This is a genomic window from Streptomyces sp. NPDC001770 (assembly GCF_053596135.1).
Genome location: NZ_JBSFFN010000012.1, coordinates 1 through 115343, shown reverse-complemented (window position 1 = coordinate 115343; position 115343 = coordinate 1). Strand labels below are relative to the sequence as shown.

Annotated in this window: 95 protein-coding genes, 1 pseudogene and 1 riboswitch (1 of these 97 running past the window's edge); of the genes and pseudogenes, 16 read left to right on the top strand and 80 right to left on the bottom strand. The window is 71.6% G+C overall.

Going from position 1 to position 115343, the window contains the following annotated elements:
* Nucleotides 1-794 carry the 5' portion of a damage-control phosphatase ARMT1 family protein gene (locus ACWCSV_RS13575; protein ID WP_451141797.1) on the bottom strand. The gene continues 484 nt to the left of window position 1, outside the view, so the window shows 794 of its 1278 coding nt (coding positions 1-794); it begins with the start codon at nucleotides 792-794; its stop codon lies beyond the left edge, outside the window.
* A 936-nt stretch (nucleotides 795-1730) separates the two neighbouring features.
* Here ACWCSV_RS13575 and ACWCSV_RS13570 point away from each other — a divergent pair.
* From ACWCSV_RS13570 to ACWCSV_RS13560, 3 genes are all read left to right on the top strand, one after another.
* Nucleotides 1731-3278: an endo-1,4-beta-xylanase gene (locus ACWCSV_RS13570; RefSeq protein WP_451141669.1), complete on the top strand. Its 1548-nt coding sequence runs from the start codon at nucleotides 1731-1733 to the stop codon at nucleotides 3276-3278.
* Between the two features lie 176 nt (nucleotides 3279-3454).
* Entirely contained in the window at nucleotides 3455-6208 is a 2754-nt protein-coding gene (locus ACWCSV_RS13565; RefSeq protein WP_451141795.1) for a glycoside hydrolase family 48 protein, read from the top strand.
* 316 nt (nucleotides 6209-6524) lie between these two features.
* A complete protein-coding gene (locus tag ACWCSV_RS13560) occupies nucleotides 6525-8876 on the top strand; it encodes a glycoside hydrolase family 6 protein (protein ID WP_451141793.1) in 2352 nt (783 codons plus the stop codon).
* Between the two features lie 150 nt (nucleotides 8877-9026).
* On the opposite strand, the gene ACWCSV_RS13555 is transcribed toward ACWCSV_RS13560, so the two are convergent.
* The 9 genes from ACWCSV_RS13555 to ACWCSV_RS13515 form a co-directional block, all read right to left on the bottom strand.
* Nucleotides 9027-9911, bottom strand: coding sequence for a branched-chain amino acid aminotransferase (locus tag ACWCSV_RS13555; protein WP_451141667.1), 885 nt, complete (start codon nucleotides 9909-9911; stop codon nucleotides 9027-9029).
* Nucleotides 9908-11233: an ATP-grasp domain-containing protein gene (locus tag ACWCSV_RS13550; RefSeq protein WP_451141665.1), complete on the bottom strand. Its 1326-nt coding sequence runs from the start codon at nucleotides 11231-11233 to the stop codon at nucleotides 9908-9910. Before ACWCSV_RS13550 ends, ACWCSV_RS13555 begins: the two co-directional genes overlap by 4 nt.
* A 10-nt stretch (nucleotides 11234-11243) precedes the next feature.
* Nucleotides 11244-12260: a DMT family transporter gene (locus tag ACWCSV_RS13545; protein ID WP_451141663.1), complete on the bottom strand. Its 1017-nt coding sequence runs from the start codon at nucleotides 12258-12260 to the stop codon at nucleotides 11244-11246.
* Nucleotides 12254-13549, bottom strand: coding sequence for a DUF6421 family protein (locus tag ACWCSV_RS13540; RefSeq protein WP_451141661.1), 1296 nt, complete (start codon nucleotides 13547-13549; stop codon nucleotides 12254-12256). Before ACWCSV_RS13540 ends, ACWCSV_RS13545 begins: the two co-directional genes overlap by 7 nt.
* Entirely contained in the window at nucleotides 13546-14124 is a 579-nt protein-coding gene (locus ACWCSV_RS13535; RefSeq protein WP_451141659.1) for a bacilysin biosynthesis protein BacA, read from the bottom strand. Before ACWCSV_RS13535 ends, ACWCSV_RS13540 begins: the two co-directional genes overlap by 4 nt.
* A 524-nt stretch (nucleotides 14125-14648) precedes the next feature.
* Nucleotides 14649-15884: a cytochrome P450 gene (locus tag ACWCSV_RS13530; RefSeq protein ID WP_451141791.1), complete on the bottom strand. Its 1236-nt coding sequence runs from the start codon at nucleotides 15882-15884 to the stop codon at nucleotides 14649-14651.
* A gap of 5 nt (nucleotides 15885-15889) precedes the next feature.
* On the bottom strand, nucleotides 15890-16675 hold the full coding sequence (locus tag ACWCSV_RS13525) for a thioesterase II family protein (RefSeq protein WP_451141657.1): 786 nt from the start codon (nucleotides 16673-16675) through the stop codon (nucleotides 15890-15892).
* Nucleotides 16675-17706 carry a methyltransferase gene (locus ACWCSV_RS13520; RefSeq protein ID WP_451141655.1) on the bottom strand — a complete coding sequence of 344 codons (1032 nt, stop codon included), beginning with the start codon at nucleotides 17704-17706 and terminating at the stop codon, nucleotides 16675-16677. Before ACWCSV_RS13520 ends, ACWCSV_RS13525 begins: the two co-directional genes overlap by 1 nt.
* Nucleotides 17707-17738: 32 nt before the next feature.
* On the bottom strand, nucleotides 17739-19490 hold the full coding sequence (locus tag ACWCSV_RS13515) for an amino acid adenylation domain-containing protein (RefSeq protein ID WP_451141653.1): 1752 nt from the start codon (nucleotides 19488-19490) through the stop codon (nucleotides 17739-17741).
* Between the two features lie 550 nt (nucleotides 19491-20040).
* Between ACWCSV_RS13515 and ACWCSV_RS13510 the strand changes: the two genes are divergently transcribed.
* Together ACWCSV_RS13510 and ACWCSV_RS13505 are read left to right on the top strand one after the other, a co-directional pair.
* Nucleotides 20041-20718: a 2OG-Fe dioxygenase family protein gene (locus ACWCSV_RS13510; RefSeq protein WP_451141651.1), complete on the top strand. Its 678-nt coding sequence runs from the start codon at nucleotides 20041-20043 to the stop codon at nucleotides 20716-20718.
* A complete protein-coding gene (locus ACWCSV_RS13505; protein WP_451141649.1) occupies nucleotides 20712-22025 on the top strand; it encodes an ATP-grasp domain-containing protein in 1314 nt (437 codons plus the stop codon). Before ACWCSV_RS13510 ends, ACWCSV_RS13505 begins: the two co-directional genes overlap by 7 nt.
* A gap of 88 nt (nucleotides 22026-22113) precedes the next feature.
* Here ACWCSV_RS13505 and ACWCSV_RS13500 read toward each other — a convergent pair whose 3' ends face one another.
* Entirely contained in the window at nucleotides 22114-23499 is a 1386-nt protein-coding gene (locus ACWCSV_RS13500; protein WP_451141647.1) for a peptidase C39 family protein, read from the bottom strand.
* Between the two features lie 389 nt (nucleotides 23500-23888).
* On the opposite strand from ACWCSV_RS13500, the gene ACWCSV_RS13495 reads away from it, so the two are divergent.
* Both ACWCSV_RS13495 and ACWCSV_RS13490 read left to right on the top strand, forming a co-directional pair.
* Nucleotides 23889-24518, top strand: a complete 630-nt coding sequence (locus ACWCSV_RS13495; RefSeq protein WP_451141645.1) for a uridine kinase family protein — start codon at nucleotides 23889-23891, stop codon at nucleotides 24516-24518.
* Nucleotides 24519-24865: 347 nt separating this feature from the next.
* On the top strand, nucleotides 24866-26773 hold the full coding sequence (locus ACWCSV_RS13490) for an AAA family ATPase (RefSeq protein ID WP_451141643.1): 1908 nt from the start codon (nucleotides 24866-24868) through the stop codon (nucleotides 26771-26773).
* 73 nt (nucleotides 26774-26846) lie between these two features.
* Here ACWCSV_RS13490 and ACWCSV_RS13485 read toward each other — a convergent pair whose 3' ends face one another.
* The 11 genes from ACWCSV_RS13485 to ACWCSV_RS13435 form a co-directional block, all read right to left on the bottom strand.
* A complete protein-coding gene (locus tag ACWCSV_RS13485) occupies nucleotides 26847-27959 on the bottom strand; it encodes a hemolysin family protein (protein ID WP_451141641.1) in 1113 nt (370 codons plus the stop codon).
* The gene (locus ACWCSV_RS13480) at nucleotides 27956-29365 is read right to left on the bottom strand and encodes a hemolysin family protein (RefSeq protein ID WP_451141639.1); all 1410 of its coding nucleotides are present in this window, start codon (nucleotides 29363-29365) and stop codon (nucleotides 27956-27958) included. Before ACWCSV_RS13480 ends, ACWCSV_RS13485 begins: the two co-directional genes overlap by 4 nt.
* Before the next feature lie 261 nt (nucleotides 29366-29626).
* Complete coding sequence (locus ACWCSV_RS13475) at nucleotides 29627-30088, bottom strand: PH domain-containing protein (RefSeq protein ID WP_451141637.1); 462 nt, start codon at nucleotides 30086-30088, stop codon at nucleotides 29627-29629.
* A gap of 52 nt (nucleotides 30089-30140) precedes the next feature.
* Nucleotides 30141-30989 carry an ATP phosphoribosyltransferase gene (gene hisG, locus ACWCSV_RS13470; protein ID WP_450774115.1) on the bottom strand — a complete coding sequence of 283 codons (849 nt, stop codon included), beginning with the start codon at nucleotides 30987-30989 and terminating at the stop codon, nucleotides 30141-30143.
* Between the two features lie 96 nt (nucleotides 30990-31085).
* A complete protein-coding gene (locus ACWCSV_RS13465) occupies nucleotides 31086-31358 on the bottom strand; it encodes a phosphoribosyl-ATP diphosphatase (RefSeq protein ID WP_266702246.1) in 273 nt (90 codons plus the stop codon).
* Between the two features lie 34 nt (nucleotides 31359-31392).
* Nucleotides 31393-31878, bottom strand: coding sequence for a 6,7-dimethyl-8-ribityllumazine synthase (ribH, locus tag ACWCSV_RS13460; protein WP_327174659.1), 486 nt, complete (start codon nucleotides 31876-31878; stop codon nucleotides 31393-31395).
* A gap of 50 nt (nucleotides 31879-31928) precedes the next feature.
* On the bottom strand, nucleotides 31929-33215 hold the full coding sequence (locus ACWCSV_RS13455) for a bifunctional 3,4-dihydroxy-2-butanone-4-phosphate synthase/GTP cyclohydrolase II (protein ID WP_451141634.1): 1287 nt from the start codon (nucleotides 33213-33215) through the stop codon (nucleotides 31929-31931).
* Nucleotides 33212-33856 (bottom strand): nicotinamide riboside transporter PnuC, encoded by a 645-nt coding sequence (gene pnuC / locus ACWCSV_RS13450; RefSeq protein ID WP_451141632.1) that lies wholly within the window; start codon nucleotides 33854-33856, stop codon nucleotides 33212-33214. Before pnuC ends, ACWCSV_RS13455 begins: the two co-directional genes overlap by 4 nt.
* Complete coding sequence (locus ACWCSV_RS13445) at nucleotides 33853-34530, bottom strand: riboflavin synthase (protein ID WP_451141630.1); 678 nt, start codon at nucleotides 34528-34530, stop codon at nucleotides 33853-33855. The genes pnuC and ACWCSV_RS13445 overlap by 4 nt, the downstream gene beginning before the upstream one ends.
* The gene (ribD, locus tag ACWCSV_RS13440) at nucleotides 34530-35642 is read right to left on the bottom strand and encodes a bifunctional diaminohydroxyphosphoribosylaminopyrimidine deaminase/5-amino-6-(5-phosphoribosylamino)uracil reductase RibD (RefSeq protein WP_451141628.1); all 1113 of its coding nucleotides are present in this window, start codon (nucleotides 35640-35642) and stop codon (nucleotides 34530-34532) included. Before ribD ends, ACWCSV_RS13445 begins: the two co-directional genes overlap by 1 nt.
* Before the next feature lie 163 nt (nucleotides 35643-35805).
* A riboswitch (FMN riboswitch) is annotated at nucleotides 35806-35936 on the bottom strand.
* Nucleotides 35937-36105: 169 nt separating this feature from the next.
* Entirely contained in the window at nucleotides 36106-37353 is a 1248-nt protein-coding gene (locus ACWCSV_RS13435; protein WP_451141626.1) for an ROK family transcriptional regulator, read from the bottom strand.
* 137 nt (nucleotides 37354-37490) lie between these two features.
* Here ACWCSV_RS13435 and ACWCSV_RS13430 point away from each other — a divergent pair, with 137 nt between their 5' ends.
* Nucleotides 37491-38726: an MFS transporter gene (locus tag ACWCSV_RS13430; RefSeq protein ID WP_451141624.1), complete on the top strand. Its 1236-nt coding sequence runs from the start codon at nucleotides 37491-37493 to the stop codon at nucleotides 38724-38726.
* A gap of 24 nt (nucleotides 38727-38750) precedes the next feature.
* Here ACWCSV_RS13430 and ACWCSV_RS13425 read toward each other — a convergent pair whose 3' ends face one another.
* Together ACWCSV_RS13425 and ACWCSV_RS13420 are read right to left on the bottom strand one after the other, a co-directional pair.
* Entirely contained in the window at nucleotides 38751-39884 is a 1134-nt protein-coding gene (locus ACWCSV_RS13425) for a DNA glycosylase AlkZ-like family protein (RefSeq protein ID WP_451141622.1), read from the bottom strand.
* Nucleotides 39885-40016: 132 nt separating this feature from the next.
* The gene (locus ACWCSV_RS13420; RefSeq protein WP_451141620.1) at nucleotides 40017-41396 is read right to left on the bottom strand and encodes a uracil-xanthine permease family protein; all 1380 of its coding nucleotides are present in this window, start codon (nucleotides 41394-41396) and stop codon (nucleotides 40017-40019) included.
* 465 nt (nucleotides 41397-41861) lie between these two features.
* Here ACWCSV_RS13420 and ACWCSV_RS13415 point away from each other — a divergent pair, with 465 nt between their 5' ends.
* On the top strand, nucleotides 41862-42590 hold the full coding sequence (locus ACWCSV_RS13415; protein WP_451141618.1) for a DUF5995 family protein: 729 nt from the start codon (nucleotides 41862-41864) through the stop codon (nucleotides 42588-42590).
* A 123-nt stretch (nucleotides 42591-42713) separates the two neighbouring features.
* On the opposite strand, the gene ACWCSV_RS13410 is transcribed toward ACWCSV_RS13415, so the two are convergent.
* From ACWCSV_RS13410 to ACWCSV_RS13390, 5 genes are all read right to left on the bottom strand, one after another.
* Nucleotides 42714-44405 (bottom strand): flavin monoamine oxidase family protein, encoded by a 1692-nt coding sequence (locus tag ACWCSV_RS13410; protein ID WP_451141616.1) that lies wholly within the window; start codon nucleotides 44403-44405, stop codon nucleotides 42714-42716.
* 90 nt (nucleotides 44406-44495) lie between these two features.
* Complete coding sequence (locus tag ACWCSV_RS13405) at nucleotides 44496-45302, bottom strand: carbon-nitrogen hydrolase family protein (protein ID WP_451141614.1); 807 nt, start codon at nucleotides 45300-45302, stop codon at nucleotides 44496-44498.
* A gap of 230 nt (nucleotides 45303-45532) precedes the next feature.
* Complete coding sequence (locus ACWCSV_RS13400) at nucleotides 45533-45991, bottom strand: Lrp/AsnC family transcriptional regulator (RefSeq protein WP_327174670.1); 459 nt, start codon at nucleotides 45989-45991, stop codon at nucleotides 45533-45535.
* 109 nt (nucleotides 45992-46100) lie between these two features.
* Nucleotides 46101-47558: an aldehyde dehydrogenase family protein gene (locus ACWCSV_RS13395; RefSeq protein ID WP_451141612.1), complete on the bottom strand. Its 1458-nt coding sequence runs from the start codon at nucleotides 47556-47558 to the stop codon at nucleotides 46101-46103.
* A gap of 254 nt (nucleotides 47559-47812) precedes the next feature.
* Entirely contained in the window at nucleotides 47813-49279 is a 1467-nt protein-coding gene (locus ACWCSV_RS13390) for a GuaB1 family IMP dehydrogenase-related protein (RefSeq protein ID WP_451141610.1), read from the bottom strand.
* 331 nt (nucleotides 49280-49610) lie between these two features.
* Between ACWCSV_RS13390 and ACWCSV_RS13385 the strand changes: the two genes are divergently transcribed.
* Nucleotides 49611-50654, top strand: coding sequence for a terpene synthase family protein (locus tag ACWCSV_RS13385; RefSeq protein ID WP_451141608.1), 1044 nt, complete (start codon nucleotides 49611-49613; stop codon nucleotides 50652-50654).
* Nucleotides 50655-50781: 127 nt separating this feature from the next.
* On the opposite strand, the gene ACWCSV_RS13380 is transcribed toward ACWCSV_RS13385, so the two are convergent.
* The 4 genes from ACWCSV_RS13380 to fmt all read right to left on the bottom strand — a co-directional run bounded on the left by ACWCSV_RS13380 (nucleotide 50782) and on the right by fmt (nucleotide 55161).
* The gene (locus tag ACWCSV_RS13380; protein WP_386892791.1) at nucleotides 50782-51777 is read right to left on the bottom strand and encodes a sugar-binding transcriptional regulator; all 996 of its coding nucleotides are present in this window, start codon (nucleotides 51775-51777) and stop codon (nucleotides 50782-50784) included.
* 132 nt (nucleotides 51778-51909) lie between these two features.
* Nucleotides 51910-52593, bottom strand: coding sequence for a ribulose-phosphate 3-epimerase (gene rpe / locus ACWCSV_RS13375; protein WP_451141606.1), 684 nt, complete (start codon nucleotides 52591-52593; stop codon nucleotides 51910-51912).
* A gap of 121 nt (nucleotides 52594-52714) precedes the next feature.
* The gene (locus tag ACWCSV_RS13370) at nucleotides 52715-54148 is read right to left on the bottom strand and encodes an RsmB/NOP family class I SAM-dependent RNA methyltransferase (RefSeq protein ID WP_451141604.1); all 1434 of its coding nucleotides are present in this window, start codon (nucleotides 54146-54148) and stop codon (nucleotides 52715-52717) included.
* 80 nt (nucleotides 54149-54228) lie between these two features.
* Nucleotides 54229-55161, bottom strand: coding sequence for a methionyl-tRNA formyltransferase (gene fmt / locus ACWCSV_RS13365; RefSeq protein WP_451141602.1), 933 nt, complete (start codon nucleotides 55159-55161; stop codon nucleotides 54229-54231).
* Between the two features lie 253 nt (nucleotides 55162-55414).
* Here fmt and ACWCSV_RS13360 point away from each other — a divergent pair, with 253 nt between their 5' ends.
* Nucleotides 55415-55966, top strand: coding sequence for a hypothetical protein (locus tag ACWCSV_RS13360; RefSeq protein WP_451141600.1), 552 nt, complete (start codon nucleotides 55415-55417; stop codon nucleotides 55964-55966).
* Nucleotides 55967-56079: 113 nt separating this feature from the next.
* On the opposite strand, the gene ACWCSV_RS13355 is transcribed toward ACWCSV_RS13360, so the two are convergent.
* The 14 genes from ACWCSV_RS13355 to pyrR form a co-directional block, all read right to left on the bottom strand.
* Complete coding sequence (locus ACWCSV_RS13355) at nucleotides 56080-58182, bottom strand: primosomal protein N' (protein ID WP_451141789.1); 2103 nt, start codon at nucleotides 58180-58182, stop codon at nucleotides 56080-56082.
* Nucleotides 58183-58354: 172 nt separating this feature from the next.
* Nucleotides 58355-59575 (bottom strand): methionine adenosyltransferase, encoded by a 1221-nt coding sequence (metK, locus tag ACWCSV_RS13350; RefSeq protein WP_451141598.1) that lies wholly within the window; start codon nucleotides 59573-59575, stop codon nucleotides 58355-58357.
* Nucleotides 59576-59814: 239 nt separating this feature from the next.
* Nucleotides 59815-61020 (bottom strand): bifunctional phosphopantothenoylcysteine decarboxylase/phosphopantothenate--cysteine ligase CoaBC, encoded by a 1206-nt coding sequence (gene coaBC / locus ACWCSV_RS13345; RefSeq protein ID WP_451141596.1) that lies wholly within the window; start codon nucleotides 61018-61020, stop codon nucleotides 59815-59817.
* A gap of 173 nt (nucleotides 61021-61193) precedes the next feature.
* Complete coding sequence (rpoZ, locus tag ACWCSV_RS13340; RefSeq protein WP_003970369.1) at nucleotides 61194-61466, bottom strand: DNA-directed RNA polymerase subunit omega; 273 nt, start codon at nucleotides 61464-61466, stop codon at nucleotides 61194-61196.
* A 123-nt stretch (nucleotides 61467-61589) separates the two neighbouring features.
* The gene (gene gmk, locus ACWCSV_RS13335) at nucleotides 61590-62207 is read right to left on the bottom strand and encodes a guanylate kinase (protein ID WP_390965088.1); all 618 of its coding nucleotides are present in this window, start codon (nucleotides 62205-62207) and stop codon (nucleotides 61590-61592) included.
* Between the two features lie 38 nt (nucleotides 62208-62245).
* Nucleotides 62246-62569: an integration host factor gene (locus ACWCSV_RS13330; protein ID WP_327174683.1), complete on the bottom strand. Its 324-nt coding sequence runs from the start codon at nucleotides 62567-62569 to the stop codon at nucleotides 62246-62248.
* Between the two features lie 261 nt (nucleotides 62570-62830).
* Nucleotides 62831-63682 carry an orotidine-5'-phosphate decarboxylase gene (gene pyrF / locus ACWCSV_RS13325; protein WP_451141594.1) on the bottom strand — a complete coding sequence of 284 codons (852 nt, stop codon included), beginning with the start codon at nucleotides 63680-63682 and terminating at the stop codon, nucleotides 62831-62833.
* Nucleotides 63679-64788: a quinone-dependent dihydroorotate dehydrogenase gene (locus ACWCSV_RS13320; protein WP_451141592.1), complete on the bottom strand. Its 1110-nt coding sequence runs from the start codon at nucleotides 64786-64788 to the stop codon at nucleotides 63679-63681. The genes pyrF and ACWCSV_RS13320 overlap by 4 nt, the downstream gene beginning before the upstream one ends.
* Before the next feature lie 99 nt (nucleotides 64789-64887).
* Complete coding sequence (gene carB, locus ACWCSV_RS13315) at nucleotides 64888-68196, bottom strand: carbamoyl-phosphate synthase large subunit (protein WP_451141590.1); 3309 nt, start codon at nucleotides 68194-68196, stop codon at nucleotides 64888-64890.
* Nucleotides 68189-69331, bottom strand: a complete 1143-nt coding sequence (gene carA, locus ACWCSV_RS13310) for a glutamine-hydrolyzing carbamoyl-phosphate synthase small subunit (protein ID WP_451141588.1) — start codon at nucleotides 69329-69331, stop codon at nucleotides 68189-68191. The genes carB and carA overlap by 8 nt, the downstream gene beginning before the upstream one ends.
* Entirely contained in the window at nucleotides 69328-69906 is a 579-nt protein-coding gene (locus ACWCSV_RS13305; RefSeq protein WP_451141586.1) for a PH-like domain-containing protein, read from the bottom strand. Before ACWCSV_RS13305 ends, carA begins: the two co-directional genes overlap by 4 nt.
* Nucleotides 69903-71189, bottom strand: a complete 1287-nt coding sequence (locus ACWCSV_RS13300; RefSeq protein WP_451141584.1) for a dihydroorotase — start codon at nucleotides 71187-71189, stop codon at nucleotides 69903-69905. Before ACWCSV_RS13300 ends, ACWCSV_RS13305 begins: the two co-directional genes overlap by 4 nt.
* 2 nt (nucleotides 71190-71191) lie before the next feature.
* Nucleotides 71192-72169, bottom strand: a complete 978-nt coding sequence (locus ACWCSV_RS13295) for an aspartate carbamoyltransferase catalytic subunit (RefSeq protein WP_451141787.1) — start codon at nucleotides 72167-72169, stop codon at nucleotides 71192-71194.
* A 111-nt stretch (nucleotides 72170-72280) separates the two neighbouring features.
* On the bottom strand, nucleotides 72281-72865 hold the full coding sequence (gene pyrR, locus ACWCSV_RS13290; RefSeq protein WP_450774085.1) for a bifunctional pyr operon transcriptional regulator/uracil phosphoribosyltransferase PyrR: 585 nt from the start codon (nucleotides 72863-72865) through the stop codon (nucleotides 72281-72283).
* Between the two features lie 231 nt (nucleotides 72866-73096).
* On the opposite strand from pyrR, the gene bldD reads away from it, so the two are divergent.
* Nucleotides 73097-73597, top strand: a complete 501-nt coding sequence (gene bldD / locus ACWCSV_RS13285; protein ID WP_327174691.1) for a transcriptional regulator BldD — start codon at nucleotides 73097-73099, stop codon at nucleotides 73595-73597.
* A 291-nt stretch (nucleotides 73598-73888) separates the two neighbouring features.
* On the opposite strand, the gene nusB is transcribed toward bldD, so the two are convergent.
* From nusB to ACWCSV_RS13220, 13 genes are all read right to left on the bottom strand, one after another.
* Nucleotides 73889-74320, bottom strand: coding sequence for a transcription antitermination factor NusB (gene nusB, locus ACWCSV_RS13280; RefSeq protein ID WP_327174692.1), 432 nt, complete (start codon nucleotides 74318-74320; stop codon nucleotides 73889-73891).
* 2 nt (nucleotides 74321-74322) lie between these two features.
* A complete protein-coding gene (efp, locus tag ACWCSV_RS13275; protein WP_451141582.1) occupies nucleotides 74323-74889 on the bottom strand; it encodes an elongation factor P in 567 nt (188 codons plus the stop codon).
* Nucleotides 74890-74939: 50 nt separating this feature from the next.
* Nucleotides 74940-76046 carry a M24 family metallopeptidase gene (locus tag ACWCSV_RS13270; RefSeq protein ID WP_451141580.1) on the bottom strand — a complete coding sequence of 369 codons (1107 nt, stop codon included), beginning with the start codon at nucleotides 76044-76046 and terminating at the stop codon, nucleotides 74940-74942.
* Between the two features lie 213 nt (nucleotides 76047-76259).
* Nucleotides 76260-77087 carry a Pro-rich N-terminal domain-containing protein gene (locus ACWCSV_RS13265; RefSeq protein ID WP_451141578.1) on the bottom strand — a complete coding sequence of 276 codons (828 nt, stop codon included), beginning with the start codon at nucleotides 77085-77087 and terminating at the stop codon, nucleotides 76260-76262.
* 136 nt (nucleotides 77088-77223) lie between these two features.
* Nucleotides 77224-77664, bottom strand: a complete 441-nt coding sequence (gene aroQ / locus ACWCSV_RS13260) for a type II 3-dehydroquinate dehydratase (protein ID WP_451141576.1) — start codon at nucleotides 77662-77664, stop codon at nucleotides 77224-77226.
* Nucleotides 77661-79298, bottom strand: coding sequence for a 3-dehydroquinate synthase (gene aroB, locus ACWCSV_RS13255; RefSeq protein WP_451141574.1), 1638 nt, complete (start codon nucleotides 79296-79298; stop codon nucleotides 77661-77663). The genes aroQ and aroB overlap by 4 nt, the downstream gene beginning before the upstream one ends.
* Nucleotides 79295-80479, bottom strand: coding sequence for a chorismate synthase (gene aroC / locus ACWCSV_RS13250; protein WP_450774081.1), 1185 nt, complete (start codon nucleotides 80477-80479; stop codon nucleotides 79295-79297). Before aroC ends, aroB begins: the two co-directional genes overlap by 4 nt.
* Nucleotides 80480-80671: 192 nt before the next feature.
* Nucleotides 80672-81508, bottom strand: a complete 837-nt coding sequence (locus ACWCSV_RS13245) for a shikimate dehydrogenase (protein ID WP_451141572.1) — start codon at nucleotides 81506-81508, stop codon at nucleotides 80672-80674.
* A complete protein-coding gene (mltG, locus tag ACWCSV_RS13240) occupies nucleotides 81495-83381 on the bottom strand; it encodes an endolytic transglycosylase MltG (RefSeq protein WP_451141570.1) in 1887 nt (628 codons plus the stop codon). Before mltG ends, ACWCSV_RS13245 begins: the two co-directional genes overlap by 14 nt.
* Nucleotides 83382-83478: 97 nt before the next feature.
* On the bottom strand, nucleotides 83479-83964 hold the full coding sequence (ruvX, locus tag ACWCSV_RS13235; protein WP_328722757.1) for a Holliday junction resolvase RuvX: 486 nt from the start codon (nucleotides 83962-83964) through the stop codon (nucleotides 83479-83481).
* Complete coding sequence (gene alaS, locus ACWCSV_RS13230; RefSeq protein ID WP_451141567.1) at nucleotides 83961-86630, bottom strand: alanine--tRNA ligase; 2670 nt, start codon at nucleotides 86628-86630, stop codon at nucleotides 83961-83963. Before alaS ends, ruvX begins: the two co-directional genes overlap by 4 nt.
* On the bottom strand, nucleotides 86630-86986 hold the full coding sequence (locus ACWCSV_RS13225; protein WP_451141565.1) for a DUF6167 family protein: 357 nt from the start codon (nucleotides 86984-86986) through the stop codon (nucleotides 86630-86632). The genes alaS and ACWCSV_RS13225 overlap by 1 nt, the downstream gene beginning before the upstream one ends.
* A gap of 7 nt (nucleotides 86987-86993) precedes the next feature.
* Nucleotides 86994-87440 carry a DUF948 domain-containing protein gene (locus tag ACWCSV_RS13220; protein WP_451141785.1) on the bottom strand — a complete coding sequence of 149 codons (447 nt, stop codon included), beginning with the start codon at nucleotides 87438-87440 and terminating at the stop codon, nucleotides 86994-86996.
* Nucleotides 87441-87679: 239 nt separating this feature from the next.
* On the opposite strand from ACWCSV_RS13220, the gene ACWCSV_RS13215 reads away from it, so the two are divergent.
* On the top strand, nucleotides 87680-89896 hold the full coding sequence (locus tag ACWCSV_RS13215) for an ATP-binding protein (protein ID WP_451141563.1): 2217 nt from the start codon (nucleotides 87680-87682) through the stop codon (nucleotides 89894-89896).
* Nucleotides 89897-89915: 19 nt separating this feature from the next.
* Here ACWCSV_RS13215 and rpsD read toward each other — a convergent pair whose 3' ends face one another.
* From rpsD to ACWCSV_RS13190, 5 genes are all read right to left on the bottom strand, one after another.
* Nucleotides 89916-90530, bottom strand: a complete 615-nt coding sequence (gene rpsD / locus ACWCSV_RS13210) for a 30S ribosomal protein S4 (RefSeq protein ID WP_003970343.1) — start codon at nucleotides 90528-90530, stop codon at nucleotides 89916-89918.
* 304 nt (nucleotides 90531-90834) lie between these two features.
* Complete coding sequence (locus ACWCSV_RS13205) at nucleotides 90835-92199, bottom strand: replication-associated recombination protein A (RefSeq protein ID WP_451141561.1); 1365 nt, start codon at nucleotides 92197-92199, stop codon at nucleotides 90835-90837.
* 96 nt (nucleotides 92200-92295) lie between these two features.
* Nucleotides 92296-92928, bottom strand: a complete 633-nt coding sequence (locus tag ACWCSV_RS13200; RefSeq protein WP_327174703.1) for a vitamin K epoxide reductase family protein — start codon at nucleotides 92926-92928, stop codon at nucleotides 92296-92298.
* Between the two features lie 357 nt (nucleotides 92929-93285).
* A complete protein-coding gene (gene hisS / locus ACWCSV_RS13195) occupies nucleotides 93286-94548 on the bottom strand; it encodes a histidine--tRNA ligase (RefSeq protein WP_451141559.1) in 1263 nt (420 codons plus the stop codon).
* Between the two features lie 15 nt (nucleotides 94549-94563).
* Entirely contained in the window at nucleotides 94564-95250 is a 687-nt protein-coding gene (locus ACWCSV_RS13190; RefSeq protein ID WP_328722750.1) for an MBL fold metallo-hydrolase, read from the bottom strand.
* 208 nt (nucleotides 95251-95458) lie between these two features.
* Between ACWCSV_RS13190 and ACWCSV_RS13185 the strand changes: the two genes are divergently transcribed.
* Both ACWCSV_RS13185 and ACWCSV_RS13180 read left to right on the top strand, forming a co-directional pair.
* A complete protein-coding gene (locus ACWCSV_RS13185; RefSeq protein ID WP_451141557.1) occupies nucleotides 95459-96256 on the top strand; it encodes a peptidylprolyl isomerase in 798 nt (265 codons plus the stop codon).
* Nucleotides 96257-96523: 267 nt separating this feature from the next.
* A complete protein-coding gene (locus ACWCSV_RS13180; protein ID WP_451141555.1) occupies nucleotides 96524-97753 on the top strand; it encodes a DUF349 domain-containing protein in 1230 nt (409 codons plus the stop codon).
* 91 nt (nucleotides 97754-97844) lie between these two features.
* Here the strand turns inward: ACWCSV_RS13180 and ACWCSV_RS13175 are convergent, their stop codons facing one another.
* From ACWCSV_RS13175 to pgsA, 15 genes and pseudogenes are all read right to left on the bottom strand, one after another.
* Nucleotides 97845-100382, bottom strand: coding sequence for a RelA/SpoT family protein (locus ACWCSV_RS13175; protein ID WP_451141553.1), 2538 nt, complete (start codon nucleotides 100380-100382; stop codon nucleotides 97845-97847).
* Between the two features lie 225 nt (nucleotides 100383-100607).
* Entirely contained in the window at nucleotides 100608-101156 is a 549-nt protein-coding gene (locus tag ACWCSV_RS13170; RefSeq protein WP_451141551.1) for an adenine phosphoribosyltransferase, read from the bottom strand.
* Nucleotides 101153-102265, bottom strand: coding sequence for a protein translocase subunit SecF (gene secF / locus ACWCSV_RS13165; protein WP_451141549.1), 1113 nt, complete (start codon nucleotides 102263-102265; stop codon nucleotides 101153-101155). The genes ACWCSV_RS13170 and secF overlap by 4 nt, the downstream gene beginning before the upstream one ends.
* Before the next feature lies 1 nt (nucleotide 102266).
* A complete protein-coding gene (secD, locus tag ACWCSV_RS13160) occupies nucleotides 102267-104057 on the bottom strand; it encodes a protein translocase subunit SecD (protein ID WP_451141547.1) in 1791 nt (596 codons plus the stop codon).
* 147 nt (nucleotides 104058-104204) lie between these two features.
* Nucleotides 104205-104654: a preprotein translocase subunit YajC gene (yajC, locus tag ACWCSV_RS13155; RefSeq protein ID WP_451141545.1), complete on the bottom strand. Its 450-nt coding sequence runs from the start codon at nucleotides 104652-104654 to the stop codon at nucleotides 104205-104207.
* Nucleotides 104655-104820: 166 nt separating this feature from the next.
* Complete coding sequence (ruvB, locus tag ACWCSV_RS13150; protein WP_451141543.1) at nucleotides 104821-105915, bottom strand: Holliday junction branch migration DNA helicase RuvB; 1095 nt, start codon at nucleotides 105913-105915, stop codon at nucleotides 104821-104823.
* 33 nt (nucleotides 105916-105948) lie between these two features.
* Nucleotides 105949-106572, bottom strand: coding sequence for a Holliday junction branch migration protein RuvA (gene ruvA, locus ACWCSV_RS13145; protein WP_451141541.1), 624 nt, complete (start codon nucleotides 106570-106572; stop codon nucleotides 105949-105951).
* Nucleotides 106569-107102, bottom strand: coding sequence for a crossover junction endodeoxyribonuclease RuvC (ruvC, locus tag ACWCSV_RS13140; RefSeq protein WP_451141539.1), 534 nt, complete (start codon nucleotides 107100-107102; stop codon nucleotides 106569-106571). Before ruvC ends, ruvA begins: the two co-directional genes overlap by 4 nt.
* Nucleotides 107103-107232: 130 nt before the next feature.
* Nucleotides 107233-107988, bottom strand: coding sequence for a YebC/PmpR family DNA-binding transcriptional regulator (locus ACWCSV_RS13135; RefSeq protein WP_451141537.1), 756 nt, complete (start codon nucleotides 107986-107988; stop codon nucleotides 107233-107235).
* Between the two features lie 60 nt (nucleotides 107989-108048).
* On the bottom strand, nucleotides 108049-108651 hold the full coding sequence (gene pdxT / locus ACWCSV_RS13130) for a pyridoxal 5'-phosphate synthase glutaminase subunit PdxT (RefSeq protein WP_451141535.1): 603 nt from the start codon (nucleotides 108649-108651) through the stop codon (nucleotides 108049-108051).
* Nucleotides 108652-108657: 6 nt separating this feature from the next.
* On the bottom strand, nucleotides 108658-109587 hold the full coding sequence (pdxS, locus tag ACWCSV_RS13125) for a pyridoxal 5'-phosphate synthase lyase subunit PdxS (RefSeq protein ID WP_451141533.1): 930 nt from the start codon (nucleotides 109585-109587) through the stop codon (nucleotides 108658-108660).
* A 162-nt stretch (nucleotides 109588-109749) separates the two neighbouring features.
* Nucleotides 109750-110295: a hypothetical protein gene (locus tag ACWCSV_RS13120; RefSeq protein ID WP_451141531.1), complete on the bottom strand. Its 546-nt coding sequence runs from the start codon at nucleotides 110293-110295 to the stop codon at nucleotides 109750-109752.
* A 153-nt stretch (nucleotides 110296-110448) separates the two neighbouring features.
* A pseudogene (locus tag ACWCSV_RS13115) lies at nucleotides 110449-111609 on the bottom strand (glycosyltransferase family 4 protein); the annotation flags it as partial.
* Nucleotides 111606-112544 (bottom strand): phosphatidylinositol mannoside acyltransferase, encoded by a 939-nt coding sequence (locus ACWCSV_RS13110; RefSeq protein ID WP_451141529.1) that lies wholly within the window; start codon nucleotides 112542-112544, stop codon nucleotides 111606-111608. The pseudogene ACWCSV_RS13115 and the gene ACWCSV_RS13110, both read right to left, overlap by 4 nt.
* Nucleotides 112541-113233: a phosphatidylinositol phosphate synthase gene (pgsA, locus tag ACWCSV_RS13105; protein WP_451141783.1), complete on the bottom strand. Its 693-nt coding sequence runs from the start codon at nucleotides 113231-113233 to the stop codon at nucleotides 112541-112543. Before pgsA ends, ACWCSV_RS13110 begins: the two co-directional genes overlap by 4 nt.
* 323 nt (nucleotides 113234-113556) lie before the next feature.
* Between pgsA and ACWCSV_RS13100 the strand changes: the two genes are divergently transcribed.
* Complete coding sequence (locus tag ACWCSV_RS13100) at nucleotides 113557-115227, top strand: hypothetical protein (protein ID WP_451141527.1); 1671 nt, start codon at nucleotides 113557-113559, stop codon at nucleotides 115225-115227.
* The last annotated feature ends 116 nt before the right edge of the window (nucleotides 115228-115343 follow it).

Genomic DNA, 115343 nt, shown 5'->3' with positions numbered 1-115343 from the left:
TGCGCGCGTTCGAGGAGGTGGTCGACGAGGACGAGATCGGGGATCAGCTCGCGTCCCGCGTTGTCGGCCACCACGGCCACCGCGGCCGGGGCGCCGACGGGCAGGAGGTGCCACAGCAGGGCGCTGTCGTCGGCGACCAGCGCCGAGGCCGCGGCGCCGTCCGCCACCGGTGCCCCCACCTGCTCCCCCGCCGAGATGCGGAAGCCGAGGTCCGCGCGGTTGCCCCAGAGCGAGGCGTGCAGGAGGGCCGCACCCCGCCGACCGGCCGGGGCGTCGGCGAGCGCGTCCAGGGCCCGCAGCTCCTCCTCGACCGCCTCGCCCCGCAGTTCGGCCCGCTTGAACGGCGCGAAGGGGTCGACTCCCCGCCACGGTCCCGGACCGAAGTACCCGACGGCGCCGAGGAGCCTGCGGTAGAAGTAGTTCTCGGCCCAGAGGAACGGGGCGTCGAACCACGAGCCCCCCACGTACTCCTCCGCCCAGAGCGCCCATGGCCCGTGGTCGGGGTCCGCGGGGTCGAGCGGTCCGACGACGTCGTCGGCGATCTCGTCCAGCAGGGCATCGAGGGCCTCGTGCTGTCGGCGGCCGTACGGAAGAGCGTCCCGTACCTGCCGGATGAGAGCGGGGTGGCGCTCGGCCAGTACACCCCGGGGAAACGAGCCGGGCTCGTCGCTCAGGACGACGGCTGCACGCCCCCCAGGAGCACCGCCGACGGGAGCACCGCCGACGGGGGCGCCGTGCGGGGCAGCGCCGCGAACAGCCTCTTCGCCCGGAGTGCGGGAGTTCTTCTCTTTCATGGTGCCCAGGCCCTTCGCGCGTCGGTCGCTCACCCGGCCATGATCGCAAGGAGCGGTCCGCTGTCGGCCCGGCCCGCCGGGACTCCGGCAGGGCGACGAGGACGGCAGCCGGCCGTGCGTCCGGGGAGGTGGACGACGAGCACGTACCGGTCGGGGAGATTTGCAGGTGCGGAGGCGGAACGGGACGCAGGCAGCCGATCGCCGCGCCCCGGCAACGACCTCGCCCACCGGCGCCCGCGCGCGGGGCGAGACCCCGACGGATCGGCGGTACGGCCGGCCCGGAGGTGCCCCGTCCCCCGTGGCCATGTGGATGCCATGACCGCACCGTGGACACCGGCTCCCCCGGCGCCCCGCGCGACACGCACGGACCGCCGCGGCGGCCCTCCCGATGCCGCCGGAGGGGCGCACTCCCCTTACCGCCGGCCAGGCGCGGAACGGCCTTCCGTTACACGGATGCGAACGGTAACGCACCAAGGCCGCACACCTCCTCGGGTGTTCTCGCCGCGGCCGGAAAGGCACCGCTCTCCTCGGCGGGTCCCGCCGCTCCTCGCTGTACGTCGAATTCATTCGACGGGTGACAACGCGCGTCGAATTCATTCGACGGCGACAACATGCGTCGAACTTATTCGACGGGTGACAGCGTGCGTCGAATTCATTCGACGGCGACAACGCGCGTCGAATTTATTCGACGAGTCACAACCCCACCTGCGGTAAAGCCCGTTCAAGGTGTGGTCGCGTTAACGCGCCCGTAAGACAGTTGTGATTCAAGTCTTGACAGGTGCTCGACACCACGTCACCTTGGGAGCGCTCCCACACCAGTACCCGCACAGTCCACTTACCCCCTTCACCACCAGCACCAGGTGGTGAAGGGGGCGTGGCGAGGCACGGACGCGCCCCGCCACTCTCCACACCGCCCGGCAGAGGAAGGGGTTTGTCATGAGCTCAATGAAGCGCTCCAGGCACGACCGCGCCAGAGGTCTCCCGGTCCTCCTGGCCGGAGCACTCACCCTCGCCCTCGCCCTCGCGAGTGGGCCGGCGACCGCGGCCCAGCAGGACACCCTGCACGAACTCGCCGCCGCCCAGGGCAAGTACTTCGGCTCCGCCACGGACAACCCCGAACTGACCGATGCCGCCTACACGGCAACCCTGGGCTCCGAGTTCGGACAGATCACCCCGGGCAACTCCATGAAGTGGGACACCACCGAGCCTGTCCAGGGCCAGTTCAACTTCGCCAAGGGCGATGTGATCACCGACTTCGCGGCGCAGCACGGCCAGACCGTGCGCGGCCACACCCTCGTCTGGCACAGCCAGCTGCCCAGCTGGGTGGGCGCGCTGCCGTCGGCGCAGGTCGAGGCCGCGATGACCCATCACATCACCGAGGAGGCGACCCACTACCGTGGCGCGGTCGCCGCATGGGACGTGGTGAACGAACCGTTCAACGAGGACGGGACCTTCCGCACGAGTCCCTTCTACAACGCGATGGGCACCGGCTACGTCGCCACCGCCCTGCGCGCCGCCCATGAAGCGGACCCGGACGCCAAGCTGTACCTCAACGACTACAACATCGAGGGGCTGGGCGCGAAGAGCGACGCCATGTACGCCCTGGTCACCGAACTGCTGGCCGAGGGTGTACCGCTCGACGGAGTCGGCATGCAGGCGCATCTGGCCGTCCAGTACGGCTTCCCGTACCAGATGCGGGCGAACATGCAGCGGTTCGCCGACCTCGGCCTCGACGTGGCGGTCACCGAACTCGACGTGCGCATGGAACTGCCCGCCGATGCCGCCAAGACCACCACACAGTCCAGCTACTACCGGCAGGTCGTCGAGGCCTGCCTGGCGGTCGGGCGCTGCGTCGGCATCACGGTCTGGGACTACACGGACAAGTACTCCTGGGTCCCGAGCACGTTCCCGGGCCAGGGCGCGGCCAACCTGTACGACGAGAACCTGGCACCCAAGCCCGCTTTCTCCGCCGTGCGCACCGCACTGGGCGGCGAGGACGGTGGCGGGGACGACGGCGGTGAGGGCGGTGACCCGGGGGCGCTCAAGGCGCGGTACCGCAACAGCGACTCGTCGGTGGGCGACAACCAGATCAAACCCGGCCTCGAACTGGTGAACACCGGCACCACGGCGGTCAGTCTGCGGGACGTGACCCTGCGGTACTGGTTCACCGCCGGCAACGGGGCTGCCACATACAGCACGTGGTGCGACTGGTCGCCGATCGGCTGCTCCGCCGTGACCCATCGGGTGCTCGCGGCGGGTACCCCGAAGGCCGGCGCGGACCACTACCTCGAAGTGGGCTTCAGCAGCGGCAGCCTCGCCCCGGGCGCCACGACGGGCGAGATCCAGATGCGCCTGAACAAGACGGACTGGTCCGTCTTCGACGAGTCGGACGACTACAGCTACGGCAGCGGCACCTCGTACGCGGACGCCCCCAAGGTCGCCGTGTACGTGGGCGGCGAGCGGGTCTGGGGCATCGAGCCCTGATCGCCGGCCCCCGGCCGCACCGCCCCGTTCCCCCTCGACGAACGCCTTGCCCTTCCCCCTCCTTCCCCTTCCCGCACCCCTCCCTTCCCCCAACGACACCCGCCAGCGGAGGATTTGTGTCGATATCACGTAGAACATTCAGCAGCGCCCTCGGTGGCAGCATCGTCGCCATCGGCATGGCACAGGGCATAGCCGTCGCCAAGCCCGCCGCCCAGGCGGCCGACAGCGGAGCTCGTGCCGCGTCGGCCACGGCCGCGGCCGACGACCCGTACACCCAGGCCTTCCTGACCCAGTACGCCAAGATCAAGGCACCCGCCAACGGCTACTTCAGCCCGGACGGCCTGCCGTACCACTCCGTCGAGACCCTGATGGTCGAGGCCCCCGACCACGGCCACCAGACGACGTCGGAGGCCGTCAGCTTCTGGATGTGGCTGGAGGCCGCGTACGGCAGGGTGACCGGCAACTGGGCGCCCTTCAACGCTGCCTGGACCGTGGCCGAGAAGACGATCATTCCGCAGCACGCGGACCAGTCGACCGCCGACTCCTACAACCCGTCGTCCCCCGCCACCTACGCCCCGGAGCACCCGCTGCCGAGCGCCTACCCCTCCGCCCTGGACGGCACGGTCAAGTCCGGCGCGGACCCGCTCGCCACGGAGCTCGCCGCGTCCTACGGGACGATGGACGTCTACGGCATGCACTGGCTGATGGACCTGGACAACGTGTACGGCTACGGCAACAAGCCGGGCACCGGCGGCGAGGCCGGACCGGGCGCCGGCGCCTCCTTCATCAACACCTACCAGCGCGGTGCGCAGGAATCGGTGTGGGAGACGGTCCCCCAGCCCACCACGGACCTGTTCAAGTACGGCGGCCCCAACGGTTACCTCGATCTGTTCGTCGGCGATTCCAGTTACGCCAAGCAGTGGAAGTACACCAACGCGCCGGACGCCGACGCCCGTGCGGTGCAGGCTGCCTACTGGGCGAACCGCTGGGCCACCGCCCAGGGCAAGGCGAGCGACGTCGCGAGCTCGGTCGCGAAGGCCGCCAAGATGGGCGACTACCTCCGCTACGCGATGTTCGACAAGTACTTCAAGCGGGTCGGCGACTGCACCGACCCGGCCTCCTGCCCGGCCGGTTCAGGCCGTGACTCCCAGCACTACCTGCTCTCCTGGTACTACGCCTGGGGCGGGGCCGCGGCGGGCAGCGGCGGCGGATGGGCCTGGCGCATCGGCGACAGCGCCTCCCACCAGGGCTACCAGAACCCGCTGGCGGCCTGGGCGCTGTCCAACGTACCGGCGCTGACCCCCAAGTCGGCCACGGCCAGGGGCGACTGGTCCAAGAGCCTGACCCGGCAGCTGGAGTTCCTGACCTGGCTGCAGTCGAGCGAGGGCGCGTTCGCGGGCGGCTGCACCAACAGCTGGGAGGGGAGTTACAGCAAGCCTCCGGCCGGCACGTCGACCTTCTACGGCATGGCGTACGACTGGCAGCCGGTCTACCACGACCCGGCGAGCAACAACTGGTTCGGTTTCCAGGCGTGGGGCATGGAGCGCCTGGCGGCGTACTACCACGAGACGGGCAACGCGTCCGCGAAGGCCGTGCTCTCCAAGTGGGTCGCCTGGGCCTCGTCCCAGACGACGGTGGGCTCCGACGGCAGCTTCCGCTTCCCCTCGACGCTCAACTGGTCGGGCCAGCCGGACACCTGGAACGCGGCGTCCCCCGGCACCAACGCGGGTCTGCACGTCACGGTGGTGGACTACTCCAACGACGTCGGTGTGGGTGCCGCGTACGTCAAGACGCTCACCTACTACGCCGCCAAGTCGGGTGACCAGAACGCCGCGGCGCTCGCCAAGGCGCTGCTGGACGCGATGGCGCTGAACACCACCACCAAGGGCATCTCGGTGCCGGAGGTCCGGCGCGACTACAACCGGTTCGACGACGAGGTGTACATCCCCGCCGGCTGGTCGGGCAAGATGCCGAACGGCGACGCCATCAAGCCGGGATCGACCTTCATCGGCATCCGCAGCTGGTACAAGAACGACCCGGACTGGCCGAAGGTGCAGGCCTACCTGGACGGCGGCGCGGCACCCACGTTCACCTACCACCGGTTCTGGGCGCAGGCGGCGCTCGCGCTGGCCTTCGCGATCTACGCGGAACTGCTGGTGGCGGGCGGCGGCCAGCCGAGCGGGGACACCCAGGCGCCGACGGTCCCGGCGGGTCTCGCCGTGACGGCGACGACCGCGAACAGCGTCTCGCTCTCCTGGTCGGCCGCCACCGACAACACCGCCGTGACCGGTTACGACGTGTACCGCAACGGGGTGCTCGCGGGGAACGCCACCACCACGACGTTCACGGACCCGGGTCTCGCCGCGGCCACCGCGTACAGCTACGCGGTCGCGGCCCGGGACGCGGCGGGCAACACCTCGGCGCTGTCGGCCGCGGTCTCCGCCACCACGAAGTCGGGCGGCTCGACCGGCACCGGAGCGGTGAAGGTCCAGTACAAGAACAGCGACTCCTCCGCCACCGACAACCAGATCAGGATGGGCCTCCAGGTGGTCAACACCGGCAGCGCCCCGATCGACCTGTCGACGGTGAAGCTGCGGTACTGGTTCTCCTCCGACGGCGGCGCGAGCACCTTCGGCACGTACTGCGACTACGCCGCGCTCGGCTCGTCCAACATCACCCACTCGGTGGTCGCGGTCTCCAGTCCGAAGACGGGCGCCGACCGCTATCTGGAGGTCGGGTTCACCGGCGGCGCGGGCACCCTGGCCGCCGGCGCGTCCACCGGTGAGCTCCAGTTGCGGCTCAACAAGAGCGACTGGTCCAACTTCAGCGAGTCCGACGACTACAGCCGCGGCACCAACACCGCGTACGCGGACTCCTCCAAGGTCGGGGCCTATGTCGCCGGCGCCCTCGCGTGGGGCACCGCTCCCTGACCGGCCGGGTGGCCCCGGCTCCGGCCGGGGCGCCCCCTCCCACTCCCGATGGCGGGACACCCACCGCCCCGCCGTACCCGCCATCGGGGCAACACCCCCAGCCCGACGACGCACCGCAGGTTCCCGCACCCCACCGGCGGGACCTGAGGGGAGCAGTGAGCCCTGACCCGGCGACCCGCTCCCGGTCGACACCCCATGAACCCGTCCGCGGCGAGCAACCGCGGGCGTATGAGAGGAGCACGGAGCCGCAATGAGTACCAGAGGCACCATCAAGAACGGCTTGCGCCGGAGACTGGCCGCAGTCTCCGCCCTGGCCATGGGCGCGGCGCTCGCCGTCGCCGTTCCCGCCACCCCCGCTTCCGCAGCAGCCACGGCGCGGGTCGACAACCCCTACGTGGGTGCGACGGCGTACGTGAACCCCGACTGGTCCGCCAAGGCGGCGGCCGAACCGGGCGGCGCCGCCATCGCCAACACGCCGGCCTTCGTCTGGATGGACCGCATCGCGGCCATCACGGGCTCCTCCGAGGCGAGGGGCCTGCGGGCGCACCTCGACACGGCACTGGCCCAGGGCGCGAACCTGTTCCAGGTCGTCATCTACGACCTGCCGGGACGCGACTGTGCCGCGCTGGCGTCCAACGGTGAGCTCGGTCCCACCGAGCTCGGCCGGTACGAAAGCGAGTACATCGACCCGATCGCCGCCATCCTCGCGGACCCGGCGTACGCGAACCTGCGCATCGTCACGATCATCGAGCCCGACTCGCTGCCCAACATCGTCACCAACGCGGGCGGCACGGCCGGTTCGACCGACGCCTGCGCGACGATGAAGGCGAACGGCAACTACGAGAAGGGCGTCGGCTACGCGCTGCACACCCTGGGCGCCATCCCCAACGTCTACAACTACATCGATGCCGCCCACCACGGCTGGCTCGGCTGGGACAGCAACATGAGCCCCGCCGCGGCGGAGTTCAAGAAGGCCGCCACGTCCGAGGGCGCCACGGTCAACGACGTCACGGGCTTCATCGTGAACACGGCCAACTACTCGGCTCTCAAGGAGCCGAACTTCAAGGTCACCGACTCGGTGAACGGCACCACGGTGCGCCAGTCCAAGTGGGTCGACTGGAACTACTACGTCGACGAGCTGTCGTTCGCCCAGGCGCTGCGCACCCTGCTGGTGAGCCAGGGCTTCAACTCCAACATCGGCATGCTGATCGACACCGCCCGCAACGGCTGGGGCGGCTCCGCACGGCCCACCGCCCCGGGTCCGACGACCAGCGTGGACGCCTACGTGGACGGCGGCCGGGTCGACCGCCGCATCCACGCGGGCAACTGGTGCAACCAGAGCGGCGCCGGCATCGGTGAGCGTCCCACCGCCGCCCCGGAGACCGGGATCGACGCGTACGTCTGGGCCAAGCCCCCGGGCGAGTCGGACGGCAACAGCGCCCCCGTCGCCAATGACGAGGGCAAGGGCTTCGACCGGATGTGCGACCCCACGTACACCGGTAACGGCCGCAACGGCAACAGCATGACCGGCGCCCTGCCGAACTCCCCGCTCGCGGGCCACTGGTTCTCCGCGCAGTTCCAGGAGCTCGTCCGCAACGCCTACCCGCCGATCACCGGCGGCGGCACCGGCACCGACACCACCGCTCCCTCCGCCCCGGCCGGCCTGACGTCCACGGCGAAGACCAGCACCAGCGTCTCGCTGTCCTGGACCGCGTCCACCGACAACACCGCCGTGACCGGCTACGACATCTTCCGCGCCGGGGTGAAGGTGGGCTCCTCCACCACCACCTCGTACACGGACACCGGCCTGACCGCCTCGACCGCCTACAGCTACACGGTCAAGGCCAAGGACGCCGCCGGCAACGTCTCGGCCGCCTCCAGCGCCCTCTCCGTCACCACCTCCGCGACCAGCGGCGGCGGCACCGACACCACCGCTCCCACCGCCCCGGCCGGCCTGACGTCGACCGCGAAGACCAGCACCAGCGTCTCGCTGTCCTGGACCGCGTCCACCGACAACACCGCCGTGACCGGCTACGACATCTTCCGCGCCGGGGTGAAGGTGGGCTCCTCCACCACCACCTCGTACACCGACACCGGCCTGACCGCCTCGACCGCCTACAGCTACACGGTCAAGGCCAAGGACGCCGCCGGCAACATCTCGGCCGCCTCCAGCGCCCTCTCCGTCACCACCTCCGCGACCAGCGGCGGCGGCACCGGGACGGGCACGCTCAAGGTCCAGTACAAGAACACCGACTCCTCCGCCACCGACAACCAGATCCGGCTGTCCCTCCAGCTGGTGAACACCGGCAGCACCGCGGTGAACCTGTCCACGGTGAAGCTGCGCTACTGGTTCACCCCTGAGACCGGGGCCTCCACCTTCGGTACCGCGTGCGACTACGCGGTCGTCGGCTGCGGAACCGTGACCCTCGGCGTGACGGGCGGCGGTTCGGCGACCGGCGCCAGCCACTACCTGGAGGTCGGCTTCGGCAGCGGCACCCTGGCTGCCGGCGCCTCCACCGGTGAGATCCAGCTCCGGATCAACAAGAGCGACTGGTCCAACTTCAACGAGGCGGACGACTACAGCCGCGGCACCAACACCTCCTTCGCCGACGCGGCGAAGATCGGTGCCTACGTGGGCGGCACGCTCTCCTGGGGCACCGCTCCCTGACCCGGCCGCCCACTGGCCCGCCGCCGGACTGACGCGGTGACGGGCCCGGGCCGGGTCCCCCTGCGACACCGCCCCCTGCCGGACTTCCGGCAGGGGGCGGTGTTCTTCATGCTCCGGCAGCGGGCGAGGCGCGCCGGATACGGCTTGCGGCTACAGCACGGCGGCGGAACGGGTCAGAGCGGTGTACGCCTCGGCCAGCGCCGCGGTGACCTTTCCGACCTCGTAGGAACGGCCGTCCACGGCGCTCACCGGCTGCACTTCGTAGGCCGTGCCGGTGAGGAAGACCTCGTCGGCGCGGTCCAGTTCGCCGGGCGGGATGTGCCGTACGCGGACGTCGATCCCCAGGTCCCCGGCGAGGGCGATGACGGTCTGCCGGGTGATGCCGTCGAGGAAGGTGTCCGGGGTCGGCGTGTGCAGGGCTCCGTCGATCACCAGGAAGAGATTGGCTCCGGTGGCCTCCGCCAGGTGTCCGCGGAAGTCCAGGAGGAGGGCGTCGTCGTACCCGGCCTCCTCCGCCTCGTCGCGGGCGAGGGTGCAGATGTTGTACAGCGACGCCGCCTTGGCCCGTACCGGCGCGGTGTCGGGGGAAGGACGCCGCCACCGGGACGTGCGCAGCCGGATGCCGCGGATGCGCGCGTCGTCGGAGAAGACGTGCGGCCACTCCCACGCGGCGATCGCGACGTGCACGGACGTGCCCGCCCCGGACACGCTGATCTGCTCGCTGCCCCGCCAGGCCACGGGCCTGACGTAGCCGTCGACGATCTCCTGCTGCCGGACGGTCTCCCGCATGGCGGCGGCCAGCTCACCGGGGCCGAACGGGACGCGGAAGTTCAGCTCCCGTGCCGAGGCGTGGAAGCGTTCGAAGTGCTCGGCGGCCTTGAAGGCCTGCCCGCCGTACACGCGAATGCCCTCGAAGATGCCGCCGCCGTAGTGCAGCCCGTGGGAGAGGACGTGCAGTTGGGCGTCGCGCCACGGTACGAACGTTCCGTCCAGCCAGATCACGCCGTCACGGTCGTCGAACGGGGTGGGAGTCACGCCTGCTCCTCCTGGTGGCTGTGGTCGGTGTCGTCCGCGTAGTCGATACGGACGGCCCGCTCCAGGAAGCGGTGGAACTCCTCGGTCTCGGCGGTGTTCGCGTGCCGGGACAGCACGAACGCCGGATAGCCGGTGAAGTCCGGGTAGGGCCTCACGACGTCGCCGGGGAAGAGCATCTGCACGACGTGATCGACCCGGGGGTCGTCACGCAGTTCGTCCAGTCCGGAGATCGCGGTGATCCGTCCGTATCCGCCGCAGGGAACGATGTAGTTGGCCGCGGCCCCCACGGGCTCGGACAGCGGATCGGAGCCCGGCGGTTCGGAGCCCGGCGGTTCGGGGGCGATTCCGGCGGCGATCCGCAGTGCCTGCGCCGCGAAGTCGATGCCGGTCACCCCGGAGGCGATGTAGTGGGACACCCCGGAGCCCCCGATCCGGGCCCCCATCTCCAGCAGATAGGGCGTCGCACCTCCGCGCAGCCGCAACTCCGTGTGGGTGGGGCCGTCCGTGATGCCGAGGGCCTTGTGCGCGGCGACCACCTCACGCCGGATGTCGTCCTGGACCGCGTCGGGCAGGGTGGCCGGCGCGCGGTAGACGCCCTCTTCGAAGTGCGGCCCCTGGGGGTCGCCCTTGTACCCGATGGACAGAACCCGTACGTCACCACGGTGGGCGAGGGACTCGACGGCGAACTCGGGGCCGTCGACGTACTCCTCGGCCACCAGGCCGTCCACGTGCCCCAGCTTGCTCGCGCTGGTCCGCCACACCTCGTCCACGACGCTCTTCAGGCTCCGCGGGGACTCCGCCTTGGTGACGCCGAGGCTGGAGAAGCCGTGGGCGGGCTTCACCACGACGGGGAAGGTCAGGCCCGCGGCCTTCTCCCAGTCGGCCGGCTCGTCCAGCCGGACGAATCCCGGCACGTTGAGGCCCGCCGCGGCCAGCCGCTCCCGCATGACGCGCTTGTCCTGCGCGCCGAGCGCCACGTCGCGGCCGATGCCGGGCAGCCCGAGCAGTTCGGCGGCCTCGGCGACGAACGGCACGGCGGGGTCGTAGAGAGTCACGATGCCCTGGAAGGGCTTCTCCTCGTACCGCCGCCGCAGGGCGTCCAGCGCGCCGGCCCGGTCGGCTTCGAAGTCGAACCGCAGGACGTCCGCCACGGCGGGCGGCAACCGGTCCTCGGACACCGCCTCGTCGGGCCGGGGCACCAGAACGAGGTCGATACCGGCCCGTTCCGCGCTCTCGAAGACCCAGGGGAGCGAGGTGCGCTGGTAGACCAGCACGAGGGTCGGATGGGGGCTGTCCGTCGTCATCACACGATCCTTTGCCATTGCACGTTCCTTACGCTCCATGCCGGGTGCGCACTCCGGTTCCTTCCCCGGTGTCCGCCCCGGCCTCCGCCGCCCCGCTCGCGGCGCGCCCGGCACCTCGGCCACCGGCGATGGTGAGCCACACACCGCCCGCGCAGAGCAGGAGCAGCAGAATCACGAGCGGTCCCGGTGCGGTCTCCCGGCCCAGCGCCCACTCCCCCAGCCGCACCAGGAACGGTACGACGAGCGCGAGCGCGGAGGTGAACAACGGACCCTTGCGCAGGATGAGTTCGTGCGAGATGAGGAAGACCGGAGCGGTGAGGAGCACGCCGAGGGCCGCGATGCCGCCCCAGTCGGCGGGGGAGACGCCGCCGATCGGGACGAACAGGGCGACCGTCAGCCCCAGCATGACCGTGCCCGCCCCGGTGATGGCGGGCAGGGACGCGACCGGTGCCAGGTCCGCCATGCGCCGCCGGTACACGTAGCCGTACACCGCGTAGGTGAAGGTGCCGCCGAGAGCCAGCAGGCCGCCGCTCACCAGCGCACCGCCGTCTGCCCCGGAGCCCTGGCCGCCGCCCGCGGAGCCGTCGGCCAGGGCGTACCCGAAGGCCGCGACCACGGCCAGCGCCGTGCCCAGGACCTTGCGCCGGGACGAGGGCTCACGGAAGGCGAAGACGCCGATCACGAACGTGATGCAGGGCAGCAGGGAGACGATCAGGCCGACGCGCGAGGCTCCGATGAAGCCGGTCCCCAGCAGCGTTCCGGAGTAGTACGCGAAGAAGCCGAGGAACGCCAGGAGCGCGACGCTCCCACCGCGGGCGGTCGCGGCCCGGGCCTCGGACCGCATCCGGGGGTGCAGCAGCGCGACGACGGTGATGACCACGAAGCTGGACGCCGTCCGCCCCGCCGCGACCGCCAGCGGAGGGGCGCCGTCGACCAGATGGCCGGCGAGCACCCAGCCGGCCGCCAGCAGCAGGACCATGAGCACCGAGAGGCCGGGCACCGCGAGACGCGCGCCCCGGCGGGCGGGGGACGTGTCCGTCACCATTCCGCGCGCTCGAACTCCAGCGCGGGCATCCTGTCCAGCCCTTGCTTGGCCCGCAGCAGCACCCGCTGGTCCTCGGTGAAGGCGTACCGCTGCCGCGGCGAACCGGCCGGAGCGGGCTCGGGGGCGGGGAGGTGGCGGCGCACCAGCGCCCTGGCCGCCGCGCGGTACTCGTCGTCGGTCGTGACGTCCGCCTCCAGTTTCTCGACCGTGGTGACGAACTCGCGCAGCGCGTCGAGGGCCTTGGCCCGGTCGAAGCGGAGCAGGGCGCCGTCGGCCGGAGTACCGGCCAGTGCACCGTGCTCGCGCAGCCAGGAGTAGAGGAAGACCCCGGTGCCCGAGTCGAAGTTGCGGGTGGCGTCGTCCGCCTGCGGGTAGCGGAAGACCCGCTCCAGCAGGATCATGTCGATCTGTTCCTCGGCGAACGGGACGACGCCGCTGTCCGCGCAGGCCAGCACGGTCTTCGCGTCGACCTTGATCTCTTCGAGCAGCCCGACGAACCAGTTCATCTTCAGCGAGATGTGCTCGTCGAACGGCCAGAGCCCCTGGTAGTGCATCGAGTCGTGCAGGTAGCCCCAGATGGCACGGGCCTCGAAGCACACGTCCGCGTCCAGACCCGTGGACGCCCGGGGCAGGGTCTCCGGTGTCAGGACGGCCTCCGCTCCGGACAGCGCGTAGGTCTCGTGGATCTTCCGCATCTTGTTGTAGAAGAACATGGCGTACGGCTGCTCGGTGATCTTGTCGTGAGCGGCCACGTTCTCCGGGAAGAACACCAGGCAGTTGCCCTGTCTGAAGCCCGCGCTGCCGGTGATGAGCACCAGCGACTGGCAGTTGTTCCTGGGGTGCGGGTAGGACACGGCGAGATCCGCCAGCGCGGCGGGCTCCTTGCGCAGGGCGAAGAAGCAGTCCAGCCGCTTGCCCACGGGCGGCGCGCTGTTGGTGCTCTGCAGCGGTGCGAGGAAGAAGACGTCCGAGCCGTCCTCGGGCACCCGCAGGGCGTCTCGCGAGCGTGCGAAGTGGGGAGGGGTGTCCAGGCCGGCCGCGAGCCAGCCGTCGACGTCGGCCGCCAGGGCGAGCGCCTGCCCGTCCCGGCCGCGGCGTCCGTACCAGGCGCACGCCTCGTCGCGGATCCGGCCGAGCAGCTCCCGGTCCGCTTCGGTGGCTCCGGGGACGGTCCCGTCGTCCAGCTGCCGTTGCCGGAAGAGGTCGACCTTCGGGATGAGGGATCCGGTCAGCTCGTCGGCGTCGGCCGCCGGGCCTGCGGGGACCGGGGCGGTGGCGACAGTGGTCACAGCGCAGCACCCGCCGGAAGCAGTTGCTCGCTCTCGATGTCGACCGCCAGCACCTGGTGGATGGTGAACACCATGGGTACGGCGCCGAAGTCCCGTACCACGCGCAGTCCGTGGTTCTCGGCGGCGACATGGGTGGTGATGCAGCCCTCGACCCGGCCCTCGGCGCAGTCGATGGCCGCCTGGGAGTTGCTCAGTACCTCACGGATCTCCGTGCCGGCGGGTATGAGCCTCGTCGGCGCCGGGTGCGAGGCGACGGTCGCGGGCCGGGCCGCACCACGGGTGGCGAGCACCATGTTGTGCGTCGGCATGACGAAGCTGTCGACCATGTGCAGCCGGTGCAGGTTGCTGAAGACCAGCGTGTGGAGCGCGGGATAGACCGCGCAGGCGACCAGCGCGTGCTGTCCGTCGTCGGGCACGGCGTCGAGCGCGGACTCGATGGAGGAGTGCAGCTCCACCGTTCCCCGGATGCCGCTCCGCCGGAGCCACTCGTGGGACGCGGCTTCCAGATTGGTGCCGTGCGGTCCGAGTGTATGCAGATGCCGGATGTGTTCCGGCCCGTTCTTTTCGTGCCTCATGGGCCCCCCGTTACCAGCAGATGATCAATGGCTGCGTCAGGTGTTTCCTGGATGCCTGGTGCAGGAGATCACGCTTCGCGGGGATCATCAAGATTCCATAAACGAGGTCTCAGATTTCGAGATTTCCCGGACACGTGCCCGCAGTTGATGCTCTCCCTCCCGCACTTGGTGCCCTTTCTCCCGTATTCGGCGCTCTTCCTCCCGTTGCTGACGCCCTTCCCTTCCCCGCCCGTCCCGCACCGCGGAACACGTCGGGCGGAACACGTCGGGCGGAACACCAAAATCCGCTTTCTTGCGCGCGTCTCGACCTTTCGGCGTCCACACCATCGGAGAAATCAAGACACATTTCCGGAAAGTCGCTGGTGGCGACAGACATTTCCAGCCGTTCGCGGATTCATGATCCCGATCGGGAACGCGCACCGCGGGTCCCGCAGCACGGCCGGTCGCCGGGGTGTCCGGGCGGGTGCCCCGCGGGGCACCCGCCCGTTCGCGTGTCCGTCACTCGCCTGCGGTCACAGACCCGTTCACGCGTCCGCTCGCCGGTCCCGCGGGATCAGCCGCACCGGCAGGTGCTCGATTCCGCCGATGAGGTTGGACCGCATGCGCCTCACCTCGCCGGTCGGCTCGGCGCGCGCCACCCGTTGTCCCAGGACGCCGAAGAAGGTGTTCAGCTCCGTGGTGGCGAGTGCCGCGCCGATGCAGAAGTGGCTCCCGTAGGCGAAGGTGAGGTTGCGGCTCACCTCCTGCCGGCCGATGTCGAACCGGTCGGGCTCCTCGAAGACCGACTCGTCCCGGTTGCCGGACGCCAGCCACACCGCGACCATGTCGCCGGCCGCGATGCGCTGTCCCCCGAGTTCGGTGTCACGGGTGGCGGTGCGCAGCACGTGCATGGCGGGCGTGGTGAAGCGCAGGATCTCCTGCACCGCGGTCGGCAGCAGCCCAGGCTCCGCCTGGAGCCGGAGCCACTGTTCGGGGTGCTCGATGAACGCGAGGAGTCCGCCGATGGTGGCGTGCCGGGTGGTCTCGTTGCCGCCGGAGATCAGCCCGTTGCAGTTCAGGATGATCTCTTCCTCGGTCAACGGCCTGCCGTCGATCCGGCCGTGCACGAGGGCGCTGATGATGTCCTCCTGCGGCTCCTTCCTGCGCAGACGCATCAGTTCGTCGTAGTAGAGGAAGATGTCCGTGTGGGCCGTGGCCATCCGCTGCCGCTGTTCCGGTCCGGGATCGCCGCCCACGCCGAAGGCCGTCATCGTGCGGGACAGCATGAAGTCCCAGTCGGCGCGCGGTACTCCGAGCATGTCGCAGATCACCGACAGCGGCAGTCGGGCCGCCACTTCGGTGAAGTCGCAGTCCCCCTGCTCCAGGGCGTTCTCGATCACCTCGACCGAGATCGTCCGCATGGTCTCCTGCAACCGGTGCACCATGCGCGGGGTGAAGGCCGCGCTGACGACCCGTCGGATCATGCCGTGCCGCGGCGGGTCGGTGATGACCATCATCTTGCCGGTCGCGGCCCTGGTCGCCACCGGATCGGCGTCGAGCCGCATCCCCCCGGTGGAGCTGAAGGTGCCGGCGTCGGACAGTACACGGGTGATCAGGTCGTACGTCAGGACGGCCCAGAAGGCCGAGCCGTCGGCCCGCCGGATCCGGCAGACCGGGCTCTCCCGCCGCAGCCGCGCCAGGGCGGGGCCCGCCTCCCCCCTCTGGTGCAGCAGCGGGTCGGACAGGTCCGGCACCGACGGCCGTGCGGCCTCCTCCGTCATCGTCGTCACAGCGTGTCGCCCCCGTTCGCGACCGCGGCAGGGGCCGGCGACAGCCGGCTCCGCAACGCTTCCAGCAGCTCCGGCAGGGATTCCTGGAGGTAGAAGTGACCGCCCGGGAAGACGTCGACGCTCGTGCCGGCCCGGGTGAGTTCCGCCCAGCGGGCCATCCCGGCGGCGGGCGCACTCGGATCGGACCGGCCCGCGAAGACCGCGATCGGGACGTCCAGCGGTCCGCGCTCGACGTACGTGTACGTCTCGCAGGCCGCGAAGTCGTCCCGCAGGATCGGCAGGACCAGTTCGAGCAGGGTCGGGTTCTCGAGGATCTCCGGTGGCGTGCCCTGGAGTCCGGTGACGTGGGCGAGGAAGTCGTCGTCGGACAGGGCGTGTACGGAGGTTCGGGCCCGCGCGTGCGGTGGGACGTAACCGGAGACCGCCAGGTGGGCCGGGGGCCGTCCGGCCGCGGTGAGCGCGTGGCTGAGGTCGTATCCCAGGAGCGCGCCCATGCTGTGCCCGAAGAAGGCGAACGGCCGTTCGCCGGCCCGTTCGAGGACGGGTCCGGCGAGCCGCTCGGTGAGTGCCACGAGGGAGCGCTCGGCGGGTTCGGCCAGCCGCGCTTCGCGGCCCGGCAGCTGTACGGGGACGACCTCGGCGTCCGAGCCGAGGAGCCGTTGCCAGTCCCGGTAGACGGATGCGCCCGCGCCTCCGTGGTGCAGGCAGAACAGCAGGCTCGTCCGCTCGTCGGCGTCCTCGGCCGGGTAAGGGAACCAGGGGCTGGTGCCGTTCGGGGCCATCAGCGGCTCGCGAGGAAGAGCCGGCCGGTGGGGAAGCCGAGTTCGACGACCTCCACCGCGCTGAAGCCCGCGGCGAGCAGCTTGTCCCGCCACTCCTGCTCGGTGAGCAGCTTCCGCTTCATGAACTGCTGGTGGTAATAGGTGACGATGGCACTGAACGCCCGTTCCCGGGGGTTGCGCACGTAGGGCACGGCGTCGGTGATGGCCATGACGCCACCGGGGCGCAGCGCCTCACGGCACTGGGCGAGGACCTTGTCGGCGACGCTCTCCTCTTCCGGCATCATGTCGTGGAAGACGAATCCGGCGTGGATGACGTCGGCTCCGGCGAGCGGACCCGGGTCGTCGGCGACGGACTGGATGGGCCGCTCGACCACGGTGAGGCGGTCGCCGACGCCCTCCTGCACGGCGGCCTTCTCGGCCGCGCGGCACGATGCCGGGTCGAGGTCGAGGCCGACGGCGGTGGAGCCCGGGAACGCCTGGAGCACCTCGATCAGCAGTCGGCAGGTGCCCGCGCCGAGGTCGACGACGCGCTCCGGTTCGAGGCGGAAGATGGCGTCCAGAGCGGCCGGGTAGAAGGCCTGGGCGCCCATCCACTGCGAACTGATGGCCACTTGACGGCCGTCCCGGGTGTAGGCGCCGGTCGGCTTGCCCGGGTGGGTGAGGTACTCACGGGCGTTCTCGATGAACGGGCGGTTCGCGTTCATGGTCCAGGACAGGTAGCCCGCCTGGTGCTGGATGCGCGCGTACTCGGCGGACGTGCGGAACCGCCCGGGTTCGCCGGACGCGTCCACCGCGTCGATGATGCCGGCCGATTCGAGCGCCTCCAGGTATCCCGCCACGCCCTCCTCGGGGAGGTCGGTGGCGGCGGCTATCTCCGCGACGGTGAAGTCCTTGCCCACGGTGATGGCGTCCGTCACGCCGAGCCGGTCGCCCATTTCCATCAGCGCGGCCGCGGCGGCGAGGGCGGGGGCGGGACCACTGGCCTCGATCTCGGTCGCGAGGCTCCGCTGAAGAGAAGTGTCGAATGCCATGTTTCTTCCTCTCTGGGGTACCGGGCCGGCCGTCAGGAGAGCTCGACGGCCAGTTGTTCGATCGTGGGATGGAGGTAGAGGGTGCGGGCGGAGACGTCCGCGCCCACTTCTCGTCTGAGTGCGGCGAGCAGTTGCGCGGCGAGCAGGGAGTGACCGCCCAGCGCGAAGAAGTCGTCCTGGACGCCCACGGGTTCCACGCCCAGTACGTCGCCCCACATCGCCGCGAGGCGCACTTCGAGCGGGGTGCGCGGCAGGATCAGGGGGGTGGTGAGGCCGCGGGCGACGCGGGTGGCGGCGGGCAGCGCCCTGCGGTCGACCTTGCCGTTCCGGTTGAGCGGGAGCTCGGACCGGAGCAGTACGGCCCAGGGCACCATGTGGGGCGGAAGTTCCGTGCTCAGGGCCTCGCGCAGACGGGCCCCGAACTCCGCCGCGCCGGGGCCGTCGGCGGACGCCGCGGCCGGCTCGGGGAGGACGTAGGCGAGCAGGCGCTTGTTGCCCGAGGCGTCTTCCTGGGGGACGACGACCGCGTCGCGTACGTCCGGATGCCGGGTGAGCACCGCCTCCACGTGACCGGGTTCGACGCGGAAGCCGCGGATCTTCACCTGGTTGTCGACGCGTCCGAGGAACTCGACGAGGCCGTCGGTCCGCCGTCGGACCAGGTCGCCGGTGCGGTACATACGGGAACCGGGCTCGAGGGCGTACGGATCGGCCACGAACCGGGTGGCGGTGGCCGCGGGCCGTCCGAGATAGCCCCGGGCCAGTCCGTCGCCGGACGTGCAGAGCTCGCCGGCCTCCCCGTCCGGCACCGGTCGCAGGTCCGGGCCGAGGATCGCGATGCGGGTGCCCTTGACCGCCCGGCCGATGGGCACCGGCTCGTCGGCCGCGGGCGGGGTGGTCGTGGTCCAGCACGTCGTGAAGGACGTGTTCTCGGTGGGCCCGTAACCGTTGGTGAACAGCAGCTCGGGACAGGCGTCCATGAGCTGTCGTACGTGACCGGCCGACGCGACGTCACCGCCGGTCAGAACGTGGCGGACACCTTCGAACGCTTCCGGATGCCGGGTCACCATCTGGTTGAACAGGCCGGTGGTGAGCAGCAGTACGGTGACGCCCTCCTGCTGGATCACCTTCGCCAGTTCGTCCAGTTCGGCGGTCCGGCCTTCGTGGACCACCAGGCGGGCGCCGTTCACCAGGGCGCCCCAGATCTCGATCGTGGACGCGTCGAAGGCGACGGGAGCGAGCTCCAGGAAGACGTCCTCGGCCCCGATGTCGATCCAGTCCGGCGTGTACAGCAGCCGGGCCACGGCCCGGTGCGGGACCTCGACGCCCTTGGGTTCGCCGGTGGAGCCAGAGGTGTAACTCACGTAGGCGAGCTGGTCAGGATGGGCCGGCACCAGGTCGTCACCGGTCGGCGGCCTCTCGGCGGGCAGGCCGGTGTCAGGCAGGGCCAGCGCGCGGCAGTGCGGGGGGACCCGTCCGGCCTGTCCCTCCTCGGCCACCACCACGCCGACGCCCGCGTCCGCGAGCAGCCGGGCGCACCGGGCGTCCGGGTCGCCGGGATCGACGACCAGGTAGGCGGCGCCGGTCTTGAGGACGGCGAGCAGGGTGACGATCAGGGCGGCGGACCGGTGGGCCAGTACGCCGACGATGTCACCGGCCCCCACGCCGTGGGCCCGCAGGACGCGGGACCAGTTGTCGGCCCGCATATCGAGCTGAGCGTACGTCAGCTTTTCGGATCCGCACAGGACGGCCACCTTGTGCGGGTGTGCGAGAGCCCGCCGAGCCACTTTCTCGTGGATACAGAGCGGGTTTTTTCCGGGCTCGTAACCGTCCACGGCCGATTCAATCCCTTCGGTTTTCTGCGACCCACTACGGATGCCATCACGGGAAACCGACAGTCAAGCCCCGGGTGAGGCCGGACGACCGGCACGAAATAGCCGGACGAAGAGCAGCGGCAGCAGTTTCGCGGCACACCCAAGAAAGCTTTCGGCCGAGAGCATACGGGTCTGCCGCCGGAGGTCCATCGGCGCGTTCCGGCCAAGATCTGCAGTTGGCCGGAGCGGCCCTGCAGATCAATGTCCGATACCAGCCACCCCGAGTCACGAGGAAGATCCGGCCGTGCGGCTTTTCTGCCCCGACTAACGGACAGCGATTCCGATAGTCGAATGCGGGTGCGTCCGATTCCTTTCCGTCCCGCACCCCCGCAGCAGGTTCCGAAGAATCAGAATTTACCGTCCCATGAGAGTCCAATATGCCTAGCTCACACTGTGTTGACCGGCCGTCGAACGCCGTGTTTTGCTGATGCGAAAGAGCCCGCCGGCACCCCAGGAGGCAGTTATGCGCTTTTCCCTGCACAGCTCGATCGGCCACATATCGGACGCGATGATCGCGAGCTACGCAGAACTTCCTGTCGACCAGTTCCTGAAAGAGGGCGACCATTTCCGCTATCGCGCCTTCGGGCGGGCCGCGATCAAGGGGGAAAAGATCGACTGGCTCGACAACCTGTCCTTCTTCCAGGCCAAGAAGATCAACCACTACGCCGGCGGCTTCACCCGGCAGGCCACTCCGCTGGGCCCCGCCGCACGCGACTTCACGGAGCGGCTCGTCCGTGACCCGCGGACCCGTGAGCTGCTGAACGCCGAGGAGTTCGAGATCAACTGCCACCAGATCCGCATCGTCGCCACCGACGACGAAGTCGGCCTTCCCGTGCCCGAGGGCTTCCACCGCGACGGCTACGACCTGGTCTCCGCCACCTGCATCGCGGTCGGGAACATGAGCGGCGGGATCTCGCTGGTCCGGGAGGCCAGGGTGAACGGCGAGGAGAGCGACGACGGCGACATGCTGTTCGAGCGGGTGATGGCTCCCGGTGAGACCCTGTACTTCGCCGACGAGGACGTGGTGCACTACGTCACTCCCATCACCCCGAAGGTGCCGGGCCGGCCGGCGTACCGGGATGTGGTCGTGACGACCTACGACGTCAGCGGACGCGGCGGCCTGGCGGACGAGGAATGCTGAACCACGCCGCCGCCTCGGACAACGGCGACCGCTACCTGTTGCTGCTGGGAGCCGACATCCCCCTGCGGGAGCGTGCCGTCGTCTCGGCGCTGCGCACCTACCCGGGCCCTGTACTCGGAATGAGCACCAGCCCGGCGACGCCGCTGGGCAACCGGTTCTTCGATCACGTGCTCAAGGCCGACTACTGCAACGCCGAGCAGGCTCTCTCGGCGGTGCTCGACTTCGAGAAGGAAACCGGCCTGCGGCCGGACGCCGTGGTGCCCGTCATCGAGATGAACGTGCACGTGTCCGTCGCGATCGCGCGCCACTACGGGCTGCCCGCGATCTCGGACGACTGCCTGGCGCTGGTCCGGGACAAGCACACGATGAAGCTGGCGTTCGAGCAGGCCGGGGTGCCCTGCGCGCGGCACCGGACGTTCGGCACCCTGGACGAACTGCGGCAGGCCGCCGCCGGTCTCGACTTCCCGCTGGTGCTGAAGCCGCGCGACTTCGCCGGCAACGTCGGTACCGTCATGGTCGCCTCGGCCGAGGAGCTGCCCGCCGCGTTCGACTACTGCCGGGCCTCACTGCTGGAGGTCGCCCCCCTCTACGACTTCGCCGACGGGCGCTACCAGGCCGAGGAGTTCGTCTCCGCTCCGCACGAGGTCTCCGTCGAGGTCGCCAACCACGGAAGCGAGCGCGTCGTCCTCGCGGTGACGGACAAGTCCAAGGCCGGGGCCCCCTATTTCTCGGAGATGGGGCAGCTGGTGCCCAGCGTGGAATCGGAGAACCAGGCTCTGCGCCGCGTCGCGCTGGACGCGTGCGAGGCCCTGCTCATCGACCGCGGGGTCGCCCATGTGGAGGTGCTGGTCGACGGAGACCGGCTCAGCGTGGTCGAGGTCGCCGCCCGGCCCGGCGGTGACGGCATCATGGACCTGGTCGAGCGGGTCTACGGCTACAGCCCGTACGACTTCCACATCGCCTCGTACCGCGGCCGGCTCGACCGGCTGCCGGACTTTCCGGCTGTCCCCCTGGGCATCGGCGCGACGGCCTTCCTCAAACTGCCGCCCGGCACCGTCACCGAAGTGAGACGACCGCCCGACACCACGAGCCGGGAGACCGTCCTCCACCCCACGGCCAAACCCGGGGACCGCTCCCGGCGGGACGGTTCCTACCTGGCGCGCGCCGGGATTCTGGAGTGCTTCGCCCGAGGCACCGGACACGATCCGCAGGCCTTCCGCGCGGAGGTGGACACACTGGCGAAGACCCGCGCCGAGCAGATCTTCGGCCTGGACCGCGAGCCGGAAGACGGAGGCACCCCGCGCTGACCGGCCGCCGCGACCGTCCGGTCCGGCCGCCTCGCCCGGGACGGGCAGGCCCGCGGCCGTCGAGGCGGCCGCGGGCCTGCCCACCCGCTCACACCAGTCCGAGCGCCCCCAGCACCCGGCGCTGCGCCGCGGTCGGACCGGTCGGCCAGTAGAGGTAGCAGACCCCGCCCGTGCCGCTGCGCACGTTGCCGCTCGCGTCGTACCGCTTCGTCCGCAGCCAGATCTGCTCCCACTCGCTCCGCGAGTAGATCCGGCGCACCGCGTCGTCGTCCTTCGAGGCGGGGTCGTTGGCGATGACGTCGCCGTCCTCGGTGAAGCCGATCACCGTCATCAGATGGCCCGACGTGCCGTAACCGGCGCCCGTCAGCTCCTCCTTGAGGAAGGACTGCGAGGTGATGACGGGGATGCCGGCCCGGACGAGGGTCTCCACGTCGGTGAGCGAGCCGAGGCGGGTGACGGCGGAGGACATGTCCGGGTAGGTGGCGGCGTAGGCGGCGTTGAAGGGCCAGTTGCCGCAGCCGTCGTACTGGTAGTCGAACGTGTAGCGCGCCGCGTGGCAGATCTGGGGGTCGGGGAGACCCGGCTTGACCCAGGCGAGCTGTTCGGCCGTGGGCTTGCGGCCCCAGTACTCGATGATCATCTGCGAGGAGGTGGGGCTGCACCAGGCCTCGCCGCCGTTGTCGTACTCGGGGTACTGCCCCGCGTGGAGGTTCTGCGAGTAGCGCGGCACCGCCAGCTCGTGGCCGCGGCCGGTGCCGGGGGTGCTCGCCGGCACGGTGAAGCGGTCCGGGACGTCCGAGGCCATCGCGCCGGCGCGCCAGACCGTCGGGGTGAGGCTGGTGCCGGGCCTGCGGTGGAGGGTGAGGCGGAGCCGGTAGTGCGTCAGGCGCAGGCCGCTCGCCGCGTCGTCGACGGAGAAGGTGTCGGTCCAGACGGAGCTCTTCCCGTCCGTCTGGTCGTCCACCGAGGTGCGGCGGATGTCCTCGTCCCCTGCCGCCCACCGGCCCATCACGTACCAGGGGGTGTCCGTGCCGTCCGAGTAGCGGCCGAGCAGTTCGATCTGGATCCAGGTACCGGCGGGGGTGTCGGCGTTCCAGGAGGCGATCACCTCGGTGGCCGGTACGGCGCTGCGGTGGGACGGGGACGTCCAGGTGGCGTACTCCCATGCGGCGGTCGTGCCGGTGTGCGGGTCGGTGTAATCGGTGGTCCCTGCGGGGTTGCCGATCACCAGGCCGGGCCTGTGGCCTGCGACGGCGCGGGTTCCGGCGGCGGAGCCGGAGCGCCAGTCGGTGTACGACGACCAGAAGTGGTTGTCCACGGCGGTGTCCGGGGCCTTGGAGGGGTAGGCGTGGCGGCGGGAAGAGCCGGAGGCGGTGCGTGCGGCGGCGGACGCGGGTCCGGCCGCCACCGTGGAGGCGGCGGCGACGGCCGCGAGGGCGGCGAGAACGTTCCTGCGGTTGTGCGGTCCGGTCATGGGGGGGCTCCCGAGTCGTTGGCGGACGAGGGCGTACAGCGGGTGCTGCGAGTACAGCGGGTGTTGCGGGTACAGCGGGTGCGGCGTGCTCGCGCGCACAGCGGGGTGCGCGTCCAGCGGGGTGCGCGTCGAGCGGGTGCGGCGTGCGGGCGGGTACGGGAGTGCGGTGTACGGCGGGTGCGGCGCGCAGGTACGGCGTGCGTGTTCGACGTCGATCAGTGCGCCAACTATCGCGGGTCCCGGGCCCGCCGGGCCAGTGATTCACCCCGCGCGGACGGAGCAACATTGGACTGGTCCACTGGCACGCCGCCGCCCCGTGCCGAGCCGCCGGCACCGGTGTGACCTGCGGCGGATCGAGGGGGCCCGGCCCCGGCCCGTACTCTGGAACCATGAACGACCTGGCCGGACGCGCCCGCGGCCTCCTTGCCCTCTCCCCCTCCCTGGGCCCGGTGCGGCTCGTGGCGATCGACGGGCACGCGGGCTCGGGAAAGAGCACCCTGGCGACCCGGCTGGCCGCCGCCCTGGGGGGCGCTCCGCTGCTCCGGCTGGACGATCTGGCCACCCACGAGGAGCTGTTCGCCTGGACCGGCCGGCTCCATGAGCAGGTGCTGCTGCCGCTGTCGCGCGGGGATCGGGCGCGCTACGCCCCGTACGACTGGACCGCCCGCCGCTTCGGGCCCGAGCGGACGCTGGACCCCGCGCCGGTGGTGCTGATCGAGGGTGTGGGGGCCGGACGCCGGTTCCTGCGGCCGCGGTTGGCGGCGCTGTGGTGGATGGAGCTGGACCGCGATGCCTCCTGGGAGCGGGGCCGGCGGCGGGACGGACCGGCGCTCGAGAAGTTCTGGGAGGGCTGGACGGTCGCGGAGGACGAACATTTCGCCGCGGACCCTTCACGGCCGTACGCGGATTCGCTGGTACGCCAGTTGTCCGATGGTTACGAGTGGCTGACGGGGCCTCAGTCGACTGCGGCCGAGGGTCGGGATACTACGGAGGGTGAAGGCGGCAGGTCATCCGGTTGAGCCCCTGGAAATCGCCAGGCGCATGTTCCAACTCGGCTTGACCGGCGGGGCTTACAGGTCTTACGTTCTCAATGTGCGGCTTTTCGGAGCCCATCCAGGACACGAAGCCCCCGGTTGTTCCCCCGTGATCGGGGGCTTCGTTCTGCCCGCAGCCCCTCCCCCTCCGCACCACACAGGCCCTCTCCTTCACCGTCCGTCACGAGCGACACCGTTCCGGTGGTTTTCCGGGCTGGGTACGATGCTCGACGGCTCGGTCAATTCCCGCCCGCGAAACGGTGATTCGGAACGCTTCCGTGGGCATGCTGTGCGGGCGGGACATCCTGGGGCACAGTCGTGTGGGGGACCTGATGGACATCGGCACGCAGGGCGCGCACGCCCCTGCCGAACTGGCCTGGCTGCGAGGCGTGGACGCCTACACGGTGGGCGCCTACCCGCATGCCGAGGAGGAATTCCGGACCGCGGTGGGACTCGATCCCGGCATGGCGGACGCCTGGCTCGGCCTCCACGCGCTGCGCATCGACACCACCACCGCCCTGCTGAGCATGTACCGGCACCGCGGCCGCTTCGGCGAGCAGCGCACCCGGCACAAACGCACACTCAACTCGTGGTACTGGCTGGGCTGGTGGGTGCAGCCGGTGCTGGAGTCGCCGCGCGATCTGCTGCTGGCGCACGCGTCCCACTGGCTGGACGGCCGCCATGTTCCGGAGCTGGACCGGGCGTTGGCTGGGCTCCCGCCGATCGACACCGACGCCCAGGTGCGCTTCCTGCACGCGTGCCGGGCCTATCTCGCCAAGGACTGGGAGCAGTTGGTCCTCTACACCGAACGGCTGGTCGACGACCCGCTGCTCGGGATCGAGGCGCGGCTCTTCGGCGGGATGGCCCGGGTCAGGCTGGAGATGTACGGGCAGGCCGAGCCCCTGCTCTCCGCGGCGCTGATGCGCTGTCGCAGCGAGCAGCCGCAGCGCAAGGAGCTCCGGTACTGGCTGGCGCGGGCGCACGAGGGGACGGGGCGCAGCGCCGCCGCGCTCCCCCTCTACCGGGCGGTGCACCGGGTCGATCCCTCGTTCATGGACACCTCGGCCCGGCTGGCGGCCATCACCGATCACGACGGGTACGACGAGCCGGCCGGCCTCGCCCCGGCCGCCCTGAGCGGTTACGGCGCGGACGAGCTGGGCTCCGAGTCCCAGCCGGACGGCGACGCGCTGCTCGGTACGGACCTGGTGGACGGCCGTGACCCGTGGCTGGGCGGCGATCCGCTCGGCCCCGTCGCCCCGGTGGTCACGACCGCCCCGGAGGGTGCGCGCGCCAAGCGTCCCGGGTCCGGCCGTACCGGGCGTCCGGTGCTTCCCACCGGGCCGAGCGATCCGGCGCTGCTGGCCGACGCGCTCGCGGAGCTGGAGCGGATGGTCGGGCTCGATCCGGTCAAGCGGCAGGTCAAAGCGCTCTCGGCGCAGCTGAACATGGCGCGGCTCCGGGCCGAGCAGGGGCTTCCGGTCCAGCCGCCCAAGCGGCACTTCGTCTTCTCCGGCCCTTCGGGCACCGGGAAGACGACGGTCGCCCGCATCCTGGGCCGGGTCTTCTACGCCTTGGGCCTCCTCGGTGGCGATCACCTGGTGGAGGCCCAGCGGTCCGATCTGGTGGGCGAGTTCCTCGGCCAGACGGCGGTCAAGGCCAACGAGCTGATCGACTCGGCGCTGGGCGGGGTGCTCTTCGTGGACGAGGCGTACAGCCTCGCCAACTCCGGTTACAGCAAGGGCGACGCGTACGGCGACGAGGCGCTCCAGGTCCTGCTGAAGCGGGCCGAGGACAACCGGGACCATCTGGTGGTCATCCTCGCCGGCTACCCGGAGGGCATGGACCGGCTGCTGGCCACCAACCCTGGGCTCTCCTCACGGTTCACCAGCCGGGTCGACTTCCCGAGCTACCGCCCGCTCGAACTCACCGCGATCGGCGGGGTGCTGGCCGCCGCCAACGGCGACCTCTGGGACGAGGAGGCCCTGGACGAGCTGCGCAGCATCAGCGGTCATGTGGTCGAGCAGGGCTGGATCGACGAACTGGGCAACGGCCGCTTCCTGCGCACCCTGTACGAGAAGAGCTGCGCCTACCGCGATCTGCGGCTCTCGGGTTACGCCACCGCGCCGGGCCGCGCCGACTTGGCGACGCTGCGGCTGCCGGACCTGATGCAGGCGTACGGCGAGGTGCTCTCCGGCCGCGGCCCGGTGGGCCGGGGCCAGACGGAGGCACCGGGCGCGTAACGGCTCGATACATGACGGTGGGCCCGCCCGGCGGTCGCCGGACGGGCCCACACGTGTGACGGGAGGTTCTCCCTCAGCCGATGTCGGCCATGGCCGTCTTCGGCTCGGGCGACCGGTGCTCCGGGGGTACGTCGACCGTCCGGCGCGGTACCGAGACACGGTGGGCGGGGTCGCGGACCTCGCCCACCAGCATTTCCAGTACGTCCTCCAGGGCGACGAGTCCGAGGACCTTGCCCTGGGCGTCGGCGACCTGGGCCAGGTGGGTCGCGGCCCTGCGCATCACGGTCAGGGCGTCGTCCAGCGGGAGCTCGGCCCGTACGGTCGCCATCGGACGCCAGACGTGCTGGGGTACGGCGCGCTCGCCGTCCTCCAGGTCGAGGACGTCCTTGACGTGCAGGTAGCCCATGAACGGGCCGCCGCGCTCGGCGCGGACCGGGAAGCGCGAGAAGCCGGTCCGTACGGTGAGCTCCTCGACCCGGCGCGGGGTGACGGACGGGTCGACCGTCACCAGCGAACCGTTCTCCAGGAGCACGTCCGTGACGGGCCTGCTGCCGAGTTCCAGGGCGTCCTCCAGCCGTTCCTGCGCCTCGGGCTCCAGGAGTCCGGCCTGGCCGGAGTCCTCCACCAGCCGGTTCAGCTGCTCGCTGGTGAAGACGGCTTCGACCTCGTCCTTGGGCTCGACCCGGAAGAGCTTCAGCACGAGCCGGGCGCAGGCGCCGAGCGCCGCGGTGACCGGGCGGCAGAGCCGGGCGAAGCCCACCAGGGCGGGGCTGAGCCAGAGGGCCGTCTTCTCCGGGGCGGCCATCGCCAGGTTCTTCGGGACCATCTCTCCGACGACGAGGTGGAGGACGACCACGAAGACGAGGGCGAGAACGTACCCGAGCGGGTGGACGAACCCCTCGGGCACGTGTGCCGCGTGGAAGACGGGTTCCAGGAGGTGGGCGACGGTCGGTTCGGCGACGGCGCCCAGGGTCAGCGAGCAGACGGTGATGCCGAACTGTGCGGCGGCCATCATCTGCGGGAGGTTCTCCAGGCCGTACAGCACCTTGCGGGCGCGGGCCGATCCGCTCGCGGCGAGCGGTTCGACCTGGCTGCGGCGGACCGACACGAGCGCGAACTCGGCGCCGACGAAGAAGCCGTTCGCGAGGACGAGGAGACCGGCGAAGAGGAGTTGGACCAGGCTCATCGGGTGGCCTCCTGCAAGGTCCGGCCCATGGCCCGGCCGGAGGCCGCGGGGAGGGCGCCGTCCGGAAGATCCGTGCCGTCCGGCTGCCCGGACACGTCCGCGGTGCGGACGAAGCGGACCTGCTCGGCCCGGTAGTGGCCGACCTGGCGGACGGAGATCCGCCAGCCGGGCAGTTCGGTACGGTCGCCCGGGGCGGGGATGCGCCCGAGGAGGTCGGCGACGAGTCCGGCGACGGTCTCGTACGGTCCGTCGGGTACGTCGAGGCCTATCCGGCGGAGGCTGAGGACTCGGCAGCTGCCGTCGGCGTCCCAGCTGGGGCGGCCGTCCTCGCCGGTGACGGGGACCAGCTCGGGCCGGTCGGCGCCTTCGGCGTCGTGCTCGTCGCGGACTTCGCCGACGAGCTCCTCGATGATGTCCTCCAGCGTGACGACACCGGCGGTGCCGCCGTACTCGTCGACGACGACGGCTATCGGCTGCTCGTTGCGGAGCCGCTGGAGCAGCTGTTCGACGGGCAGGGACTCGGGGACCAGCAGCGGCGGGACGGCGATCCGGCCGGCCGGGGTACGCAGCCGCTCGGCGGCCGGGACCGCGAGGGCGTCCTTGAGGTGGACCATGCCGACGACCTCGTCGATGCGTTCCCGGTAGACCGGGAAGCGGGAGAGGCCGGTGGCGCGGGTCAGGTTGAGGACGTCGGCCGCGGTGGCGGTCGACTGGAGGGCGCTGACCCGGACCCGGGGGGTCATGACGTGCTGGGCGGTGAGACCGCCGAGCGACAGGGTCCGTACGAAGAGGTCGGCGGTGTCCTGCTCCAGGGTGCCGGCCTCGGCGGAGTGCCGGGCCAGCGAGACCAGCTCGCCCGGGGTGCGGGCGGAGGCCAGTTCGTCGGTGGGCTCGACGCCCAGCAGCCGGACCAGCCGGTTGGCGAGCGTGTTCAGCGCCGTGATCACCGGGCGGAGCGCGGTGGCGAAGCGGTGCTGGGGGCCGGCGACGAACCGGGCGACCTGGAGGGGCTTGGAGACGGCCCAGTTCTTGGGCACCAGTTCGCCGATGACCATCTGCACCGCGGAGGCGAGCAGCATGCCGGTCACCACGCTGATGGTGGGGACGGCCTTGGCCGGCAGGCCGGTGGCGGTGAGCGGGCCGGTGAAGAGCTGGGCGAGCGCCGGTTCGGCCAGCATGCCGACGACCAGCGAGGTGATGGTGATGCCGAGCTGGGTGCCGGAGAGCTGGAAGGAGAGTTCGCGCAGCGCGTCGACGACGGTGCGCGCGCGCCGGTCGCCCTGTGCGGCGGCGCGTTCGGCCTCGGGCTTCTCGACGGTGACGAGGCCGAACTCGGCCGCCACGAAGAAGCCGTTGGCCAGGATGAGAAGGAATGCCGCGATGAGCAGCAGCAGGGGGGTGGTCATGCCGCCGCCTCCGGGGAAGGGGCGGCGCAGGTACTACCGGACGATCCGTCCATTGCTGGAAGGAGTCACTCCTCGGGTCGCAGGAAAAGCCCCGCCGGTCTGCGGACCGTCTGGGCGGGGCGGGGCGCCACTCGGCGCCGCCGGACCCCAGAGTAGTCAAGAATCGGTGTGTCCGGGCAGGGGCTCACGGCCATCGGCCGGGCGCCCCCGCGCCGGCCCGTGTGCGCGGGGCCTGAATTCCCTCGGGCCCGGCCCGCACGTTCAGGCTCCGACGCCGCTGCCGTGCGCCGCGACGAGCCGGCGGAGCTCCCCGGCGTCCCGTACGGCCTGCTGCTTGGAGAGGCCGGGCTGGATGCCGAGGGCGGGCAGGCTGGTGCCGTCGCTGAGGCCGAGGAAGAGCCAGGGGTCGCCGGCCCTCAGGTTGACCTGGAGGATCTGCGCCCACGCGAGCCGCCGGGTCCGGGTGAGGTTGACGACGGTCACCCCGCCCTCGTCGGCGACGATCTTGGGCCGGGCGAGCATGACGAGGACCCCGGAGAAGAGGGCCGCGAAGACGATGAAGGTCACCCGGTCCCCCGGACCGAGGCTCTCCAGCATCATCGCCATGACGGTGATGACGACGAAGAGCGCCACCGCGATGGTGAGCAGGACCAGCCGGGTGAGGCCCGGCCGGAACGTGACCGGGAGGACCGGCTGTCCGGTCCGGGGGGTGGGGGCGGACATCAGGTGCTTCTGTCCTCTGCTCGAAGTGCTGGGTACGGGAGCCGGGCTCCGGTCAGAGCCTGCAGGCGTGGATCGCCGTGGTGAGGATGGCGCGGGCGCCGAGCTCGTACAGGTCGTCCATGATCCGCTGTGCTTCGCGGGAGGCGACCATGGAGCGGACGGCGACCCAGCCCTCGTGGTGCAGCGGGGAGACGGTCGGCGACTCCAGGCCCGGGGTGAGGGCGACCGCGCGCTCCAGGTGCTCGACGCGGCAGTCGTAGTCCATCATCACGTACGTCCGGGCGACCAGGACGCCCTGGAGGCGGCGGAGGAACTGCTGGACCTTGGGCTCGTCGGTGCCGGCGCCGGTGCGGCGGATGACGACGGCCTCGGACTTCATGATCGGCTCGCCGATCACTTCGAGTCCGGCGTTGCGCATGCTGGTGCCGGTCTCGACCACGTCGGCGATGACCTGGGCCACGCCGAGCTCGATGGCGGTCTCGACCGCGCCGTCGAGGTGGACGACGGAGGCCTTGACGCCGTTGTCCGCGAGGTGCTGGGCGACGATGCCCTCGTAGGAGGTGGCGATCGTCATGCCGTCGAAGTCCTGCGGGCCCTCGGCGGTGCCGGGCTTGGTGGCGTACCGGAAGGTCGAGCGGGCGAAGCCGAGCTGGAGGATCTCCTCGGCGTCGGCTCCGGAGTCGAGCAGCAGGTCGCGGCCGGTGATGCCGATGTCGAGGCGGCCGGAGCTCACGTAGATCGCGATGTCCCGGGGCCGCAGGTAGAAGAACTCGACCTCGTTGACCGGGTCGACGAGGACGAGCTCCTTCGACTCCTTGCGCTGCTGGTAGCCGGCCTCATGGAGCATCGCCATCGCAGGCCCGGAGAGTGAACCCTTGTTGGGGACGGCGATGCGCAGCATGAGCTCGGGTTTCCTTTGTACGAAGGAGTGTGCGGACGGTTCTGCGGGCGTGCGGAAGTGCTGGCGGTGCGGGCGTGCGGCGGAGGGAGGCGTCGCTCAGAGGTGGGCGTAGACGTCGTCGAGGGAGATCCCGCGCGCGACCATCATCACCTGGACGTGGTACAGCAGCTGCGAGATCTCCTCGGCGGCCGCTTCCTTGCCCTCGTACTCGGCGGCCATCCAGACCTCGGCGGCCTCCTCGACGACCTTCTTGCCGATGGCATGGACCCCCTTGCCCACCAGTTCGGCGGTGCGCGAGGTGGAGGGGTCGCCGTCCGCGGCCTTGAGCGTCAGCTCGGCGAAGAGTTCTTCGAAGGTTTTGTTGGCCATGATGGTCCCTAGAATACGGGGTCCCCGCCCGCCTTCAGCGCCAGGGTTCGCTGACGGTGCGCAGCGTGGTGGCGGTGGCGACGGCGGCGGTGACCGCTTCGTGGCCCTTGTCCTCGGTGGACCCTTCCAGACCGGCCCGGTCCAGTGCCTGCTCCTCGGTGTCGCAGGTGAGGACGCCGAATCCGACGGGGACGCCGGTGTCGACGGTGACCTGGGTGAGGCCGGCGGTGACGCCCTGGGAGACGTACTCGAAGTGCGGGGTGCCGCCGCGGATGATCACGCCGAGGGCGACGACCGCGTCGTAGCCGCGGCCGGCGAGGACCTTGGCGACGACCGGCAGTTCGAAGCTGCCCGGGACGCGCAGCAGGGTGGGTTCCTGGATGCCGAGTTCGCCCAGCGCGCGCAGGGCGCCGTCGACGAGGCCGTCCATGACCTTCTCGTGCCACTGGGCGGCGACGACCGCCACGCGGAGGTCCTCGCAGTTGCTCACGGACAGTTCGGGTGCGCCCTTGCCGCTCATGTTCTCTCCTACCGTTCTTCGGGTCGTCTTCGGATTCTGGGGGGGGCGGTCTACTGGTTGCCGCAGGTGGAGGCGGGCACGCCGTCGAGCCACGGCAGGTCGTGCCCCATCCGGTCCCGCTTGGTGCGCAGGTAGCGCAGGTTGTGCTCACCGGCCTGTACGGGCATGGGCTCGCGGCCGTTGACGACAAGGCCGTACCGGACCACGGCGGCGGTCTTGTCGGGGTTGTTGGTCAGCAGCCGGAGGCTGTGCACCCCGAGATCCCGGAGGATCTGGGCGCCGGCCGCGTAGTCGCGGGCGTCGGCGGGCAGGCCGAGTTCCAGGTTGGCGTCGAGGGTGTCGGAGCCGCGCTCCTGGAGTTCGTACGCGCGCAGCTTCTGGAGCAGGCCGATGCCCCGGCCCTCGTGGCCCCGGAGGTAGACGACGACGCCCCGGCCCTCGCCGGTGATCCGCTCCATGGAGGCCCGCAGCTGGGGGCCGCAGTCGCAGCGCTGGGACTGGAAGATGTCGCCGGTCAGGCACTCGGAGTGGATGCGGACGAGGACGTCCTCGCCGTCGCCGATGTCCCCGTGGACCAGGGCGACGTGTTCGACGCCGTCGGTCACGGAGCGGTAGCCGTAGCCGGTGAAGTCGCCGAAGGCGGTCGGCAGCCGTACCTCGGCCTCGCGCCGGACGGTGGGTTCGGCGCTGCGGCGGTAGGCGATCAGGTCCTCGATGGAGATGATCGTGAGGCCGTGCTTGCGGGCGAACGGCACGAGTTCGGGAAGCCGCAGCATGACGCCGTCCTCCCCCGCGATCTCGACGATCGCGCCGGCCGGGCGCAGTCCGGCGAGCCGGGCGAGGTCGACGGCGGCCTCGGTGTGGCCGTTGCGGACGAGCACACCGCCGGCGCGGGCGCGCAGCGGGAAGACGTGTCCGGGCCGGACGAAGTCGCCGGGTCCTGCCGTGCCGCCCGCGAGCATCCGCAGGGTGGTGGCGCGGTCGGCGGCGGAGATGCCGGTGGTGACGCCGTACTCGGCGGAGGCGTCCACCGAGACGGTGAAAGCGGTCTTCATCGACTCGGTGTTGTGCTGGACCATCTGCGGGAGTTCGAGCCGGTCGAGCTCGTCGGCCTCCATGGGGGCGCAGATCAGGCCGCGGCACTCGCTCATCATGAACGCGATGACCTCGGGGGTGGCCTTCTCGGCGGCGATGACGAGGTCGCCCTCGTTCTCGCGGTCCTCGTCGTCGACGACCACCACGGGGCGGCCGGCGGCGATGTCACGGATCGCCTGCTCGACGGGGTCGAGCGCGAGTTCGCGGTCGTGGTGCGAAGGGGTGGCGGGCTGGGCTGTCATGCCGTGGCTCCTTCCAGACCGGAGGTGCGGGTACGCAGCCACCAGTCGCGCATGCCCCACAGGACCAGGGCGCCGTAGATGACGTAGACGAATCCGGAGAAGGCGAAGCCGTTGGCGAAGTTCAGCGGGACACCGACGACGTCGACCAGCAGCCAGGCGAACCAGAACTCGACCATGCCGCGCGCCTGGGCGTACATCGCGACGATGGTGCCGACGAAGACGTACGCGTCCGGCCACGGGTCCCAGGACAGTTCGGGGTAGGCGGTGAACAGGCCGGCGACGGCCAGGGTGCCGACGAGAGCGCCCGCGAGCAGGACGCCGCGTTCGCGCCAGGTGGCGAACCGTACGGCTATGGAGCCGTCCTGCGCCTGCTGCTTGCCGCGGGTCCAGGAGTACCAGCCGAGCAGCGAGACGACGATGACCACGACCTGCTTGCCCGCGCTGCCGGAGAGGTGGGCGGAGGCGAACGCGAAGAGCAGGATCGCGCCGGACAGGAGCTGGGCGGGCCAGGTCAGCACGGACCGCTTCCAGCCGAGGGCCAGGGCTGTCAGACCGATCGTGTTGCCGATCATGTCCGACCACTTGATGTGCTGGTCGAGGACGGTGAACGCCTCGGAGTTGAGCCAGTCGGCGGCGTTCACTTCGCGGTCTCCTCGTCGGTGTCGCCCCGGCCTGCGGAGTAGATGTCGCCCGGGTTGCCGGAGCCGGTGACGCCCTGGTTCCCGGAACGGTCGCCGAGCAGGCGCTCGACGTACTTCGCGATGACGTCCACCTCGAGGTTGACCGGGTCGCCGGGCTGCTTGAGGCCGAGGGTGGTCAGCGCGAGGGTGGTGGGGATGAGGCTGATGGTGAAGTGGTCGGGCCCGGCGTCGACGACGGTGAGGCTCACTCCGTCGACGGTGATCGAGCCCTTCTCGACCACGTACCGGGTCAGTTCGGCGGGCAGCGAGACCTTGACGATCTCCCAGTTCTCCGAAGGGGTACGGGCGAGGATGCGGCCGGTGCCGTCCACGTGCCCCTGCACGATGTGGCCGCCGAGCCGGCCACCGAGCGCCATGGGGCGCTCCAGGTTGACGCGGGAGCCGGCGGTGAGCGCGCCGAGGCTGGAGCGCTTCAGCGTCTCGGCCATGACGTCGGCGGTGAACTCGTGCTCGCCGGTCTCGACGACCGTCAGGCAGACACCGTTGACGGCGATCGAATCGCCGTGCTTGGCGCCCTCGGTGACGACGGGGCCGCGCAGCCGGAAGCGGGAGGCGTCGTCGAGTTCCTCGACGGCGGTGACCTCACCCAGTTCTTCGACAATTCCGGTGAACACTAGTTTCCCTTCCGAGCGGTGGGATCCGCGGGAGCGGTGGTGGGGACGGCGGTGATGCGGAGATCGGGGCCGATGCGTACGGTCTCGGTCACATCGAGCCGCAACGCCCGGGCGATGGTGGAGATTCCGGCGTCGGCGAGGGCGGCGGGGCCCGCGCCGAGGAGGACCGGAGCGAGGTAGCCGACGACCCGGTCGACGGCCCCGGCGGCGACGAAGGCGCCCGCCAGGGTGGGGCCGCCTTCGAGGAGTACGGAGCGGACGGACCGCTCGTGGAGGGCGGCGAGGAGGGCGGTGACGTCCAGTCCGGTGGCGGCGCGCGGCAGCCGGAGCACGTTCCCCTCGGGCAGGTGGCGGGCGTCGGCGTCCTCGGCGACCGCGACCAGGGTCGGCGCGGTGGCGTCGAGGACCCGGGCACCGGGCCGTACGGCGGTGGCCGTGGTGTCCACGACGACGCGCAGCGGCTGGGTGGCGCCCTCGACGCCCCGGGCGCCGAGCTGCGGGTCGTCGGTGCGGGCGGTGCCGGAGCCGACGATCACGGCGTCGGCCTCGGCGCGCAGCCGGTGCACGTCGGCGCGGGACTCCGGCGAGGTGATCCAGCGGCTGGTGCCGTCGGCGGCGGCGATCCGGCCGTCGAGGGTGGCGGCGTACTTCCAGAGGACGTACGGGCGTCCGCGGCGCACCGAGGTGAGCCAGGCGGTGTTGCCGGCCTCGGCCTCGTCGGCGAGGAGTCCCCGCTCGACCTCGATCCCGGCGGCGCGCAAAGTGTCGGCGCCCCCGGTGGCCTGCGGGTTCGGGTCGCCGACCGCGTGGACGACGCGGGCGACGCCGGCCTCGATGAGCGCCTGCGCGCAGGGGCCGGTGCGTCCGGTGTGGTTGCAGGGTTCGAGGGTGACGTAGGCGGTGCCGCCACGGGCCCGTTCCCCGGCCGCGCGCAGGGCGTGGATCTCGGCGTGCGGTCCGCCCGCACGCTGGTGGAAGCCTTCACCGGCCGGCGCTCCGGTGGCGTCGGTGATCACGCATCCGACGACCGGGTTGGGGCTGGTGGAGCCGAGGCCGCGTGCGGCGAGCTCGATCGCTCGGCGCATGGCGGTGGTGTCGGCTGCGGTTGCCACCGGGTCCTCCTGCCTCTTCGGGCACGGACTCCGGGGCCTGTCGATGACGACAGATGAAGCGGTACGCAACGGGGATGGCGCCTGGACCGCGAAGACCGAACGCGTTGCCCGGAGTGCTCCGGAACACGCGTCCGCCCACGGCGGCGTACCCGATGACGGACCGCCGCGCACTGCCTCCCATCCGGACTTTCACCGTCGGTCCAGGAATCTCACCTGGTCAACCGGCCGCTGGATGCGGACGGGTCGCGGACTATAACCGCCGGTTCGGAATTACACCGACCCCGGAGTGCGCTGCTGCTGGTACCCCAACAGTCTGCCACGACTTGCGTCCGGCCATCAGGGGGGTAGCTGTGCGGTGGCTCACAGTGCACGTTCCGTGAGGAGCACGGCCGTCCGGTACGGGGTGCTTCGGGGACACGGGGTCCGGTACGCGCCGCGCCGGAGCGCCGCCGGGCAGCGCGGGTCAGGAGCCCGCCGGGGCGAAGAGCGCGTCCTGGGCCGCTTCCCGGGCGGTGAAGAGCGCGCCGCGCAGGATCGCCGTGCCGCCCAGTTCGCCCGCCCGGACCTCGGTGCGCAGCGGTGACAACAAGGCCAGCCGCTGCTCGACGAGGGCCGCGAGTCCGGCGCCCCCGGCGTGGCCCACCTCGCCGGCGAGCACCAGGCAGCCGGGGTCGAGGACCGAGACGACGGTGGCCGCGCCGAGGGCGATCCGGTGGGCGAGGTCGCCGAGGAACGCCTCGCCGCCCGCCGCTCCGGCGAGCGCGTTCCGGACGTACGCGGCGGCGGCGTACCCCTGCTCGGGGCCGGACGCCGCGCACCGCGGTTCCGTGCCGTCCGCGCCTTCAGTGCCGTCCTCGTCGGGGCGGGGCCCCGGGGGCTCCATGCCGCGGGAGGCGGCGAGGGCGCAGATGGCCTCCGAGCCCACGAGCGAGTGGAACCCGCCTTCGCAGGTGGCGGCCGAGAGCGTGCCGACCGCGCCGGGGACGGGCATGAAGCCGATCTCCCCCGCGCCGCCGGAGGCCCCCCGGCGCAGGGCACCGTCGAGCATGAGCGCGGCGCCGACGGCGTGGCCGAGCCAGAAGAGGGCGAAGGTCGGCCGGTCGCGGGCGGCTCCGACGCGGTGTTCGGCGACGGCGGCGAGGTTGGTCTCGTTCTCCACGAGGACCCTGGCGGGCAGCCTCCGCTGGAGGGAGGTCACCAGCTCCCGGTGCCAGGCGGGCAGCCCGATGGTGACCCGGAGTTCGCCGGTGGCGGGGTCGATCAGCCCGGGGGCCCCGATGCCGACGCTGTGCAGCGGGGCGTCGCCCGCCGCGCGGGCGGTGCGTTCCAGCAGGGCGACGGCCCGCTCGACGGCGGGCCCGGTGCCGGTGTCACTGCCGATGGGCACGCTGGCCTCGGCGAGCGTCCTGCCGAGCAGGTCGGCGACGATCACGGAGACACTGCCGGTGCGGACGTCGAGCGCCGCGAGGTGGGCGCGGTCCGCGACGATCCCGTACAACCGGGCGTTCGGGCCCCGGCGTTCGGCGCCGGCTTCGCCGACGACCTCGATGAGACCGGCTTCCTGCAGCCGTTCGACCAGGTCGGCGACGGTCGGACGGGAGAGCCCGGTCGACGACTTGAGCTGGGTGGCCGTCAAGGGGCCGTCCTGCTGGAGGAGACGCAGGGCGAGCCGGTCGTTGATGGCCCGGGCGGTGCTCGGTGAGGCGGGCATGCCGGAATCCTTCCAGATCACCTCGGTGCACGCGGACGCGGGCTTTTTATCAGGCAAGGTTCCTGATAGTTTACCGCTCGATCCTGGCACAGGAGCACCGGCCGCTCTGCGGGCGCCAATGGGGAGGGAACCTCGCGATGTCATCGGACTCGACCACCACAGCCTTCGGCACCGCGCAGGTGAAACGCGCCAGATACGCGATCGCCGCGGTGTTCACCGTGCACGGCGCGGTCACCGGCAGCTTCGCCACCCGGGTCCCCTGGATCCAGGACCACGCCGGAGCCAGCGCGGGACAGCTGGGCCTAGCCCTGGCCTTTCCGGCGATCGGCGCCTCGCTGGCGATGCCGCTGGCCGGCCGGATCAGCCACCGGTTCGGCGCCCGGAACGCCCTGCGCGGGCTGCTCGCCCTGTGGACGCTGGCGCTGATCCTGCCCGCGCTCTCCCCCAACCTGGTGACGCTCTGCGCGGCCCTCTTCGTCTACGGCGCGTCGGCCGGCATGTCCGACGTGGCCATGAACGCGCTGGGCGTGGAGGTGGAGAACCGCCTGAACCGGTCGATCATGTCCGGCCTGCACGGCATGTGGAGCGCCGGCGCCCTGATCGGCTCGGCGGCGGGCACGGTGGCGGCCCACGTCGGCGCCGACGCGCGCCTCCACCACACCCTGGCCGCGCTCGCCCTGACCGTGCTGGGCCTCGTCGCCTGCCAGGGCGTACTGGACCTGCGCAGTGAGCCGGACGAGGAGCCGCCGCCGCGCTTCACCCTGCCGCCCCGGTCGGCGCTGGTGATCGGCGCGATCGGATTCTGCGCCGTCTTCGCCGAGGGCGCCAGCATGGACTGGTCGGCCGTCTACCTGCGGGACGTCATCGACACGTCGGCGGGGCTCGCGGCGGCCTCCACCACGGCGTTCGCGCTGACGATGACGGTGGCGCGCATCGCCGGGGACCGCATCGTGGACCGGTTCGGAGCCGTCCGTTCGGTACGGGCCGGCGGGGTGCTCGCCACGGTGGGCGGGGTCCTGGTGGTCTTCTCCCCCGGCGGCGCCGTGGGTGTCCTGTGCGGCTTCGGGCTGATCGGCCTCGGGGTGGCGGTCGTCGTGCCGCTGGCCTTCGCGGCGGCCGGGCGCAGCGGTCCGAACCCGAGTCAGGCCATCGCCGGTGTCGCCACCATCACCTACACCTCCGGGCTGGTCGCACCGTCCGCGATCGGTTCGCTCGCGGAGGCGACCTCGCTGGTCGTCTCGTTCGGCCTGGTGACGGTGCTCGCCTTCGGCCTGGTGCTCGGAGCCGGGGTCCTGCGGGGCGCCGAGCGCAAGGTCGCCGACGGGGTCCCCGCGCCGGCCGGCGCGGTGGCGAAGAGCCCGTCCGAGGGCTGAACGGCCGGCTGACCACGGGGTACGTCAGGCGAGGTGCAGGCGGGCCTCGTCGGCGCCCCGCGCCGCGGCCACCGCCGCGGCCTCCTCCTCCAGGGCCCGGCGGACCGGGGCGGCGAGCGGGCCGAACGGGGTGACGGTGATCCCGACCGCGCGCCCGGCTGCCCTGGCCCGCCAGGTACCGGCGGGTTCGGCGCCCACCAGCAGCACGCCCACCCCGCCGATCGCCCGCCAGATCTCCTTGCGGCGGGCCTCGTCGGGGACCAGGAGCTCCCGGTCGCGGCCCTGGAGGAACGGGTCGCCGGGCGGCAGCAGCCGTACCGTGTTCCCGGGATCCGGCGCGGGCGTCCCGGCGTCCGGGCCGGCGAGCCAGGCCGTACGCCCTCCGGCCCCCTCGCCGGTCACCTCCACCTCCACCAGGCCTCCGGGCCAGACCGCCCGGACGACCGGGGTGCGCACACCGAGGTACTTCGCGGCCTCGGCGGGGCCGGCCGGACCGTGCAGGTGCAGATAGGCACGGACCAGGGCGTCGGTACCGTGCGCGGTCTCCGGGAGCGCGAACCCCGGCTCCAGCGGCGAGAGCGTCGTACCGCCCCCGGAGGTGACGCGTACCGCTCCGAAGAGGCCGGCCTGCTGGAAGAGGAGGCCGGAGATGTGCCGGGCCCCGCAGGTGGCGCAGTCGAAGGTGAGCGAGGGGTCCACCAGCGCGCTCACCTCCGTGCTGACCACCCCCTTGGGCTTCGGCACGGTCACCACCGACCTGAACGCCTCGGCGGTGGTCCGGAAGGCGCGCAGCCCGAGCTTCGCACCCTCCTTGATGACCGTCGTACGGATACGGGCCCCGGCGTCGGCGTCGTCCAGCGGCCAGAGCGCCTCGGCCAGCGCGGGGAGGGCGTCCGGCCGGTGCAGGTGCGGGGCGCCACGGAACGTCCAGACCCGCTCCAGCCCTTCGGGCGGGACCCCGCGCGCGGCGAGCGCGAGCCGCGCCGAACCGGCCGGGGTGTCCTGCACGCCGAGCACACCCAGCTCGCCGAGGTCCGGCGTACCGGAGGAGCGGTCGAGTCCGTGGGCGGCGAAGCGGTGGGCGAGGACCTGCGCCCGGTCCATCCTGACGGCGGGCGCGGGCCGCCCGGTGGCCGGCGATCCGCTCGCGTCCTTCATGGCCGCGCCCCTCTTCTCGTGGTGGGCCCGTCATCGCCCGGTGCGAGCCCGCCCGCAGTGCTCCGGACACATCCGCGGGACCCGATCCGTCTCAGGTGAGCCCGGTGAGCCGGCCCGCGCGATGACGTGTGTTCACCCGGGCTCACCCCGGTCGTACCCCGGGTTCTCCGGCTCCCGCAGGGGCGGTTCGCCGGTCATGTGGGCCGGCGCCAGGGCCCGCAGGGCGTGGTACCCGAGGACCACGACCAGGGTCCCCAGGGCGATGCCGCTCAACTCGAAGTTGTCGGTGAAGGTCAGGCTGACGTTGCCGATGCCGATGATGACGCCGGCCGCCACCGGCACGAGGTGCAGCGGGTTGGCGAGGTCGACGCCGGAGCGGACCCAGATCTGGGCGCCCAGCAGGCCGATCATGCCGTAGAGGATGACGGTGATGCCGCCGAGGACCCCGCCGGGGATCGCCGCGACGAAGGCGCCGAACTTGGGGCAGAGCCCGAAGAGGATCGCGAACCCGGCCGCGCACCAGTAGGCGGCGGTGGAGTAGACGCGGGTGGCGGCCATCACCCCGATGTTCTCCGCGTACGTGGTGGTCGCGGGACCGCCCACGGAGGTCGCGACCATGGTGGCCGCGCCGTCCGCCATGATCGCCGTGCCGAGCTGGTCGTCCAGCGGGTCGCCGGTCATCTCACCGACGGCCTTGACGTGTCCCGCGTTCTCCGCGATGAGGGCGATGACCACGGGCAGGGCGACGAGGACCGCCGATCCGGAGAAGCTCGGGGCGTGGAAGTCCGGCAGGCCGACCCAGCTAGCGTGGCCGACCCCGGACAGGTCGAGGCGCCAGTGGTCCACGGCCTCGGTGCCGCCGGCCGGGGAGTGGATGCGGCCGAAGACCCGGTCGAGGACCCAGGAGAGGAGGTAGCCGAAGGCCAGCCCGAGGAAGATCGCGATGCGGGACCAGAAGCCGCGCAGGACGACCAGGGCGAACCCGGTGAAGGCCATGGTGGCCAGCGCGGCCCACTGGTCCTGCGGCCAGTAGGTGCCGGCCGTCACCGGGGCGAGGTTGAAACCGATGAGCATGACGACCGCGCCGGTGACCACCGGCGGCAGCACCATGTGGATGATCCGCGCGCCGAGTGCCCGTACCACCGCTCCGCAGAGGAAGAGCACGGCTCCGACGACCAGCAGCGCGCCGGTGAGGGTCGAGGCGTCTCCGCCCTGCGTCGCGATCACGGCGGCGACGCCGACGAACGACAGGCTGCTCCCCAGGTAGCTGGGGATGCGGCCCCGCGTGACGAGCAGGAACAGGATGGTGGCGACGCCGGACGCCATGACGGCGAGGTTGGCGTCCAGGCCCATCAGAACCGGCGCGACGAAGCACGCGCCGATCATGGAGACCACGTGCTGGGCTCCGAGCCCGACGGTCCTGCCCCAGGTCAGCCGCTCGCCGGGCTTGACGACCTCCCCCGGCAGCAGATGCTTCCCGTCACCGTGCAGCTTCCAGCCGAAGCCCGCCATGATCACCCCTCAGCTCGTGTCACACCTCCGGAGAGGCACCGGCGCGGGCAGTGCCGCACGCCCTTCGCCCGCCGGCGTTCCCGGTCGGGGCAGCACGAACGCACCCCGCGGAACCATGACCGGAAAAGTACCTTTGTAGCCCAAATTCGGCCGAGTCGCCAAAACGTTCATCCTCGCATACGAGTGACCGGCCTGCGGAAACCCCCTCCTGACGGTGCGTCGGAGGAACCCCGACGGGCGGTCTCGGCGCGGGCCGCCCGCACCCGTGGGGCAAGGCGGCCGGCACGGCGTTCCGTACGCGCGGCGGCCCCGGCCCTGCCCGGGGAACCTCCCTGTGGGCTCCGGGACTTCGCGGACGCGGTCCGGCACTCCACACCGTCCTTCCGGGGCACCGGGGTTCGTCCGATCCGATGAACTCCGGCCCGGTCGGCGCCGCGTCGGGAGTACGGCTGGGACGCTGCTGCCATGGCGCAGTTGGAGCAGATCGCGGACAAGGCACCGCCCGGCCCGGCCCCGGCCGCGGAGACGGCACCCACCAGCATCGCGGACGTGATCGGACGCATGCGCGCCCTGGGGGCGCTGTGCCCCGAGGGGGACGGCGTAGGGGTCTTCAACGCCGTGTACCTGGCGGTCACCGAGGCCATCGGCGGGGAGCTCGACGCGGGCGGCCTCCCCGGCCGCGCGGCCACCTCGGTGCTGGACGTCCGGTTCGCCGGGCATTACCTGACCGCGATCGGCACCGCCGAGCGGGGCGGCCTCGCGCCGGAGTGCTGGCGCCCTCTCCTCCAGTTCCGGCGCCATCCGGGCGTACGCCCGATTCAGTTCGCCCTGGCGGGCATCAACGCGCACATCGGCCACGACCTCGCACTGGCGGTGGTGGACACCTGCCGTACGCTCGGCTGCGCCCCGCCGGACCTGGAGGATGAGTTCGAGCGCGTGGGCGACCTCCTCGTCACTCTGGAGGAGCGCGTCCGGGAGGAGCTGATGCCCGGACCGGATCTGCTGGAGATCGCCGACCCGCTGACCCATCTGCTGACGTCCTGGAGCCTCCAGCGGGCCCGGGACGGCGCCTGGTCGACGGCGAAGGTGCTCTGGGGGCTGCGGGCGGTCCCGCCGCTCGCCGAGGAGTTCAGCCGGCGCACGGACGCGACGGCCGGCCTGGTGGGCCGCTTCCTGCTGACGCCCTGCCGCTGAGGACTGCCGCTGAGGACTGCCGCTGAGGACTGCCCGGACGGGCGGCAGCCGCCCTGAACCGCGGCCCGTACCCGCCGCCCGGTCCGGCCCGGTCGGGGCCGCTCCAGGAGGCGGGTACGGGACTCAGTCCTCCGGCAGTTCCACCGGGGCGATCTCGTCGAAGAGGTCGCCGGGACCCGGGTTGGCCGGGTCGGTGGAGCCGCCGAACTGGGTCATCACGCCCCAGACGGCGTTCAGCGCGGTCTGCACCGCGCCCTCCGCCCAGCCGGCCGTCCAGGAGATGTCGTCGCCGGCCAGGAAGATCCCCCGCTTGTCGGCGGGCAGCCGGTCCTGCATGAAGTGGGTGAACAGCCGCCGCTGGTAGCGGTAGTGGCCGGGCAGGTTCGCCTTGAACGCACCCATGAAATAGGGCTCGTTCTCCCAGGAGACGGTCACCGGGTTGCCGATGACGTGCTTGCGGATGTCGACGTTCGGGTAGATCTCGCCGAGCGACTTCAGCATGACGTCCATGCGCTCGTTCGGGGAGAGCGGCAGCCACTTCAGGCTGTCGTCGCACCAGGTGTACGAGAGGCAGATGACGGCCGGCCTGCCGGGCCCGTCGTCCAGCAGGTACGTGCCCCGGGTCATCCGGTCGGTCAGCGTCATCGACATGGTGTCGCGGCCGGTGGTCTCGTCCTTGTCCAGCCAGAACGGGCGGTCGACCGGGACGAACAGCTTGGACGACTCCATGTAGTGGGTGCGCTCCATCGCCGTCCAGTGGTCGATGGGGAAGAGCTCGTCGTCGCAGGCGATCTTGGAGAGCAGCAGCCAGGACTGCCCGGTGAAGACGACGGCGCGATAGGTGCGGATGTCGCCGTCCGCGTCGGTGACCGTGACACGGTTGCCCGCGGTGCGGTCGAGCCGGGTGACGGCGGGCCGGGGGGCGCCGCCGTGCAGGGAGGAGAGCGAGGTGCCGAGTGGCCAGTGGACCATCTTCACCGGTTCGCGGTCCCACAGGCGCGACGGCAGCTGCTGGCTGCCTCCGACGATCCCCCGGTGGTGGTCGTCGGCCTCGGTGTAGACGACCCGCAGGATCTCCAGGATGGAGTTGGGGAAGTCGGTGTCCCAGCCCCCGGTGCCGAAGCCGACCTGGCCGAAGATCTCGCGGTGGCGGAAGGACTTGAAGGCGTCCGAGGCGCACAGGAAGCCGTAGAAGGTCTGGTTGTCGAGCTGTTCGACCAGCCGGGCCCAGATCTGGCGGATGCGCGGCACGTCCCGTTCGCGCAGGGCCCGGTTCATGTCGGAGAAGTCGGCGCCCTCCTCCAGGCAGGTGTTCCAGGCGTCCATCACGTCGCGGTAGACCTGGGGCAGGTCGTCGATGGTGCGCGCGTAGTGCGACTCGCCCTTGAGATCCACGACGGTCGAGGGGGTCGTCGGGGAGAGCGGGTTGGGGAACGGCCGGGTCTCCAGGCCGGCCAGGTCGATGTAGTGCTGGAGCGCGGTGGAGGAGGGCGGGAACCGCATCGCGCCCATCTCGGCGGTGAGCGACGGGTCGCAGCCGTCGAAGCCCACGGTGCGCAGCCGGCCGCCGATCCGGTCGGCCTCGTAGAGGACGGGGCGCAGGCCCATCTTCATCAGCTCGTAGGCGGTGATGATGCCGGAGAGGCCGCCGCCGATGACCGCGACCTCCTGCCCGTGCTCGGTGGCGGGGATCTGGCCGAGTCCCGCGGGGTGGGCGAGGAAGTCGTCGTACGCGTACGGGAAGTCCGGGCCGAACATGGTGATCGGCGGAGCGGTGTCGGCGTGCGGGACGGCGTTGGGCACCGTGGACGTCATGGGGTACGGACTCCTAGCGGGGACGAGCGGGAGAGACGAAGGGGCGGGAGGGCCCTTTGCGCGGGACGGGCCCCCGCGCGGAGCAGGCCCTCACACGGGGCGGGCGAGCGGGCCGTACAGCTCCGGGCGACGGTCGGTGAGGTACGGGTTGTCGGCGCGCGAGGCGGCGAGCAGGGCGGGGTCCACGTCGCCGGTCACGAGCTCCTCGCCGCGTCCGGCCCGGGTGCGCACCGCGCCGTCGGGGCCGGCCAGGCAGCTCAGCCCGACGAACTCGAACCCGCCTTCCGCGCCGGTCCTGTTGACATAGGCGATGTACATCTGGCTCTCGAAGGCGCGCACCGGCACGACGGCCTCCGCGACGAACTGGAAGGGGTGCATCTGCGCGGTGGGCACGAGCAGCAGGTCGGTGCCGCCGAGGGCGTGGGCCCGTACGTTCTCCGGGAACTCGACGTCGTAGCAGACCAGCAACCCGACACGGAGGCCGTCGAGTTCGGCCTGGACGACGGCCCGCTCCCCGGGGGTGAACCAGGTGTGCTCGTACGCGCCGAAGAGGTGGGTCTTGCGGTAGTGGGCGAGGGGCCTGCCGTCGGGGCCGATGAGCTGGGTGGCGTTGTGGATCAGCTCTCCCGCGCGCTCCGGGTAGCCGTACAGGACGGCGATCCCGTGCCGGGCGGCGAGGGCGGCGACGGCCCGGGCGCCGGGGCCGTCGGCGGGTTCGGCCAGGCGGGGCACGGCGTCGCCGAGGGCGTAGCCGGTGAGGTACAGCTCGGAGGTCACCAGCAGCCGGGCCCCGTCGGCGGCGGCGCGTGCGGTGGCCGCGTCGAGGGCTTCGAGATTCGCCGTCACGTCTCCGGGGGTGCCGGAGCTCTGGAACAGGGCGGTACGCAACGACGGCATGGCTGACCTCGGGCGGGGCGGCGGGGGACGTATCCGAAGGTACGTTTCGCGCACACCCCCGACAAGGCGCGAGCGTTGCGCACCGACCGTCGATCCGTTGCGTCCACAAGCCCTTGCGCGGCGATTCGTTGCGTGCGACGTCGTCGCAGGTCAGGAAGGTGATCCAGGTCTCAGCCGGGGGCCGGTACGGACCTGGCCCGCGTCAGTCGGCCCGCAGGAGGGGCCGGGTCTCACTCGGCGGGCGGGCCGGACACGTACCGGCGGACCAGCGGGGAGAGCACCAGGACCGATTTCGTCCGCTCCACGTAGGGCTCGCTCGCGATGCGTTCGAGTACCTGCTCGAAGTGGCGCATGTCCGCCGCGAAGACCTGGACGACGGCGTCCGCCTCGCCGGTGACGGTGGAGGCGGACGCGATCTCGGGGTAGCGCGAGAGCCCGCTCCTGATCGCTTCGGGAGAGGTGTTGCGGCTGCAGAAGATCTCGATGAACCCCTCGGTCTCCCAGCCCAGCGCGGAGGGATCGACCCGCACCGTGAACGCCGTGATGGCCCCCTGGTCGCGGAGCCGGTCGACACGGCGCTTCACGGCGGGTGCGGACAGGCCGACGAGGGCGCCGATGTCGGCGTAGGAGCGTCGGGCGTCTTCGGCGAGGGCGTGGACGATGCGTTCGTCGAGGTCGTTCAGGCGCACGTCGGGCGGTTCACTTCTCTGCGAGGGGCTGCGGCGGGGGCGGCGGTTGCCGCCCCCGCAGTAGACCACGGGCGTCCCCGGGGTCTCTCGAGCCGATCCCGCGAAACGGTCAGAAGGGGAACTGCGTGCGGCCCCGCTGGATCGAGATCCACTTCTGGGTGGTGAAGGAGTCGATCGTCGACTCGCCGTTGAGGCGGCCGAGGCCCGAGTTCTTCACGCCGCCGAACGGGACGATGGGCTCGTCGTTCACGGTGCCGTCGTTGATGTGGATCATGCCGGTGTGGATGCGCTGCCCGACGCGCACTCCGCGCTCGATGTCCCCGGTGTGCACGGCGCCGCTCAGGCCGTACGGGGTGTCGTTGGCGATCCGCACGGCCTCGTCCTCGCCGTCGAAGGGCACGATCAGCGCGACCGGGCCGAAGATCTCCTGCTGGAGCACGGGCGAGTCGGCGGAGAGGCCGGTGAGCACGGACGGGCCGACCAGGTTGCCGTCCGTGGAGCCCCGCAGCAGCGCGGTGGCGCCGCCGGCGACGGTCTGCTCGACCAGCTTGGTGACGGCCTCGGCCTGCGTGGAGTTGATCAGCGGGCCGATCTGGGTGGCCGGGTCGGCCGGGTCGCCGACGGTCAGGGAGGCGACCTTGGCGACGAACTTCTCGGTGAACTCGGCCTCGACGGAACGGTCGACCAGGATGCGGTTGGCGGCCATGCAGACCTGGCCCTGGTGGACGAAGCGGCTGAAGACCGCGGCGTCGACGGCGTAGTCGATGTCGGCGTCGTCCAGGACGATGAGCGCGCTGTTGCCACCGAGCTCCAGGACGACCCGCTTGAGGTGGGCGGCGCCGACGGTCGCCACGTGCCGGCCGACCTTGTCCGAGCCGGTGAAGGAGATCACCTGCGGGACCGGGTGCTCCAGCAGGGCGTCGCCGATCTCGGCGATGTCGGTGACGACGACGTTCAGCAGGCCGGCGGGGAGACCCGCGTCCTCGAAGATCTTGGCGATGAGCGTGCCGCCGACGATCGGGGTGTTCTGGTGGGGCTTGAGGACGACCGCGTTGCCGAGGGCGAGCGCCGGGGCGACCGACTTCAGGGAGAGCAGGAAGGGGAAGTTGAACGGGCTGATGACGCCCACCACGCCGACCGGCTCCCGGTAGACGCGGTTCTCCTTGCCCTCGACCGGCGAGGGCAGCAGCTGGCCGGTGGGGCGCAGCGCGATCTGGACGGACTCGCGGAGGAACTCCTTGGCGAGGTGGAGCTCGAAGGCGGCCTTGAGGCGGGTGCCGCCGAGCTCGGCGACGATCGCGTCACCGATCTCGGGCTCGCGCTCCTCCACGATCCGCAGCGCCTTCTCCAGGACCCCGCGCCGGGTGTACGCGTTGGTCTCGGCCCACGTCCGCTGGGCACGCTCGGCGGCGCGGTAGGCCTGGTCCACCTCATCGGCCGTGGCGACCGGGATGGAAGCGAGCTTCTCCCCGTCGAACGGGTTGAAGTCGATGATGTCCCAGGAGCCCTTGCCGGGCCGCCACTCGCCGTCGATGTACTGATGGGCCAGGTCAGTGAAGAAGGACATGAGATCCCTTACCGCAGAGTGGGCGGGTGACTGAACGGGACTCATATTACTTACGCCACCACGGAGTTGAAGCAACAGACCGGCCGACGACGGACCTCGACCGGACAACGCGGGAACGACTGCGCTGACCGCGACCGGACAACGCGGGAACGACTGTGCGGACCGCGACCGGACAACGCGGGGACGACTGTGCCCCCCGCGGTCGATCGCCGCGGGGGGCACAGGAGTTGCTCAGGTCGAAGCGACCGGCCGGATCAACTCCAGCTGGCGTGGAGGGGCTTGCCCTCCGCGTATCCGGCGGCGCTCTGCACGCCCACGACCGCCTTCGCGGCGAACTCCTCCAGGGAGGCCGCACCGGCGTAGGTGCAGGACGAGCGGACGCCCGCGATGATCGAGTCGATCAGGTCTTCGACGCCGGGGCGCGACGGGTCGAGGAACATCCGCGAGGTGGAGATGCCCTCCTCGAAGAGCGCCTTGCGGGCGCGGTCGTAGGACGACTCGTCGGACGTGCGGTTCTTCACCGCGCGGGCCGAGGCCATGCCGAACGACTCCTTGTAGTAGCGGCCGTCGGCCGACTGCTGGAGGTCTCCGGGCGACTCGTACGTGCCGGCGAACCAGGAGCCGATCATCACGTTGGACGCGCCGGCCGCGAGGGCCATGGCCACGTCGCGCGGGTGGCGGACGCCGCCGTCCGCCCAGACGTGCTTGCCGTACTTCTTCGCCTCGGCGGCGCACTCCAGCACCGCGGAGAACTGCGGGCGGCCCACGCCGGTCATCATCCGCGTGGTGCACATGGCGCCGGGGCCGACGCCGACCTTGATGATGTCCGCGCCCGCCTCGATGAGATCGCGCACGCCCTCGGCGGCGACGATGTTGCCCGCGACGATCGGGACCTTCGGGTCGAGGGCGCGGACCGCGCGCACCGCGTTGATCATGGATTCCTGGTGGCCGTGGGCGGTGTCCACGACGAGGGTGTCCACCCCGGCGTCCAGGAGCTGCTTGGCCTTGCCCGCGACGTCTCCGTTGATGCCGACGGCGGCGGCGATGCGCAGCTTGCCCTCGGCGTCGGTGGCGGGGGTGTACAGGGTGGCGCGGAGCGCGGCCTTGCGGGTGAGGATGCCGACGAGCCGGCCCTCCGCGTCGACGGCGGGGGCGAGCTTGCGGTTGGCCGTGTCGAGCCGGTTGAAGGCCTCGCGGGGGTCGATGTCCGCGTCCAGTACGACCAGGTCCCTGGACATGACCTCGGAGAGCTGCGTGAAGCGGTCCACACCGGTCAGGTCGTGGTCGGTGACGACGCCGACCGGCTTGCCGTCCTCGTCCACCACGACACCCGCGCCGTGGGCGCGCTTGGGCAGCAGCGAGAGGGCGTCCGCGACGGTCTGGCCGGGGGCCAGCACGATCGGGGTGTCGAGGACGAGGTGGCGCGTCTTGACCCAGGAGATGACCTCGGTGACGACCTCGATCGGGATGTCCTGCGGGATGACGACGAGGCCGCCGCGACGGGCGACGGTTTCGGCCATCCGCCGCCCGGCGATGGCGGTCATGTTGGCCACCACCAGCGGGATGGTCGTCCCGGTGCCGTCGGGCGCGGAAAGATCCACTCCTTGGCGCGATCCGACCGCCGAACGCCCCGGAACCATGAAGACGTCGTCGTACGTGAGGTCGTACGGGACGGAGGGGGTGTCTGAGTAGCGGCCGGTGCCAGGTTCGAGAAAACGCATGACACCCATGCTTCCACGGGAATCGCCGCAGGTCGCCCCGGAAAAGGCACAGCAATGGCCACCGGCGCTCGTAGATTCCTCCAAGAGCCCACGGCGGTGGTGCCCGGGAGCATACCCCGACCGGCGGAACCTACCCCGATCCGATGACGCGTACACACCACCCCCGATCAATCGAACTTAATTCGAATACATGGCGATCTCCCAGGCTGGACCAGGTGATAAGCAGTCAGGTAGTTTCACCACCCGCAGGTCTTGGGGGCACCCGGGACACGAGAGGGAACGTCCCAGGCCGCCCGTCACGCGAATGACCGGAGAGGACCCGGATCCGCCCGTGGATAGTGAACTGCCGGACATTTACTGCCCGTTCCCCCAGCGCACGAATCCGCACGTCGGGCACGTCCGAAAGCACCTCGACACCTGGACGCGCAGCACCGGGCTGGTGCACCGCGAGTCCGCGCGCGAGCGATTCGAACAAGCCGACTTCGCCGCGTTCGTCGGCATGGTCCACCCCACGGCGGACGCCGAGCGGCTGGCCCTGGTGGCCGACTGGTTCGTCTGGCTGTTTCTCGTCGACGACCAGCTCGACGACGGCCACCTCGGCCGCGACCCGGAGCGGGTACGGGACGTCGTGGCCAGGATGCGCGCCGTCGTGGACGGCACGGCCCCGGACACGGAGCCGGGCGAGGAGCTGCCCAGGGCCGTCGTGGCCCTGGCCGACCTGTGGGAACGCACGACTCCGGGCGTGGCCCCGCACTGGCGCACCCGCTTCACCTTCCACCTGGTCGCCTACCTCACCACGGCCACCACCTGGGAGGCCGGGAACCGCGCGGACGACGTCGTCCCGTCCGAGGAGACGTACATCGCCAAGCGGCGTCACACCGGGGCGATCCACGTCTGCATGGACCTCATAGAGATCGTCGCCGGGATAGAGGCGCCCGAGTCGATCCACAACGACCCCCGGTTCATCACCGCGCTCGAGGCCTCGTGCAACGTGGTCTGCTGGGCCAACGACGTCTACTCCTACGAGAAGGAGCAGGTGCTCGGCGAGATCCACAACCTCGTCCACCTCGTCCGCCACCACCGCGGGCTGGGTGAGCAGGAGGCGCTCGACCTGGTCGCGGACCGGATAGCGACGGAGACGGAGAGGTTCCTGACGGCGGAGGACGAACTCCTGGAGCTGCACCCGCAGTTGACCGGCCTGCTCGTGCCCTATCTGGACGGCATGCGCAGCTGGATGCGCGGCAACCTCGACTGGTCGCGGCAGACACCCCGGTACAACCCCGCCGACGTCAGCCAGTACGAGGAGCCCGGGCAGTACCTGGAGGAGGCCGTGCTCGGCATCGCGGCCGACCACGCGGGCCACGCGCGCGGCTGAGAACGCTTCGGCTCCGCACACGCCTGGAGGCCGGCACCCCGTCGCGGGGTGCCGGCCTCCTGGCGTGCGGGGAGGTCTCCGCCGTGCGGGAAGGTCTCCGCCGTGCGGGAGCAGTGCGGGAGGTCCGTCAGTGGCCGTCCGGGTCGGCCCGCTCCAGGGCGGGCCGGATTCCGGCGGCGGACTCCGTCAGCAGGTACTCGGCGGCCGCCGTGTCCGTCACCAGGCTGGTCACCAGGCCGGAGCGGAGCACCGCGCCGATCGCCGCCGCCTTGCGCTGGCCGCCCGCGATGGCGACGACCTCGGGAATGCGGCGCAGCCGGTCGGCCTCCACGGTGATGCAGCGCTCGCCCAGATCACGGCCGACCCGGCGCCCTTCGGCGTCGAAGAGGTGGGCGGACATCTCGGCCGCGACGCCGAGGGAGGCGTAGTGGGAGCGCTCGTCGTCCGAGAGCATGTCGTGGACGGTGGAGATGCCCGGCTCCCAGGAGCCGATGGAGACCGCGGCGACGGTGACCTTGTCGAAGTAGTCGAAGGCGCGCGCGATCCCCGTCTGGTTGCGGAGCGCGGCCGCGGTGGCCGGGTCCGGCAGCAGCATCGGGGCGTAGATGGGGTGCGCCTCGCCGCCGGAGACCTGTGCGGCCCTGCGGACCGCTTCCACGGACCCGCGCTCGGCCGTGCCCGCGTCGTAGACGCCGGTCAGCTGGACGACCGTGCACGGCGGCAGCTGGTCGAGCGCCGCCGCCATGTGGATGGTGGACCGGCCCCAGGCCAGGCCGAGGACATCGCCCTCGGTCACCAGCTCGCCGAGCAGATCGGCCGCGACCTCGCCCAGGTTCTCCGGGTCGGGGGCGTCGTCCTGCTCGTCCGCCGGAGACTCCACGACGACCGCGTGGCGCAGCCCGTACCGGGACCGCAGCGCGTCGGAACGCTCCGCGTCCAGCTCGGCCGGCACCCGGATCTCGATGCGTACGAGATCACGCTCGAGCGCCGTCTCCAGGACCCGGGCCACCTTGAAGCGGCTGACGCCGAACTCCTCGGCGATCTGGATCTTGGACTTGCCCTCCAGATAGAACCGTCGAGCCATGGCCGCCGCCTGCACGAGCTCCGCGGGGCCCATCCGCATGGCTGACCGACCCGCCGAGATGCCAGACACCGCGATCTCCTCACTGCTGTTCACATGCCCGCTACGCCGTTCATCCTGTCAGATCCGGCGAACTTGATCGGCCGCGTCGGGCCTCGTTCATCTGCCCTTGGCTCAGTGGCCGCATGCCCAGGGCGCTGCGGCCGTCGCCGCCTCCGCCTTCGCCCGCAGCGCGCGCACCGCCCCGGCCGGGTCGGACGCCCCGTACACCGCCGAACCCGCGACGAAGACGTCGGCGCCCGCCTCGGCACAGCGCTCGATGGTCTCCTCGGAGACCCCGCCGTCGATCTGCAGCCACAGGTCGAGCCCGTGCTTGGAGATCAGGTCCCGGGTGCGGCGGATCTTCGGCAGCATGATGTCGAGGAACGCCTGCCCGCCGAAGCCCGGTTCCACCGTCATGATGAGCAGCATGTCGAGCTCGGGGAGCAGGTCCTCGTACGGCTCGATGGGCGTCGCCGGCTTGAGCGCCATCGACGCCCGGGCGCCCTTGGCCCGGATCTCCCGCGCCAGCCGGACCGGGGCCGCCGCCGCCTCCACGTGGAAGGTGACGGAGCCCGCACCCGCCTCCACGTACTGCGGCGCCCAGCGGTCCGGGTTCTCGATCATGAGATGGCAGTCGAGCGGGGTGCCGGTGGCCCGGCTCAGCGACTCCACGATGGGCACACCGAGGGTCAGGTTGGGCACGAAGTGGTTGTCCATCACGTCGACGTGGAGCCAGTCGGCGCCCTGAACCGCCTTCGCCTCATCGGCGAGGCGGGCGAAGTCGGCGGAGAGGATGCTGGGGTTGATCTGGGCCATGCCCCAAGCCTGCCATGCTCCGGACCGCTTCCCCGCCACAGGGAGCCCCAAAGCCTCACGGGGTGGTCACGGTTCGGGCAACGCGCGCCGCCCGGGACCGGCTCCCCGGGCGGGCCGGCGGTCAGCCCGTACGCCGCAGCAGCGCGAGGTACATCGCGTCGGTGCCGTGCAGATGGGGCCAGAGCTGCACGTCGGGGCCGTCGCCCAGTGCGGGGACGCCCGGCATCAGGGGGCGGGCGTCCACCCACTCCGCCTCGACCGGGTCGCCGCCGCGCCCCTTCAGTACGTCCTCCACCACGGTCCGGGTCTCGGCGAGGTGGGGCGAGCAGGTCGCGTACCCGACGATCCCGCCGACCCGTACCGCCTTCAGCGCCTCGCGCAGCAGCCCGCGCTGGAGCGGCCCGAAGCCCTCCAGGTCCTCGGGCCGGCGGCGCCAGCGCGCCTCGGGGCGGCGGCGCAGCGCGCCCAGGCCGGAGCACGGCACGTCCATGAGGATGCGGTCGAAGCTGCCGGGCCGCCACGGCGGTCGGGTGCCGTCGGCGGTGATCACCTGGTACGGGCCGGGGTTGCCGGCCAGGGCCCGCTCCACGAGCCGGGCGCGGTGCGGCTGCTTCTCGGCGGCGAGCAGGGCGGCGCCCCGCCCGGCGGCGAGTGCGGCCAGCAGCGCGGCCTTGCCGCCGGGACCGGCGCAGCCGTCGAGCCAGCGGGTGTCGTCGCCCTCCAGCGGGGCGTTGGCGAGGGCGGCGGCGACGAGCTGGCTGCCCTCGTCCTGCACACCCGCCCGGCCGTCCCGTACGGCGGCCAGCGCGCCGGGCTCGCCGCCCTCGGCCATGCGGACGGCGTAGGGCGACCAGCGGCCGGGGAGCGACTGCTCCTCGCCCAGGGCCTCGACGAGTTCATCGGTGGTGGACCGGCCGGGGCGGGCGACCAGCGTCACCTCGGGGCGCTCGTTGTCGGCTTCGAGGAGGTCCTCGATGCCGGCCCGGCCGCCGCCGAGGGAGTCCCAGAGGGCGGAGACCACCCAGCGCGGGTGCGAGTGGACCACGGCGAGGTGCGCCTCGGCGTCCTCGTCGAAGGGCGGCGCGACCTGGTCGAGCCAGGCGTCCAGGTCCTTCGCGGTGACCTTGCGCAGCACCGCGTTGACGAACTTGGCGCGCCCCTCCCCCAGCACCACGCGCGCCAGCTCGACGCTGGCGGAGACGGCGGCGTGGGTGGGGATGCGGGTGCCGAGCAGCTGGTGCACGCCCATGTTGAGGACGTCGAGCACCGGCGGGTCGACCTCGCGCAGCGGCCGGTCGATGCAGGCCGCCACGATCGCGTCGTACGTGCCCTGCCGGCGCAGCGTCCCGTAGACCAGCTCCGTCGCCAGCGCCGCGTCGCGGCCGTCGAAGTCGCCCTTGGCACGGGCCTTCTTCAGCAGCGGGGGCAGCACGAGGTTGGCGTAGGCGTCGCGCTCGTCGACGGCCCGCAGGGCCTCGAAGGCCAGGAACCGCACCGGGTCCTTCTTGGGGCGGCGGTGGGGCTGGGCGGGACGGCGACGAGGCTGGTCGTTCACGTGAAAGGTGCTCCGCTGATGGTGAGGGGGCGAACCCGCCCAGCCTACGTCGCCTCCGGCCCGGTGACGGAACCGCGGAGCTACAGCCCCAGCAGCTCGCCGGGGGCGATGCGGACGCCGCGCGCCCAGTCGGCGGCCTGCATGGGCTTCTTGCCCTGGGGCTGGACCCAGAGCAGTTCGACGGCGTGCGAGCCGGTGCCCACGTACACGTTCTTCTTGGTGGCCGAGATCTCGCCCGGGGCGAGGTCGTGGCGGTCGGTCACCGGGCTTGCCTGGACGAGCTTGAGGCGCTCGCCGCGGAAGAGCGTCCAGGCGCCTGGGGCGGGGGTGCAGCCGCGCACGATCCGGTCGACCCGCAGGGCGGGCGCCGACCACTGCACCTGGGCGTCCTCGACGGTGATCTTCGGCGCGAGGGTGACCCCGTCGGCGGGCTGGGGCACCGCGTGCAGGGTGCCGTCCTCGATGCCGTCCATCGTCGCGACGAGCAGCCCCGATCCGGCGAAGGCGAGCCGGGTCAGCAGGTCGCCGCTGGTGTCGGTCGGGCGGACCTCTTCGGTGAGGACCCCGTAGACGGGTCCCGAGTCGAGGCCCTCCTCGATGAGGAAGGTCGAGGCGCCGGTGACCTCGTCCCCGGCCATCACGGAGTGCTGCACGGGGGCGGCGCCGCGCCAGGCGGGGAGCAGCGAGAAGTGCAGGTTGACCCAGCCGCGGGCGGGGATGTCCAGGGCGGCCTTCGGCAGCAGCGCGCCGTAGGCGACGACCGGGCAGCAGTCCGGGGCGATCTCCCGCAGCCGGGCCAGGAAGTCCTCGTCGCGCGGGCGGGCCGGCTTGAGGACCTCGATCCCGGCCTCCTCGGCGCGCTCGGCGACCGGGCTGGCGACCAGCCGGCGTCCCCGGCCCGCCGGTGCGTCGGGACGCGTGACCACGGCGGCCACCTCGTGGCGGCCGGAGGCGATCAGAGCGTCCAGGGCGGGGACTGCTACCTCGGGGGTGCCTGCGAAGACGAGCTTCATGGGTGGCTGACTGCCTCTCGGGCGGACGTACGGTGACGAGCGACGCACCAGTCTAGGTGGTGGCCCTCGCCAGGGCGGGCCGGGCCGTGCCCGAGGGGGCGCACACGCGGCGTACGCCCGGCGCACATGCGGAAACGGCCGGAGAGCGTGACCACAAGGGCGGGTCGGGCGTTGGTCAAAGGAGATTGACCGAAGCGAGTCGCCGCGCTGCGGCGGCCCGATCCCTTTCAACGCCGGTTCGAGAGGCTTCTTCATGGCCGACCACGCAACGCACGACGCCCAAGCGCGGGCCAGTCTGCATCTCCTGGTGCGGGACATCGAGCGGGTCAGGCGGCAGGTGGACGCGCTGCGCACCCTCACCGCGCAGCTGGGCAACGTCTACCGTCCGCGCCGCTCGGGGCCGTCCGCGGGCTTCGTGGTCTACGGACGGGCCCCGGCCCCCACGGTCCGTCTGGCCCAGGAGCTGCGGGACAGTGTCGAGACGCTCGTCACCGCGGCGGTCGACTTCGACCGTTCGCTGGGATTCTCCTGGGACGCGGTGGGTTCGGCCCTGGGCGTCACCAAGCAGGCGGTGCACCGCCGTTACGGCGCGCGCCGTACGACTCCGCAGCCCGCCGGGGAGACCGCCGAGGCCACGGCCGGGCGCTCCGCGCCGGCCTCCGCCGAACCGGGGATCCCGCCCGGCGCGGGTGCCCCGGTGCCGTCCGTGCCCGCGGCCCGGTCGATGCCCCCGCAGCCCGCGCAGGGAACGCCGCTGCGCGGGGAGATGCGTCCGGGCGTCTTCCCCGGCCCGCGCAACGGCTGACGCAACGGCCGACGGAGCGGCTGCCGGAACGTCGACGGAACGGGGCCGGAGCAGCCGGGCCCACGCGACGAAAGGGCTGCCCCCGGCACACCACCGGCGCGGCCCGCGCGGCCTCAGCCGATGTCGGGCGGATCGATCCTGATACGTACGGGCTCCGCACCGCCCCGGGCGGTCCGCGCGGCCTGGGCGGTCTTCAGCGCGGCGGCGAGCGCGGCGCCGCGCCCGGGGACCACGCGGATCAGCAGCCGCTCCCAGGTCTCGCCGCGCGGCGCGTCCCCGGCCCTGCGCGGTCGGCCCGGCCCGGCGGAGGGCACCGGTACGGGCCCGAGGACCTCGGCCTCCGGCGGCAGGCTCGCGCTCTCCAGGAACGCGGTGAGTGCCCCGGGCGTGCCCGTGACGGAGGCCATCCGGGAGACGGGCGGAAAGCCGAGTTCGGCGCGCTCGGCGAGCTCCCGGCGGGCGAACCCGGCGGGGTCCCACCGCACCAGGGCCTGGACGGGGCCGAGCGTCGGCTCGGCCACCACGACCACGGTGCCGCCCTCCTCCTGGCCCCGGACCAGCGAGGCGGCGGCGATCCAGCGGCGCAGCGCCTCCTCGCCCGCGCGGAGGTCGGGCCGGCCGAGCATGGCCCAGCCGTCGAGGAGCAGCGCCGCGGCGTAACCGCCCTGGGCGACGGGCTCGGCGCCGGGCGTGCTCACCACGAGGGCGGGTTCGCCCGGCACCTCGTCCAGGATGTGGTCGCGCCCCGAGGTGCGGACCGGCACCTTGGGGAAGGCGCGGCCGAGTTCGTCCGCCGTCCGCCGGGCCCCGACGATCCGCGCGCGCAGCCGGGTGGCCCCGCACGCGGCGCACTGCCAGGCGTGCTCGGGCCGTCCGCACCAGGCGCAGTCGAGTTCCCGCTGGTCCTGGGCCTGGAGCGGTCCGGCGCAGTGCCGGCAGCGGGCCGGGGTGCGGCAGCGCTCGCAGGCGAGCCTGGGGGCGTACCCGCGGCGCGGGACCTGTACGAGGACCGGGCCGTCGCGCAGTCCGTCACGCGCGGTCTGCCACGCCAGGCTGGGCAGCCGGGCGGTGCGCGCGGCGCCGTCCCGGGCGAGCTGCTCGTCGCCGATGGTGCGGATCATCGGGGCGGCGCGGCGTACGTGGTCGCGGGTGGCGGTCAGCGGCAGGGCCCAGCCGGTCTCGACCAGCTGGGCGGCCTCCACCGTGCAGCCGGTGGCGCCGAGGAGGAACCCGCACCGCGCGTGCGCGGCCCGGAGCTCCAGCACTTCCCGGACGTGGGGGAAGGGGGCGTTGTCGTCGCTGTGGCTGGAGTCCCCGTCGTCCCAGATCACGACGAGGCCCAGGTCCGCGACGGGTGCGAACATCGCGGCCCGTGTCCCGACCACCGCCCGCACCGAGCCGCGCCGGACGGCGAGCCACTGGCGGTACCGCTTCTCCGGGCCGGACTCCGCGGTGAGCAGGGCGTGCAGGCCCGGCCCGAGCAGCGCGGTCAGCGCGGCGTCGACCCGTCCGGCCGTCCGTCCGTCGGGGACGACGACGAGTGCGCCGCGTCCGGAGGAGAGAGTGGCCGCGACGGCCCGGGCGATCTCGTGCGGCCAGTGCGGTCCGGGCAGGGCGGTCCACACGGCCCGGGGTGCGCCGCCTTCGGCGAGCGCGCGCAGGAACCCGGGCCCCTGGGCGTACTGTTCCCAGCTGCCCGGCTCGGGGGGCGGGGGCGGCGGCAGCGGCTGGGGCGAGGGCTTGCTCTCGGCGCGGCCGTTGCGCGGCGGCACCGCGAGCTGGAGCACGTCGGCGAGGCTGCCCGCGTACCGGTCGGCGACCGCGCGCGCCAGCCCCAGCAGCTCCGGCGAGAGGACCGGCTCCGGGGAGACGACGTAGGCGAGCGCGGCCAGCGTGCCCTGGTAGTCCGACTCCGCCCGCCGCTCCACGAGGAATCCGTCGATCAGCCCGCCGCCCTCGCGCCGGCCGCCCCGGACCTGGCGTCCGCCGGCGCCGAAGCGCACCCGCACCCGGACTCCGGGCCGTGCGTCGGCGTCGAGCTCCTCGGGCACCGCGTAGTCGAAGTACTGGTCGAGGTGGAGCACGCCCTTGTTCACCAGGACCCGGGCGACGGGCAGCTCGGCGGCGAGCGGCGCGCCGCGCCAGGTACGCGGCTTGGCGCGCGGCACGTTCGCCCGGCGCACGGTCTCCCGGATGAGGGCAAGCTGTTCCGGCATGCCGTCCCCGGGCTCGTCCGCCCGCCCGTCCTCGCTGCTCACAGCCACATTCCTACCAGAGGGGTCCGACAGTGCGGGGGTCACGGCGACGGCCGGGGCCCGGACACCGTGGTGACGGTGTCCGGGCCCCGGCCGTATGTACGCCTGCGGGTCCTCGTGCGGACCGGCGCGGTCAGAGACCGGCGGCGGCGCGCAGCGCGTCCACCCGGTCGGTGCGCTCCCAGGTGAAGTCGGGGAGCTCGCGGCCGAAGTGGCCGTACGCCGCCGTCTGCGCATAGATCGGGCGGAGCAGGTTCAGGTCGCGGATGATCGCGGCCGGGCGGAGGTCGAAGACCTCGCCGATGGCGTGCTCGATCTTGTCGGTGTCGACCGCGGCGGTGCCGAAGGTCTCGACGAACAGACCGACCGGCTCGGCCTTGCCGATCGCGTACGCGACCTGTACCTCGCAGCGGGCGGCGAGCCCGGCGGCGACGACGTTCTTGGCCACCCAGCGCATGGCGTACGCGGCCGAACGGTCGACCTTCGACGGGTCCTTGCCCGAGAAGGCGCCGCCACCGTGGCGGGCCATGCCGCCGTAGGTGTCGATGATGATCTTGCGGCCGGTGAGGCCGGCGTCGCCCATCGGGCCGCCGATCTCGAAGCGGCCGGTCGGGTTCACCAGGAGGCGGTAGCCCTCGGTGTCGAGCTTGATGCCGTCCTCGATGAGCTGCGCGAGCACGTGCTCCACGACGAACTCGCGGATGTCGGGGGCGAGCAGCGAGTCGAGGTCGATGTCCGAGGCGTGCTGCGAGGACACCACGACCGTGTCGAGGCGGACGGCCTTGTCGCCGTCGTACTCGATGGTGACCTGCGTCTTGCCGTCGGGGCGCAGGTAGGGGATGGTGCCGTTCTTGCGGACCTCGGAGAGCCGGCGGGAGAGCCGGTGCGCCACGTAGATCGGGAGCGGCATCAGCTCGGGCGTCTCGTCGCAGGCGTAACCGAACATCAGGCCCTGGTCGCCGGCGCCCTGCTTGTCGAGCTCGTCGTCCTCGACGGCTGCCGCACCCAGCACCCGCTTCTCGTACGCGGTGTCGACACCCTGGGCGATGTCCGGGGACTGCGCTCCGATGGACACCGAAACGCCGCAGGACGCGCCGTCGAAGCCCTTCTTGGAGGAGTCGTAGCCGATCTCCAGGATCTTGTTGCGCACGAGGTTGGGAATGTCGGCGTAGGCCTTGGTCGTGACCTCACCCGCGACATGCACCAGACCAGTGGTGATCAAGGTTTCGACGGCGACGCGCGAGGTGGGGTCCTCGCGCAGGAGCGCGTCGAGAATCGTGTCGCTGATCTGGTCAGCGATCTTGTCGGGGTGACCCTCGGTGACGGATTCCGAGGTGAAGAGACGGCGGGACACATCGCTCCCTGGGGTTGCAGCGGCTGCTGGCTGATCATGGGTGGACGGTCGGGAGCTGCGCCCGGCACGTTCCGCGACCAGTTTATCGGTCGCTTCCGACGGTTGGGCCACGCGTCTCGCCCCTTGGGAGCGCTGTGACGTGCGGCACTGACGAATTCGGGGGGTCGGGCCCTCCTGCGGAAGCACTCTGGAGCCCTATTTTCTCCTCCGCCCCGGCCGCGGGTGCGGCGGGGGTGAATCTACCCCGGGAAACGTACGGCTACCAGATCCCACACAGTGTCGGCGAGGGCCTCCTTGGGCCCGTGCGGCACGGGCTTCTCGCCTCCGTCCGCGGCCAGGACCACCGCTTCGTTGTCCTGGGACCCGAAGGTCTTGCGCTCCCCCACCTCGTTGACGACGAGGAGGTCACACCCCTTGCGGTGGAGCTTCGCGCGCCCGTTGGCGAGCACGTCGTCGGTCTCCGCGGCGAATCCCACGACCACCTGTCCGGGTGCGGCCCGTTCGGCGGAGAGCTCGGCGAGGATGTCCGGATTCCGCAGGAGCTCAATGACCGGATCCGCTTGGTCGTCGCGCTTCTTGATCTTGCCCGTGGCGTACACGGCGGGCCGGAAGTCGGCGACGGCGGCGGCCATCACCACGGCGTCCGCGCCGGCGGCCGCCTTCAGGACGGCCTCCCGCAGCTGGACCGCGGTGCCCACGTGGACGACGTCGGCGCCGGCCGGGTCCGGCAGACCGGTGTTCGCCTCGACCAGGGTGACCCGGGCGCCGCGGGCTACGGCCGTGCGCGCGAGGGCGTACCCCTGCTTGCCGGAGGAACGGTTGCCCAGGTAGCGGACGGGGTCGAGCGGCTCGCGGGTGCCTCCGGCGCTGACCACCACGTGGCGTCCCGCGAGATCGGGCGCCGCGGCGCCCCGCGCGAGCACCCGGCGGCAGACCTCGAAGATCTCGGCGGGGTCGGGGAGCCGTCCCTTGCCGGTGTCCACGCCGGTGAGCCGGCCGACCGCGGGCTCGATGACCACGGCGCCCCGGCGCCGCAGGGTGGCGACGTTCTCCTGGGTGGCGGGGTGCTCCCACATCTCCGTGTGCATGGCGGGCGCGAACACGACCGGGCAGCGGGCCGTGAGCAGGGTGTTGGTGAGCAGGTCGTCGGCGAGCCCGTGGGCTGCCTTGGCGAGCATGTCGGCGGTGGCCGGGGCGACCACGACGAGGTCGGCGGCCTGCCCGGTGCGCACGTGGGGCACCTCGTGGACGTCGTTCCAGACCTCGGTGGAGACCGGGTGTCCGGAGAGCGCGGACCAGGTCGCGGCGCCGACGAAGTGCAGCGAGGCCGCGGTGGGCACCACGGTCACGTCGTGCCCGGACTCGGTCAGCCGGCGGAGCAGCTCGCACGCCTTGTACGCGGCGATGCCTCCGCTGACCCCCAGAACGACCTTCGGCTTCTCCACTGCGTCTCCCCGCACTCGGCTCGGTGTCCTTCCATGCTGCCCCACCGGCGCGGACCGGTGTCCGGCGGGCCGGGTCTCCGCCCGCACACGGACACACCCCGGGCCCGGCGGATGATCCGCCGGGCCCGGGGTGAAGGTGCGTTCTTCCCGCCTGGGGCAGGAGGTGCGGCTGCTTACTGCGCGGGGCCCTCGATGGCCTCGGAGGTCAGCAGGCCGGCGTTGATCTCGCGGAGCGCGATCGACAGCGGCTTCTCGTGGACGTGGGTGTCGACGAGCGGACCGACGTACTCGAGGAGGCCTTCACCGAGCTGCGAGTAGTACGCGTTGATCTGGCGCGCGCGCTTGGCGGCGTAGATCACGAGGCTGTACTTCGAGTCGGTGGCCTCGAGGAGCTCATCAATCGGCGGGTTGATGATGCCCTCGGGCGTGGTGATGGAAGAGGACACTCTCTGCCTTCCGAAGGGGGTGTAGATCAAAGAGATCTTTGATGCTGCGGCTGCCGGCCGGCGGTGATCCGTGCGGTGAGGCTGACACTCGGCGTCGGCCGTGAGGCCGTTCGCGTCGCTTCCTCAGTCGCTCGTGGCACGGTGGTCGGAAGCCTGAAGCATCAAGGCTAGCAGCTCGCGTGCCACGTCCTCGACGGAGGTGTTGACGAGGGTGGTGTCGAACTCCGCCTCGGCGGCCAGTTCGACCCGGGCGGCGGCGAGCCTGCGCTCGATCACCTCGGGCGGTTCGGTGCCCCGGCCGGTGAGCCGGCGGACCAGCTCGTCCCAGCTCGGCGGGGCCAGGAAGACGAGCCGCGCGTCGGACATCGACTCGCGGACCAGCCGGGCGCCCTGGAGGTCGATCTCCAGCAGCACCGGCTCGCCGTTCTCCAGGCGGTCGAGGACGGCCCGGCGGGGGGTGCCGTAGCGGTTGCCCGCGAACTCCGCCCATTCGAGCAGCTCGCCGTTGGCGATCAGCTTGTCGAACTCCTGGTCGTCCACGAAGAAGTAGTGGACGCCGTTGCTCTCTCCGGGTCGCGGCTTGCGGGTCGTCGCCGACACCGAGAGCCAGACTTCGGGGTGGACCTTGCGCATATGCGCGACGACCGTGCTCTTGCCGACCCCGGAGGGGCCGGAGAGCACGGTCAGCCGCGGACGTACGTCCGGGGGTACGGGGGACGTCCCCCGGGATGAAGCAGCCATGCAGCGATTATCCAGGTTCTCAGGGGTGCCTGAGAACGTCAGGCGGCGGTGCCGCCGAACTCTCGCTCCAGGGATGCGATCTGATTGGAGCCGAGACCCCGGACCCTACGGCTCTCGGAGATCCCGAGACGCTCCATGATCTGCTTGGCGCGGACCTTGCCCACGCCCGGCAGGGACTCAAGGAGTGCGGAGACCTTCATCTTGCCGATGACGTCGTTCTCCCGACCCTGCTTGATGACCTCGTGGAGCGAGGCGCCGGAGTGCTTGAGTCGATTCTTGACCTCGGCCCGCTCCCGGCGAGCCGCGGCGGCCTTTTCGAGCGCGGCTGCGCGCTGTTCAGGGGTAAGGGGCGGAAGAGCCACGCCTACGTCACCTCGGATGTCGATCTGTCGGATACGGACCGGTGAGGAACCTGTCGCCCCACACCTGGCGAGCCACGAACAACGGCACGAACAACAACCTGTGCTCGTTGGCTCTCGACGGAGACTAGCGGCCAACCGCTCCGGAGTCAGCGAGAACGAACGAAAAGTCCTGGTCAGCCTTGGCCGACCAGGACATTTCCGGCATAAAGGCCGGTATTTTGCTCAGGAATTCGTCAACGCGCTGTTATGTGTCGCATTCAACTATCCGTGAACGGCCGTACGGACCTCGTCGGCGAAGCGTTCGGCGGCCTCGCGCAGACCCGCCGCGTCGGGTCCGTGACGGAGAACACCCCGGCTCACGCTCGGCACCACGTTGCCCACCGCGTCGCCGAACACGCCCGGCAGATCGGCCGGGGTGGCGCCCTGGGCGCCGATGCCCGGAGCGAGCAGCGGACCGTTGATCGCCAGATTCACCCCGGCGTCCCCGAGGGTCGCACCGACCACCGCGCCGACCGAGCCGAGCGGCTCGGCCCCGGCGTTCTCGGCGGCCATGTGGTCGAGCATCAGCTGGGCCAGCGAGCGGCCGTCCGCCGCGGTCGCGCGCTGCACCTCGGCGCCCTCCGGGTTGGAGGTGAGCGCCAGGACGAAGACGCCCGCGCCGGAGACGGCGGCGGCGTCGAGCGCCGGGCGCAGCGAGCCGAAGCCGAGGTACGGCGAGACGGTGACCGCGTCCGAGAAGAGCGGCGAGTCCTTGTCCAGGTAGGTGGCCGCGTACGCGGCCATGGTGGAGCCGATGTCGCCGCGCTTGGCGTCCATGAGCACGAGCGCGCCGGCCGAGCGGGCCTCGGCGACGGCCGCCTCCAGGACGGCGACGCCGCGCGAGCCGAAGCGCTCGAAGAACGCGGACTGCGGCTTGAGGACGGCGACCCGGTCGGCGAGCGCCTCGACGACCGTACGGGTGAAGCGCTCCAGGCCCGCGATGTCGTCGGACAGGCCCCAGGAGGCGAGCAGCGAGGCGTGCGGGTCGATGCCGACGCAGAGCGGGCCGCGGGTGTCCATGGCGCGGCGCAGACGGGCGCCGAAGGGTTCGAGGGGCGCGGTTTCGAGGGTCACTGTGCGGCCTTCCGGGTGTCGGCGCCGACGGCTTCGGCGAGCGTGGCGTACGGGGATGCGGCGAGCCGGGCGGCGAGACCCCTGTGGATCGCGCGGGCGTAGAACGGGCCTTCGTAGATGAAGGCGCTGTAGCCCTGGACGAGCGTCGCGCCGGCCAGAATGCGCTGCCAGGCGTCCTCGGCGCTCTCGATGCCTCCGACGCCCACCAGGGTGATCCGGTCGCCCACGCGCTCGTACAGGCGCCTCAGGACCTCCAGGGAGCGTGCCTTGAGCGGGGCGCCGGAGAGCCCGCCGGTCTCGCCGGTCAGGGAGGCGGGCGAGCGCAGGCCGAGACCGTCGCGGGCGATGGTGGTGTTGGTGGCGATGATGCCGTCGAGGCGGAGTTCCACGGCGAGGTCGGCGACGGCGTCGACGTCCTCGTCCGCGAGGTCGGGGGCGATCTTGACCAGGAGCGGGACGCGGCGGTCGGTCACGGTGCGGTCGGCGGCCTCGCGCACGGCGGTCAGCAGCGGGCGCAGCGCCTCGGTGGCCTGGAGGTTGCGCAGGCCGGGGGTGTTGGGCGAGGAGACGTTGACCACGAGGTAGTCGGCGTGGGCGGCGAGGCGCTCGGTGGACTTCACGTAGTCGGCGGCGGCCTCGGCCTCCGGGACCACCTTGGTCTTGCCGATGTTGACGCCGACGGTGGTGCGGAAGACGGGCTCGCGGGCGCCGAGGCGGGCGGCGACGGCGGCGGAGCCCTCGTTGTTGAAGCCCATGCGGTTGATCAGGGCGCGGTCGGCGACCAGGCGGAAGAGCCGCTTCCTGGGGTTGCCGGGCTGCGGCTCGCCGGTCACGGTGCCGATCTCGACGTGGTCGAAGCCGAGCATCGCCATGCCGTCGATCGCGATCGCGTTCTTGTCGAAGCCGGCGGCGAGGCCGAAGGGGCCGTGCATCCGCAGGCCGAGGGCCTCGGTGCGCAGGGCCTTGTACCGGGGGGCGAGCACCGCGGCGACGAAGGTCCGCAGGACGGGGGTACGGGCGGCGAGACGGATCCACCGGAAGGCCAGGTAGTGGGCCTGCTCGGGGTCCATCCGCTTGAAGACCAGCTGGAAGAAGAACTTGTACATCGAAGGTGTCCTCACGAAGAGGGGGACACCGCAGACCGGTGTCCCCCTTGCCTGGCCGGCCCGGACCCAGAAGGGTCCGGGCCGGTCCGTCCGTACCGACTAGTCGCGGGCCGCCGTCAGGTGCTCGGCGTGCTCCTGCAGGGACCGTACGCCGACGTCCCCGCGGCGGAGCGCGTCGATGCCCTGGACCGCGGCGGCGAGCGCCTGGACGGTCGTCAGGCACGGCACCGAGCGGGCCACCGCGGCGGTCCGGATCTCGTAGCCGTCGAGCCGGCCGCCGGTGCCGTACGGCGTGTTGACGATGAGGTCGACCTGGCCGTCGTGGATGAGCTGGACGATGGTCTTCTCGCCGTCCGGGCCCTCGCCCTCGGACTGCTTGCGCACGACGGTGGCGTTGATGCCGTTGCGCTTGAGGACCTCGGCGGTGCCGGAGGTCGCCATCAGCTCGAAGCCGTGGGCGACGAGCTCCCTGGCCGGGAAGATCATCGAGCGCTTGTCGCGGTTGGCGACCGAGATGAACGCGCGGCCCTTGACGGGCAGCGGGCCGTAGGCGCCGGCCTGGGACTTGGCGTAGGCCGTCCCGAAGGCGGAGTCGATGCCCATGACCTCACCGGTCGAACGCATCTCCGGGCCGAGGACGGTGTCCACCCCGCGGCCGTGGATGTCGCGGAAGCGCGACCACGGCATGACGGCCTCCTTGACGGAGATCGGCGCGTCGAGCGGCAGGGTGCCGCCGTCGCCCTGGGCCGGCAGCAGGCCCTCGGCGCGCAGCTCGGCGATGGTCGCGCCCAGCGAGATGCGGGCGGCGGCCTTGGCGAGCGGGACGGCGGTCGCCTTCGAGGTGAAGGGGACGGTCCGGGAGGCGCGGGGGTTGGCCTCCAGGACGTAGAGGATGTCGCCGGAGAGCGCGAACTGGATGTTGATCAGTCCGCGGACGCCGACGCCCTTGGCGATGCCCTCGGTGGAGACCCGCAGGCGCTTGATGTCGTGGCCGCCGAGGGTGATCGGGGGCAGCGCGCAGGCGGAGTCGCCGGAGTGGATACCGGCCTCCTCGATGTGCTCCATGACGCCGCCGAGGTAGAGCTCGGTGCCGTCGTAGAGCGCGTCGACGTCGATCTCGATCGCGTCGTCGAGGAAGCGGTCGACCAGGACCGGCCGGGTGGGGCTGATCTCGGTGGACTCGGCGATGTACGAGGACAGGCGGGTCTCGTCGTAGACGATCTCCATGCCGCGTCCGCCGAGGACGTACGACGGGCGCACCAGGACCGGGTAGCCGATCTCGTCGGCGATGGCCTTGGCCTCGTCGAAGGTGGTGGCGGTGCCGTGCTTCGGCGCGGGCAGGCCGGCCTCGGCGAGCACCCGGCCGAAGGCGCCGCGGTCCTCGGCGGCGTGGATCGCCTCGGGGGACGTGCCGACGACGGGCACGCCGTTGTCCTTGAGCGCCTGCGACAGGCCGAGCGGGGTCTGGCCGCCGAGCTGGACGACGACGCCCGCGACGGGGCCCGCGAGGGTCTCCGCGTGGACGATCTCCAGGACGTCCTCCAGGGTGAGCGGCTCGAAGTAGAGCCGGTCGGAGGTGTCGTAGTCGGTGGAGACGGTCTCCGGGTTGCAGTTGACCATCACGGTCTCGTAGCCGGCGTCGCTCAGGGCGAAGGAGGCGTGGACGCAGGAGTAGTCGAACTCGATGCCCTGGCCGATGCGGTTGGGGCCCGAGCCGAGGATGATCACCGCGGGCTTGGTGCGGGGCGCGACCTCGCTCTCCTCGTCGTACGAGGAGTAGAAGTACGGCGTCTTCGCCGCGAACTCGGCGGCGCACGTGTCGACCGTCTTGTAGACCGGGCGGATGCCGAGCGCGTGGCGGACCTCGCGGACGACGTCCTCGCCCAGGCCGCGGATCTCGGCGATCTGCGCGTCGGAGAAGCCGTGGCGCTTGGCCTCGGCGATCACGTCGGCGTCGAGGCGCTCGGCGGAGGCCAGCCCGTCGGCGATCTCCTTGATCAGGAAGAGCTGGTCCACGAACCACGGGTCGATCTTCGTGGCGTCGAAGACCTCCTCGGGGGTGGCACCGGCGCGGATCGCCTGCATGACCGTGTTGATGCGGCCGTCCGTGGGGCGGACCGACTCGGCGAGCAGGGCGTCCTTGTCGCCGGGCTCTCCGGTGAAGGAGAACTGCGAGCCCTTCTTCTCCAGCGAGCGGAGCGCCTTCTGCAGCGCCTCGGTGAAGTTGCGGCCGATCGCCATGGCCTCGCCCACCGACTTCATGGTGGTGGTGAGGGTGGAGTCGGCGGAGGGGAACTTCTCGAAGGCGAAGCGCGGGGCCTTGACCACGACGTAGTCGAGCGAGGGCTCGAAGGAGGCCGGGGTCTTCTCGGTGATGTCGTTCGGGATCTCGTCGAGCGTGTAGCCGACGGCCAGCTTGGCGGCGATCTTGGCGATCGGGAAGCCGGTGGCCTTGGAGGCGAGCGCCGAGGAGCGGGAGACGCGCGGGTTCATCTCGATGACGATGATCCGGCCGTCGGTGGGGTCGATGGCGAACTGGATGTTGCAGCCGCCGGTGTCGACGCCGACCTCGCGGATGATCGCGATGCCGATGTCGCGCAGCCGCTGGTACTCGCGGTCGGTGAGCGTCATCGACGGGGCGACGGTGATGGAGTCGCCGGTGTGGACGCCCATCGGGTCGAAGTTCTCGATGGAGCAGACGACCACGACGTTGTCGTTCTTGTCGCGCATCAGCTCCAGCTCGTACTCCTTCCAGCCGAGGATGGACTCCTCCAGGAGCACCTCGGTGGTCGGCGAGAGGGTGAGGCCCTGTCCGGCGATGCGGCGCAGCTCCTCCTCGTCGTGGGCGAAGCCGGAGCCGGCGCCGCCCATGGTGAAGGAGGGGCGGACGACGACGGGGTAGCCGCCGAGGGTCTCGACACCCTGGATGACGTCGTCCATCGTGTGGCAGATGACCGAGCGGGCGGACTCGCCGTGGCCGATCTTCTGGCGGACGGCTTCGACGACGCCCTTGAAGAGGTCGCGGTCCTCGCCCTTGTTGATCGCCTCGACGTTGGCACCGATCAGCTCGACGCCGTACTTCTCCAGCACGCCGTTGTCGTGCATGGAGATGGCGGTGTTGAGCGCGGTCTGGCCGCCCAGCGTCGGCAGGAGGGCGTCGGGGCGTTCCTTGGCGATGATCTTCTCGACGAACTCGGGGGTGATCGGCTCGACGTAGGTGGCGTCGGCGATCTCCGGGTCGGTCATGATCGTGGCCGGGTTGGAGTTGACCAGGATGACGCGCAGGCCCTCGGCCTTGAGCACGCGGCACGCCTGGGTACCGGAGTAGTCGAACTCGGCGGCCTGGCCGATGACGATCGGGCCGGAGCCGATGACCAGGACGGACTGGATATCGGAGCGCTTAGGCACGCTGGCCCTCCATCAGGGTGACGAAACGGTCGAAGAGGTACGCGGCGTCGTGCGGGCCCGCGGCTGCTTCGGGGTGGTACTGGACGCTGAACGCGGGCTGGTCGAGGAGGTGCAGTCCTTCGACGACCTGGTCGTTCAGGCAGACGTGGGAGACCTCGGCGCGGCCGAACTCGGTGTCCGAGATCTTGTCCAGGGGCGCGTCGACGGCGAAGCCGTGGTTGTGCGCGGTCACCTCGACCTTGCCGGTCGTGCGGTCCTGGACGGGCTGGTTGATGCCCCGGTGGCCGTACTTCAGCTTGTAGGTGCCGAAGCCGAGGGCGCGGCCGAGGATCTGGTTGCCGAAGCAGATGCCGAAGAGCGGCGTCTTCCGCTCCAGCACGGCGCGCATCAGCGCGACAGGGCCGTCGGCGGTGGCGGGGTCGCCGGGGCCGTTGGAGAAGAACACGCCGTCGGGGGCGAGGGCGTAGACGTCCTCGGCGGTCGCGGTGGCGGGGAGCACGTGCACTTCGATGCCGCGCTCGGCCATCCGGCGGGGGGTCATGCCCTTGATGCCGAGGTCGATGGCGGCGACGGTGAACTTCTTCTCGCCGATCGCCGGGACGGTGTAGGCCTCCTTGGTGGCGACCTCCTCGTACAGGCTGGCGCCCTTCATCTGCGGCTGGGCCTGGACGCGGGCGAGCAGCTCGGCGTCGGGGGCGAGTGCCTCGCCGGAGAAGACGCCGGAGCGCATCGCGCCGCGCTCACGCAGGTGGCGGGTGAGGGCGCGGGTGTCGATGCCGGAGATCCCGACGACGCCCTGCTTGGCGAGCTCCTCGTCGAGGGAGCGGCGCGAACGCCAGTTGGACGGGATGCGTGCGGGGTCGCGCACGACGTAGCCGGAGACCCAGATGCGGGAGGACTCGTCGTCCTCGTCGTTCCAGCCGGTGTTGCCGATCTGCGGCGCGGTGGCGACGACGATCTGGCGGTCGTACGAGGGGTCGGTCAGCGTCTCCTGGTAGCCGGTCATGCCGGTGGAGAAAACGGCCTCGCCGAAGGTCTCCCCCACGGCCCCGTAGGCACGGCCGCGGAAGATGCGGCCGTCCTCCAGGACGAGTACGGCGGGAGCTTGTGCGGCTCCCCGGGTGGAGATCGTCATCGTGCGGTGCCTTCCGTAGTGCTGGTGAGAGAGGTGAGGGTGTCGACCCAGGTCCGGTGCTCGGCCGCCTGGTCGGAGCGGAACCCGGAGTCGATCAGCTTGTCGCCGTGGGCCCAGGTGATGACCAGCAGGCCGCCCTCGGGGAGGACCTTGCCCGCGATCGCCCGCTCGTGCCGGGCCTCGCGCAGGGCCGCGGCCGGTACGAAGAAGCCGGCCGCTCCGGGGCGTACGACGTCCAGGCCCTGCTCCGTGAGGGTGAGCTCGACCCGGCTGCGGGTGCCCAGGCCGTGCGCGACGATCCGGTCGAGCCACTGCCCGGCGGTGGTGGAGCCGTGGTAGCGGCCGGAGAGCTTCAGGAGCGGGGTGCCGTCCGCGAATCCCTCGGGGGTGGCCGCGAGCTCCGGCAGGTCGGACTGGAGGCTGCCGCGCCACTTCCATCCCTGGCGCATCAGCCAGTAGACGAGGGCCACGAAGACCAGTATTCCGACGACCCAGCTGATCCGGGCGGACCAGTCGGTCACTTGGGCCGACTTCTGTTCGGCGGCCAGCTGGTACAGGGGGATCAGTTTTGTCACGTGAGCTTCCCGTCGACGACCGTGGCACGGCCCCGCAGGAAGGTGTGGGTGACCCGTCCCGGCAGCTCACGGCCCTCGTAGGGGGTGTTGCGGCTGCGGGACGCGAAGCCCGCGGGGTCCACGGTCCCACGGTATGCCGGATCGACGAGAACGAGGTTGGCGGGCTCACCCGCCGAGACGGGGCGGCCGTGTCCGTCGAGCCGGCCGATGGCCGCCGGGCGGAACGACATGCGGTCGGCGACGCCCGCCCAGTCGAGCAGACCGGTCTCGACCATCGTCTGCTGGACGACGGAGAGCGCGGTCTCCAGGCCCACCATGCCCATCGCCGCCGCGGCCCACTCGCAGTCCTTGTCCTCGTGGGGGTGCGGGGCGTGGTCGGTGGCGACGCAGTCGATGGTGCCGTCGGCGAGCGCCTCGCGCAGGGCCAGGACGTCGGCCTCGGTGCGCAGCGGCGGGTTCACCTTGTAGACCGGGTTGTACGAGCGGACCAGCTCGTCGGTGAGGAGCAGGTGGTGCGGGGTGACCTCGGCGGTGACGTTCCAGCCCTTGGACTTGGCCCAGCGGACGATCTCGACCGAGCCTGCCGTCGACAGGTGGCAGATGTGCACGCGGGAGTCGACGTGGGCGGCGAGCAGCACGTCGCGCGCGATGATCGACTCCTCGGCGACGGCGGGCCAGCCGCCGAGGCCGAGCTCGGCGGAGACGGTGCCCTCGTTCATCTGGGCGCCCTCGGTGAGGCGGGGTTCCTGGGCGTGCTGGGCGACGACACCGTCGAACGCCTTCACGTACTCCAGGGCGCGGCGCATGATCACGGCGTCGTCGACGCACTTGCCGTCGTCGGAGAAGACCTTCACTCCGGCGGCGGAGTCGTGCATGGCGCCGAGCTCGGCGAGCTGCTTGCCCTCCAGGCCGACGGTGACGGCGCCGATCGGCTGGACGTCGCAGTAGCCGGACTCCTTGCCGAGCCGCCAGACCTGCTCGACCACGCCGGCGGTGTCGGCGACGGGGAAGGTGTTGGCCATGGCGTGCACGGCGGTGAAGCCGCCGACCGCCGCGGCCCTGGTGCCGGTCAGGACGGTCTCGGAGTCCTCGCGGCCGGGCTCGCGCAGGTGGGTGTGGAGGTCGACCAGGCCGGGCAGCAGGACCAGACCCGCCGCCTCGACGACGGTGGCGTCCGCCGCCTCGATGCCGGTGCCGGTCTCGGCGATGGTCTCGCCGTCGATCAGGACGTCCTGGACTTCGCCACCGAGGATCTGCGCGCCGCGGATAAGGATCTTGCTCATGGTTACTTGTTCCCCTCGGTACGGGCGGTGGTGGCGGGCTCGGAGCCGCCGAGCAGCAGGTAGAGCACGGCCATGCGGACGGAGACGCCGTTGGCGACCTGTTCGACGGCGGTGCAGCGGCCGGAGTCCGCGACCTCGGCGGTGATCTCCATGCCGCGGTTCATCGGGCCGGGGTGCATGACGATGCTGTGCTCGGGCATCTTCGCCATGCGGTCGCCGTTCAGGCCGTAGCGGCGGGAGTACTCGCGCTCGGTGGGGAAGTACGCGGCGTTCATCCGCTCACGCTGCACACGCAGCATCATCACCGCGTCGGACTTCGGGAGCACCTCGTCCAGGCCGTAGCTGACGTCGCAGGGCCACTGCTCCACGCCGATCGGCAGCAGGGTGGGCGGGGCCACCAGGGTGACGTGGGCGCCGAGCGTGGTCAGCAGGTGGACGTTGGAGCGGGCGACGCGGCTGTGCAGGACGTCCCCGACGATGGTGATCCGGCGGCCTTCGAGGTCGCGGCCGAGGCCCTGGTCGGCGCCGACCAGCCGGCGGCGCATGGTGAAGGCGTCCAGCAGGGCCTGGGTGGGGTGCTCGTGGGTGCCGTCGCCGGCGTTGACCACCGCGCCGTCGATCCAGCCGGAGGTGGCGAGACGGTAGGGGGCGCCCGAGGCGTGGTGCCGGATGACGACGGCGTCGGCGCCCATCGCCTCCAGGGTCAGGGCGGTGTCCTTGAGGGATTCGCCCTTGGAGACGGACGAGCCCTTCGCGGAGAAGTTGATGACGTCGGCGGAGAGGCGCTTGGCGGCGGCCTCGAAGGAGATGCGGGTCCGCGTCGAGTCCTCGAAGAAGAGGTTGACGACGGTACGGCCGCGCAGGGTGGGGAGCTTCTTGATCGGCCGGTCGGCGACCCGGGCCATCTCCTCGGCGGTGTCGAGGATGAGGACGGCGTCGTCGCGGGTGAGGTCGGCGGCCGAGATGAGGTGGCGCTTCATCTGGGTGTTCTCCGGGGTGGTGGAGGTTTCGGGCATGCGGGCGTGCTGCGGCGGCCGTACGGACCGGGTGTCCGGTCGCACGGAAGCGCCGTTCGGGTAGCGGTAGCGGTGCTAGTGCCCGCCTGCCGGGGCGGTCCGCCGCGCTCCGAGCAGCACGGCGTCGCGGCCGTCCTCCTCGGCGAGCTGGACCGTGACCGTCTCCCGGTGCGACGTCGGGAGGTTCTTGCCGACGTAGTCGGCGCGGATGGGGAGTTCACGGTGGCCGCGGTCGACCAGGACCGCGAGCTGGACGGCGCGGGGGCGGCCGATGTCGCCGAGGGCGTCGAGGGCGGCGCGGATCGTGCGGCCGGAGAAGAGCACGTCGTCGACGAGGACGACGAGGCGTTCGTCGACGCCGTCACCGGGGATGTCGGTGCGTCCGATGGCGCGCGCGGGGCGCATCCGCAGGTCGTCGCGGTGCATCGTGATGTCGAGGGATCCGACGGGCATCGCGCGGCCGGTGATCTCTTCGAGCTTCGCGGCGAGCCTGCGGGCGAGGAAGACGCCGCGGGTGGGGATGCCGAGGAGCACCACGTCGTCGGCGCCCTTGGCGCGTTCGACGATCTCGTGGGCGATCCTGGTCAGGGCCCGGGCGATGTCGGGGGCTTCCAGAACGGGCCGTGCCGCGTTGCCGGTGCCGTCGTGCTGTGCGTCCATTGAGAAACGGACCTCCTTCTCCGCCTCACGGGACGGACCTTAAAGGACGTCGGAATTACCGAAACTACGTCGTCCACGGTACCAGGGCCGTTCCGGGACCCCCGACCCGGCCCCCCGCGGAGCCGCCCGGGACCTCCCGGCTTGACGCATCCAAGTAACGCTGCGTAACCTCACAGTGAGTCACCAGCCACGCGGCGGCGCCGCATCATGTTCGAGCGTCCGGGGAGCCTTATGTCCAGCGAATACGCAAAACAGCTCGGGGCCAAGCTCCGCGCCATCCGCACCCAGCAGGGCCTCTCCCTCCACGGCGTGGAGGAGAAGTCGCAGGGCCGTTGGAAGGCCGTCGTCGTCGGCTCGTACGAGCGCGGCGACCGTGCGGTGACCGTCCAGCGTCTTGCGGAGCTGGCGGACTTCTACGGCGTTCCCGTCCAGGAGCTGCTGCCGGGCACGACCCCCGGCGGCGCGGCCGAGCCGCCGCCGAAGCTCGTCCTGGACCTGGAGCGCCTCGCCCACGTCCCGCCGGAGAAGGCCGGACCGCTGCAGCGTTACGCCGCGACGATCCAGAGCCAGCGCGGCGACTACAACGGCAAGGTCCTCTCGATCCGCCAGGACGACCTGCGCACCCTCGCGGTCATCTACGACCAGTCGCCTTCCGTGCTGACGGAGCAGCTGATCAACTGGGGCGTGCTGGACGCGGACGCGCGCCGGGCCGTCACCCACGAAGAGGGCTGAGCCCCTCGGCGGGGCCCCGAGCCCCGCCCGTACGACCACCTGGTCGTACGAACACCTTGTCGCCGGGCCGGCGGGAGGGGACCCGGAAGGGTCTCCCCCGCCGGCCCGTCGTCGTATCCGGCCCCACGGCCCCACGACCCCACGCTCCCGCGAGCCCCGCACATGGCCGCCCGGGCGCCTCCAGGGCTCCAGGGCTCCCCGGGGGCCCTGGAGGAGCCCGTCCGGACGTGCCGAAGGCCCGCGGTCGGGTCGACCGCGGGCCTTCGTCGGCTGAAGCTCGGCGCCCCGGAGCTACTGCTCGCGGCGCAGGTTCGGCTTGAGGTCCTTGAAACGGGCCAGCATGCCGTTCACGAAGGACGGGGAGTCGTCCGTGGAGAATTCCTTGGCGAGCTGGACCGCCTCGTCGATGACGACGGCGTCCGGCGTCTCGTCCATCCAGATCAGCTCGTACGCGCCGAGCCGGAGGATGCTGCGGTCGACGACCGGCATGCGGTCGATCTCCCAGTCCACGGCGTACGTGACGATGAGGTCGTCGATCCGGTTCGCGTACCGCGCGTACCCCTCGACGAGTTCCATCGTGAATTCGCCGACCGGGGGCTGACGGTCGTCGGTCCGCGAGTGCCGGACCCAGTCCGCGAGGACCGTCTGCACGGACTCACCGCGCTGGTCGGCCTCGAAGAGGATCTGGAAGGCGCGCTTGCGGGCCTTGTTCCGGGCAGCCACGGTTAGCTGTTCACCCGGCCGAGGTAGTCGCCCGTACGGGTGTCGACCTTGATCTTCTCGCCGGTGGTGATGAAGAGCGGCACGCCGATCTCGTAGTCCGTCTCCAGCGTGGCGGGCTTGGTGCCACCGGTGGAGCGGTCACCCTGGACGCCCGGGTCGGTGTGCTTGATGGTCAGCTCGACGGCGGCGGGCAGCTCCACGTAGAGCACCTCGCCCTCGTGCTGCGCGACCGAGGCGGTGAAGCCCTCGATGAGGAAGTTGGCGGCGTCGCCGACGGACTTGCGGTCGACCATCAGCTGGTCGTACGTGTCCATGTCCATGAAGACGAAGTAGTCGCCGTCCATGTACGAGAACTGCATGTCCCGGCGGTCGATGGTGGCCGTTTCGACCTTCACGCCGGCGTTGAACGTCTTGTCGACGACCTTGCCGGAGAGCACGTTCTTGAGCTTGGTGCGCACGAAGGCCGGGCCCTTGCCGGGCTTGACGTGCTGGAACTCGACGACGGACCAGAGCTGGCCTCCGTCGAGCTTGAGCACCAGGCCGTTCTTGAGGTCGTTCGTGGAAGCCACGGTTGCGGAATCTCCTGGACTGAAAGCTGGTGGACGGCCAAGAACGCGCGCTAGAGCGCGAGCAGCTCCTTGGTCGTAATGGTGAGTAGCTCGGGTCCGCCGTCCGCCTCGGGGCGCACGACGAGCGTGTCATCGATCCGGACACCGCCCCGGCCCGGGAGGTGGACCCCCGGTCCGACGGTGACCGGCACGCAAGCGTCCAGTTTACCCATGGCTGTCGGTGCCAGCTGCGGGTCCTCGTCGATTTCGAGTCCCACCCCGTGCCCGGTGCGGGGCGAAAGCCCCTCGCCGTGCCCCGCGGAGTCCAGCGGATGACGGGCCGCGTGGTCCACTTCACGGTAGGTGGCGTCCGGCAGCAGGGCCTCCCGCCCACCGCGCTGAGCGGCGAAAACGAGGTCGTACAGCTCGATCTGCCACTCCGCCGGGGCGGTGCCGATGACGAAGGTGCGGGCGATCTCGCAGCGGTAGCCGCGGTAGCTCGCGCCGAGGCAGACGCTGAGGAAATCGCCTTCCTCGACCCTGCGGTCGGTAGGCCGGTGACGCGCCTGGCCGGAGTTGGGTCCGGTGGCCACGGAGGTGGCGAAGGCGGGGCCCTCGGCGCCGTGGTCGACCAGGCGGCGCTCCAGCTCCAGGGCGAGATGGCGTTCGGTGCGGCCGACGAGGATCGATTCGAGGAGCTCCCCCAGCGCCTGGTCGGTGATCTCCGCCGCGATGCGCAGGCAGGCGATCTCCTCCTCGTCCTTGACCACCCGAAGCTGCTCCACCGTGGTCCCGAGGTCGCCGAGGCGCAGCTTGGGAGCGGCGGTGGCCATGGCCCGGTGGCGGGCGACGGTCAGGTCGTGCTCCTCGACGGCGAGGCGCTCCGTCCCGTACTCGGCGGCCAGCGCGGCGGCGGCGATCGCCGCGTCCCCGTGCCCGCTTCCCAGTGCCGACACCCGCAGCGACTCGTCCGGGCGGCCGTGGGCCGGGTCGCCGGCCGGGGCGCGGGGACAGAGCAGGACGTCCTCGCCGGCGCCGAGCAGCAGGACGGCGCCGGGAGGCGCCCCGCCGGCGAGATAGCGGACGTTGGCGGGGCGGGAGACCAGGGCGGCGGCCGATCCGGCGGCGGCGCACCGGTCGCGGACCAGCCCGCGGCGGACGGCGTACACCTCTGACATGCCCCGAGCGTACGAGCGCATCCACCGCCCCGCCCGTCAGCGCTGTCCGACCGGGGACGGCCGGAGCGCCGCCGGAGGACGGCCGGAGGACCGTCGGACACGACGGCAGAAGGAGCACGGCCGGTGCCCGTGCGCGCGTCGGGGCGCACGGCCGAGGGGCGTGACACCGGGGAGGCGTGTGCCACCGGCGGGCGTGCCACCGGAAGAACCGGGCTACCAGGCGGGCGGGCTCGCCAGGGCGCGGGCGAGGACGTCGTCCAGGACGCGGGCGGTGGTCTCGACGTCGTACGTCGAGTTGTCGATGATCGGCAGCCCGGAGCCGTACCACCCGGCCATCCGGCCGTGGATGCGGGCGACCTCCTCGTCGGAGAGGCGGCGGTTGCCGGTGCGGGCGGCGTTGCGCTCCAGGACGACCTCGAGGCCGGGCAGGAGGACCACCGGGAGCAGGCCGGGGCCGACGTGGCGCTTCCAGCCGCCGAGGCCGATGACGGGCCGGTCGGGGAAGACGGCGTCGTCGAGGATGCAGGAGATGCCGTTGGCGAGGAAGTTGCGGGCGGCGAAGCCGCAGGTACGGCGGGCCAGGCGGTACTGGGCCTCGGACTGGTCGTTCCAGCCGGCCTGCGGGTCGGCGAACCCGGAACGGACCCATTCACGGACGTCGTCCAGCGAGACGTGGGCCGTGGGCACCCGGCGGCGGGCGGCCCAGAGCTTGGCGACGGTGGTCTTCCCCGCGCCCGCCGGGCCGATCAGGAGGACGGCGAGGGTGGCGGCGCCGGTGCCGGGTTCGGGGGGCTGCGCGGGCAGCGGCACCAGGCCGCCCGGCGGCAGCCGGAAGTGGCCGGTGACCTCGCGTGAGGGGGGCGCGGGCTGCTGGTCCGGGCCGGGCGCCGCCCATCCCTGGGCCAGGGGCGCCGGAGGTGCCGGGGGTATCGGGGGCGGCGTGCCGGGGCCGCCGGGGTGCGGGGCGTGGTGCGGGCCGCCGACGGGGCCGTGTCCGGGCCGGTGGGGAGGCGGCAACGGAGCCCCCACTGCGTGCTGCATCCGGTGCCACTCCGTCTCGTGCGGTCAACTGGCGCTGGTCGGACGGCTACCGTACCGCCCCGGGCCTTCACTGGGTGAACGGCCCGGGGCGGTGCCTGGTGCCCGCGAGGGAGCACCGGCGGGCGGTGACGCCGGGTCAGTCCGTCAGCTCGTCGGCCAGCGCGCGCAGCGCCAGCCGGTAGGAGCCGATGCCGAATCCGGCGATGGTGCCGGTGGCGACCGGAGCGACCACGGAGGTGTGCCGGAACTCCTCACGCGCGTACGGGTTGGAGATGTGCACCTCGATGAGGGGCGCGGTGCGCTGGGAGATCGCGTCCCTCATCCCGTACGAGTAGTGCGTGAACGCGCCCGGGTTGAGGACGACCGGGACCCTGCCGTCCGCCGCCTCGTGGAGCCAGCGGATCAGCTCGCCCTCGTCGTTGGTCTCGCGGACCTCGACGTCGAAGCCGAGCTCCTTGCCGAGGGCCTGGCAGGTCTCGACGAGCCCGGCGTACGAGGTGGCCCCGTAGACGTCGGGCTCGCGGGAGCCCAGGCGGCCGAGGTTCGGGCCGTTCAGCACGTAGACGCTGCGGGTCACGCGGAGACCTCTCCGTAGGCGGCGAGCAGGACGGCCGGGTCCGGGCCCTCCAGGACGGTGGGCTTGCCGAGCGCGTCGAGCACGATGAAGCGCAGCAGGTCGCCGCGGGACTTCTTGTCGAGCTTCATGTTCTCGAGCAGGCGCGGCCACTGGTCACCGCGGTAGGTGAGCGGCAGGCCGACCGACGCGAGGACGGTGCGGTGCCGGTCGGCGGTGGCGTCGTCGAGCCGTCCGGCGAGCCGGCCCAGCTCGGCGGCGAAGACCAGGCCGATCGAGACGGCGGCACCGTGGCGCCACTTGTAGCGCTCGTTCTTCTCGATCGCGTGGCCCAGTGTGTGGCCGTAGTTGAGGATCTCGCGGAGTCCGGCCTCCTTGAGGTCGCTGGAGACGACCTCGGCCTTGACCCGGATGGAGCGCTCGATCAGCTCGGCGGTGTGCGGTCCGGCGGGCGTACGGGCGCCCTCGGGGTCCGCCTCGACGAGATCGAGGATCACCGGGTCGGCGATGAAGCCCGCCTTGATGATCTCGGCCATCCCGGAGACGTAGTCGTGCACCGGGAGCGAGTCGAGGGCCGCCAGGTCGCAGAGGACCCCGGCCGGCGGGTGGAAGGCGCCGACGAGGTTCTTGCCCTCGGCGGTGTTGATGCCCGTCTTGCCGCCGACCGCCGCGTCGACCATGCCGAGCACGGTGGTGGGGACGGCGATCCAGCGCACCCCGCGCAGCCAGCTCGCCGCGACGAAGCCGGCGACGTCGGTGGTGGCGCCGCCGCCGACACCCACGATGACGTCGCTGCGGGTGAAGCCGGTCTGGCCCAGCGCCTTCCAGCAGTAGGCCGCGACCTCGACCGTCTTGGCCTCCTCGGCGTTCGGCAGCTGGATCGCGATGGCCTCGTACCCCTGGGAGGCGAGGTCCTCACGGACTGCCTCGCCGGTCTCGGCGAGCGCCTCCGGGTGCAGCACGGCGACACGCTTGGCGCGGTCGCCGATGAGCTTGGGCAGCTCGCCGAGGAGCTGCCGGCCGACCAGCACTTCGTACGGGGCGCTGCCCTCGGTGCCGGCGACCTGGATGCGGGTGGGGGCCTGCTCGGTCATTGCTGTCTTCTCCCGGCCGGGCGTGGTGTCGCGTTCCGGCAGTTCCAGTGCGTCGACGATCTCGCGGGCGATCTCGTCGGGGGTGCGGTCGTCGGTGGCGACGGTCACCCGCGCCACCTCTTCGTACAGGTGACGGCGGAGTTCCATCATCTCGCGCCACTGCCGGCGCGGGTTGACGGCCAGCAGCGGCCGTGCGGCGCCCAGGCCGACGCGCTTGACCGCCTCTTCCACGTCCATGGAGAGGTAGACGACGGCGTGCCCCGCCAGCAGGGCGCGGGTGCCCTCGTCGAGCACCGCGCCGCCGCCGAGCGCGAGGACACCGGTGTGCCCGGCCACGGCCTCGCGCACGGCGTGGCGCTCCAGTTCGCGGAAGCGTTCCTCGCCCTCGTCGAAGAAGATCTCCGAGATGGGCTTGCCCGCGGTCGCCACCACATCGGCGTCGGTGTCGCGGTACAGGGCTCCGAGCCGCTCGGCGAGCAGCTCACCGATCGTGGACTTGCCGACCCCCATGGGGCCGACGAGGACGACCAGCGGCGCGCTCATCGGATCCGCAGGTTGTCGAGGTAGCCCCGCACGTTCCGGCGCGTCTCCTCGACGCTGTCCCCGCCGAACTTCTCCGCGACGGCGTCGGCGAGCACCAGGGCGACCATGGCCTCGGCGACGATCCCGGCGGCCGGCACGGCACAGACGTCGGAGCGCTGGTGGTGGGCCTTGGCGGGCTCGCCGGTCACCACGTCGACGGTGGCCAGTGCGCGCGGCACGGTCGCGATCGGCTTCATCGCGGCACGGACCCGCAGCAGCTCACCGGTGGTCAGACCGCCCTCGGTCCCGCCGGCGCGCCCGGAGGCGCGCTTGATGCCGTCCTCGGTGACGAGGATCTCGTCGTGGGCCTTGGAGCCGGGCACCCGGGCCAGGTCGAAGCCGTCGCCGACCTCCACGCCCTTGATCGCCTGGATGCCCATGAGGGCGGACGCGAGCCGGGCGTCGAGGCGGCGGTCCCAGTGCACGTGCGAGCCGAGTCCGACCGGCACGCCGTACGCGAGCACCTCGACGACGCCGCCGAGGGTGTCGCCGTCCTTGTGGGCCTGGTCGATCTCGGCGACCATCGCCTTCGACGCGTCCTGGTCGAGGCAGCGGACCGGGTCGGCGTCGAGCGCCGGCACGTCGGCCGGAGTCGGCAGCACGCCGTACGGCGCCTTGGCGGCGGCCAGTTCGACGACGTGGCTGACGATCTCGATGCCCGCGGTCTCCTTGAGGTAGGAGCGGGCGACGGCACCGAGCGCCACGCGGGCGGCGGTCTCCCGGGCGCTGGCGCGCTCGAGGATCGGCCGGGCCTCGTCGAATCCGTACTTCTGCATGCCGGCCAGGTCGGCGTGGCCGGGCCGGGGGCGCGTCAGCGGGGCGTTGCGGGCCAGTGCGGCCAGCTCCTCCTCGTCCACCGGGTCGGCGGACATGACCTGCTCCCACTTGGGCCACTCGGTGTTGCCGACCATGACGGCGACCGGGGACCCCATGGTGAGGCCGTGGCGTACGCCGCCGAGGAAGGTGACCTCGTCCTGCTCGAACTTCATCCGGGCACCGCGCCCGTAGCCGAGCCGCCGCCGGGCGAGGGCGTCGGCCACCATCTCCGTGGTGACCGGGACGCCGGCGGGAAGACCCTCCAGCGTCGCCACGAGTGCGGGGCCGTGCGACTCCCCTGCGGTCAGCCAGCGCAACCTGCTCAACGGTGCTCCTCGATGCTCGCGCGCAAAAACTGCAAAGGCGCGGCCGGGTGCGCGGCCCTGGCCCGCCGCCCCCGATCCTCCCACGAGCTGAGGGGCGGACCGGCCCCCGGTCCAGCAGACGGACGTTTCGTGCGCGTCCGTGCAAGTCTCCGCGACGGTGTCCGGGGCCCGGCGAAGAGCCCGGGGCGGCCCTCAGCGTGCCGCCAGCGCGGCCTCTCCCGCCGCCCGCATGGCGGCCAGTGGCGCCGGGGAGCGGCCCGTCATCTGCTCGACCTGGAGGACCGCCTGGTGCACCAGCAGGTCGAGACCTCCGACCACGGCCCCGCCCCTCTCGGCCCAGGCGGCGGCGAGGGCGGTGGGCCAGGGCTCGTACAGCACGTCGAAGAGGGTGCCGGGAGCGTCCGGTACGGCGGCGGCGAGGGCGTCCGTGGTGCCGGCCGGAGTGGTCGCGACGACGAGCGGGGCGGCGAAGGCCCGGTCGGCCTCGGCCCAGTCGGCGATGACGACATTCACGCCGAGACGTTCGCCCCAGCCGCGCATCTCGTCGGCGCGGGCGCGGCTGCGCACGTAGGTGGTGACCGGTCCCGTGCAGATCCGGGACAGCGCGGCGAGTGCGGAGGAGGCGGTCGCGCCCGCGCCGAGGACGGCGGCGGACTCGGTCTTCTCCACGCCGCGTTCCCGCAGGGCGGCGACCATGCCGGGGATGTCGGTGTTGTCCCCGAGGCGTCGGCCGTCCTCGGTGAACACGACGGTGTTGACGGCCTCGACCGAGGCCGCGGCCGCGCTGATGCCGTCCAGCAGCGGGATGACGGCCCGCTTGAGCGGCATGGTCAGCGACAGCCCTGCCCAGCCGGCGTCCAGCTCCTCCACGAAGCCGGCGAGCTGGGCCTCGTCCACCTCGAAGCGGTCGTACGACCAGTGGCCGAGGCCGAGTTCGGCGTACGCGGCCCGGTGCAGGACCGGGGAGAGCGAGTGGGCGATCGGGGAGCCGAGGACCGCGGCGCGGCGGGGTCCCTCACTGGAGGCCATGCTGTTCCTTGAACTTCTCGTTGAGCGCTTCGTGCTCCTCCACCGTCTTGGTGAAGTCGGTCTTCTTCCCGTCGAGCGAGATGAAGAACATCCACCCGTCGCCCGTCGGGTGCAGGGTCGCGCTGATCGCCTCGTCGCCCGGGTTGCTGATCGGCCCCGGCGGCAGACCCGCGTGGTAATAGGTGTTGTAGGGGTCCGGGTTGGTGCGGATCTCGCTCGACCTGATCGTGATCTTGCTCTGGTTCTTCAGGTAGTTGAACGCGGAGTCGAATTCGAGCTTGCGGTTGGTGACCGTGTTGTCCGGCTGGAGGCGGTTGTAGACCACCTCGGCCATCTTGCGGAAGTCGTCGTGGGAGATGCCCTCCGCCTGGACCAGGCTGGCGACGGTCAGCACCTGCCAGGGGCCGTCCAGGTCGTACTTCTTCGCCGCGCCCGCGAGGTCGAGCTTGCCGTACTCCTCGTTGGCGCGCTCGACCATCCGCTTCAGCGCGTCCTCGGGCTTGGATCCCTTGGCCACCGGATAGGCCGCGGGGAAGAGGAAGCCCTCCAACGGGTCCTTGACGTCCGCGTGGTTCTTCGCCCAGCCCGGCAGACCGAGATCGTCGGCCTTGTCCTGCGCGACCTTCTTGGTGGTGCCCTCGTCCAGACCGATCCGCTTGTCGATCATTTCGTAGATCCTGGCGTTCCGGGTGCCCTCCGGGATGACCAGGGCGTTCTGGCTCTTCGGGTCGAGCATCATCTTGACCGCGTTGGCCGCGGACATCTCCTTGTTGAGGAGGTAGACGCCCGCCTGGATCGAGTTGCCCTTGGGGTTCGAGTTCTGCGCGGAGACGAAGGCGTCGACGGACTTGATGACGCCCTGCTTCTTCAGCTTGTTGGCGATGTCGTAGCCGAGCGCGTTCTTGGGGATCTCGACCTGGACCTGCGGGCCGGTGCCCATCCCCTCGTAGTCCTCGGGGGCGCCGAACTGCTGCTTCCAGTACGAGTATCCGAAGTAGGACACGCCGCCGAGGCCGCCGACGAGGACCAGCGACACGACGAGGCAGGCGCAGCCGTTGCGGCTCTTCTTCTTGCCCTTGGTACGGCCTCCGCGCCGGCCGGAGCGCGGGTCGTCGTCGTACTCGGAGTCTGTGCCGTCGTCCGGGGCGGAGTCGAGGTCCGGTGCGCCGGGGGCGTTCTTGCCGCGGCCACCGCGGCCGCGCCGCTCCTCCGGGGTGTCGGCCCCGGTGAAGAAGGGGTGCGTCTCCTCCACCGGTTCGTCCGGGTCCCAGTCCGTCTGCGGCTGGGGCTCGGGTTCCGGGGCGGTCCGGCGGCCCGGCGGCTGCGGCGGCGGGAAGGCCTCCGCGGTGGCGTACTGGTCACCGGGGCCGCCGTAGCTCTCCGCCGGGTAGCCGTACGGGTCGTGGGGCTGGGCTCCGTACGGCATGGCGGGCTGCTGCCCGGTGTCCCAGCCCTGGTCGTAGCCGGGCTGCTGGGGGTCGTACGGCTGCTGCTGCCCGTACTGCTGCTGTTCGTAGGGCTGCTGTTCGTAGGGCTGCTGCCCGTAACCGCCGCCCTGTTGCTGCTGTTGCTGCTGGTGGGGCTGCTGGTGCTGCTGATGCCCGTAGGGATCCTGGGGATTGCCGTAGTCCTGCTGCGGGTATGCCTGCTGCTGGGCGTACGGGTCCTGGGGATTGCCGTAGCCCTGCTGGTGCTGGGCGTACGGATCCTGGGGGTACTGCTGTTGGTGCTGCGGGGCGTAGGGGTCCTGCGGATGACCGCCGTAGGAGTTCTGGCCCTGTGAGGCTTCCTGGGCCGCCCAGCCCTGGTCCCCCTGGAGGGGATCCTCGGGATGCCACGGTTCGGGGCGTGCGCCCCGGCCATACTCAGTCATCGATCCCCTAGAGCCGCGAGACGCGCTTTCCGTCTCTTCGCTTGCCGTGCGGGCTGTCGAACACCGCAGCATCGCGCGGAACGTTACCGTATCGCGATCACAGCACTACTTCGACGCCCTCGCCCGGCGCACGCCCTGACGCCCGTTCGGACTCCAGGGCATTCTGCAGGATCACCACGGCGGCGGCCTGGTCGATGACGGACCGCCCCTTCTTGGACCGGACGCCCGAGGCGCGCAGCCCCTGGGTCGCCGTCACCGTGCTCATCCGCTCGTCCACCAGCCGGACCGGCAGCGGGTGGACCGCACGGGCGAACACCTGGGCGAAGGCACGGATCTTCGCGGCGGCGGGACCCTCACCGCCGCCCAGCGACCGGGGGAGGCCGATGACGACCTCGATCGGTTCGTACTCCTCGACGATCTGGCCGAGCCGCCGGTGGGCGGCCGGGACGTCGCGTCCCGGCACGGTCTCCACCGGCGTCGCCAGGATGCCGTCGGGGTCGCACGAGGCGACCCCGATCCGGGCGTCCCCGACGTCGATCGCGAGCCTGCGTCCGCGACGCATCGGGGCACTCTCCTCGGTCATGCGGTCTCGGTGACCAGGCGCTCGACCGCGGCGACGGCGTCACCGATGGCCTCGGGGTTCTGGCCGCCGCCCTGGGCGACGTCCGGCTTGCCGCCGCCACCGCCGCCGAGGGTCTTGGCGGCCGTGCGCACCAGGTCGCCGGCCTTGAGGCCGCGCTCGCGGGCGGCCTCGTTGGTGGCGATGACCGTCAGCGGGCGGCCGTTGGCGGTGGTGAAGAGGGCGACCACGGCAGCCCGGCCGCCCTGGATGCGGCCGCGCACGTCGAGCACCAGGCGGCGCAGGTCGTCGGCGGAGGTGCCGTCCGGCACCTGGCCGGTGACCAGGGCGACACCGCGTACGTCCTTGGCCGACTCGACGAGTCCGGCGGCGGCCTGGAGGACCTTCTCCGCGCGGAACTTCTCGATCTCCTTCTCGGCGTCCTTCAGCTTGCCGAGCATGGCGGAGATCTTCTCCGGCAGCTCCTCGGAACGGCCCTTGACCAGCTCCTGGAGCTGGGCGACGACCGTGTGCTCCTTGGCGAGGAAGTTGTACGCGTCCACGCCCACCAGGGCCTCGATACGGCGCACCCCGGAACCGATGGAGGACTCGCCGAGCAGCTTCACCAGGCCCAGCTGGGCGGTGTTGTGCACGTGGGTGCCGCCGCACAGCTCCTTGGAGAAGTCCCCGATGGTGACGACCCGGACCCGCTCGCCGTACTTCTCGCCGAACTCGGCGATGGCGCCCTGCTTCTTGGCCTCGTCGATGGACATGACCTCGGCCTGGACGTCGAGCTCCCGGGAGAGGACCTCGTTGATCTTCTGCTCGACGTCGACGAGGACCGTGCCGGGAACGGCGGCGGGCGAGCCGAAGTCGAAGCGGAAGCGGCCCGGGGAGTTCTCCGAGCCGGCCTGGGCGGCCGTCGGGCCCAGCGCGTCGCGCAGCGCCTGGTGGGTGAGGTGGGTGGCGGAGTGGGCGCGGGCGATGGCCCGGCGGCGCGTCACGTCGATCGTGGCGTACGCGGATGAGCCCACGGTCACCTCGCCGACCTGGACGACACCCTTGTGCACGCTGACACCGGGGACCGGCTTCTGGACGTCGCGGACCTCCACGACGGCACCGCTGTCGAGGCGGATGCGGCCGGTGTCGGCGAGCTGGCCGCCGCCCTCGGCGTAGAACGGGGTGCGGTCGAGGACGACCTCCACCTCGTCGCCCTCGGTCGCGGCGGGCGAGGGCACGCCGTTGACGAGGAGGCCGACGACGGTCGACTCGCCCATGGTGGTCGTGTAGCCGGTGAACTCCGTGGCGCCGGCGGCGTCGGCGACCTCGCGGTAGGCGGAGAGGTCGGCGTGGCCGGTCTTCTTGGCGCGGGCGTCGGCCTTGGCCTTGTCGCGCTGCTCCTGCATGAGGCGGCGGAAGCCGTCCTCGTCTACGGCCAGGCCCTGCTCGGCGGCCATCTCCAGGGTCAGGTCGATCGGGAAGCCCCAGGTGTCGTGGAGCAGGAACGCCTTGTCGCCGGCGAGGACCTGGCCGCCCGCGGCCTTGGTCTCGGTGACGGCGGTCTCCAGGATGTTGGTGCCGCCCTTGAGGGCCTTCAGGAAGGCGGTCTCCTCGGCGAGCGCGACCGTCTCGATGCGCTTGCGGTCGGTCAGGAGCTCCGGGTACTGCTGCCCCATCGTGTCGATGACGACGTCGATCAGGTCCTGCACGACGGCGCCGGAGGCGCCCATGAGCCGCATGTTGCGGATGGCGCGGCGCATGATGCGGCGCAGCACGTAGCCGCGGCCCTCGTTGCCCGGGGTGACGCCGTCGCCGATGAGCATGACGGAGGTGCGCATGTGGTCGGCGACCACGCGCATGGAGACGTCCGTGGTGTGCGCGGCGCCGTAGCGGACGCCGGTGAGCTCGGTGGCCTTGTCCATGACGACGCGCAGGGTGTCGGTCTCGTACATGTTCTGCACGCCCTGCAGGATCATCGCGAGGCGCTCGAGGCCGAGACCGGTGTCGATGTTCTTGGACGGCAGGTCCCCGAGGATCGGGAAGTCCTCCTTGCCGTCGCCGGCGCCGCGCTCGTACTGCATGAAGACCAGGTTCCAGATCTCCACGTAGCGCTCGTCGTTGACGGCCGGGCCGCCCTCGACGCCGAACTCGGGGCCGCGGTCGTAGTTGATCTCGGAGCAGGGGCCGCAGGGGCCGGGGACGCCCATGGACCAGAAGTTGTCCTTCTTGCCGAGGCGCTGGATGCGCTCGGAGGGCACGCCGATCACGTCGCGCCAGATCGTCTCGGCCTCGTCGTCGTCGAGGTAGACGGTGATCCAGAGCTTCTCCGGCTCCAGGCCGTAGCCGCCGTCCGCCACGGAGCTGGTGAGCAGCTCCCAGGCGTGCTTGATGGCGCCTTCCTTGAAGTAGTCGCCGAAGGAGAAGTTGCCGCACATCTGGAAGAACGTGCCGTGGCGGGTGGTCTTGCCGACCTCTTCGATGTCCGGGGTACGGACGCACTTCTGCACGCTGGTGGCGCGGGGGGCCGGCGGCTTGGCCTCACCGAGGAAGTACGGCTTGAAGGGCACCATGCCCGCGTTGACCAGCAGCAGAGTCGGGTCGTCCGCGATGAGCGACGCCGAAGGGACGACGGTGTGGCCGCGCTCCTCGAAGTAGCTCAGCCAGCGACGGCGAATTTCGGCCGACTCCATCAGTGGTCCTCATTCCGGTTGTTCGAGTTGTAGGGGAGGGTGCGGTACAGGGGTGCCTCGTCCGCGCGGTGTGCGGGTGAGGCCCCTCCGACGGCGCGGTGGTGCCGTACGGGAAGCTCCGGGTCGACCGGTGCGTCCAGGCCGAGCGCTCCGCCGAGTTCGGCCTCGCGCCGGACCATGCCCTCGCGCACGTCGAGGGCGAAGTCCTTGAGCCGGTGGCCGGTCTCGATCGCCTTGTCCGCGGCCTGCGCCGCGAGGCTCTCGGGGCTGAGCTGCTTGATCTTGCGGTTCACCTTGGTGGTGGCCCACACGCCGGCGGCTGCGCCGGCGGTGAACCAGAAGGTTCGGCGGAACATCGCTGGTTCAGTCCTTCTGTCCGCGGGAGCTGCGCCCGCTCCGCTTCTTGCGGGCGGACGGCACGGTTCGTCCGACGACCACGGTACGGCGGGCAGCCGCGCCCTCACGCGCGGGCTCCGCCGCGGTCCGGCGGCCGAGGGCCTGGCGGACGCCGTAGCCGAAGGCCGCGACCTTCACCAGGGGGCCGCCGAAGGTCGACGCGACGGTGGTGGAGAGGGCGGAGGCGTTGGAGGTGACCTCCTGGACGTCCGACGCGATGGCGTCGACCTTGTCCAGCTGGGTCTGTGCGGAGCGTACGGTCGCGGAGGCGTCGGCGAGCAGCGGCACGGCCTGTTCGGTCACGTCCGCCACGAGCTTGGTGGTAGCCCTGAGCGTCTGGGCCAGCCTCACCAGCACCACGGCGAGGAACGAGACCAGGATCGCCCAGAAGACGGCCACCAGGATCCCGGCCACCTCTCCACCGGTCACAGTCCACCGCTCCCTGCTTTTTGTCGCTCGCCCCGGCCGGCGGGGCCTGTCACCGCTCGGACCGGCCGCGGCGCCCGGGCGCGAGCCCGCCACCCGGCCAGTCGTCGTTCCCACGAGCCTATCGCGCCGGGCGTCACGCCCCGTACCGCATTACCGGTGGCCGCGGCGGGGTTCCGGAGAGAAGTTTGTACGCAGCGCTTCCGAACCAGTACTCTGCGTGTTTCATGCGACGCCTTCAGGGCCGGTCCCCCGAACCCGACGATCAGGGCTCCGGGCACTCCCCCCGCCGCGGCGGGCTGCCCGCGGAGCTGAATCCCTTCGTCGGACGCCACGACGATCTCGCCGCTCTCGGCTCCCTGCTGGAGGAATCCCGGCTGGTCACCGTGGCCGGCGTGGCCGGCGTCGGGAAGACCCGGTGCGCGGTGCGCCTCGCCTCGCTCCTGGAGAAACGGTACTGCCACGGGGTCGGCGTCGCCGAGCTCTCCGGCCTGGGCGACGCCGACCTGCTGGAGCACGCGGTGGTCGACGCACTGGGGCTTACCGACCACACCCTCAGGCCGCCCCGGGCGATCCTGCTCGACCATCTCGCCGACCGTGAGGTGCTGCTGGTCCTCGACGGGTACGAGCAGCACGTGGGGGCCTGCGCGGACCTGGTCCAGGAGCTGCTGCGCCGGGCGCCGCGGCTGCGGGTGCTGGCCGCGGGCCGCCTCCCGCTGAGGGTGGACGGCGAGGTGCTCCACCCGCTCGCGCCGATGGGCGACGAGGACGCGCTGGAGCTGTTCGCCGCCCGCGCGGCGGCCGTCCGCCCCGGCTTCGCGCTCACCGGCGCGGTCCGGGAGACCGTACGGGAGCTGTGCCGGCGGCTCGACGGCATTCCGCTCGCCCTGGAGCTCGCCGCCGGGCGGATGCGGGCGCTCGCGCCGGAGCAGATCCTCCAGCGGCTGGACGACAGGTTCCGGCTGCTGACGGGCGGCAGCCGGAGCGCCCCGCCGCGCCACCAGACCCTGCGGACGGCGATCGGCTGGAGCCACGAGCTGTGCGCGCCCGGGGAACGGCTGCTCTGGGCGCGGCTGTCGGTCTTCGCCGGACAGTTCGACCTGGAGGCCGCGGAGTACATCTGCGGCGGCCCGGACCTGCCGGCCGACACCGTACTGGACGTGCTGGACGCGCTCCTGGCCCAGTCCGTGGTGGTGCGCGAGGACTCCTCCGCCGGCACCCGCTACCGGCTGCTGGACACGATCCGCGAGTACGGGGCGCAGTGGCTGTCGGCCACCGGGGACGCGGAACGCCTGCGGCGGCGGCACCGGGACTGGTTCCTCGGGCTCGCGACCTGGTGCGAGCTGGACTGGTTCTCGCCCCGGCAGGAGGTGGTGGCGGCCCGTATCGAGTGCGAACTCCCCAATCTCCGCCGGGCGATGGAGTGCTCGCTGGAGTCGTCGGAGGAGGTCCACCTCGCGCAGTACCTGGCGGGGACCCTCTGGTACTTCTGGGTCGGCTGCGGGCGGCTGGCCGAGGGCCGGTACTGGCTGGAGCACGTGCTCGACGAGGAGGCCGGCCACGATCCGTCGCGGCTGAAGGCGCAGTGGGTACTCGGGTACGTGGCGGTGCTCCAGGGCGACGCGATCGGCGCGATCTCCGCGCTCCAGGCATGCCGGGACGGAGCGGAGCAGTCCGGGGACGAGACGGCGGCCGCGTACGCGGTGCACCGGACGGGCTGCCTGGCCCTGGTCACCGACGACCTGGTGCGCGCGGAGGAGTTGCTGCGCGACGCGCTGGCGCGCTATCGCGAGGTGGGCGAGCTGAACAGCAACGTCCTGATGGCCCAGGTGGAGCTGGGCATGGCGCGGGTGTTCCTGGGGGATCCGGAGGACGCGGCCGCCAACTGCCGGGAGGTGGCCGAGATCTGCGAGGACCACGGGGAGCGGTGGGTCCGCGCGTACGCGCTGTACGTCCTGGCCTACCTGGCACTGCGGGAGGGCCGCCTCGGACAGTGCCGCCGGATGGTCCTGGAGGCGCTGGCCACCGGCCACCGGTTCCACGATCTGCTGGGCGTCGCCATCTGCCTCGAACTGCTGGCGCTGCTGACCGTCATGGAGGGCGACGCGACGGAGGCGGCCGTGCTCCAGGGGGCCGCGTCGTCGATCTGGCCGTCCGTGGGGGTACCGGTCTTCGGCTCGGCCCATTACGGCACTCCGCGCGCGGAGTGCGCCGGGCGGGCCCGCCGGGAGCTGGGGGACGCCGCCTACGACGCCGCCGTACGGGCCGGGGCGCTGCTGGACTTCGACACCGCGGCCCGGCGCGCGCTGGCCGGCGGGCCCCCGGGTCCCGCGGAGGGTTCCCCGCCGTCGGAGGGCAGCCCTCGGGCGAAGGCCCCGGCGCCCGGGGAAACGCGAAGGCCCGCCGCCTCCCGGATGACCGAGAGGGGCGGGCCCGAGCTCTGATGCGAGCGCTGCGCCTGGATCAGCGGGCGTAGTACTCGACGACGAGCTGCTCGTCGCAGATGACCGGGATTTCCTTGCGGTTCGGGTCCCGGTCCAGGCGGAAGGCCAGGGCCTTCAGGTTCACCTGGAGGTAGCGCGGGGTCTCACCGTCGGTGTCGTAACCACCCTCGCGGGCCACCTGGAAGGGGACCTTGGAGCGGCTGCGCTCGCGGACCTGGACGATGTCGTCCGGGCGCACGCGGAAGGACGGCTTGTCGACCTTGCCACCGTTGACCTCGATGTGGCCGTGCACGACCATCTGACGGGCCTGGTAGATGGTGCGGGCGATGCCCGAACGCAGGACCAGGGCGTCGAGGCGGCGCTCCAGCTCGACGACGAGCGCCTCGCCGGTCTTGCCTTCGGCCTTCTTGGCGCGGTCGTACGCGCGCGCCATCTGGCGCTCGCTGATGTCGTACTGCGCACGCAGGCGCTGCTTCTCCAGCAGACGGACCTTGTAGTCCGAGTTCTGCTTGCGGCCACGGCCGTGCTCGCCCGGCGGGTACGGACGCGCTTCGAAGTACTTGACAGCCTTGGGCGTCAGAGCGATGCCGAGGGCACGCGACTTCTTGACCTTGGGACGCGACTGGTTAGGCACGTTCTCCAGACCTCCGTTGTAGGGGTTTACCTCAGTGGGGAGATCGCGCTTCTCACCCTGGGAACACCACGACACATCACGGACGTCACGAAGCAGCGACGGCACGCACAAGGGTGCCGTAAGCGACGGAAGGCCGATCTGATCGTGGTCAGCCGCGTCCCAGCGGGCTTGAAGACCGTCGGGCTGCCGTCAGCAACCCGAACGCACACGAACTCGTCTACAGACTACCTGCTCCTCGGAGCCGCTCGTACCGCGGGCGGGTGTGACCTGTCCCGGTACGGCCTCGCCGGCCGCTTCCGCCGGGTCAGCCGGCGTCGGGGCCGGTGCGGCCGAGGCGCTCGCGGACCCGGTCGGCCACGTCGGCGTACCGCGCCTCGGCGCCGTACCGGGTGGGGGTGTAGTACTGGCGGCCCCGCACCGCCTCGGGGGCGTACTCCTGGGCGGCGATGGCGCCGGGGACGTCGTGCGGGTAGACGTACCCCTGGGCGTGCCCCAGTTTGGCGGCGCCCGCGTAGTGGCCGTCGCGCAGATGGGCCGGGACCGGGCCGGCCAGTCCCTTCCGGACGTCCTCCCGGGCGGCCATGATCGCCAGGGTGGCGGCGTTCGACTTGGGGGCGAGAGCCAGCGCGATGGTGGCGTGACTGAGGGTGAGAGCCGCCTCGGGGAAACCGATCAGGGCGACGGCCTGGGCGGCGGCCACGGCCGTGGGCAGAGCGGTCGGGTCGGCGAGACCGATGTCCTCGCTGGCCGAGATCATCAGCCGGCGGGCGATGAACCGGGGGTCCTCCCCCGCCTCGATCATGCGCGCCAGGTAGTGCAGCGCGGCGTCCACGTCCGAGCCGCGGATCGACTTGATCAGGGCGCTCGCCACGTCGTAGTGCTGGTCGCCGTCCCGGTCGTACTTCACGGCGGCCCGGTCGACCGTCTCCTCGACCGTGGAGAGGGTGATCGCCGGCTCGTGCTTCGCCAGGGCGGCCCCGGCGGCGGCCTCCAGCGCGGTGAGCGCGCGGCGGGCGTCTCCGCCCGCGATGCGCAGCAGGTGGGCCTCCGCGTCCTCGGCGAGTGTCAGCGCGCCGCCGAGTCCGCGTTCCTCGTCGAGGGCGCGGTGCAGCAGGGCGCGCAGATCGTCGTCGGTGAGCGGCTCCAGGGTGAGGAGCAGCGAGCGGGACAGCAGCGGCGAGATGATGGAGAAGTACGGGTTCTCGGTGGTCGCGGCGATGAGGGTGACCCAGCGGTTCTCGACGGCGGGGAGCAGGGAGTCCTGCTGGGCCTTGGAGAAGCGGTGGATCTCGTCGAGGAAGAGGACGGTCTCCTTGCCGAAGCCGCCGGTGGCCCGGCGGGCACCATCGATGACGGCCCGGACCTCCTTGACGCCGGCGGTGATGGCGGAGAGTTCGACGAAGCGCTTGTTGGTGGCCTTGCTGACCACGTAGGCGAGGGTGGTCTTGCCGGTGCCGGGCGGGCCCCAGAGGATCACCGAGGACGGGCCGGCCGGGCCACCGCTGCCCTCGCCGACGAGCCGGCGCAGCGGGGAGCCCTGCTTCAGCAGATGCTGCTGGCCGACCACCTCGTCCAGGACCCGGGGGCGCATCCGGACAGCGAGGGGGCTGCTCGACGGGTCCTTCTCCTGGCGTTCTTCGGCTGCTGCGGTAAAAAGATCGGGCTCCACGTCAGGAAGCCTAAGCCACCGCACCGACAGGGCGCCGGGGCCGCCGCCCGGGGCCCGGACTGCGGCCCCGGCGCCCTGTCGGTGCGGGCGGGCCGGTCAGCTGGTCCAGAAGTCCCACCAGCGGGTCAGGATCAGCATGCCGATGATGCCGATCCAGAGCACCGGGGGCGCCCAGTGGAATTCGACGAGGCCGTTCCGCAGCCAGGACGGCGCGGGCAGGATGCGGTGCTTCACGTTGTGGATGGTGACGTAGCAGAACATGAAGATCGTGGCGACCCAGGCCAGGCAGCACCAGAGGCAGAGCGAGTTGATGTTGTACAGCGACTGGTACTGGAGCCAGGTGCAGAAGCCGACGCCGAAGAGCGTGCCGGCGTTGAGGCCGAGCCAGTACCAGGAGCGGAACCGGGCTCCGGCGAGCAGCGCCATGCCGATGCCGATCACCACGGAGTAGGCGACGAGTCCGATCATCGGGTTCGGGAACCCGAAGGCGGACGCCTGCTCGCTCTTCATCACGTTGCCGCAGGCGACCACCGGGTTGAGGCTGCAGCCCGGCGTGAAGCCGGGGTCTTCCAGGAGCTTGAACTTGTCGATGGTGATGACCCAGGCGGCCAGCAGTCCGGCCGCCCCCGTGATCACCAGCAGCAGCGCGAGGGCGCGGCCGCTCCCGATGGTCCTTCCGCCGCTCTCGGCCTGGGTCGAGGAGTGGTGATCTACCGCTGCAGTCGTCATATCGCCGTTCCATCGCTGAGTGTCCGACCGGGCACGGTCATTCTGCCGTACCACCGTTCGGGTCTTCCGTTCGATCGGCATAAGGACGTACGACGGCCGGGCGCCCTTTCCCCCGGGGACGGGTGGGGTTCACGGCTCTGGCGTGGCGGAACGCGTCCGGCGGGACGGATCGGAACGTCACCGTCGCTCACCGGATACGCGGACCGGTATCGCCCTGGCGAATGACGTGCGAAGCGCGAGGTTGACAGCGCGGGGCGTGCCCGGACGGCGGGAGGCGGCCCGGGGACGCGGATACGCCGAGGGGCGGCCCGGTCGTCCGACCGGGCCGCCCCTCCCGCGTACGTACGGCCGCGCCGCTCAGGCGAGGCGCGTGCGGACGGCTTCGGTGATGCCGTCCAGCGGAACCGCCGTCTGCTCGCCCGACTCCATGTCCTTGAGCTGGACCAGCCCCTCGGCGAGGTCGCGCTCGCCGGCGACGATCGTCCAGCGCGCCCCCGAGCGGTTGGCGCTCTTCATCGCGCCCTTGAGGCCCCGGCCGCCGAACGCGAAGTCGGCGGCGATGCCCTCCTTGCGCAGCGCGGTCACCACGCCGAAGAGCACCCGGCGGGCCTCATCGCCCAGCGGTACGGCGTACACGCTGGTCGCGGCGGGGATGTCCAGCTCGATTCCCTCGGCCTCCAGGGCCAGCACCGTGCGGTCCACGCCGAGCGCCCAGCCGACGGACGGCAGCGCGGGGCCGCCGATCATCTCGGAGAGGCCGTCGTACCGGCCGCCGCCGCCCACCGCGGACTGCGAGCCCAGTCCGTCGTGGACGAACTCGAAGGTGGTGCGGGTGTAGTAGTCGAGGCCACGGACGAGCTTCTCGTCGTCCTCGTACGCGACTCCGGCGGCGGTCAGCAGGCCGCGCACCTCTTCGTGGTACGCCTTGCAGGCGTCGCAGAGGTAGTCGCCGAGCTTCGGGGCGCCGCCGAGCTGCTTCTGCACCTCGGCCCGCTTGTCGTCGAGCACCCGCAGCGGGTTGATCTCGATGCGGCGGCGGGTCTCCTCGTCGAGGTCGAGGTCGCGCAGGAAGCCCTGGAGCGCCTCGCGGTAGACCGGGCGGCACTCCTTGTCGCCGAGCGAGTTCAGCAGGATGCGGAACCCGGTCAGGCCCAGCGAGCGGTACGCCTGGTCGGCCAGGATGATCAGCTCGGCGTCGAGCACCGGGTCCTCGGTGCCGATGGCCTCGGCGCCGACCTGCGAGAAGTGGCGGTAGCGGCCCTTCTGCGGACGCTCGTAGCGGTAGTACGAGCCGGAGTACCAGAGCTTGACCGGCAGGTTTCCGGCCTTGTGGAGGTTGGCCTCCAGCGCGGCGCGCAGCACGGAGGCGGTGCCCTCGGGGCGCAGTGCGAGCTCGTCGCCGCCCTTGGTGGTGAGGGTGTACATCTCCTTGGTGACGATGTCGGTGGACTCGCCGACGCCGCGGGCGAAGAGGTTCACGTCCTCGAAGCCCGGGGTCTCGATGTAGCCGTACCCGGAGCTGCGCAGCGGGGCGGAGATGGCCTCACGGACCGCCAGGAACTTCGCGGAGTCCGGCGGGATGAGGTCGTAGGTGCCCTTGGGGGCCTGGAAAGTACTCACAGGAAGGATCTTTCGTCACATTCCGCGGCGCGGCGCGTCCAGCCCGTTCAGGAACGGGTTGGCGGCGCGCTCGCGGCCGATGGTGGTCTGGGGGCCGTGGCCGGACAGCACCACGGTCGAGTCGTCGAGCGGCAGGCACACGCGGGCCAGCGACTCGAGCAGCTCGGCGTGGTCGCCGCCGGGCAGGTCGGTGCGTCCGACGGAGCCGGCGAAGAGCAGGTCGCCCGAGAAGAGGACCGGCGGTACGTCGCCGGCCTCGGGCATCCTGAACGTCACCGACCCCTTCGTATGACCGGGGGCGTGCGCGACACCGAACTCCAGTCCGGCCAGCTCCAGACGCGCGCCGTCGGTGAGCTCCTTCACGTCGTCCGGCTCGCCGATGGTCAGCTCGCCCATGAGCGGCATCCCGATGGAGCGGCCGAGGGCCTTCTCCGGGTCGCTCATCATGTAGCGGTCCCGGGGGTGGATCCAGGCGGGCACGTCGTGGGAGCCGCAGAGCGGGACGACCGAGGCGACGTGGTCGATGTGTCCGTGGGTGAGCACGACCGCGACGGGCTTGAGCCGATGCTTCCGGAGCGCGTCCTCGACTCCCTGGGTGGCCTGGTGGCCCGGGTCGATGATCACGCACTCCTCGCCGGCGGCGGGGGCGACCAGATAGCAGTTGGTCCCCCAGGCCCCGGCGGGAAACCCGGCAATGAGCACGATCGTCCTTCGTTCGGTACGGCGTCGGTCCGGCGTTCGCGCGGCGGTTCGGTCCGGTGTTCGCCGGGCGGTCAGTCCGGTGGAAAAGGGGCCGCTGCAGCCTGCGCGGCCGATCAGAGCCTACCGGCGCTCCTCATTCCACAGCTAACCCATATACGGTACGGGCAGCCCAGGCCCCAACCATACGAACGTACAAGGAGACCATCCGGTGGTCAGCAGCGATCAGCGGCGGCGGCAGCTCGCCCGGGAGAAGTACGAGCGGCAGCAGCAGCGCCGGGAGGAGGCGCGACGGCGCACCCGGCGGCTCACCGCCATAATCTCCTCCGCGGTGGCCGTGGTCGTCGTCATAGGCGTGGTCACCTACGTGACCGTGGGGAACGACGACGACGGCGACAAGAAGGTCCAGGCCACCGCGAGCGCCTCCGCGTCCGCGTCTCCGTCGCCGTCCGCCAGTGAGAGCGCGGCGCCCGAGCCCGAGGTCACGATCGACAGGACGGCCACGTACGCGATGGACGTCAAGACGGACCAGGGCGACCTGAAGTTCACCATGGACGCGTCGAAGACCCCGCACACGACGAACTCGTTCAAGTACCTCGCGGACAAGAAGTTCTTCGACGGGACGAAGTGCCACCGCCTCGTGACGGAGGGCATCTTCGTCCTCCAGTGCGGCGACCCCAACGGCGACGGCACCGGCGGTCCCGGCTACACCATCCCGGACGAGAACCTCACCGCTCTCGGCAAGGCGGGCGCCGACGGTACGGTGACGTTCCCGGCGGGCACGGTCGCCATGGCCAACACGGGCCAGGCGCACACCGGCGGCAGCCAGTACTTCCTCGTGTACAAGGACTCCAAGCTGCCCCCGACGTACACCCCGTTCGGCACGATGGACGACGCCTCGCTGAAGGCCGTCCAGGAGATCGCCAAGGCCGGCGTCGACGGCGGTGCCACCGACGGTGCGCCGAAGAAGGCCGTGAACGTCTCGAAGGTGACCGTCGAGAAGGAGTGAGCCACCCCGCTCCGCGGAGCCCCGGCGGCCGGTCGACCCGGTGGCCGGGGCTCCGTGTTGTCAGAGGTGCCGCAAATGCCCGGTACGAACGCCCGGAGGGGCCTGGACCGGCCCGTACCGGAGAAATCCAGCCGTGCTGAGTGCGGACAGCCGGGCCGCCGGTCGCCTAGATTGGCGTGGTGCAGGGCGGGCGCGGCCCGCCCCAGGAAACTGTGGACGATGCCCGGGGGGCCCACCCCCTCGCAGGTATCAGGTGGAGGAGGCGCTGTGAGCAGCGACCCGTGGGGCCGTGTCGACGAGACGGGCACCGTGTACGTGCGTACTTCCGAGGGCGAGCAGGTCGTCGGATCGTGGCAGGCCGGAACGCCCGAGGAGGCGCTGGCCTATTTCGAGCGCAAGTACGAGGGCTTGGTGGTCGAGATCGGCCTCCTCGAGAAGCGGGTGAAGACCACCGACCTGTCGTCCAAGGACGCGACGGCGGCGATCGACCACCTGCGGACGCAGGTGGACGAGCACCACGCCGTGGGTGACCTCGCCGCGCTGCGTACCCGGCTGGACGCGCTCGTCGCGACGGTCGACTCACGCCGCGAGGAGCGCAAGGTCCAGAAGGCGAAGCAGACCGACGAGGCCAAGCAGGCCAAGGAGAAGCTGGTCGCCGAGGCCGAGGAGCTGGCGCAGAGCGAGCAGTGGCGTTCCGCCGGTGAGCGGCTGCGGGCCCTCGTCGACACGTGGAAGGGCCTGCCGAGGCTCGACCGCAAGTCGGACGACGAGCTGTGGCACCGCTTCTCGCACGCCCGGTCCGCGTTCTCCAAGCGCCGCAAGGCACACTTCGCCTCGCTGGACGCCCAGCGCGAGGAGGCCCGCAAGGTCAAGGAGAAGCTGGTCGCCGAGGCCGAGTCGCTCTCCGGCTCGACGGAGTGGGGCGACACCGCGGCCCGGTACCGCGACCTGATGACGGAGTGGAAGGCGGCGGGCCGCGCCCAGCGCGAGGCCGAGGACGAGCTGTGGGGCCGCTTCCGCGGCGCGCAGGACGTCTTCTTCGCCGCCCGGAGCGCGACCTTCGCCGAACGCGACGCGGAGCAGGGCGAGAACCTCAAGCTCAAGGAGGAGCTCGCCACCGAGGCCGAGAAGCTGGTGCCGGTGACGGACCTCAAGGCTGCCCGTGCGGCCTTCCGGTCCATCAACGAGCGCTGGGAGGCCATCGGCCACGTGCCGCGCGACGCCCGGCCGAAGGTCGAGGGCCGGGTGCACGCCGTGGAGCGGGCGCTCCAGGAGGCCGAGGAGTCGGAGTGGCGCCGGACCAACCCCGAGGCGCGTGCGCGTGCCGCGGGGCTGACCGGTCAGCTCCAGGCCGCCGTGGACAAGCTGCGCGGTCAGATCGACACCGCCCGCGCCTCGGGCAACAACGCCCGTGCCGACAAGCTCGCCCGCGAGCTCGAAGGCCGGCAGGCGCTGCTGGACCAGGCGCTGAAGGGCCTGGAGGAGTTCGGCGGCTGACGGTCCGTCCGTCCTCCGTGTGACACGGGAAAGGGGCTCCTCGTACGCGAGACGCGTACGAGGAGCCCCTTCTCGGTGTCAGGTCACCCGCTCACGGCCTCCGGGCCGAGGTGACCCGGTAGACGTCGTAGACGCCCTCGACGCCGCGTACGGCCTTCAGGACGTGGCCCAGGTGCTTCGGGTCGCCCATCTCGAAGGTGAACCGGGAGGTGGCCACCCGGTCGCGGGAGGTCTGCACGGCCGCCGACAGGATGTTGACGTGCTGGTCGGACAGGACGCGGGTGACGTCCGAGAGGAGCCGCGAGCGGTCCAGCGCCTCGACCTGGATGGCGACCAGGAAGACGGAGGACTGGGTCGCCGCCCACTCGACTTCGAGGATGCGTTCCGGTTGCTGCGACAGCGAGTCGACGTTGACGCAGTCCGCGCGGTGGACCGAGACGCCGCTGCCCCGGGTGACGAACCCGATGATGGGGTCGCCGGGCACGGGGGTGCAGCAGCGGGCCAGCTTGACCCAGACGTCGTCGACCCCCTTGACGACGACCCCGGGGTCGTTGTTCGCCCGGCGCTTGCTCCGGCCGCGCGAGGGCGGCGCGCTCTCGGCGAGGTCCTCGTTGGCTGCCTCCTCGCCGCCGAGGGCCTGCACCAGCTTCTGCACGACACCGGCGGCGGTGACGTGGCCCTCGCCGATCGCCGCGTACAGCGACGAGATGTCGGGGTAGCGCATCTCGTGCGCGAGGGTGACCAGGGAGTCGCCGGTCAGGATGCGCTGGATCGGCAGGTTCTGCTTGCGCATCGCGCGGGCGATGGCGTCCTTGCCCTGCTCGATGGCCTCGTCGCGGCGCTCCTTGGAGAACCAGGCCCGGATCTTGTTCCTGGCCCGGGGCGACTTGACGAAGCCGAGCCAGTCCCGGGAGGGTCCGGCGCCGGCCGCCTTGGAGGTGAAGACCTCCACCAGGTCGCCGTTGTCGAGCGTCGATTCGAGCGGGACGAGCCGCCCGTTGACACGCGCTCCTATCGTCCGGTGGCCGACCTCGGTGTGGACGGCGTACGCGAAGTCGACGGGGGTCGCACCGGCCGGCAGCGCTATCACGTCGCCCTTCGGCGTGAAGACGAAGACCTCGTTGCGCGAGAGGTCGAAGCGGAGCGACTCCAGGAACTCGCTGGGGTCCTCGGTCTCCTTCTGCCAGTCCAGGAGCTGGCGCAGCCACGCCATGTCGTTGACGGTGTCCTGGCTGCGTCCGCCGCTGGTGCTCTTGGGTACGTCGGTGCGGACCTTGGACGCCCCGGCGACGGCCTCCTGCTTGTACTTCCAGTGCGCGGCGATGCCGTACTCGGCGCGGCGGTGCATGTCGAACGTGCGGATCTGGAGTTCGACGGGCTTGCCGCTGGGGCCGATGACCGTGGTGTGCAGCGACTGGTACATGTTGAACTTGGGCATCGCGATGTAGTCCTTGAACCGGCCGGGGACCGGGTTCCATCGCGCGTGCACGGTGCCGAGCGCCGCGTAGCAGTCGCGGACGGTGTCCACGAGGACGCGGATGCCCACCAGGTCGTAGATCTCGGCGAAGTCGCGGCCGCGCACGATCATCTTCTGGTAGACGCTGTAGTAGTGCTTCGGCCGGCCGGTGACGGTGGCCTTGATGCGCGCGGCCCGCAGGTCGGACTGGACCTCGTCGGTCACTATGGCGAGGTACTCGTCGCGCTTGGGCGCGCGCTCGGCGACGAGGCGGACGATCTCGTCGTACATCTTGGGGTAGAGGATCGCGAAAGCGAGGTCCTCCAGCTCCCACTTGATGGTGTTCATGCCCAGGCGGTGGGCGAGCGGGGCGTAGATCTCCAGCGTCTCGCGGGCCTTCTTCTCCTGCTTCTCCCGCTTGAGGTACCGCATGGTGCGCATGTTGTGCAGCCGGTCGGCGAGCTTGATGACGAGGACCCGGGGGTCCTTGGCCATCGCGACGACCATCTTGCGGACGGTCTCGGCCTGCGCGGCCTCGCCGAACTTCACCTTGTCCAGCTTGGTCACACCGTCGACGAGCAGCGCGACCTGGTCGCCGAAGTCGCGGCGCAGGGTGTCCAGGCCGTACTCGGTGTCCTCGACGGTGTCGTGCAGCAGCCCCGCCATCAGGGTGGCCGGATCCATGCCCAGCTCGGCGAGGATCGTGGTGACCGCGAGCGGGTGCGTGATGTACGGGTCGCCGCTCTTGCGCTTCTGCCCCCGGTGCCAGCGCTCGGCGACCTGGTAGGCCCGCTCGATCTGCCGGAGCGTGGCCGTCTCGATCTTGGGGTCGTTCTGCCGGACGGTGCGCAGCAGCGGTTCCAGGACCGGGTTGTACGGGCTGGAGCGCTGTACGCCCAGTCGGGCGAGGCGGGCGCGTACCCGGTTGGAGGAGCCGCCGGTACGGGCGGGCTGGCCCGCCGGGGTGGCGGGCTTCACGGGCCTGGCCGGGTTCTTCGAGGCGGGCGGCGCCGGAAGGGCGGGAGCGGGCCGTTTCTCGGGCCCGGTGGCGTCCGGTGCGGCGGGCGGCGTCCCGGGTCCCCCGGGGGTCTCGCCCGCGGGAGAGGGCGCGGCGGACTCCGCCGCGGGCTTCTCCGGCTGCGGCGCTCCGGCTGCGTTGGCCTCGTCTGGCAAGGGCACTCCTCGTGCGTATCCGGACTACCCGGAAGGCCATGGTATCGAGCCACCGGTGGCTCCTCGTCCGGGGACCGTGGAAGCCCTGACAACGCGCGTGGGCACCCGGTTTGTTCCCCGGGTGCCCACGCGTGGTCGTACCAACCGCTGGGGCGTGCTTCGAAAGGAGCGCCGTCCGCCCGGAGGGCGGGTCGGGCGGACTTCCGGAACACGCCCCAGCGGTGATCAGACGGTGATCAGTGCCTCCAGCGGAGCCCCCTGGAGGGCGGGCTCCAGACGGCTGCGGCCGTCGAGGAAGCCGAGCTCCATGAGGACCGCGACGCCCGCGACCTCCGCGCCCGCCCGCCGGATGAGCTCCAGCGAGGCTTCGGCGGTGCCGCCGGTGGCGAGGACGTCGTCGATGACCATGATCCGGTCGTCGCCGGTGATGTCCTCGGCGTGCACCTCGATCTCCGCGGTGCCGTACTCAAGGTCGTAGGCCTGGCGGAGCGTCGCTCCGGGCAGCTTTCCGGCCTTGCGCACGGGGATGAAGCCGAGCCCGGCCCGGACGGCGACGGGCGCTGCGAGGATGAACCCGCGCGCTTCGAGGCCGACGATCCGGGTGGCGCCGTGCTTGACGCACAGCTCCGCGAGGGCGTCGGTCAGGGCCGAGAAGGCGACCGGGTCCGCGAGCAGCGGGGTGATGTCCTTGAAGAGGACGCCCGGCTTCGGGTAGTCGGGTACGTCACGGATGCGGCTGAGCAGCAGCTCCCGGACGGATTCGGTGCCGGTCATCGGTGCTTCCCCTGACCGCGGCCGTCGCTGCCACCGGGCTCGCGGCGCTGTCCGATCACCGAGGCCGACGAGCCGGCTCCCGCGCCCGCGGTGACGGTGTGCTGCGGCTCGTCGTCCTCCTCGGACTCGCCCTTGGCCGCGGCGGCGGCACGCTTGGCGAGGACGCGCTTGGTGAGCGCCTTCATCTGCGGCTCGCGCTCCTTGAGGTCGGTCACGAGCGGCGTGGCGATGAAGATCGAGGAGTACGCGCCGGCCGCGAGGCCGACGAACAGCGACAGCGAGATGTCGTTCAGCATGCCTGCGCCGAGGACGCCGCCACCGATGAAGAGCAGACCGGCGACGGGGAGGAGCGCGACCACGGTGGTGTTGATGGAACGCACCAGCGTGCCGTTGATCGACTTGTTGGCGATCTCGCTGTAGGTGAAGCGGGTCTGCTTGGTGATCCCCTTCTGGCCCTCCTTGAGGGAGTCGAAGACGACGACCGTGTCGTAGAGGGAGTAACCGAGGATGGTGAGCAGACCGATCACGGTGCCCGGGGTGACCTCGAAGCCGACCAGGGCGTAGACACCGACCGTGATGGTGATGTCGTGGATCAGCGCCACGAGGGCGGCGACGGCCATCCGCCACTCGAAGGCGATGGCCAGGTAGACCACCACGAGAACCATGAAGATCCCGAGGCCGGTCCACGCCTTGTTGGCGATCTGCTCGCCCCAGCTCGGGCCGACCAGGTCGGCGTTGATCTTCGACGCGGGGATGCCGAGGTCGTCGGAGAGCTGGGTCTTGATGCCGTCGGCCTTGGCGGTGTCGACCTCGGTGATCTGGATACGCAGGCCGCCGTTGCCGAGCTCCTGCACGATCGCCTCGTGGCCGGACGCCTTGACGGCCGCTTCCTGGGCCTGGGAGGTGGAGATCTTGGCCTTGGTGTCGGTCGTGAAGACCGCGCCGCCCTTGAACTCGATGCCCATGTTCAGGCCGCCGACCGCCAGGCCGAGGATGGCCGTGATGGTGATCAGGATCGAGACGCCGTACCAGATCTTGCGCTTACCGATGAAGTCGTAGCCGAGCTCGCCTCGGTAGAGCCGGGCGCCGATGCTGCCGAGTCGCGACATCTCACGCCTCCTTCGGGTCGGTGGAGGAGTTGACACGGCGCGAGCGGCGCAGCGGCGGCTTGGCGCCGAGCCGCTTCGGGTCCAGCCCGGACCACGGGTGCCCGCTGGAGAAGAACTTCGTCCGGCCCATCAGCGTCATGACCGGCTTGGTGAAGAAGAACACCACGACGACGTCGAGCACGGTGGTGAGGCCGAGCGTGAACGCGAAGCCCTGGACCTTGCCGACGGTGACCACGAAGAGCACGGCGGCGGCGAGGAACGACACGAAGTCGGAGACCAGGATGGTGCGCCGGGCACGCGGCCAGGCGCGCTCGATGGCGGGCCGGAGGGTGCGTCCCTCACGGATCTCGTCTCTCACTCGTTCGAAGTACACGATGAACGAGTCGGCGGTGATACCGATGGCCACGATGGCTCCGCAGACCGCCGGCAGGTTCAGCGCGAAGCCGATGCCCGGGCCGAGCAGGGCCATGATCGTGTACGTCAGGATGCCCGAGACCAGGAGGCTCAGCAGCGCGATGGACGCGAGGCCGCGGTAGTACGCCACCAGGTAGATGACGACCAGCGCCAGACCGATGGCACCGGCGATCAGGCCGGCCTGGAGCTGCTCACCGCCGAGGGCGGCGGTCACCGTGGTGACGCTCGCCTCCTTGAAGGTCAGCGGCAGGGCGCCGTAGGACAGGATGTTGCCGAGGTCCTCGGCCTCCTGCTGGGTGAAGCTGCCCGAGATCTGGGCGTTGGCGCTGAGCGCGCTGGCGACCGAGGGAGCGGAGACCACTTCGCCGTCGAGGACGATCGCGAACTGGTTCATCGGCGCGGTCTGCTGCGCCAGCGTCGACGTGATCTTGTTGAACTTCTTGGCGCCGCCGGAGGTGAACTCCATCGACACGATCCACTGACCGGCGGTCTGGTCGAAGGTGCCCTGGGCGTTGTCGACGTCGCTGCCGGAGACCGCGGCCGGGCCGAGGACGTACTTCTCGTAGCTGCCCGGGGTGTTGGAACCGCAGGCGACGATCGTGTCGGTGTCCTTGGCGTTCTGGCCGGCGGCGGCGCGCTGCTTCGGGTCGGAGCAGTCGAGCGCGGCGAACTCGGCCTGGAGCTTCGCGGTCGCCGGGTCGACGGAGGCACTCGGCGACGCGTCGGCCGCGGCGGCGTCGCCCGTGGCGGCGGCGGAGGCCGAGGCGCTCGGAGTGGTGTCCTCGGTCAGCGCTCCGGTGACGGCGCGGCCCTGGGTGGTGGCGCTCGGCGAGGGAGAGGCGGAGGACTTGTCGCCGTCCGTGGCCGTCTCGCCGTCCGTGGCCTTCGCGGAAGCCGACGCCGAGGCGCTCGGCGACGCGCTGCCGGAGGGGGTGGCGGAAGCCGAGGGGGTGGCGTCGGAGCCGCCGGCCTCGACGGTCAGAACGGGCCGGAAGAACAGCTGGGCGGTCGTACCGACCTGCTTCCGGGCCTGCTCGGAGTTGGTCCCCTTCGGGATGTTCACGATGATGTTGCTGGAGCCCTGGGTCTGAACCTCGGCCTCGGACACGCCCAGACCGTTGACACGGCGCTCGATGATGCCGACCGCGGTGTTCATGTTGGTCTCGTTGATCGCGTCCGGCTTGCCGGGCTGGCTCTTCGCCTGGAGCGTGATCGAGGTTCCGCCTGCCAGGTCGATGCCCAGTCTCGGAGTGGTGTGGCCGGACAGGAACATCCCGCCAGCGAGCGCGACCATGACGATCAGGATGAGAGCCAGGGAACGCCCCGGCCTTCCCTGACCGCCACCGGCCGGCCCTCGGCCCTTCTTCGGTGCTGCCACCTTTTCGTTTCTCCCTGTCCAACCGCTCCGCGCCGGGTACGCGCCCGAGCGGCCACGAAGTGTTGTGGGGACCCGCCCCCGCAGAAGACCGGACGTTCCGGGGAGACCGCGCCCCGGGTGGGCGGGCGGTGTCCCCGTGCCGTGCGACTACTTCGCGCCGGTGTCGCCGTCGTCCTTGGCGTCCTTCGCCTCGACGTCCTTCGCCTCGGCGTCGGAGTCGTCGGCCACGGACTTCTTCTCCAGGTCGATCTTCTCGTCGCCGTCGGTGATCGAGGAGGCGTCGTCCGGAACGCTCGGGGAGTCGGGCTCCTCGGTGTCGCCGTGGACGATGCGGTTGTACTCCGCGTCGTCCAGGACGGCGCCGATGGCGTTCTTCGCGTAGACCGCGTGGACGCCGGGAGCGACCTCCAGGAGGACGGTGTCCTCCTGGATCTCCTTGACCGTGGCGTACATGCCACCGATCGTGCGCACGCCGGTCCCCGGCTGCATCTCGTTGCGCATCTGGGACGCAGCCTCCTGCTTCTTCTTTTGGGACCGGGTCATCATGAACATGACGCCGAAGATCAGGATCACGGGGAGAAGAAGCTGGAGACTCACAGGACGCATTTCCTTCGCACGACCGCGCTGAGAATGCGGCCTGTATCTACGGGGGTGGGTACACCGACCTTTAAGGGCGGCATCGGCGGAGTCTAAGCGAGTCCGCATCGCTGGAACAACGCCCAGCATCGCACCCCGGTTCCGTAAATGGTCAAGCTGTGACGCATCACGCCCCGAACAGGCCCGCTTGTCCCTTTGCTCCGTGCTGCGGCGGAACGAGTCCCAGATGGGCCCAGGCGGCCGGTGTGGCCACCCTGCCGCGCGGGGTGCGGGCCAGCAGTCCTTCGCGTACGAGGAAGGGCTCGGCGACCTCCTCGACCGTCTCGCGCTCCTCCCCCACCGCGACGGCGAGGGTGGAGAGGCCGACCGGGCCGCCGCCGAAGAGCTTCAGCAGGGCGCCGAGGACGGCCCGGTCGAGCCGGTCGAGTCCGCGGGCGTCGACTTCGTACACCTGGAGGGCCGCGGCGGCGATGTCCCGGTCGATCACACCGTCCGCCTTGACCTGGGCGTAGTCGCGGACCCGGCGCAGCAGCCGGTTGGCGATGCGGGGGGTGCCGCGGGAGCGGCCGGCGATCTCGGCGGCGCCCGCGGTGTCGATGGCCACGTCGAGGAGTCCGGCGGAGCGGTGGAGGACGCGTTCCAGCTCGGCGGGGGCGTAGAACTCCATGTGGCCGGTGAAGCCGAAACGGTCCCTCAGCGGGGGTGGCAGCAGTCCGGCCCGGGTGGTGGCGCCTACCAGTGTGAAGGGCGGCAGTTCGAGGGGGATCGCGGTGGCGCCGGGGCCCTTGCCGACGATGACGTCGACGCGGAAGTCCTCCATCGCCATGTAGAGCATCTCCTCGGCCGGGCGGGACATGCGGTGGATCTCGTCCAGGAAGAGCACCTCGCCCTCCTGGAGGGAGGAGAGGATCGCGGCGAGGTCGCCCGCGTGCTGGATGGCGGGCCCGGAGGTGATCCGGATGGGCGCGTTCATCTCCGCGGCGATGATCATCGAAAGAGTGGTCTTGCCGAGACCGGGCGCACCGGAGAGCAGCACGTGGTCGGCGGTGGCACCCCGGGCGCGGGCGGCCTTGAGGACGAGGTCGAGCTGTTCGCGGACCTTCTCCTGGCCGACGAACTCGTCGAGGTCCTTGGGGCGCAGGGCGGCTTCGACGGCGGTGTCCTCGCCGTCGGCGACGCCGGTGACCAGCCGGTCGTCGTACGCCGCCGCCGCGTCGGCCGCCCGCTCGTCGGTGTCGGGTCCGGTCTCGTCCCAGTTCATCGGGTCAGTCCTGCCTCGGGGGTCGGCGCCGGGTCAGCGGGTGCGGTTGAGGGTCTGGAGGGCTGCGCGCAGCAGCTGCGGCACGGGGGGCCGGACGCCGTCCGCGAGGGCCGCCTCGGCCTGCGGGGCGACGGCGGAGACCGCGTCGTCGGCCTCCCGGGCGGCGTAGCCGAGGCCGATCAGGGCGGCCTGGAGCTGTTCGCGCCAGTCGGCGACGACGGCGGCGGGGGCCTGCTGGCCGATGTGGGCGCCGAGGGGGGCGCCGAGCCGGTCCTTGAGTTCGAGCAGGAGCTTCTGGGCGCCCTTCTTGCCGATGCCGGAGACGGCCATCAGGGCCTTCTCGTCACCGGTGGAGACGGCCTGGCGCAGCGCGTCGGGGCTGTGGGTGGCGAGCATGGCCTGCGCGAGCCGGGGGCCGACTCCGCTGGCGGTCTGGAGCAGTTCGAAGACCTGGCGCTCGTCGTCGTCGGCGAAGCCGTAGAGCGTGAGGGAGTCCTCGCGCACGACGAGGGAGGTGGCGAGCCTGGCCTGCTGGCCGATCCGGAGATCGGCCAGGGTGCGCGGGGCGCACTGGACGGCCATGCCGACACCGCCGACCTCGATGACGGCCGTGGCCGGGGAGAGGGCGGCCACCGGGCCGGAGAGGAAGGCGATCATGCGGTGCGGCCTTTCAGCGTGCGATGGGCGGCGACGGCCTGCTGGAGCCGGTTCTGCGCGGGGGCCCGCCAGATGTGGCAGATCGCGAGCGCGAGGGCGTCGGCGGCGTCGGCGGGTCTGGGCGGGGCGGCGAGCCGGAGCAGCCGGGTGACCATGGCGCCGACCTGTGCCTTGTCGGCGCGTCCGGAGCCGGTGACGGCGGCCTTGACCTCGCTGGGGGTGTGCAGGGCGACGGGGATGCCGCGCCGGGCGGCGCAGAGCATGGCGACCGCGCTGGCCTGGGCGGTGCCCATGACCGTACGGACGTTGTGCTGGCTGAACACGCGCTCGACGGCGACGAATTCAGGGCGGTGTTCGTCGAGCCACTGCTCGATGCCGCGCTCGATCGCGACCAGGCGGTCGCCGAGTTCGGCTTCGGGCGGGGTACGCACCACACCGACGCCGATCATGGTCAGCGGGCGGCCGGCGACGCCTTCGACGACGCCGACGCCGCACCGGGTCAGCCCCGGGTCCACGCCGAGTACGCGCACGGAACGCCCCCTGTCCTCACCGTTCGGTCATCTGTTCTGGCAGGCTATCGGGCGGCTCCGACAACGCGACGGGCCGACGGGGGTGTGTCCCCGCCGGCCCGTGCCGCGTACCGCTTCCGGGTGGTCCGGATCAGGCGGCGTCGACCTTCTCCATGACCTCGTCCGAGACGTCGAAGTTGGCGAAGACGTTCTGCACGTCGTCGCTGTCCTCGAGCGCGTCGATGAGTTTGAAGATCTTGCGCGCGCCCTCTTCGTCGAGCTCGACCTGCATGGTGGGCAGGAAGCTGGCCTCGGCGGAGTCGTAGTCGATGCCCGCCTCCTGGAGCGCGGTGCGGACCGCGACCATGTCGGTGGCCTCGCTGACGACCTCGAAGGTGTCGCCGAGGTCGTTGACCTCTTCGGCACCCGCGTCGAGCACGGCGCCCAGCACGTCGTCCTCGGTCAGTTCGCCCTTGGGCAGGTTGACGACGCCCTTGCGGTTGAACAGGTACGAGACGGAGCCCGGGTCGGCCATGGAGCCGCCGTTGCGGGTCATCGCCACGCGCACGTCCGAGGCGGCGCGGTTGCGGTTGTCGGTGAGGCACTCGATGAGCACCGCGACACCGTTGGGGCCGTAGCCCTCGTACATGATCGTCTCGTAGTCGGCGCCGCCGGCTTCGAGACCGCCGCCGCGCTTGACCGCGGAGTCGATGTTCTTGTTCGGGACGGAGCTCTTCTTCGCCTTCTGGATGGCGTCGACGAGCGTCGGGTTGCCGTCGGGGTCGATGCCGCCGGAGCGGGCCGCGACCTCGATGTTCTTGATCAGCTTCGCGAAGAGCTTGCCGCGCTTGGCGTCAACCACGGCCTTCTTGTGCTTCGTCGTAGCCCATTTAGAGTGGCCGGACATCTGCCTTCTCCTTCGCGTCACCAAAATCGATCCGAACCCGAGAGATCCTACCGGGATCGGTCAGAGCACTGCGCGCACCATCTCGACGAAGAGCGCGTGGACCCGGTGGTCGCCGGTCAATTCCGGGTGGAACGAAGTCGCCAGGGCGTTCTTCTGACGTACCGCGACAATGTGACCGCGGTGTTCGGCGAGCACCTCCACCGCGGCGCCGACGGATTCCACCCAGGGGGCCCGGATGAAGACGCCTTCCACCGGTCCGTCCGTGCCCTCCTCGATGCCCCGGACGGTGACGGAGGCCTCGAAGGACTCGTTCTGCCGGCCGAAGGCGTTGCGGCGCACGATCATGTCGATCCCGCCGACGGTCTCCTGGCCCGCGCGCGGGTCCAGGATCTTGTCGGCGAGCATGATCATGCCGGCGCAGGTGCCGTAGACCGGCATGCCCGCCCGCACCCGCTCGCGCAGCGGCTCCATCATGCCGAAGAGCACGGCGAGCTTGGACATGGTGGTGGATTCACCGCCGGGGATGACGAGACCGTCGACCCCGGCGAGTTCCTCGGGGCGCCGGACCGGCCTGGCCAGGGCGTCCGCCGAGGCCAGGGCGATCAGGTGTTCGCGCACGTCGCCCTGGAGGGCCAGGACCCCGATCACGGGTGTGTCGCTCATCGGGGGTTACCAGCCGCGGTTGGCGTAGCGCTCGGTCTCGGGCAGCGTGTCGCAGTTGATGCCGACCATGGCCTCGCCCAGGTTGCGGGAGGCGTCCGCGATGACCTTCGGGTCGTCGTAGAAGGTGGTGGCCTTCACGATGGCGGCGGCGCGCTTGGCCGGGTCGCCCGACTTGAAGATGCCGGAGCCGACGAAGACGCCCTCGGCGCCGAGCTGGCGCATCAGCGCGGCGTCGGCGGGCGTGGCGACACCACCGGCGGAGAAGAGCACCACGGGGAGCTTGCCGAGCTCGGCGACCTCCTTGACCAGCTCGTACGGGGCGCGCAGCTCCTTGGCGGCGGCGTACAGCTCGTTGTTGTCGTAGCCGCGCAGCCGGGCGATCTCGTTCTTGATCTGGCGCAGGTGGCGGACGGCCTCCACGACGTTGCCGGTGCCGGCCTCGCCCTTGGAGCGGATCATCGCGGCGCCCTCGGCGATACGGCGCAGGGCCTCGCCCAGGTTGGTGGCACCGCAGACGAACGGGGTGGTGAAGGCGAACTTGTCGCTGTGGTTGACCTCGTCGGCCGGGGTGAGGACCTCGGACTCGTCGATGTAGTCGACGCCGAGGGACTGGAGGACCTGGGCCTCCACGAAGTGGCCGATGCGGGACTTGGCCATGACGGGGATGGAGACGGCCCCGATGATCTCCTCGATCATGTTGGGGTCGGACATCCGGGCCACGCCGCCGTCCTTGCGGATGTCGGCCGGCACGCGCTCCAGGGCCATCACGGCCACCGCGCCCGCGTCCTCGGCGATCTTCGCCTGCTTGGCGTCGACGACGTCCATGATCACGCCGCCCTTGAGCTGCTCGGCCATGCCGCGCTTGACGCGGGCGGTGCCGGTGGCGGGAGAACCGGCGGACACTGCGGACTGCGGGGTGCTGGGAAGCGTGGACACGGGACCTCACTCGGTGAAAGGACTACTGGTTTCCTGCACCGCCGAGCAAACGCCCCACGACCAGTCCACAGCAAGGGCCAATGGGGAGGCGGTGGATCGTTTTGGACCGCGCCCGGCCCCGCCGCCGCCGCGGGTCCTCCCGGGAGCCCCCGCGTCCCTCCCTCAGGTACCGGGGCGGTCGGCCAGAGCGGCGGGCGGGGTGTCGTCCATCTCGAAGGCGAGCGGGAAGGGCGCGTGCCCGGCCAGCCGGAACCAGCGCACCGTGCGGTGCGAGCGCAGGGCCCGCGCGGCGCGCACCGCGTCGTTGTGGAACCGCCGCGCCATCGGCACCCGGCGTACGGCGGCGGCCAGCTCGTCCGCCGCCTCCTCACCGCCCGGGGCCTCCCGTACGGACTCCACCTGGGCGCTCTCGCCGAAGACCGCGCGCAGCGCGGCGCTCAGCTCGCTCTCGGCGACCTCGCGGTGGTCCTCCTCGGCCTGGCGGGACGCGTGCGCCGCTTCGTACAGGACGAGGGAGGCGGCGGGGTCGAGGAGGCCGGAGGTGGCCACTTCCTGGGTGACCGAGGCGCGGCGCAGCAGCTGCGCGTCCAGGGCGGCCCGGGCGGCGTCGATCCGCGCGTGCAGCCGGTCCAGGCGTCCGGCGGTCCAGCTGAGGTACAGGCCGATCGCGACGAGCGCGACGACGGTCCAGATCAAGGTTGCGGTCACGGGCGCAAAGGCTACCGTCGCCGGGCATCCGCCCCGACCGGCCCGCACGGGCCCGGACCGGCCGGCCCCGTGGGTCCCCCGAGGGGCGTGTCAGTTCCCCGCCGGTCCGAACGGCTGGGAGGCGTCGCGGTCCCTGGGCTGGGCCGCGTCCCGGTCCCGTACGAGCCCGAAGCGGGCCCGCAGCCCGGTCGCGCGCTCGTCGGCCGCCACCGACGCGGCGCCGTCGGCCACCGTCTCGTACACCGCGAGGATGTCGGCGCCGACGGTCGACCAGTCGAAGCGGCGCACGTGCGCGCTCCCCCGCTCGCTCAGTCCCGCCCGCCGCTCCGGATCGCCCAGCAGCCGGATCGCCGCCGCGGCCAGCGCGTCGGCGTCCTCGTTGGCGAAGAGGTCACCGGCCGTGCCGTGGTCCAGTACCTGGGCGAACGCGTCGAGGTCGCTGGCGAGCACCGCGGCGCCCGCCGACAGCGCCTCCACGAGGATGATCCCGAAGCTCTCGCCGCCGGTGTTCGGGGCGACGTACACGTCGACGCTGGCCAGCAGCCGGGCCTTGTCCTCGTCGCTGACCATGCCGAGGAACTCGACGCGGGAGCGCATCTCCTCGGGGAGCGCGGCGACGGCCTCCTCCTCGTCGCCCCGGCCGGCCACCAGCAGCCGGGTACCGGGGCGGGCGGCGAGGATCGCCGGCAGCGCCTTCATGAGGACCGGCAGGCCCTTGCGCGGCTCGTCGATGCGGCCGACGAAGCCGAGGGTGCCGCCCTGCCACTCGGGCTTCGGTTCGGCGTCGGCGAAGAAGCCGACGTCGACGCCGTTGGGGATGACCACCGCGTCGCCGCCGAGGTGCTCGACGAGGGTCCGGCGCGCGTACTCGCTGACCGCGATGCGGGCGCTGATCTTCTCCAGCGCGGGCTGGAGGATCGGGTACGCGGCGATCATGGCGCGGGAGCGAGGATTGGAGGTGTGGAAGGTGGCGACGATCGGCCCCTGCGCCGCCCAGCAGGCGAGCAGCCCCAGCGAGGGCGAGGCCGGTTCGTGGATGTGGATGACGTCGAAGGTGCCGTCGTGCAGCCAGCGGCGCACCCGGGCCGCCGAGAGGAAGCCGAAGTTGAGGCGGGCCACCGAGCCGTTGTACGGGACCGGCACGGCCCGGCCGGCCGAGACGACGAACGGCGGCAGCGGGGTGTCGTCGTCGGCCGGGGCGAGTACGGAGACCTCGTGGCCGAGCCGGATCAGGTGGTCGGCGAGGTCCCTGATGTGGAACTGGACACCGCCCGGGACGTCCCAGGAGTACGGGCAGACGATGCCGATCTTCACGGGGCCTTCCCCTCGGCCGTACCGCCCGCGGTGTCGAGGTCGTCGAGCCAGAGCCGTTGCAGCATGTGCCAGTCCTCCGGGTGGGCGGCGATGCCTTCGGCGAAGGCGTCGGCGAGGGCCTGGGTCATGGCGGCGGTCCGCTCGGCCCGGGTGCCCTTCTCGGGCACCGCGACGGGCGGGTGGACCCGGGCCCGCATGACGGGGGTGTCGTCGAAGCCGAGGGTGACGGGGAGCAGCAGTGCCCCGGTCTGCTGGGCGAGCAGCGCGGGCCCCGCGGGCATCCGGGCGCGGGCGCCGAAGAAGTCGACCTCCACGCCGGAGGAGGACAGGTCCCGGTCGGCGACCAGGCAGACCAGGCCGCCCGCGCGCAGCCGGCGGGCCAGCGTGCCGAAGGCGGCGCCGCCGCTGTGCGGCAGCACCTCCATGCCGAGGCTCTCCCGGTAGGCGACGAAGCGGTCGTAGAGGGTCTCGGGCTTGAGGCGTTCGGCGACCGTGGTGAAGGGGACCTTCAGGTCGGTGGTGACCCAGGCTCCGGCCAGGTCCCAGTTCCCGAGGTGCGGCAGGGCGAGGACGACTCCGCGTCCGGCTTCCAGGCCTTCGGTGAGGCGGTGGGCGTCGGTGACGTCGATGCGTTCCTTGATCTGCTCCGGGCTCCAGGCGGGCAGCCGGAAGGACTCCATCCAGTAGCGCATGTACGAGCGCATGCCCGCCCGGGAGAGTTCGGCGAGCCGGGCCCCGGAGGCGTCGGGGACGACGCGGGCGAGATTCGACTCCAGCCGCAGCACGCTCTTGCCGCGCCGCTTCCACACCTGGTCGGCGAGGGTACGGAAGAGGGCGCGGGCGAACGGCTCGGGCAGCTTCTTCACCGCGCCCCAGCCGAGCCCGTAGAGCCCGTCGGTCAGTCGTTCCCTGAGGTCGGTGCCGGGTGCGCTCACCGGCCGTCCTCGGTCCCCCGACCCGCCGGGCCCGCTTCCGCGGCCGCCGAGGCCGCCGCCGCGTCCGCCTCGGCGGACTCGCGGCGGACGGTGACCACGCGCTGGACGAGGGTCACCAGACTGCCCGCCGCGACGATCCACAGCGCGATCGGGAGCAGGATCTGGATGCCGGGGACGCCGAACCCGTGCAGTCCGGCGAGGCCTGCTGCGACCAGCGAGATCACCAGGCGTTCGGCGCGCTCCACGAGGCCGTTGACGGCGACCGGCAGACCGATCGACTCACCGCGCGCCTTCGTGTACGAGACGACCTGGCCGCTGGCGAGGCAGAAGATCGCCACGGCGCACAGGATGTTGTTGTCGCCGCTGCCCGCGTACCAGAGGGCGAAGCCGCCGAAGATGGCGCCGTCGGCGACCCGGTCGAGCGTCGAGTCGAGGAACGCGCCCCAGCGGCTGGAGATCCCGGCCTGCCGCGCCATGTTCCCGTCGACCAGGTCCGAGAAGACGAAGACGGTGATGACGATGGTGCCCCAGAAGAACTCCCCCATGGGGAAGAAGACGAGCGCACCGGCCATCACTCCGGCCGTGCCGATCAGGGTGACCGCGTCGGGACTGATCCCGAGGCGGAGCAGCAGAGCGGCGAACGGCGTGAGGACACGCGTGAAAAACGCACGCGCGTACTTGTTCAGCATGGCCTTCCCTGAGGGGTCGGTGGGCCGTGCGGCCCCTTCGGCCACCGGCTGGCCCATCGTAGTCACCACGCGGCTGCTCCACCGGACGGGCACCCGTCCCGCGGTTTCTGCGCGTCGCGGAGGACTCCCGTTCCGCGCTCCCCACGCGTCGCGAAGGGGGCGCTCGGACGGCGCGTTGTCGCAATCACCGCCGGCGCCACTCCGGTGACGGGCGGTGGGGGCGTTCGGAACGCTACGCTGTGGGCGCAGCTCAGAAGGTATGCCGCGTACGGTAGTTGGGCACACCCGCAGGAGCAGACCATGCGGCGAGTGGGGGCGAACAAGTGGCCAGCGACGGATTCGACTTTTCTCCCGGAGCGCAGATCCCGATCCAGGGCGCGAGCGCCGGGGCGGTGGCGACGAACGCCCTGGCCTCGGCGGCGTACCGGGACAGCCCGGTGGAGGAGATCCTCAAAGCGGACAACGAGTGGCACAGGTCCTCGGTGTCGGCGGGTTCCTCGAAGTTCTTCAAGGCCGACTACTTCAAGCCCAATCTGGGCGAGGCCTTCTCGCGCGCGGTCCAGGAGCGCACGTTGGGCGGGGCGCGCGGCGCGCTGATCCAGTCCTTCGGGATGGACCCGCAGACCGTCGTGGAGCACTGCCTGTCGGCGTCCCGGCTGCGCAAGGAGCGCGACACCCGTCTGACGCTGGTGACGTTGGTCTGCGGCGTGCTGTTCCTGCCCGGACTGCTGCTGTGGATCATCGGCTTCCGGCTGCGGGACGCCCTCGACAAGTCCAAGGACACGGCGTTCAAGGCGCTGGGCACGGTCGTGCTGGTCGTCCTCGGCGGTCTGGCGGTGGTGGCGCTGATCGCGCTGCCGGTCGGCGGCCTCCTGGGGCTCTATCTGCGCGGGGCGATCGTCGCCCCGGTGGTCGGCTGGCTGATCGCGAAGCGGATCGCGGAGACGTCGGCGAAGGACATGCGGGTCCGCTGGGAGGGGCTGCTCTCGGGCGGCGGGATCAGCGCCAAGATCCCGGACGCGGTGCCGAAGAACCCGAACGAGACCGCCCGTGAGGCGCTGCGCCAGTCGCTGGAGAAGCTCGCCGCGGAGCAGCAGTCGAACTCGGTCTTCTACGCGGGCCCCAAGGGCATTCTCGGCATGGGAACCCGCTGGGGCAGCTGGCAGTTGGCGGAGGAGCTGGTCTCGGCCGATCCCACCAAGGAATTCCACCAGTTCCGCAGCTGGGACGTGATCCGGGCGATCCACGACCAGTTGCAGATGCTGGAGCGCGGCCCGCTGAACAGCGGTGGTTTCCCGAAGCCGTCGGTGAAGCACTGGATCGTCTCCCCGGTGGGCGAGAACGCGGACTCGGTCTCCCGGCCCGCCGGTGAGGACGTGGCGACCTTCCAGGTCAAGCCGCACGAGATACAGCGCATCTGCAACCACCAGCAGTTCGGCAGCGGTGCCCGGCACTACCTGGGCGTGCAGTTCACGCTCTGGGACGGCCAGTTGGTGCTGACGATGATGATCACGGTGACGGTGCTGCACGAGACGCTGCGCATCGAGGTCACCGGGCACGCGCTGGGCCCGGTCCACTCGCTCTTCTTCTCGAAGCCGGCGGCGAAGACGAAGACGGTCAACAAGACGGTCCGCTTCTGGGAGACCCGCAAGGTCAACCTGCCGCTGGTCGAGCCGGAGGAGGTGGTCCGCCTCGCGCTGCGCGCCCCGCTGACCTGGTACCCGCCGCTGCTCGACTACCTCGGCGGCAAGATCAGCCTGCCGGAGCCGTTCGGGATGCGGCACGCCTGGGCCTCGCAGCCGTGGAACCACCGCTTCATGGCGGACGACGCGCTGCGCGCCGCCGCCCCGGTGCTGCGGGTGGTCCACTCGGCGGCGCTGCGGGTGCTGAAGGAGAACGGCGTGGACACGGAGCGCTTCAGCAGCCGCTCGATGTCGCTGAGCGGCGCGGTCCAGGACGCGGCGCCGAAGAAGGCCGACTCCTACGACGCCTGAGCCCCGTGCGCACGGAGAGGAGGGCGGACCCGGTGCCGGGTCCGCGGACGGCCGGCTCACCGACCTCTCCTGAGCCGCCCCGGCGCTGTTGCCGCCGAGCCCGCACGGACCAGCCC

What these genes read in the sequence shown, in the direction of transcription:
- ACWCSV_RS13570 (WP_451141669.1), top strand. Translation starts at nt 1,731, where the DNA reads ATGAGCTCAATGAAGCGCTCCAGGCACGACCGCGCCAGAGGTCTCCCG.
- ACWCSV_RS13565 (WP_451141795.1), top strand. Translation starts at nt 3,455, where the DNA reads ATGGCACAGGGCATAGCCGTCGCCAAGCCCGCCGCCCAGGCGGCCGAC.
- ACWCSV_RS13560 (WP_451141793.1), top strand. Translation starts at nt 6,525, where the DNA reads ATGGGCGCGGCGCTCGCCGTCGCCGTTCCCGCCACCCCCGCTTCCGCA.
- ACWCSV_RS13550 (WP_451141665.1), bottom strand. Translation starts at nt 11,233, where the DNA reads ATGGCAAAGGATCGTGTGATGACGACGGACAGCCCCCATCCGACCCTC.
- ACWCSV_RS13545 (WP_451141663.1), bottom strand. Translation starts at nt 12,260, where the DNA reads ATGGTGACGGACACGTCCCCCGCCCGCCGGGGCGCGCGTCTCGCGGTG.
- ACWCSV_RS13535 (WP_451141659.1), bottom strand. Translation starts at nt 14,124, where the DNA reads ATGAGGCACGAAAAGAACGGGCCGGAACACATCCGGCATCTGCATACA.
- ACWCSV_RS13530 (WP_451141791.1), bottom strand. Translation starts at nt 15,884, where the DNA reads ATGACGGAGGAGGCCGCACGGCCGTCGGTGCCGGACCTGTCCGACCCG.
- ACWCSV_RS13525 (WP_451141657.1), bottom strand. Translation starts at nt 16,675, where the DNA reads ATGGCCCCGAACGGCACCAGCCCCTGGTTCCCTTACCCGGCCGAGGAC.
- ACWCSV_RS13520 (WP_451141655.1), bottom strand. Translation starts at nt 17,706, where the DNA reads ATGGCATTCGACACTTCTCTTCAGCGGAGCCTCGCGACCGAGATCGAG.
- ACWCSV_RS13510 (WP_451141651.1), top strand. Translation starts at nt 20,041, where the DNA reads ATGCGCTTTTCCCTGCACAGCTCGATCGGCCACATATCGGACGCGATG.
- ACWCSV_RS13505 (WP_451141649.1), top strand. Translation starts at nt 20,712, where the DNA reads ATGCTGAACCACGCCGCCGCCTCGGACAACGGCGACCGCTACCTGTTG.
- ACWCSV_RS13500 (WP_451141647.1), bottom strand. Translation starts at nt 23,499, where the DNA reads ATGACCGGACCGCACAACCGCAGGAACGTTCTCGCCGCCCTCGCGGCC.
- ACWCSV_RS13495 (WP_451141645.1), top strand. Translation starts at nt 23,889, where the DNA reads ATGAACGACCTGGCCGGACGCGCCCGCGGCCTCCTTGCCCTCTCCCCC.
- ACWCSV_RS13490 (WP_451141643.1), top strand. Translation starts at nt 24,866, where the DNA reads ATGGACATCGGCACGCAGGGCGCGCACGCCCCTGCCGAACTGGCCTGG.
- ACWCSV_RS13485 (WP_451141641.1), bottom strand. Translation starts at nt 27,959, where the DNA reads ATGAGCCTGGTCCAACTCCTCTTCGCCGGTCTCCTCGTCCTCGCGAAC.
- ACWCSV_RS13480 (WP_451141639.1), bottom strand. Translation starts at nt 29,365, where the DNA reads ATGACCACCCCCCTGCTGCTGCTCATCGCGGCATTCCTTCTCATCCTG.
- ACWCSV_RS13475 (WP_451141637.1), bottom strand. Translation starts at nt 30,088, where the DNA reads ATGTCCGCCCCCACCCCCCGGACCGGACAGCCGGTCCTCCCGGTCACG.
- hisG (WP_450774115.1), bottom strand. Translation starts at nt 30,989, where the DNA reads ATGCTGCGCATCGCCGTCCCCAACAAGGGTTCACTCTCCGGGCCTGCG.
- ACWCSV_RS13465 (WP_266702246.1), bottom strand. Translation starts at nt 31,358, where the DNA reads ATGGCCAACAAAACCTTCGAAGAACTCTTCGCCGAGCTGACGCTCAAG.
- ribH (WP_327174659.1), bottom strand. Translation starts at nt 31,878, where the DNA reads ATGAGCGGCAAGGGCGCACCCGAACTGTCCGTGAGCAACTGCGAGGAC.
- ACWCSV_RS13455 (WP_451141634.1), bottom strand. Translation starts at nt 33,215, where the DNA reads ATGACAGCCCAGCCCGCCACCCCTTCGCACCACGACCGCGAACTCGCG.
- ACWCSV_RS13435 (WP_451141626.1), bottom strand. Translation starts at nt 37,353, where the DNA reads ATGCCCGCCTCACCGAGCACCGCCCGGGCCATCAACGACCGGCTCGCC.
- ACWCSV_RS13430 (WP_451141624.1), top strand. Translation starts at nt 37,491, where the DNA reads ATGTCATCGGACTCGACCACCACAGCCTTCGGCACCGCGCAGGTGAAA.
- ACWCSV_RS13425 (WP_451141622.1), bottom strand. Translation starts at nt 39,884, where the DNA reads ATGAAGGACGCGAGCGGATCGCCGGCCACCGGGCGGCCCGCGCCCGCC.
- ACWCSV_RS13420 (WP_451141620.1), bottom strand. Translation starts at nt 41,396, where the DNA reads ATGGCGGGCTTCGGCTGGAAGCTGCACGGTGACGGGAAGCATCTGCTG.
- ACWCSV_RS13415 (WP_451141618.1), top strand. Translation starts at nt 41,862, where the DNA reads ATGGCGCAGTTGGAGCAGATCGCGGACAAGGCACCGCCCGGCCCGGCC.
- ACWCSV_RS13410 (WP_451141616.1), bottom strand. Translation starts at nt 44,405, where the DNA reads ATGACGTCCACGGTGCCCAACGCCGTCCCGCACGCCGACACCGCTCCG.
- ACWCSV_RS13405 (WP_451141614.1), bottom strand. Translation starts at nt 45,302, where the DNA reads ATGCCGTCGTTGCGTACCGCCCTGTTCCAGAGCTCCGGCACCCCCGGA.
- ACWCSV_RS13395 (WP_451141612.1), bottom strand. Translation starts at nt 47,558, where the DNA reads ATGTCCTTCTTCACTGACCTGGCCCATCAGTACATCGACGGCGAGTGG.
- ACWCSV_RS13390 (WP_451141610.1), bottom strand. Translation starts at nt 49,279, where the DNA reads ATGCGTTTTCTCGAACCTGGCACCGGCCGCTACTCAGACACCCCCTCC.
- ACWCSV_RS13380 (WP_386892791.1), bottom strand. Translation starts at nt 51,777, where the DNA reads ATGCGGATGGGCCCCGCGGAGCTCGTGCAGGCGGCGGCCATGGCTCGA.
- rpe (WP_451141606.1), bottom strand. Translation starts at nt 52,593, where the DNA reads ATGGCCCAGATCAACCCCAGCATCCTCTCCGCCGACTTCGCCCGCCTC.
- fmt (WP_451141602.1), bottom strand. Translation starts at nt 55,161, where the DNA reads ATGAAGCTCGTCTTCGCAGGCACCCCCGAGGTAGCAGTCCCCGCCCTG.
- ACWCSV_RS13360 (WP_451141600.1), top strand. Translation starts at nt 55,415, where the DNA reads ATGGCCGACCACGCAACGCACGACGCCCAAGCGCGGGCCAGTCTGCAT.
- ACWCSV_RS13355 (WP_451141789.1), bottom strand. Translation starts at nt 58,182, where the DNA reads ATGCCGGAACAGCTTGCCCTCATCCGGGAGACCGTGCGCCGGGCGAAC.
- gmk (WP_390965088.1), bottom strand. Translation starts at nt 62,207, where the DNA reads ATGGCTGCTTCATCCCGGGGGACGTCCCCCGTACCCCCGGACGTACGT.
- ACWCSV_RS13320 (WP_451141592.1), bottom strand. Translation starts at nt 64,788, where the DNA reads ATGTACAAGTTCTTCTTCCAGCTGGTCTTCAAGCGGATGGACCCCGAG.
- carA (WP_451141588.1), bottom strand. Translation starts at nt 69,331, where the DNA reads ATGACGATCTCCACCCGGGGAGCCGCACAAGCTCCCGCCGTACTCGTC.
- ACWCSV_RS13300 (WP_451141584.1), bottom strand. Translation starts at nt 71,189, where the DNA reads ATGAGCAAGATCCTTATCCGCGGCGCGCAGATCCTCGGTGGCGAAGTC.
- ACWCSV_RS13295 (WP_451141787.1), bottom strand. Translation starts at nt 72,169, where the DNA reads ATGAAGCGCCACCTCATCTCGGCCGCCGACCTCACCCGCGACGACGCC.
- pyrR (WP_450774085.1), bottom strand. Translation starts at nt 72,865, where the DNA reads ATGGACGCACAGCACGACGGCACCGGCAACGCGGCACGGCCCGTTCTG.
- bldD (WP_327174691.1), top strand. Translation starts at nt 73,097, where the DNA reads ATGTCCAGCGAATACGCAAAACAGCTCGGGGCCAAGCTCCGCGCCATC.
- ACWCSV_RS13270 (WP_451141580.1), bottom strand. Translation starts at nt 76,046, where the DNA reads ATGTCAGAGGTGTACGCCGTCCGCCGCGGGCTGGTCCGCGACCGGTGC.
- ACWCSV_RS13265 (WP_451141578.1), bottom strand. Translation starts at nt 77,087, where the DNA reads ATGCAGCACGCAGTGGGGGCTCCGTTGCCGCCTCCCCACCGGCCCGGA.
- aroB (WP_451141574.1), bottom strand. Translation starts at nt 79,298, where the DNA reads ATGAGCGCGCCGCTGGTCGTCCTCGTCGGCCCCATGGGGGTCGGCAAG.
- ACWCSV_RS13245 (WP_451141572.1), bottom strand. Translation starts at nt 81,508, where the DNA reads ATGGCCTCCAGTGAGGGACCCCGCCGCGCCGCGGTCCTCGGCTCCCCG.
- mltG (WP_451141570.1), bottom strand. Translation starts at nt 83,381, where the DNA reads ATGACTGAGTATGGCCGGGGCGCACGCCCCGAACCGTGGCATCCCGAG.
- ruvX (WP_328722757.1), bottom strand. Translation starts at nt 83,964, where the DNA reads ATGACCGAGGAGAGTGCCCCGATGCGTCGCGGACGCAGGCTCGCGATC.
- alaS (WP_451141567.1), bottom strand. Translation starts at nt 86,630, where the DNA reads ATGGAGTCGGCCGAAATTCGCCGTCGCTGGCTGAGCTACTTCGAGGAG.
- ACWCSV_RS13225 (WP_451141565.1), bottom strand. Translation starts at nt 86,986, where the DNA reads ATGTTCCGCCGAACCTTCTGGTTCACCGCCGGCGCAGCCGCCGGCGTG.
- ACWCSV_RS13215 (WP_451141563.1), top strand. Translation starts at nt 87,680, where the DNA reads ATGCGACGCCTTCAGGGCCGGTCCCCCGAACCCGACGATCAGGGCTCC.
- ACWCSV_RS13200 (WP_327174703.1), bottom strand. Translation starts at nt 92,928, where the DNA reads ATGACGACTGCAGCGGTAGATCACCACTCCTCGACCCAGGCCGAGAGC.
- ACWCSV_RS13170 (WP_451141551.1), bottom strand. Translation starts at nt 101,156, where the DNA reads ATGACCGGCACCGAATCCGTCCGGGAGCTGCTGCTCAGCCGCATCCGT.
- secF (WP_451141549.1), bottom strand. Translation starts at nt 102,265, where the DNA reads ATGTCGCGACTCGGCAGCATCGGCGCCCGGCTCTACCGAGGCGAGCTC.
- ruvB (WP_451141543.1), bottom strand. Translation starts at nt 105,915, where the DNA reads ATGAACTGGGACGAGACCGGACCCGACACCGACGAGCGGGCGGCCGAC.
- ruvA (WP_451141541.1), bottom strand. Translation starts at nt 106,572, where the DNA reads ATGATCGCCTTCCTCTCCGGCCCGGTGGCCGCCCTCTCCCCGGCCACG.
- ACWCSV_RS13135 (WP_451141537.1), bottom strand. Translation starts at nt 107,988, where the DNA reads ATGTCCGGCCACTCTAAATGGGCTACGACGAAGCACAAGAAGGCCGTG.
- pdxT (WP_451141535.1), bottom strand. Translation starts at nt 108,651, where the DNA reads ATGAGCGACACACCCGTGATCGGGGTCCTGGCCCTCCAGGGCGACGTG.
- pgsA (WP_451141783.1), bottom strand. Translation starts at nt 113,233, where the DNA reads ATGCTGAACAAGTACGCGCGTGCGTTTTTCACGCGTGTCCTCACGCCG.